The following is a 113406-nucleotide window of genomic DNA, read 5'->3' as shown; positions in this document are numbered from 1 at the left end:
AGCGGCGACATGCTGACGAAGAAGCGGCCAACCGTGTCATCGGGCGTGCCGGAAATCGCGCTGTGCTGCTCAACGGCATCGGTTCGCACCGTCAAAAAGACCTTCATTTTTTCCAGCATCAGCCCGCGCGGCGTGGAGAGCGCCACCAGCGGTAACGTAAAGTGATGTTGATCATCCAGCGCCATTTCGACGACTTTTGGCACCAGCCTTCCGTCATCACTGTGCTCAAAAAAGGGGTCCAGCGCCTGCATGTACTGATGCGCGATAAGCTGGTTTGCCGCCGATGCGGCGTGCTGCATCCCGCGCGTGATATCTGCCAGCGAGAGAGGTGCCCCAACCGGGCCACCGGGTGGCGGGCTGTCCGGCGGAGGCGGATCGGGCGGTAGATCCGAAGAGGGCGGATCCGCAGGCGGCAACCCGCTGGTCTCTTGCGTCGTCGGATCGTCAGGCGGCATTGTGGCGCGCTCGTCCGGCGGAGCCGTAGGTTGCTCGTTCGCCTTCTGCTGCGTATCCCGGTTGCCGCGAAGCCAGTCTTTTATTGACATAGTGCGCTCCGTGAAAAATGAGGCTGCAACGCAGCCTCAGCGTGAACATCAAAATTAATGCGTTGCGTCGGCCGGGGCTTTTGCTGCGCCAGCAGGCGTTTCGGGATAGGCATCAAGCTTTTTCGATTCAAGCTTTTGCGCCTCAGACGGCATAACAGCCGGGCGTGTTGCGGCATCCGTCAGGAAATCAATCACGCGCATCAGTGCTTCCGGCGGCGGCTGACGTTTGACCTGGGTGTGGATGCTGTATTTCGCGCGGGTATCGGTGGAGCGGGTTTGCTGATCTTTATGCGAAACACGTCCGCTGATTTTGACGCTGAACGGCCCCCAGCCGACGGAGGCTTCCAGCGAAGCTTCCGCATCGGTCTCGCTGCTGCTGGCTTCGCTCTGGGAGACTTCCAGTTCGAAGTCGATAGTCCCTTCTTCGATGCTGATGTTCGGGTGAGAGATAGCCGCCAGCAGCGGGATGCGCATGGTTTTTTTCACCACGCCCTGAATTACGCCTTTCTCGTCAACCACGGTTTCGTCGTAATCGAACTGCACCGACTCCGCTTTACCATCCTTAATACAGACAGAGAGCAGGAAGTCGGCGTAGGCCTTACTCGCCTGTACCTGTGCTTTGATCATCGCCTGCAACGGGCCGCCGATCATATTTTCCAGCGGTAGTGCATTAATGACCGATCCAATGAATTGTGAATCCATAATGCGTACTCCTGTGAGTTGTACAGAAACATCGTGTTGCGAATTCGCAAGACCCACACTACAGGCCGGGAAAGTCGGAAAATATTGGCTGGATGACGGGTTAAAACAGGGGAAATGGCCCAGGACGGAAGGCATGGCTTTGGCGAAACGGGCGGTCTGACGCGCAACATTCTGCCGGAGAAGCGCCAGATGCCCTACAATTCATGCGTCCCCCTCAAAAACGAAGGAATCCGTCATGAGCATCATCAAAAATTACGCCGCGCCGCAAGCCGGTGCCGCGCTTGAATTACAGGAATACGATGCCGGCCCGCTGGCAGCAGAAGATGTGGAAGTGCAGGTGGATTATTGCGGTATCTGCCATTCAGACTTATCGATGATCGACAACGAATGGGGCATCTCTCAGTACCCGCTGGTAGCCGGGCATGAAGTGATTGGCCGCGTGGTAGAGCTGGGTAGTGCCGCGCAAAACAAAGGGTTAAAAGTGGGCCAGCGCGTGGGTATCGGCTGGACGGCACGCAGTTGCGGGCACTGCGATGCCTGTATCGACGGCAACCATATCAACTGTCTGGAAGGCGCGGTGCCGACCATTCTGAATCGCGGCGGTTTTGCCGATAAGATCCGCGCCGACTGGCAGTGGGTGATCCCGCTGCCGGACAGCATCGATATCGAAACTGCCGGGCCGCTGCTGTGCGGGGGCATTACCGTGTTTAAACCGCTTTTGATGCATAACATCACCGCGACCAGCCGCGTCGGCGTGATTGGTATTGGTGGCCTCGGGCATATCGCCATCAAGCTGCTGCATGCAATGGGCTGTGAAGTGACAGCATTCAGTTCAAATCCGGCTAAAGAAGCGGAAGTGCGGATCATGGGGGCCGACTATGTCGTGAACAGCCGCGATCCGGAGGCATTGAAAGCGCTGGCAGGTCAGTACGATCTGATCATCAACACCGTTAACGTCGATCTTAACTGGCAGCCTTATTTTGAAGCGCTGACCCACGGCGGCCATTTCCATACTGTGGGTGCCGTGCTGAAGCCGCTGGAAGTGCCGGCATTTACCCTCATCGCCGGTGACCGCAGCATCTCGGGTTCGGCAACCGGTACGCCGTTTGAGCTGCGTAAGCTGATGAAGTTTGCCGGACGCGCTAAAGTCGCGCCAACCACCGAGATGTTCCCGATGTCGCAAATCAACGAAGCCCTGCATCATGTGCGCGACGGGAAAGCCCGCTACCGCGTGGTGTTAAAAGCGGATTTCTAAAACATCATAAAACCGTTGTACAGGTCTGCCCGATCGGCAAAGTGATCGTGCAGGCCAGGTAAGCTAAACCGCCACCGGGCAGGAAAGTGTGCCGGATAGCGGTTTAGCTTTATTTCGCGATAGCGGCAAACACCTCGGCAATCGCCACCGCGCCGGGATCGCTTACACCATCAAGGTTTTCACTGTTAACGTATGACGCGCGCCCGGCACCCGCTTTTTGCATCGTTGCGGTACTGGCAGCCCCGCTTTTCGCCGCAGAGACGGCGGCCTCCAGCCCGTTGTCGCGCAGCGCTTCCAGTGCCGGTTGCAGCGCATCGATCAGCGTACGATCGCCCAGATCCGCCCCGCCGTAGTGCTTCATCTGTTTAAGCCCAATCAGTAGCGCCTCCGGCAACGCGGTGCCTCTGCGTAAAGCATTGCCTGCCGCAGTAAAGAAGATCGACATGAGCACGCCGCTGGAGCCGCCCATTACCGTCGCCAGCCGTTCGCCGATCAGTTGCAACAACTGTGCAGTATTATTCAACGGCAGCGCCTTTTGTTCCAGCAGACGGGCAATCTCACGCGCGCCTTCGGCGAAGGTAGAACCGGTATCGCCATCGCCCACTTTCGCATCCAGCGCGTTCAGACGGTTCTCCAGACCAATCAGCGTCTGCACCGCGGTGCCGAGCAGCGTTTTTACCTGTGGATTGTCTGAAGGTTCAATCTCCAGCCCGTCATACACCGTGTTGTGTCGCTGGGTTTTCATCGGTGCGAACGCCACCGGTTTTTGCCAGCCAACGGTTTGTACATTCGCGCAAAGCGCCTGCTCAAACGTTTCATTCAGGCGCAGCAACGACACGGAAAAACCTTTCATATCCAGCGAACTGACCAACGGTGCAGGGCCAATCAACCAGGCAATCTGGTCTTTCAGCGCGGAATGCGCCAGCTCTTTGGTCAGCAGCGCCATCTCAAGCGCCGAAACGCCACCAAGGTTATTGATCAGCACGGCGACGCGATCATCGCCCACCGCTGCTTTAAGCGGTTTCACCAGCGTGTCGATAAGCGACTTGCTGTTCTGCGTCTCGACAATAGAGGCACCTGGCTCGCCGTGGATCCCCAGCCCCAGCTCGACCTTGCCGCGCTGAATACGCCCTTCCTCTTCGCTGCCCGGCAGGTTGCAGGTCTCCATCGCCAGCCCCAGACTGTAGACGTTATCGCAGGCCTTTTGCGCGATGTCGCGCACTTCACTCAGTGATTTACCCTGCTCAGCGGCATGGCCAGCAATCTTGTGCACCAGCGCCGTTCCGGCGATGCCACGCGGCTGTTTGTTATCCGGCAGCGCGATGTCGTCAGCGACGATCACCATCTCCACTTTCAGGCCGTAGCGCTTGGCTTTTTCTGCCGCAAGACCAAAGTTAAGGCGGTCGCCGGTGTAGTTTTTAACAATCAACAGGCAACCGCGATCGCCGGTCATCGCCACAATGGCATTCAGCACCGCATCGACGCTGGGCGAAGCAAACACATCGCCGCAGACGGCGGCCGTTAGCATGCCTTTACCGACAAAGCCAGCATGCGCAGGTTCATGGCCGGAACCTCCACCGGAAATCACCGCTACGCGGCCTTTATCCCAGTCAGACCGGGCCACAATGCGAATGGCGGGATCAATATCGAGTCGGACAAGGTTGCCGTGCGGTGCGGATATCACTAAGCCCTCAATGGCGTCATTGACCAGTTGTTTGCGGTCATTGAAAAAGAACCTGGACATAATTTCCCTAAATGTTGTGAATCGTTACTCAATCATAGCCCGAAGCTCAGCGGACGTTGCAAAGAACAGAATTTACTGGAAGCCATTACGGCATGGTGCCCCCAAAATCAGCCCGGTAGCCACGGGTTTTCTCAGGCACCAGTAGCAGCACGGTGGAGAAACAAACCTCAAGGCGGGTAAGCCACGGCAACATCTCTGCTCTTTGGGTAAAAAAAGAGAGGCCGCAGCCTCTCGTATTCAATACATATCTTCGCTGATGTATTAGTTTCTGCGCACCAATAGCCACATGCTAATCAGGAAGAACAAAGCACTCGGTAGCAGTGCGCCGACCACTGGCGGGATGCCATACACCAGCGTCAGCGGGCCGAAAATCTGATCCAGCACGTAGAAAACGAAGCCAAAGCTGATGCCGGTCACTACGCGAACGCCCATCGCCACGCTACGCAGCGGGCCAAAGATAAACGATAACGCCATTAGCATCATGACCGCCACCGACAGCGGCTGGAAGATTTTGCTCCACATATTGAGCTGATAACGACCAGAGTCCTGACCGCTCGACTTCAGGTACTTCACATAGTTGTACAGACCGCTGATGGAGAGTGCATCGGGATCCAGTGCCACTACGCCAAGTTTGTCCGGCGTAAGGTTGGTTTTCCAGACACTGCTGACGGTCTGCGAGCCGGTCACTTGTTTCGGATCGGTGAGGTTCGATTCATCCACCTGTGACAGCTGCCAGGTTTTGTTCTCTGCATCGAATTTTGCCGACGCGGCATAGCGCACCGATTGCAAACGACGATGATCGTTGAAGGTATAAATACTGACGCCGCCAAGCTCATCATCACTTTTCACACGTTCGATGTAGATAAAGTTGTTGCCGTCTTTCGCCCACAGCCCGGCCTGTGTGGATAGCAGCGAACCACCGTACATCGACTGCGCACGCTGGTTACGTGCCATCTGCTCGCCCTGTGGCGCAACCCATTCGCCAATCGCCATGGTTAGCAGGACCAGCGGAATAGCGGTTTTCATCACCGACAGTGCCACCTGCATCCGGGTGTAGCCTGAAGCCTGCATCACCACCAGCTCGCTGCGCTGCGCCAACATGCCCAGGCCGAGCAACGCACCCAGCAGCGCGGCCATCGGAAAGAAGACTTCGATATCTTTCGGCACGCTGAGAATGGTGTACACCCCAGCGCCCAGCGCGTCGTAACTCCCCTGCCCGGCTTTTTTCAACTGATCGACAAATTTGATAATGCCGGAGAGCGACACCAGCATGAACAGGGTCATCATGATGGTGGAAAAAATGGTTTTCCCGATATAGCGGTCAAGTACGCCAAAAGCCTGCATTATACCGCTCCTCTACGCGTAAAACCGGCGCGAACCCGGCGCATCGGCACCGTATCCCACAGGTTCAGCGCCACAGCGAGCGCCAGGTAGCACAGGTTAACCGTCCACATCCAGATCATCGGATCCAGTTTTCCCTTCGCGCCGTTTGAGCGAAGTGCGGTCTGCAACAGGAAGAACACGAGATACAGCAGCATAGCGGGCAGCATCGATAACACGCGTCCCTGACGCGGATTAACCACGCTCAACGGCACGACCATCAGCGCCATCATCACCACAGTAAAGATCAGCGTTAAACGCCAGTGCAGCTCTGCGCTGGCGCGCGGGGTATTCGTATTGAACAACGTACGCATGTCCATCTGCTCGGTATCGGTCGGATCGAGCGCGACGGTCTGATGGCCGATGATCGCCTTGTAGTTCTGGAAATCAGTGATGCGGAAATCGCGCAGCATGGCGGTACCCTCAAAGCGTGTGCCGGTGTTGAGCGTCACGACCTGGGAACCGTCTTTATGCTGGGTAAGTTGGCCGGAATCCGCCACCACCACTGACGGACGCGCATTGCCTTTGGGACGGAGCTGCGCAAGAAATACGTTGTTAAAGTGGTTGCCTTCTACGCCTTCAATAAACAACACCGAGTTGCCGTCTGTCGCTTGCTGGAACTGCCCCTGCGCCAGCGCCGCCATTCCGGGATTCGCTTTGGCATCCGCCAGAACCTGATCCTGATGACGGGATGACCACGGGCCTGCCCACATGACGTTAACCGCAGCGATAATGCCGGTAAACAGCGCCAGTACCATGGCGGCTTTGATCAGCACCGCACGGCTCAGACCGCAGGCGTGCATCACCGTAATTTCACTTTCAGTATAGAGTTTGCCCAGCGTCATTAGCAGGCCAAGGAACAGACTCAACGGCAGGATAAGCTGCGCCATCTCCGGCACGCCCAGCCCCAACAGTGAGAGCACGAGGTTTGTTGGGATTTCGCCATCAGCGGCTGCACCTAAAATCCTCACCAGTTTCTGACAAAAGAAAATCAGAAGCAGGATGAATAGGATCGCAAGCTGGCTTTTTAGCGTCTCCCGCACCAGATATCTTATGATTATCACTTTAAATACGCCCGTAAAAACCAGTCTTTTTCCTGGAAAATCGCTTGTTTCATGGCTTAAACGTCATTTATTCTCTTGAGTCGTCGAAATCATCGCTAAGATTAATATACTCAGCGGATGGGTGCGAAAGAGCCAATTCTGACGTGCCGAAACCGTAGTACCATTAAGATTAACACGAAGTCATCGCAACAGCGGACATGAGTTACGTAAGCTTGCAATTCTATCTGTAGCCGCCGCCGTTGTCTTTAAGATTCAGGAGCGTAGTGCATGGAGTTCAGTGTAAAAAGCGGTAGCCCGGAGAAACAGCGTAGTGCCTGCATCGTTGTGGGTGTCTTTGAACCGCGCCGACTCTCCCCGATCGCCGAGCAACTCGATAAGATCAGCGATGGCTACATCAGCGCGCTGCTCCGTCGCGGAGAACTGGAAGGTAAACCAGGACAAACCCTGCTACTTCACCACGTACCAAATGTCCTCTCCGAGCGTATTTTGCTGATTGGCTGCGGTAAAGAGCGTGAGCTGGATGAGCGCCAGTACAAGCAGGTGATTCAGAAAACCATCAATACCCTGAATGATACGGGCTCAATGGAAGCCGTCTGCTTCCTGACCGAGCTGCATGTCAAAGGGCGCAACACCTACTGGAAAGTGCGTCAGGCCGTTGAGACAGCGAAAGAGAGCCTGTACAGCTTCGATCAACTGAAAACCAATAAAATCGAACCGCGTCGTCCGCTGCGTAAAATGGTCTTCAACGTGCCGACGCGTCGCGAATTAACCAGCGGTGAACGCGCTATCCAGCACGGTCTGGCTATCTCTGCGGGGATTAAAGCGGCCAAAGATCTCGGCAATATGCCGCCGAACATCTGTAATGCTGCTTACCTCGCTTCGCAGGCGCGCCAACTGGCAGACACCTATAGCAAAAACGTCCTGACCCGCGTGATTGGCGAACAGCAAATGCGCGAACTGGGCATGCACTCGTACCTGGCTGTCGGCCAGGGCTCGCAGAACGAGTCGCTGATGTCGGTGATTGAGTACAAAGGCAACACGTCGGAAGACGCTCGCCCGATTGTACTGGTCGGAAAAGGCCTGACCTTCGATTCCGGCGGTATCTCCATCAAACCAGCCGAAGGCATGGACGAGATGAAGTACGACATGTGCGGCGCTGCGGCAGTTTACGGCGTGATGCGCATGGTGGCCGAACTGCAACTGCCGCTGAACGTGATTGGCGTGTTGGCAGGTTGTGAAAACATGCCAGGCGGGCGGGCGTATCGTCCTGGCGACGTGCTGACCACCATGTCCGGCCAGACGGTAGAAGTGCTGAATACCGATGCCGAAGGCCGTCTGGTGCTATGTGATGTGCTGACCTACGTTGAGCGCTTCGATCCAGAAGCGGTGATCGATGTCGCGACGCTGACCGGCGCATGCGTGGTTGCGCTTGGCCATCACATCACCGGTTTGCTGTCGAATCACAACCCGCTGGCACATGAGCTGATTGGCGCATCCGAGCAGGCTGGCGACCGCGCGTGGCGTTTACCGATGGGCGACGAGTACCAGGATCAGCTGGAATCCAACTTTGCGGATATGGCGAACATCGGCGGCCGTCCTGGTGGTGCTATCACCGCTGGCTGCTTCCTGTCGCGCTTTGCCCGTAAATATAACTGGGCGCACCTGGATATCGCCGGCACCGCATGGCGCTCCGGCAAAGCCAAAGGCGCAACCGGTCGTCCGGTGGCGATGCTGTCACAGTTCCTGCTGAACCGCGCCGGATTTAACGGCGAAGAGTAAGTCGTCAATACCGGATGGCTATGATTGCCGGATGGCGGCTATGCCTCACCCGGCCTGGAACCTCGCGCAATGTGAACGCTATATCCTGTGGATTTCGCGTTGCATCGCGGCGGCAACTGAGCGACAAATCCGTCGGGAACAGATTTGTACAGCCGCAGGCTGCCGTCCGGTGAGCGACAGGGATGTCTCTCATCTCATCCCCCGGAGCATAGACCATTATGTGACTGGGGTGCGCGCAGGTAGCCAACAAAGAGGCAGCGTGAAAGACGACGGGTATAAATATGAAAAATGCGACCTTTTACCTTCTGGACAATGATAACGCCGTTGACGGCTTAAGCGCCGTCGAGCAACTGGTGTGTGAAATTGCCGCAGAACGTTGGCGTAACGGCAAGCGCGTGCTGATTGCCTGTGCCGATGAGCAGCAGGCGATTCGGCTGGATGAAGCATTATGGGCGCGCCCGGCGGAGCGTTTTGTGCCGCACAATCTGGCAGGCGAAGGTCCGCGCGGTGGTGCGCCAGTCGAACTGTCCTGGCCGCAAAAGCGCAACAGTAGCCCGCGCGATATTCTGATCAGCCTGCGCGCGGAATTTGCAGATTTTGCCACCGCTTTCACAGAAGTGGTAGACTTCGTCCCTTACGAAGACTCTCTGAAACAACTGGCGCGCGAACGCTATAAAGCCTACCGCGTGGCCGGTTTCAACCTGAACACGGCAACCTGGAAATAATGGAAAAGACATACAACCCCAAAGATATCGAACAGCCGCTGTACGAGCAGTGGGAAAAGCAGGGCTATTTCAAACCGAACGGTGATGAAAGCCAGGAAAGCTTCTGCATCATGATCCCGCCGCCGAACGTCACCGGCAGTTTGCATATGGGCCACGCCTTCCAGCAGACCATCATGGACACCATGATCCGTTACCAGCGCATGCAGGGGAAAAACACTCTGTGGCAGGTGGGTACTGACCATGCTGGTATCGCAACCCAGATGGTGGTTGAACGTAAAATTGCCGCAGAAGAAGGGAAAACCCGCCACGATTACGGTCGCGAGGCGTTTATCGACAAAATCTGGCAGTGGAAAGCCGAATCCGGCGGCACCATCACCAACCAGATGCGTCGTCTGGGCAACTCCGTGGACTGGGATCGCGAGCGCTTTACCATGGATGAAGGCCTCTCCAACGCGGTCAAAGAGGTGTTTGTCCGCCTGTATAAAGAAGATCTGATTTACCGCGGCAAACGCCTGGTGAACTGGGATCCGAAACTGCGCACGGCGATTTCCGACCTCGAAGTGGAAAACCGCGAGTCGAAAGGCTCAATGTGGCATATCCGCTATCCTCTGGCCGACGGTGCAAAAACCGCTGACGGTAAAGATCATCTGGTGGTTGCCACCACGCGTCCGGAAACCCTGCTGGGCGATACCGGCGTGGCTGTCAACCCGGAAGATCCACGTTATAAAGATCTGATTGGCAAGTTCGTGGTGCTGCCGCTGGTTAACCGTCGTATTCCGATCGTGGGCGATGAACACGCCGACATGGAAAAAGGCACCGGCTGCGTGAAAATCACCCCGGCGCACGACTTTAACGACTATGAAGTGGGCCGTCGCCATCAATTACCGATGATCAACATCCTGACCTTTGACGGCGACATCCGTGAAAGCGCGCAGGTTTATGATACCAACGGCAACGAATCCGACGTTTATCCGGCGGACATCCCGGCAGAATTCCAGAATCTGGAGCGTTTTGCCGCACGTAAAGCGATGGTTGCCGCCGTGGACGCGCTGGGTCTGCTGGAAGAGATTAAACCGCACGACCTCACCGTTCCATACGGCGATCGCGGCGGCGTGGTTATCGAACCGATGCTGACCGATCAGTGGTACGTGCGTGCCGATGTGCTGGCGAAACCGGCGGTCGAAGCGGTGGAAAACGGCGACATCCAGTTCGTACCGAAGCAGTACGAAAACATGTATTTCTCCTGGATGCGCGATATTCAGGATTGGTGTATCTCCCGTCAGCTGTGGTGGGGGCACCGTATTCCGGCATGGTATGACAACGACGGCAACGTCTACGTTGGCCGCAACGAAGAGGAAGTGCGTCAGGAAAATAACCTGGCTGCCGATATCGCGCTGCGTCAGGACGATGACGTGCTGGACACCTGGTTCTCCTCCGCACTGTGGACCTTCTCCACGCTCGGCTGGCCGGAAAACACGGATGCGTTGCGTCAGTTCCATCCGACCAGCGTGATGGTTTCCGGCTTCGACATCATCTTCTTCTGGATCGCACGCATGATCATGATGACCATGCACTTCATTAAAGATGAAAACGGCAAGCCTCAGGTACCGTTCAAGACCGTCTATATGACGGGTCTTATCCGCGATGACGAAGGCCAGAAGATGTCCAAATCCAAAGGCAACGTGATTGATCCGCTGGATATGGTTGACGGTATTTCGCTGGCAGATCTGCTGGAGAAACGTACCGGCAACATGATGCAGCCGCAGTTGGCGGAGAAAATCCGTAAGCGTACCGAGAAACAGTTCCCAGACGGCATTGAGCCGCACGGCACTGATGCCCTGCGCTTCACGCTGGCGGCGCTGGCTTCAACCGGTCGTGATATCAACTGGGATATGAAGCGTCTGGAAGGCTACCGTAACTTCTGTAACAAGCTGTGGAACGCCAGCCGCTTTGTGCTGATGAATACCGAAGGGCAGGATTGCGGTTTCAACGGTGGTGAAAAAGTGCTGTCGCTGGCTGACCGCTGGATCCTTGCTGAATTTAACCAGACCACCAAAGCGTATCGCGAAGCGCTGGACAACTTCCGCTTCGATATCGCGGCTGGCATTCTGTACGAGTTCACCTGGAACCAGTTCTGCGACTGGTATCTGGAGCTGGCCAAACCGGTAATGAACGGTGGTACAGAAACCGAACTGCGCGGCACGCGCAATACGTTGGTGACTGTGCTGGAAGGTTTGCTGCGCCTCGCGCATCCGATCATTCCGTTTATCACTGAAACTATCTGGCAGCGCGTGAAAGTGCTGAAAGGCATTACCGCTGACACCATCATGTTGCAGCCATTCCCGCAGTATGATGCGTCGCAAGTTGACGAAAAAGCGCTGGCGGATACCGAGTGGCTGAAACAGGCGATTATCGCCGTGCGTAATATTCGCGCCGAGATGAACATTGCGCCGGGTAAACCGCTGGATCTGCTGCTGCGTGGTTGCAGTGAAGATGCGATGCGTCGTGTGAACGAGAACCGTAACTTCCTGCAAACGCTGGCGCGTCTGGAAAGCATTACCGTGCTGCCAGCCGATGATAAAGGGCCGGTTTCGGTCACTAAAATTATCGATGGCGCAGAACTGCTGATCCCGATGGCGGGTCTGATCGACAAAGACGCCGAGCTGGCGCGTCTGGCGAAAGAAGTGGCGAAGGTCGAACAGGAAATTGGTCGTATCGAAAGCAAGCTGGGCAACGAAGGTTTTGTCGCGCGCGCACCGGAAGCGGTGATTGCGAAAGAGCGTGAAAAACTGGACGGTTATGCTCAGGCGAAAGCGAAGCTGATTGAACAGCAGGCTGTCATCGCCGCGCTGTAATCCTCTTCAGGCGTGAAAAAGCCGGGCTGCGTACAAGGCCCGGCTTTTTTTATCCCTCCGGTTGATTGCCCGGCGGCGCTGACGCTTACCGGGCCTATACCGTTTTAGCAAACACTACGCGCAATAGGCCGAAACAGGTGTAGCCGCCATCCGGCACAATACACTCAGAACAGCGCCGGGTAGAATGCCAGACCGCGCGCCAGCAGGTTGGCCGGATCCTTCGCCGGTTGTTGATCGTGATTTTCCAGCGGTAATGACGACAGATCGCCATGCAAGTAGGTGTTTTCCAGCAAATAGCGGGTAAAACGCACCTTCGCCCATGGCCACGCCAGAAACAGCGTAACCGTACACAGCAGAAAATTAGTGATGAAGATCCAGAACACGCGCCCCAGCGTAACCGTGGAGGAGAAACGAATATCGCCTTCCAGCGCCAACTGGCTATAAAGATAATTACGCAGCTTCACGAAAGCGAAAATATAACACATGATCGCGCCGACGATATAAATAAGGTAGCTGAAGATCAATTTGCCATAAAACGGCCCCATCAGCATCGCCAGTTGCTCCGGATTGTCGCCAACCGCGGAAGCATATTGGGAGAGCATAAAGAAAGCCGGGATGGTGATATAAAGCGCGATGGCAATAAACGGTACAAATAGCAGCATCGACAGCACAATAATGGTGATGCACTTTTTAATCGAGAATTCGCCGGAAAATTTCAGCTTCCCGTACTGCAGATTATTCACCAACATACCAAACCACTGTGCAGCATATACACCCTGCATTATCGCCACACCCAGCAATAATACCAAGGTACCAATGCCGATCATGGTGAAAATAGTGGTATACGAACCGCTGCTCAGCGCCGAGGTGGTAAAGAATGAAAACACAATAATGGCAGCAGCCACGATCAACAGCGGGCAGCCTATCATCACCCACCATGCACGCAGCGGGCTGGCGTAAAAACTGAAGCGGATACCGTTAATCTCCGTCATCAGAAATTGATAACGCAAACCCTGAGTAATGAGCCACGGGAAAAAGATCAGGAATAACGCCATCATACACAGTTGCAGGGCAATATTGCCATGCACTATGTTAATGATGAATACCGCATACAGCACCAGCATACATAGCCAACCGACAAATACCGAACGCCCTGTCGCATGCCAGGAAAAACGCGCCCCATCCAGTTCAGTATTGGCGTAGAAATAACGGCGGGCACGGACTAACGCCCACGGCAAATATAACCCCAGCGTTATAATGGTTAGTAGAATATTTATCAGCCAGATCAGGAAATAGCTTTTACCGCTTCCCTGAAAGCGAAAATGGCGTACTGGCGTTGTCCCGGAATCCTGAGTATCGAAAGTCATAACAATCCTTATCGCAAAAAAGAAAAACACAGCCTAATAATACGCAAAAATGTTACAGAATAGTTATTTTCAACTTCAAGTTTAAATGGCTTATCGATAAAAAAATAGCAGCCAATATTCCTGGTCTTGCCAGATTGCCACAGGAGTGGTATTAAGCGTGATTATGTAAAAAGTAACCTAACAGAGAGCAGAGATGAATGTGACCGCTCCGGTAGAGGTAAAAATGCGCCGGATTGCTGCAACAGATAATGCCTCAATCGCATCAGTGATCCGCCAGGTATCAGCGGAATATGGCCTCACCGCCGATAAAGGCTACACCGTTGCCGACCCTGAACTGGATGAGCTTTACCCGCTTTACAGCAAGCCGGGTTACGCCTATTGGGTCGTCGAACTGAATGGCGAGATCGTGGGCGGAGGTGGCGTTGCACCGCTAAAATGTAGCGAGCCGGATATTTGCGAACTGCAAAAGATGTATTTTCTTCCCGCTGCACGCGGTCAGGGGCTGGCGAAAAAGCTGGCACTGATGGCGATGGATCATGCCCGTACGCAGGGCTTTACCCGCTGTTACCTTGAAACGACCGCATTTTTAACCGACGCCATCGGTCTGTACGAACATCTGGGATTCGAACATATCGACGGACCGCTCGGCTGCACCGGTCATGTTGACTGCGAAGTGCGCATGCTGAAAATGCTGTAACGGTAAAAGAGCGGGTGTCACACCCGCTCCTTGCGCTGATTACGAGCGGTTCGCCTCAAGCATTAATGAACGATACAGACCCGCTGCCCGCGCCTGCGGTAGCGCCTGCACCCCGTTCAAAATATCCAGCATCATGTCGCAAACCACTTTCTCTTTGCCAGATGCCTTATCCGGATGGCTGAGCAATTGCACATCCTGCCCGTATTTGCTGTAGAGCTGACGCAAAATCGGTTCGAGATCCGCCTGCGCTTGCTTCTCCTCTTGTGGCGTAATGGTGTGCTTATCCGGCCCGTAGGTGGCCTGTAGCATGGCGTAATCGGTGTCCAGACGGCGTTTCAGCGTCTCGCGCGAGTTAAGCGCCACCGGGTTAACGCCGCCTTTTACCTCTGGATAGTGGAAACGGAAGCAGGCATCATCGCTGATTTTTTGCATTTCTATCGTTTGATCGATTAACACGCGCGTTTCCGCAACCACCTGTTGATCGGATGCCAGTGGCATACGTTGCATTTGCAAAGCGCTAAACCGGGGCTGGATAGTATCGATAATTTTTTGATCGCTGGCACCGACTTTCATCAGCACCACGACCTGATTACGCAGTTCGCTAAACAGCTTCGGTTCGTGTTCGGCAATTAATTGCCAGGTGGGAATTTGCTGCACCATCGCATCAAATCGCGCCTCGGCGGTTTGCGCATTTTTTTGCGCCTGCAAATAGCGGATATCGATAAAATTCCACAGGGCGATAAATACCACTGCCAGTACTGCCGCTCCGCCCTTGCTTAGCCACCCTTTTTTTCGCATCAGCCCGGTGATAATGGTTATCGCCGCACCGACATACCCCGCCATCAAGACGTGCGTCCAGTTCATCCTTTTCCCTTAATGTTGAATGACACCGGCACGCCGCTGTGAAAACGGAACTCCATATCCGGTGTTGAGATCAGCGCTGCTTCCACTTCGCCAAAATGACGCACGCGCGGGCTGATATCGACAGTGGAGATCTGCTGTGCCAGGGCCAGATAATCCTGATAGTGACGCGCCTCTGAACGCAGCAGGGACAAATAAAAGCTCTGCAAATCAGCCTCCAGCCACGGTGCCAGCGCGGCAAAGCGTTCACAGGATCGGGCTTCAATGTAAGCGCCGCAAATAAGTTTATCGACCAAAGTGAGCGGCTCATGAGTGCGAACCTCTTTCAGCATACCTTTGGCATAACGGCTGGCGGTGATTTTGACGTAGGGAATATTACGGGCGTTCATCGCTTCCCGCACCTGCCAGAAATGGTGTAGTTCCTCTTTAATCAACAGCACCATGCTGTCGATAAGCTGGCGTCCCCAGGCATCGTCGGTCTGCGGCATGACACTTTTGCCAATCTGTTTATGCAGGGCGACAAAATCCGGTTCCGGCCCTTCACGGAAGGTGAAGGCTTCGTAAGGTTTCAGCCACGCCAACAGCGCGTCCGAACCGGCTTTATCCGCCACATATTTGCGAACCAGCAGCATGGCGGTTTGCGCCGCTTTCAGTTCGCAGACCATGTGGTCGGTCAGCAGCAGCGGCAGCACGGCCGGGTCGCGGGCTTTTTCTATCCAGGCGTTGGGGGTCGGGCAGTGGAGAAAATCTAAAACCGGGGCGAGTATTTGCGGGTAATCCATGGCAGTTCCTTGCTTTGCGGCAGCAGGCGCTGCCGCAACGGTCACTCAGTGGCGCACGCCGTCGTCTTCTTCATCGACGTAATCGTCGTCACCTTCTTCGCCATCTTCGCCTTCTTCACCGTCAGGATCTTCGTAGTAAGTACCCCAACCGTCGTACTCAACACCGACCTTCTCTGCGAGATTGATCAGTTGTTCAACTTGCGTGTCAATAAGCTCGGCGTTCAGAGCACATTCGCTCAGTACGTCGCAACAAATCACCACTTCACCTTCGTCGAGCTCCAGCTCTTCCGGTTCAGTCACTTCATAACCCAACTTGAACGCTTCAACGGCGGCCTTTTCCAGCGTCTCAAAATCATCTGCCGAAAGATGATGCTCAATGGTGTAAAGCGCGTCAGGATCGCTGCCATCTTCCAGCAATTCTTCAATAATCAAACGCGTCTCTTCGCGCTGCTCTTCCAGGTGTTCCGGGTTCGCCATGGCTCGTTCCTCATAATGTGGCAGATACACTTATTGTCACACACCGCCGCGATTGCCTCCACTCCTCGCCGAAAAGATTTATGCGCCGGGGTTGCAAATGCATATTCATACATATAAATTGAATTTTAATTCAACAAGTGGCCTTTGCCATGTGAGGAAAACATGTCTGCGTTTTACCAGAAACATTTTTTGAAACTGCTCGATTTTACACCTGCGGAAATCAATGCCCTGCTGCAACTCGCCTCGCAATTAAAAGCTGATAAGAAAAAAGGCCAGGAAGTGCAGAAACTTACCGGCAAAAACATCGCGCTCATCTTCGAAAAAGACTCTACCCGCACCCGATGCTCTTTCGAAGTTGCCGCATACGATCAGGGTGCCCGCGTCACTTATCTTGCGCCAAGCGGCAGTCAGATAGGCCATAAAGAATCAATTAAAGATACCGCACGCGTGCTGGGCCGTATGTACGATGGTATTCAATATCGTGGCTACGGCCAGGAGATTGTCGAAACGCTGGCGCAATATGCAGGCGTGCCGGTGTGGAACGGTTTAACCAATGAGTTCCACCCGACGCAATTGCTGGCAGATCTGCTGACCATGCGCGAGCACCTACCGGGCAAACCGTTCAACCAGATGACGCTGGTCTACGCGGGTGATGCGCGCAATAACATGGGCAACTCAATGCTGGAAGCGGCAGCGCTGGTGGGTCTGGATCTGCGTCTTGTTGCACCGAAAGCCTGCTGGCCAGATGCCAGCCTGGTGGCGGAGTGCACCGCGCTGGCAGTGAAAAATGGCGGCAATATTCTACTGACAGAAGATATCGCCACTGGCGTGAAGGGCGCAGATTTCATCTATACCGATGTCTGGGTATCGATGGGCGAAGCCAAAGAGAAATGGGCTGAACGCATCGCGCTGCTGCGCCCTTACCAGGTGAACAGTATGATGCTATCGCTGACCGGTAACCCGCAGGTGAAATTCTTGCATTGTCTGCCGGCCTTCCATGACGATCAAACCACACTCGGCAAAAAAATGGCGGAAGAGTTTGGCCTGCACGGCGGCATGGAAGTCACCAATGAAGTGTTTGAATCACCGGCAAGCGTCGTGTTCGACCAGGCGGAAAACCGCATGCACACCATCAAAGCCGTCATGGTGGCAACACTCAGCCAGTAAGTTTTGCCCCTCACCCGCTCCGGGTGAGGGGGCATTATCAGGCAACCAGTAGCTTTACCACCGCTTTGCGCACTTTCGCAGGCGCATTCACCGCACACAGTGGTTTATGTACTTCGCCTGGCCAAAAGACGACAAAGTCCCCTTCGCTTAGCACCACGGTTTTTTCCTCGCCGCCTTCCGGCAAAAACGCGATGTCTTTATCAGCCAGCCAGTCGGTATCCGGTACGCCTGCAGGCAACGTGCTAAAGGTCATCCCTTCCTGACCTTTCAGGACAATCTGAATATCCAGATAGCGCGCGTGATACTCCGCCCGACGCTCGGCGAGCGGCTGAGTTGAATCCTCAGAAATGAGATAAAACAGGCGGTTGCCGTCGATATCGTGTTTGCCGATCGCCGTCGCATCGGTGACATGCTGTTTAACGTGTTCAATAGCCTGGCGCAATTCCTGCGGCAACCAGGATTGCAGATGGTGAATATTACCAACGATCATGATGTAACCCTCTACATAAAACATTGTTTCATTTTTAAATGTTTATACGAGAATTCACACTGCCATACCACCACTTTTTACGGGAGATTTGCGACAATGCATGTTTAGCGGAAAATATGTTACGAGTTTGTTAATCCAAGGGCGGAATTTATGCCGTGATAGTGCATGAACCCAATCAGCGGGAATAATATCAACCATTAATGCGTAGCCATTCATTTTCATAATAAGGCTAATTAACTATTCTCTGGCGCGAATCAGGCATTCGAACAACAGCTCTGTAATATCCCATCCGACGCGAGCACAATCCCCCCATTAATTCACACGATTTCTATTATTAGCCGTGAAATTAGCAACCTAACCCGATGGCCAAACCGGCTTGCCAGCGCGAAACATACAATCTGCGTGCGATTTATCGCTGGCATCCGGCCTTCGCTGACGGTGAATTTATTAAATACTTTGGCGACGAAAATATTAATTATGACCATGCCACCTTAGAAGGTGGTGATGTATTAGTGATCGGTCGCGGTGCGGTGTTAATGGGCTTTTCTGAACTCACCACGCCACAGGGCGTTAAGTTTATTGCCAATAGCCTGTTCAAACACCGCCAGTCCACCGTGTCCCGCCTGTTGAAAGTGCTCGGCGTGATAAAAATCCGCAACGCCAAAGGACTAAAAATTTATGCGCTGAATCCACAGCTGCGCCCGGTGCCGGACGCCGCCCGCACGGTCTCCGAAATGGTGAGCAGCGTTGAACATAATCGCGAATTTATCCTTATTCACACCGTGGCCGGCTAGGGCCGCGCCGTGGCACGCATTCTGGATTATCACCAATTGCCGGAAATCCCTGGCGTCGAGGGAGGGGCAGTGTTGTCTGGGTTGCGCCCAGAGTCGTAATGCATACGGCGCTAACACACAAACAAATTAATTATCTACTTAGAACGCATTAATATTCAAAGAGAACCGTTTGCACTGCGTAAAATGTGCATCAATCGCTTGATCCAAAAAAGTAGCTGCGTATAATCCGGGACAATTTGCCGGGAGGAAGTATGGTCCAGTGTGTACGACAAACTGTCTTACCGCGTCTGAAAAAAGGCGCTGACCTGCCATTTTTCTTTCCCGTTGCGAACCCTATTCCACAGCCCCTCTATTGAGGGGCTTTTTTTTGCGCAGTCGTCAGGAGATAACCATGGCTAATCCGCTATATCAGAAACATATCATTTCCATAAACGATCTCAGCCGCGAAGAACTGGAACTGGTGCTTAACACCGCTGCACGACTGAAGGCCAACCCCCAGCCAGAGCTGCTCAAGCATAAAGTGATCGCCAGTTGCTTCTTTGAAGCCTCCACCCGTACGCGTCTGTCATTTGAAACCTCCATGCACCGTCTCGGCGCGAGCGTGGTCGGCTTTTCTGACAGCAGCAACACATCGCTGGGTAAGAAAGGCGAAACGCTGGCAGACACCATTTCGGTTATCAGTACCTATGTGGATGCCATTGTGATGCGCCACCCACAGGAGGGCGCGGCGCGTCTGGCGACCGAATTTTCCGGCGGTATTCCGGTGCTGAACGCTGGTGACGGCGCCAACCAACATCCGACGCAAACGCTGCTTGATCTCTTCACCATTCAGGAGACGCAGGGGCGCCTTGAAAACCTGCATATCGCTATGGTCGGCGACCTGAAGTATGGCCGTACCGTGCATTCACTGGCGCAGGCGCTGGCAAAATTCAGCGGCAACCGCTTCTACTTTATCGCCCCGGATGCACTGGCAATGCCGCAGTACATTCTGGATATGCTCGACGAGAAAGGCATGGCCTGGAGCGTGCACGCCAGTATTGAAGAGGTGATGGCGGAAGTCGATGTCCTGTATATGACCCGCGTACAGAAAGAACGTCTGGACCCGTCGGAATACGCCAACGTCAAAGCGCAGTTTGTTTTGCGCGCCAGCGATCTGATCGGCGCACGCAGCAATATGAAGGTACTGCATCCGCTGCCGCGCGTTGACGAAATCACCACCGACGTTGATAAAACACCGCACGCCTGGTATTTCCAGCAGGCCGGCAACGGCATTTTCGCCCGCCAGGCTCTGCTGGCGTTAGTTCTCAATCGCGATTTGGCTCTGTAAGGGGGAAACGACAATGACACACGATAATAAACTTCAGGTCGAAGCCATTAAACGCGGCACCGTGATTGACCACATCCCTGCCCGCGTCGGGTTCAAGCTGTTGACGCTGTTCAAACTGACGGAAACCGACCAGCGCATTACTATTGGCCTTAACCTGCCGTCCGGCGAAATGGGTCGCAAGGATTTGATCAAAATCGAGAACACATTTCTCACCGATGAGCAGGTCAACCAGTTGGCGCTGTATGCGCCGCAGGCCACCGTCAACCGGATTGATGAGTATGAAGTGGTGGGCAAATCACGCCCGAGCCTGCCAGAACGCATCAATGGCGTCCTGGTGTGCCCGAACAGCAACTGCATCAGCCATGCCGAGCCGGTCGCTTCCAGCTTTGCGGTAAAACAACGCGAGCAGGATATCGCGTTGAAGTGCAAATACTGCGAGAAAGAGTTCTCACATCACGTCGTGCTGGCCAATTAACGCCCAGCCAGTAAAGAGGCGGTCTGTGCGATAACGTGTATAATGACCGCCACCTTCTTACCGCTGATATTCAGGAAACATCATGACTAAAGTTATCGCGACGGAAAATGCGCCAGCTGCCATCGGCCCTTATGTGCAGGCGGTTGATCTCGGCAATATGATCCTCACATCCGGCCAAATCCCGGTTGATCCGAAAACCGGCAGCGTGCCGGAAGATGTCGCCGCGCAGGCGCGCCAGTCTCTCGACAACGTGAAAGCAATCGTCGAGGCCGCTGGCCTGAAAGTGGGCGACATTGTGAAAACTACCGTGTTCGTGAAAGATCTTAACGATTTCGCCACCGTTAACGCCACTTACGAAGCCTTTTTCGCCGAGCATAACGCCACCTTCCCGGCGCGTTCCTGCGTGGAAGTGGCTCGTCTGCCGAAAGATGTGAAAATCGAGATTGAAGCGATCGCCGTACGTCGCTAATCCGCATACCGGATGGCCGCGTAAACGTACCCGGCCAGTCAGTTTACAGGCAGGATAAGCGAAGCTCCCCATCTTGCCTGTAACATTCCGCATCTCAGCTAAGCCCGCCGTCACCCGGCATGAAATACAGCAAATCAACCTTCCCCGCCGCACACAGCAGTAACACAGGCCCAGTAAACATAGCGCCACCGGGCAATTAACGGATTACTGCCAGCCATAGCGACGGCTGTAAAAGCCTTTCACACACTGGGTCAGCGTCATGTAACCAGCCAGAATCGCCACCAGCCACGGGAAGTAGCTCAGCGGCAGTGCCTGCAATTGCAGGTAGCTCGCCAGCGGCGAGAATGGCAGCGCAATACCGACGCAAATCACCATCAGCGTCATGGCAATCAGCGGCCATGCGGCGCGGCTCTGGATAAACGGCACGCGACGGGTACGGATCATGTGCACAATCAACGTTTGCGACAGTAAGCCAACCACAAACCAGCCAGACTGGAACAGGGTTTGCGCTTCCGGCACATTAGCTTTGAACACCCACCACATCACGCAGAAGGTCACAATGTCGAAGATTGAACTGATCGGCCCGAAGAAGATCATAAAACGCCCGAGATCTGCCGGGTTCCAACGCTGCGGTTTAGCAATTTGCTCGTCGTCAACATTATCAAACGGGATCGCCACCTGCGACACATCGTACAGCAGGTTCTGAATCAGTAAGTGCAATGGCAGCATCGGCAGAAACGGCAGGAAGGCGCTCGCCACCAGCACGCTGAAGACGTTACCGAAGTTAGAACTGGCCGTCATTTTAATGTATTTCAGCATGTTGGAGAACGTCCGACGGCCTTCAATAACCCCTTCTTCCAGCACCATCAGACTCTTTTCCAGCAGGATGATATCGGCGGCTTCGCGGGCGATATCGACCGCGCTATCCACGGAAATACCGATATCCGCCGCGCGCAGCGCCGGGGCATCGTTAATACCGTCGCCCATAAAGCCGACCACATGCCCTTCGCGTTTCAGTAAGCGAACAATGCGCTCTTTGTGCAGCGGCGTAAGGCGGGCAAACAGCGTGATATGTTTCGCCATCTGCGCCAGTTCATCATCGCTCAAATGTTCGATTTCGTTGCCGGTCAGCGCGTCGCCCACTTCCAGCCCAACTTCATGGCACACTTTGGCAGCCACGAGTTCGCTGTCACCGGTAAGGATCTTAACGGTGATGCCGCTGGCTTTTAGCGCTTTCAGCGCCGGAGCGGTGGTTTCTTTCGGCGGATCGAGGAACGCAATGTAGCCTTCGAGGATCAAATCCGACTCATCCGCACGCTGATAATCTCCCGTGCGCGCAGGCAGGTATTTGGTCGCTACCGCCACCACGCGCAGCCCCTGGCGGTTCAGGGTGCTGGTGACGCGTTCAATGCGCCGCAGCATGGTGTCATCCAGCGGGAAAATCTCGCCATTAAAACGTACCTGCGAGCACACACTGAGAATTTCTGTCAGCGCGCCTTTGCAGATCAGTTGATGCACATCCGCTTGTTGGGCAACCACCACCGACATCCGGCGGCGTTCAAAATCAAACGGAATCTCATCCACTTTGCGCCAGCCCGAAGAGAGCGTCTGCGCCACTTCCGCATCGACGCCTTCCAGTACAGCGGTGTCCAGCAGGTTTTTCAACCCGGTCTGATAGTGGCTGTTCAGCCATGCGCTATGTAGCACCCATTCGCTGACTTTGCCGCTGATATCGGTGTGCGTTTCCAGCACGATCTTATCCTGCGTCAGCGTACCGGTTTTATCGGTACACAGAATGTCCATCGCGCCAAAGTTCTGGATCGCATCCAGATGTTTAACGATCACTTTCTGTTTCGACAGTTTCACTGCGCCGCGCGCCAGCGTTGAGGTCACAATCATCGGCAACATTTCCGGCGTCAGGCCAACGGCAACCGAGAGGGCAAACAGCGCCGCTTCCCACCAGTCACCTTTGGTAAAGCCGTTGATCAACAAGACGATCGGCGTCATCACCAGCATAAAGCGGATCAGCAGCATGCTGACGCGGCTGATCCCTTTCTGAAAGGCGTTCGGTTCGCTTTCTTGTTCGCTGACGCGCCCGGCCAGTTGCCCAAACCAGGTGTTGCCGCCCGTGCCAATCACCATTGACTGCGCGGTTCCGCTCACCACATTGGTGCCCATAAAACACAGCGTGTCGCACTCAAGCGGGTTTTTCTGCTCCGTCTGGCGGCTGGTTGCCACTTTTTCTACCGGCAGGGATTCACCGGTCAGCGACGCCTGGGCAACGAACAGATCCCGCGCCTGCAAGACGCGCAGATCCGCCGGGATCATGTCGCCCGCCGCCAGCTTGACGATATCGCCCGGCACCAGTTGATCGATAGGGATCTCGCACCAGCTATTCTCACCCTTTTCATTCACTACCCGCAGCACCGTCGCGGTGTTGCTGACCATCGCTTTCAGCGCATCCGCCGCTTTGGTGGAACGCGCTTCTTGCAGGAAGTTGAGCAGGGTGGAAATCGCCACCATCAGCGCAATCACGCCAGAAGCGAACAGATCTTCCGAAGCATAGGAGATTATCCCAAGGCAGGTGAGCAGCAGATTAAACGGGTTGCGATAGCAGCTCCACAGATGTACCCACCACGGTGACGGCTTCTGCGCCGGGATCAGGTTTTCACCGTGCGTTTCGCGCGCCTGCGCCACTTCTTGCGCGGTAAGCCCTTCCGGGTGGCTGGCAAAAGTTTGCCATAGCAGTGTTGGTTCCATCGCCGCAATCGACAGGCAGCGTTCGCCCATCGACGCGGGAATATCGTCGTGGCCGACGGTCTGTACGCCGGGCAGCGGATCGCGCTGTACCAGGCGACGCGGTAAATGACGGTTCAGGCGAGCGAAAAGCTGCCGGGTAAAGTTTTTCAGCATAGTCATATCCTTGCCCCCGCCTCACACGGGTGCCTTCTGCACATCATCTTTCAGCTTCGATCGCGGCGGTGAACCCCAGGCACTAAGCGAGGAATCGAATACCTTGCCGCCTCGATACAGCATGAATAATGGGTGTAAATTTTTCGCAAGTGACGTGGCAACGCGCGCCAACGGCGTTTCTGTTTGGGCAGGGACAAGAACGTCGCTGCCTTACGCATCCGGTAAGGCAGCAAAAGCAGGCTTACCGGGAAACAGTTCTCCATCGCGGGAGAGGTGTGGGATCGGGATCCATCAGGCCTCCGGTAAGGGTAAGAATTGCATTCGTAAAATGACGTGGCAGTATCATAGCTCCACTGAATTAAACCAAACGTATACGCAACGATATTTAGCCGTACAAAGTGCATAAACCAGACTTTGCTCATTGCTGTGCAGTTGGAACCTGAACGAAACTCCTCTATTCTGCAATCCGCCTTAATTAAGGAACAGGACTGGACGCATGCAAAACCGGCTGACAATCAAAGATATTGCGCGTTTAAGCGGGGTGGGGAAATCCACCGTTTCCCGCGTACTGAATAATGAAAGCGGCGTGAGCCAGCGAACACGCGAAAAAGTGGAGGCCATCGTCAATCAACACGGTTTCTCCCCTTCCCGTTCCGCACGCGCCATGCGCGGACAAAGCGACAAGGTAGTGGCGATTATCGTCTCACGTCTTGATTCCCTGTCGGAAAATCTGGCGGTACAGACCATGCTCCCCGCCTTCTACGAACAGGGTTACGACCCGATCATGATGGAGAGCCAGTTTTCGCCGGAACTGGTCGGCGAGCATTTGCAGATGCTGAGCCACCGCAATATCGACGGCGTCGTGCTGTTTGGTTTTACCGGCATTACCGAAGATCTGCTGGCCTCCTGGCAGTCATCGTTGGTGCTGCTGGCGCGTGACGCGAATGGTTTTTCTTCGGTTTGTTACGACGATGAAGGTGCCATTCAGCTATTGATGGAAAAACTCTACGCTCAGGGCCATCGCCATATCAGCTTTATCGGCGTGCCGCACAGCGATGTCACTACTGGCAAACGCCGCCACGATGCTTATCTGGCCTGCTGCCAGCAATACCAGCTTGAATCGCTCTCCGTACTGCCGGGCCTTGCTATGACGCAGGGTTACGATCATGTTGCAGAAGTGCTGACACCGCAAACCACCGCACTACTGTGCGCTACCGATACTCTGGCGCTGGGTGCCAGCAAATACTTACAGCAACAACGCATCGAAAACGTGCAACTTGCCAGTGTGGGTAATACGCCGTTGATGAAGTTCCTGCATCCGGAAATTGTTACCGTCGATCCAGGCTATGCTCAGGCAGGCCGCCAGGCCGCGGCCCAGTTAATCGAACAGGTTAATGGTCGTGCTGATTTACGAAAAATTGTGATCCCCGCCAAACTCGCCTGATTGTGCCGTACGGTTTATTGTGATCCTCGCCTGATTTCGGGAACGTTCCCATTTTTTATTTTTTTACTCCTGGTTACGCTTTGCTCCGGTCATTACGCATCATTTCTCCTTCGAGAGGCACCTTGATGGGCAAAGTAAATCAATCAGATATTGAGAAGTTGATCGCACTGGTGGGCGGGCGCGAAAACATCGCTACTGTCAGCCACTGTATTACGCGGTTACGCTTCGTGTTGAACAATCCGGCAGCGGCTAACCCCCAGGAGATTGAGCAGTTGCCGATGGTTAAAGGCTGTTTCACCAATGCCGGGCAGTTTCAGGTGGTGATCGGCACCAACGTTGGCGACTACTATCAGGCGCTGCGCGAAGCCACTGGTCTGGCACATGCAGATAAAGAGCAGTCCAGGCTGGCGGCGCGGCAAAATATGAAATGGCACGAGCGCCTGATCTCTCATTTTGCGGAGATATTTTTCCCGCTGCTCCCTGCGCTGATCAGCGGAGGCCTGGTTCTCGGTTTTCGTAACGTGATCGGCGATGTGCCAATGAGCAATGGCCAGACGCTGGCGCAAATGTTTCCGTCGCTGAAAACAGTCTACGACTTCCTTTGGCTGATTGGTGAGGCGATCTTCTTCTATTTGCCGGTTGGCATCTGCTGGTCAGCAGTGCGCAAAATGGGTGGAACGCCGATCCTCGGGATCGTACTCGGCATCACACTGGTGTCACCGCAGTTGATGAATGCCTACCTATTGGGTTCGCAAACGCCGGAAGTATGGAATTTCGGCCTGTTTAGCATCGCTAAAGTCGGTTATCAGGCACAGGTTATCCCGGCGCTGCTGGCGGGTCTGATGCTGGGCGTGATTGAAACGCGTTTGAAACGCCTGGTGCCGGATTACCTCTATCTGGTTGTTGTACCAGTCTGCTCGTTAATACTGGCAGTATTCCTCGCCCACGCCTTTATTGGCCCGTTCGGCCGCATGATTGGCGATGGCGTGGCCTATATGGTTCGTCATCTGATGACCGGCAGCTTTGCCCCGATTGGCGCTGCGCTGTTTGGTTTTCTCTATGCGCCGCTGGTTATCACTGGCGTACACCAAACCACGCTGGCGATCGATATGCAGATGATCCAGAGCATGGGTGGCACGCCGGTATGGCCGCTGATTGCGCTCTCCAATATCGCTCAAGGGTCGGCAGTGGTCGGTATCATCATCGCCAGCCGTAAACAAAATGAACGCGAGGTCTCCGTGCCTGCCGCCATCTCCGCCTTTTTAGGCGTAACCGAACCCGCGATGTACGGCATTAACCTGAAATACCGCTTCCCGATGCTGTGCGCCATGGTTGGCTCCGGCTTCGCCGGGTTGCTGTGCGGTCTGAACGGCGTAATGGCGAATGGTATCGGCGTCGGCGGGTTGCCCGGTATTCTCTCCATTCAACCCACCTACTGGCAGGTCTATACCCTTGCGATGGCTATCGCCGTGGTGATCCCTGTCGCCCTCACTTCCTTTGTTTACCAGCGCAAGTTCCGTCAAGGCACTTTGCAGATTGTGTAATGTTTGGGGCGCGTTTGCGCCCCTCTGTTTTCGCAGGAATTGTTATGAACACCCTTCCCCACTGGTGGCAAAACGGCGTCATTTATCAGATTTACCCAAAAAGTTTTCAGGACTCGACCGGCAGCGGTACCGGTGATTTACGCGGCGTTATCACCCGCCTCAACTATTTAAAAACCCTGGGTGTCGATGCCATCTGGCTAACACCGTTCTACCTTTCCCCACAGATTGATAACGGTTACGACGTAGCGAATTACACCGCTATTGATCCCGCTTACGGTACGCTGGAAGACTTTGACGAACTGGTAGCACAGGCACACCAACATGGAATCCGCTTGATTCTGGATATGGTGTTCAATCACACCTCAACGCAACACGCCTGGTTTCAGGAGGCGCAGGATCCCGCCAGCCCTTACCGCAGTTTCTATATCTGGCGCGACGGCGAAGCAGACGTACCACCGAACAACTGGCGTTCCAAATTCGGCGGCAGCGCATGGCACTGGCACAACCAGAGCGGCCAGTACTATTTGCACCTTTTTGCGCCAGAGCAGGCCGATCTCAACTGGGAAAATCCGTCGGTCCGCAACGCGCTAAAAGAGGTCTGCACTTTCTGGGCGGATCGCGGCGTTGACGGTTTACGTCTCGATGTCATCAACTTGATCGCCAAAGAACAGGATTTTCCCGACGATCACGATGGAGATGGGCGACGCTTTTATACCGATGGCCCACGAGTGCATGAGTTTCTGCAGGAGATGAGCCGCGAGGTTTTCCAGCCGCGCAAACTGATGACGGTGGGCGAAATGTCCTCTACCTCGCTGGCGAACTGTAAGTGCTATGGCGCGCTGGACGGCAGTGAACTGTCGATGACGTTTAATTTTCACCACCTGAAGGTGGACTACCCCAACGGCGAAAAATGGGTCCTCGCCCGGCCGGATTATGCGGCGCTGAAAGCGCTGTTCCGCCACTGGCAGCAGGGGATGCATAACGTCGCATGGAATGCGCTGTTCTGGTGTAACCATGATCAACCACGCATTGCATCACGCTTTGGCGATGAAGGTATACTGCGTGTTCCAGCCGCCAAAATGCTGGCGATGATTTTGCACGGTATGCAGGGCACGCCCTATATTTATCAGGGCGAAGAGATTGGCATGACCAACCCGCACTTTTCCCGCATTACCGATTACCGCGATGTAGAAAGCCACAATATGTTCGCCGAGCAGCGTGCTGCTGGACGCGAGCCGGAAGAACTGCTGGCGATTCTGGCCAGTAAATCCCGCGACAACAGCCGTACACCGATGCAGTGGTGCGCCCGTAAAAATGCTGGCTTCACCACTGGCGAACCGTGGATTGGCCTGTGCGACAACTACCGTGAAATCAACGTTGAGAAGGCCATCAGCGATCCGGACTCGGTGTTTTATACCTACCAGAAGCTCATCCGTCTGCGTAAAACACTGCCGCTGCTCACCTGGGGCGATTATCAGGATCTGCTGCCCACACATCCGTATCTGTGGTGTTACCGCCGCCAGTGGCAGGGTGAAACGCTGCTGGTTATTGCGAATCTGAGCAACACATTTCAGCCCTGGCATCCGGAAGAAATGCCCGGAGACTGGCAGGTTGTGATCAGCAATTATGCCGAAATCTCCACAAAACCTGGCGACATGGTGCTTCGGCCGTTCGAAGCCGTGTGGTGGCGACAGTCTTAGATTTCTCCTGGTAAACGCAAACGCGACAGCAGGCATAAGTCTGCTGTTTTTGCTGCATTTTTAGTCAGAGGGAGAACGCTAAAATTTACATTGCGCCACGCTGCCCGTCCTCTGTGCTATCAAATTTTTACTTTGTCCTGAGTCAATAAAAACGCAAACATGTTTGATGCAAATCACTATATATAGAAATTAGAATGCTCCCCGGCCCAACATATTGTATTCCCCGTCTACTATTCAAACAAGCCGTCCCCACGGGAAGCTATACACGCTGTGGATAACGCGGGCCAAAACGAGACAAACTGATTGGTTTTAGTAATGAATAGCTAAGCCATCAGTGCGTCTTCCATTGTGGATAACATGTTTTTTAAAATGGAGTAATCATGACACCGCATGTGATGAAACGAGATGGCTGTAAAGTGCCTTTCAAATCAGAGCGCATTCAAGAAGCAATTTTGCGTGCAGCTAAAGCAGCGGGAGTCGATGACGCAGATTATTGCGCCACCGTCGCAGACGTAATCAGTCGTCAAATGCAGGATCGGTCGCAGGTTGACATCAGCGAGATCCAGACGGCCGTTGAAAACCAGTTGATGTCCGGGCCGTACAAACAGCTGGCGCGTGCCTATATCGAATATCGCCATGATCGCGATATCGCGCGTGAAAAACGTGGCCGCCTGAACCAGGATATTCGCGGGCTTGTCGAGCAGACCAATTCAGCGCTGCTGAACGAGAACGCCAACAAAGACAGTAAAGTGATCCCGACGCAGCGCGATTTGCTGGCGGGGATTGTTGCCAAACACTATGCACGTCAGCACTTGCTGCCACGCGATGTTGTGCTGGCCCACGAACGCGGTGAAATCCATTATCACGATCTGGATTACTCGCCGTTCTTCCCGATGTTCAACTGTATGCTGATCGATCTGAAAGGTATGCTGACGCACGGTTTTAAAATGGGTAATGCGGAGATCGAACCGCCGAAATCAATCTCGACCGCGACCGCCGTCACCGCGCAGATCATCGCCCAGGTAGCCAGCCATATCTACGGCGGCACCACCATTAACCGTATCGATGAAGTGCTCGCACCGTTTGTCACCGCCAGCTTCGAAAAGCATCGCAAGGTTGCGGCAGAGTGGCAGATTCCGGACGCCGACGGCTATGCCCACAGCCGCACCGAGAAAGAGTGTTACGACGCATTCCAGTCGCTGGAATATGAAGTGAACACGCTGCACACTGCCAATGGTCAGACGCCATTTGTCACCTTTGGTTTCGGCCTTGGTACCAGTTGGGAATCCCGCCTGATTCAGCAATCTATTCTGCGTAACCGTATTGCCGGCCTGGGTAAAAACCGCAAAACAGCCGTGTTCCCGAAACTGGTGTTCGCCATCCGTGATGGACTGAATCATAAGTTTGATGATCCGAATTATGATATCAAGCAGCTGGCGCTGGAGTGCGCAAGCAAGCGTATGTATCCGGATATTCTGAACTACGATCAAGTTGTTAAGGTCACCGGCTCGTTCAAAACACCCATGGGCTGCCGCAGCTTCCTCGGCGTCTATGAAGAGAACGGCGAGCAGATCCACGACGGGCGTAACAACCTGGGCGTTATCAGTCTGAACCTGCCGCGCATTGCACTGGAAGCGAAAGGTAACGAAGCGGCGTTCTGGAAACTGCTCGACAGCCGTCTGGAACTGGCGCGTAAAGCGCTGATGACCCGTATCGCTCGTCTGGAAGGTGTGAAAGCGCGCGTAGCGCCGATCCTTTATATGGAAGGTGCCTGTGGCGTACGTCTGAAAGCGGACGACGATATTTCCTCTATTTTCAAAAATGGCCGCGCATCAATTTCGTTGGGCTATATCGGCATTCACGAAACCATCAACGCGCTCTCCGGCAATAAACATATTTACGACAGCGAAGCGCTGCGGGCGAAAGGGGTGGCCATTGTCGAACGCCTGCGCCAGGCCGTTGATCAGTGGAAAGAAGAGACCGGTTACGGTTTCAGCCTCTATAGTACGCCTAGCGAGAACCTGTGCGACCGTTTCTGCCGCCTTGATACCGCTGAGTTTGGCGTGGTGGATGGGGTGACTGACAAAGGTTACTACACCAACAGTTTCCACCTCGACGTAGAGAAAAAGGTTAACCCGTACGACAAGATCGATTTTGAAGCGCCGTATCCGCCTTTAGCCAGCGGCGGTTTTATCTGCTACGGCGAATATCCGAACATACAGCACAACCTGCGAGCGCTGGAAGATGTCTGGGATTACAGCTATCAGCATGTGCCGTACTACGGTACCAATACGCCGATTGATGAGTGTTACGAGTGCGGTTTTACCGGCGAGTTCGAGTGTACCAGTAAAGGTTTCACCTGCCCGAAATGCGGTAACCACGACGCCGCGCGCGTTTCGGTCACGCGCCGGGTTTGCGGTTACCTCGGCAGCCCGGATGCCCGCCCGTTTAACGCCGGTAAACAGGAAGAAGTTAAACGCCGCGTGAAACACCTCGGTAACGGACAACTCGGTTAAGACGTTGATCGCAGATGATGGATGGCGACTTATCCGGCCTGTAAATCATCTGCTCTATATCCGCAACGCAATTGACGTCAGAACAAGGCGGCAATGGCGAGTGTCCCGGGGAGCTTACATAAGTAAGTGACCCGGGCGCACGTCAGCAGCCAACGCCGTTATGGCGTCAATTGATAAGCGGATGGGAAGCGAAAATGAATTACCACCAATACTACCCTGTAGACATTGTCAACGGCCCCGGCACCCGCTGCACCCTGTTCGTCTCCGGCTGTGAACATGAATGCCCCGGCTGCTACAACAAAAGCACCTGGCGGCTCAATTCTGGCGTGCCATTTACCTCTGAGATGGAAGATCGTATCATCGCCGATCTTAACGATACGCGCATTAAACGCCAGGGCATTACGCTCTCCGGCGGCGATCCGCTTCATCCACAGAACGTGCCGGACATTTTAAAGCTGGTCACCCGCATCCGCGCCGAATGCCCCGGCAAAGATATCTGGGCGTGGACCGGTTACAAAATGGATGAACTGAATACCGCCCAACTTGAGGTGGTGGCCCTGATCAACGTGCTGGTTGATGGCAAATTCGTTCAGGATCTGAAAGATCCGATGTTGATCTGGCGCGGCAGCAGCAACCAGGTTGTGCATCATTTGCGGTGAACACCGCTACGACCGCTTACGGGCTTGCCGGTAAGTGGTCGCCTTTTCTCGCTTTCCCACAGCGATAACAAACACCGTCACAACGTTATCGCGAACCTGATCAATCAGCCGGTAGCCAGACGATCTGCGTGTGATCTTATAGCAATCTGGAAAGTCATGCAGTTCTGGAAAGCGGCTCGCAAAAACTCAGTGCGAAGAGATAAAGTCAGAAGCCGGATGCGGCGGCGGTACGGCGAAACTCAACTGCATTCTCTGCACTTCTTGCGCAGGCGGCAGGCCAAACAACCGTTTGAACTCGCGATTAAATTGTGACGGGCTTTCATACCCCACCGCATAGCTGGCTGCGGCAGCGGTTATCTCCTGGCGAACCATCAACATTCGCGCCTGGTGTAGCCGCACTGATTTGACATACTGCATCGGCGGCATTTGCGTCATCGTTTTGAAATGGCTATGGAATGTCGGCACGCTCATCCCCGCTTCATCTGCCAGTTGCCTCAAACTCAGTGGTTGATGATACGCAGCATGAATATATCGTAGCACCTTACAGATCCTGCCGAATTGCCCCTGTAACGCCAGCGCGGAGCGCATGGCATGCCCCTGCGCCCCGGTTAATACGCGGAAATAGAGCTCGCGCACCAGCGCTGGCCCGAGGACCGCCGCCTCCAGCGGGGAGCTTAGCGCCTCCAGCAACCGCAACACCGATTTCCGCATCCCGCCGTCCATCGGGCTGGACATCATACTTTGCGGCGCTGCCGCTGCATGCATGGCCCCCTGCTGCTCAATGTGGAGCAGCAATTCCGCCGCGACCTGAAAATCGAGATGCATGTAGATAGCCAGCAATGGGTGTTCGGCAGAAGCTTCAGTTTCCATCACAAAAGGCACCGGAACCGAAACGGCCAGATAATGCTGTTCGTCATAAAGGTAGAGTTGATCGCCGAAATAGCCGCGTTTACTGCCCTGGCAGACAATAACAATGCCGGGGTCGTAAAGAACGGGCGTCCTGGCGAGCGGGCGATCGGATCGCAGAATACGGATATCCGCGAGCGCCGTCAGATTGTAGCCCTCCTGCGGAGCCAGTTTTTTCAGCAGCGCCACCATTTGCGGCTGATCGGGGAAATGCATCGTCACACAGTCACTCAGAATTTTAGGCAATAAAAATGCAATATATGGCCTAAAAAACATCCAGTAAAGACAATATTATGCACCTTCCATTTTTCATGGGAGTACGACAATGTCCGCAGAAAAAATTGTTTTTATTACTGGAGTCAGTAGTGGTTTTGGCCGTTCGCTGGCGCAAGAAGCGCTGGCCGAAGGCTATCGCGTGATCGGTACAGTGCGAAATACGGAGGCAAAACAAGCGTTTGAGGCGCTCTCCTCTGGCCGCGCTTATGGGCATATCCTGGATATCACGGATTTCTCCGCGATCGACAAGGTCATTGCCGAAGCGCAAACCAGCGTGGGGCCAATTGATGTGCTGGTGAATAACGCGGGTTACGGTCATGAAGGGGTGATGGAGGAGTCATCGCTGGACGCCCTGCGCCACCAGTTTGAGGTTAACGTGTTCGGCGCCGTCGCCATGATGAAGGCAGTGCTTCCGGGCATGCGCCAACGGCGTCGCGGGCACATTATCAACATCACCTCAATGGGGGGTTTTATTACCATGCCAGGCATTACTTACTACTGCGGCAGTAAGTTTGCGTTGGAGGGAATTTCCGAAGCGCTGGGTAAAGAGGTTCAGCCGTTTGGCATTTTTGTTACTGCCGTCGCGCCCGGTTCGTTTCGTACCGAATGGGCGGGCCGTTCAATGATCCGCACGCCCCGCACCATTGCCGATTACGATGCGCTTTTCGACCCTATCCGCAAAGCGCGTGAGGAGAAAAGTGGCAAGCAACCGGGCGATACCGCAAAAGCTGCCCGCGCGATCCTGAACATGATGCAAAGCGATACGCCACCCGCCCACCTGCTGTTAGGTAGCGATGCGCTCACGCTGGTACGGGAGAAACTGGCGACGCTGACGGCAGAAATCAATGTCTGGGAGAGTGTGACACGTTCCACTGACGGGTAACCTCCTGAATCACCGGGTAGCCACTACCCGGTTATTTCAAAACCGGCTGACGCACTCCATCGCCACGCTTCGGAAGGCGTCGAAATTGACGCAATCGCAAAGCCTTGATGCTGCGCGATCGCGCAGGAAGGTGACAAAAATATCGTAGATCGCCATCGCCTCTTCATACTCGCTTTTACTGATCGCCAGCAGGAAGATGACATGTGCGACCTCCTCGCCCCACTGGATGCCTTTTGGCGCGAGCACGGTGTAGACAACGGTTTTTTTCGCCAGCAACCCCAGTGCATGCGGCAATGCGATGCCTTCGCCGAGCATGGTGCTGACAATCGCTTCACGCTCCACCACAGAATCAAAAAACTCTGCGCCGACAAAGCCTTCATCCTGAAGTTGATCGCAAAGCGTTTTAAACAGCGTCTGTTGATCCATCGCGCCGTCAATAATGCGGAAATGCGCAGCATCAAAATACTTTTCCAGCATCCATGGACGCGTCCTGTCCACCAGCACCAGTTTGCCAATCTGCTCCAGTTGGTAATCACTGGGGAAAGGTGCGATGGTGACGATCGGTTTGTCTTTCTCGCTGATCCGCGCAGTGGAAATAACAAAATCTTCCGCAATGCCGTCGCACTGCTCATAATCGCGCAGTGTCACGGTGCGGGAGATAACAATTTGCGGATACTTACGCGCCAGTACCGCTTCAATCATCCGCACCATCGCATTCCCGGCATCGCATACCAGCAGCACGCGCGGCTGGCGCTGGTAACCAATGTTGTAGTGGCGCTCAAGCCCTACACCAATATGCAGCACGAGGAAGCCAATTTCGTTTTCGCTGATGACATACGGCGTGTATTTACCCCAACTAGACACCGCCGCCAGCGTCATATCCCAGGCCATCGGGTAATGCTGTTTAATGTTATCCAGCAACGGATTAGGGATCATGATCTGGTAACGCACGCGGGTGATCATGGTTTTAATATGCGTCAGTAAATCTGCATGCAGCTGCGCGTCATTCTGCAGGTTGTAGTTATAGTGCGTGTTGATATAGCCGAGAATGTAGTTCACCAGCGTTTCATCATCGTCGGCACTGATGGCGCTCGGCGCAATCTCCTGCACACGTCGCCCGGCAATATGTACTCTCAGCCAGTGTTCTTCCGATGCCGCCAGTGGTTTTCCCGCAAGTTGCTGTAGTGCAGCAGAGATGGCGCGCGCAGCGTCACGGATGTTCTCATCACCATCTTCGGCGGTAAATTCCGATAGCGGATACCCTTCGCTGATACGCCGCACCGCTACTGCACAGTAGAGGCGGATAAACAGATCGCCCTCATCCGTCAGGCGAATGTGATAGCGGCTAAAGCAGTCATGCAGAATGGCGGCCAGCGCTTCCGGCACACCAGGGTTGAGCGCCTCTTCGGTGATCAGCGGGTTGTGCGCGTTTTGCTGCGCCAGCTCAAATAGCAGATCCGTCAGACAGGCGCGCAACGCCATCTCGCTACCAAACAGCTTCATGCCGTGGCGCGGACGAGTTTCCAGAGTCAGACGATAACGGGAAAACCACTCGCGCACTTCAGTCATGTCGTTTTGCAACGTGGCGCGGCTGACAAACCACTCATCCGCCAGATCTTCCAGCTTCAGGGAAAAGGCCGAGGTCAGAAACCGCACCACCAGATAATGCACGCGCTCCGGCCCGCTGCGGGGAATACGCAGCGCGCGCGGGCGGGCAGCCTGTAGTGTCTGGTAACGCGTAGCGTCATCAATCTTCAGTTGATAACCGCTACCGCGCGTCAAAATAAACTGTGCGCCGTGGTGCTCCAGCAGCGCATTTAAAGCGGTGATATCGGCCCGAACGGTACGCGTGGAGACCGACAGCCTTTGTGCCAGTTCATCCTGCGGCAGTGTCTCGTTTTGCAACATCATAAACAACTGCGCTAAACGTTGGTTCGGGAATCGCACATCAGTCTCCTGGCTTAGTAAGAGGAAATGACCATCTGAGATGGGCTACCCACCGGCGTGTAATCCGGCACAAAACTTAGCTTACCGTCCTTCGCAACGCGAAAACGGGTGATATTGTCGCTGCGTTGATTCATGACGTACAGCCAGCGCCCCTGTTTATCCAGCGTCAGCGATCGCGGATAGTCGCCGCGCGTCCAGACATCATCCTGATGCGCCAGCGTGCCATCCGGCTGCACGCTAAAGTGCGCCACGCTGTTATGCAGACGGTTAGCCACATACAGTTGTTTACCATCCCGACTGAGTACCAGACCGGCGGCAAAGCTGGTGCCTTTGTACGCTGCTGGCAGCGCCGAAGTGGTTTTACCCTCTTTCAGCGTTCCGGTTTTGCTGTCCAGCGAGTAATACGTCAATGTTGAGGCCTCTTCATTGATCAACCACAGCCCATCGCCTTTTGGCGAAAAGACAAAGTGACGCGGTCCGGCACCTTTTGAAGACGCGTTGATAAAAGGTGGCTCGTTAGGCGTTAACTTGCCACTTTGCGCCTCCAGGCGGTACTGGTAAATACGATCCAGTCCCAGATCGGTCGAGAAGACAAATTTCCCCTGCGGATCGGCGGCAATCATATGTGCATGCGGGCCATTATGATCGCTGATGGCAAAGCTTCCTTCCACGGCTGCTGCGGGTTTGGCTGCGCCAGGTTCGCCCTGATCCTGGTGGTTGTCCACCGCCTCGCCGAGGCTACCGTCGGCTTTTACCGGCAGTACGGCAATCGAGCCACTGACATAATTCGCCACCAGTAGATTGCGCCCATTCGGCGTCAGCGACAGATAAACCGGCCCGGCACCCCCGGATGACACCTGGTTCAGTTCCTGCAATGCGCCCTTATCGTCAATACGCAGCGCCTGCACCACGCCCTTTTCTACTTCGCTGGCGACATATAACGTTTTGCCATCCTGCGAAACGGTAAGCTGCGCCGCATTCGGCAAGGTGCTGACCAGCGTTTTGTTGCTCAGCGCGCCAGATTGCGGGTCAACGGTAAAGCGGTAAACGCCTTCGCCGTTGGGATTGTAGGTCCCCAGCCAGGCGTACTGGGTCTGGGCAATGACGCTGGTCGCCAGCAGGGAGAGTGAAGCAGCAAGAAGATGACGGGCAATGTACATGGTGGCTCCTTTATCTATCGTGTGCGTTTCCCTCCCACAGATTGTGGGAGGGCCGGACATTTACTTCACTAACGCTTTGGTCATAGCCAGTAACTGGCGTACATCGGCCGGGCGGGTATCACCACTGGCTTTATCGATAATCGAACTGTAGATATGCGGGATAATTTTGCTGACACCCGCCTCCAGCGCGATGCGCAGGATTTCGCTGTAGTTCTCCAGATCGATACCCCCCGTCGGCTCCAGCCAGAAGTTATGTCGCGCACAGGCATCGGCAACCGACTGGAACTCATCACGGCACTTCAGCCCGCCCATCGGGAAATATTTAATCGAGCTACCGCCCATATCTTTCAGCAGTGCAATAGCAGTTTCCACCGGCACAATACCGTCGGCCGCCTGGCTGCTGAGCGGCCCGGTGGAGATTTTCACCAACCCCGGTGTGCCGGTCGGCGAGACCAGACCGTTAACCACCGTTTCATTCTGCCCAAGCAGCGCGCGGCTGGTTGCCACACCGGTAAACACCTGGTTAACGTGCTGCGGCTGCACGTCGCGGGAGATGGCGCTGACCATCGCCGACTGGTTCGGATCGCCCGCACCGAGGCCGACAGAGAGCGCGTTATCGATACGCGCCGCGTAGTCACGCATATCCGCCACCGCCGACGCCACATCCGGATAATTTTTGGATAGCACGCCGACCAGAACATGGCCTTCAGCCGCTTCATAGATAGCGCTGGCATTCTCTTTGCTTCCCGCCAGCACGTTCAGGCAGACGCGATCGCGGTAAAAGTTCGGGGTCAGTTTCATACGTGTTGCTCCTTCAATTCTTCAGCGATGCGGCGATAAACAATCGCCAGTTGCTCAGCGCTTACGCTGCGCACATCGGCTTCGATAATGCCTTCATTGGCTTTGTAGCCACGGAAATAGATGGCGTATTCACCCTGTTTCAGCGCGCTGACCAGTTCGCCAGTGGCGATGCCAGTTACCACTTCATCAAACTTGATTTCGCTACGGGCAATGTCGCGCCCTGCGCTATCCCATACCACGCGTGCGCTCACGCCTTGCAGCGTGTTGAGCTGATCGATAAATGGCGTCATTTTGGCAACCATTTCCGCGCCGCTCTCTTTGCGGGCACTCAGATAATGTTCGATGGCGCAAGTCAGGCCAAGAATGCCCTCTTTGCCCACTTTCATGGCGCGACCAATACCTGCCGTCTGGCGTTTCACCCACTCGACGTACTGGGTTTTGCCGATCACTAACCCGCTGGTTGGCCCTTCGATGGCCTTCGCGCCGCTGTAAATCACCAAATCGGCCCCGGCGCGGTAGTAGCATTGCAAATCCTCTTCCGCCGCGGCATCGACAATCAGCGGCAGGTTATGCTTGCGCGCTACCACCACCGCCTGCTCCACGCTGAGCATGCTTTTTTGTACACAGTGGTGTGATTTGATGTAGAGGATAGCGGCCGTACGCGGCGAAATTGCCGCTGCCAGCTGATCGGCGGAACATTCGTTGGCATAGCCCGCTTCCACCACTTTCCCGCCGCCGAGCGCCACCATCGTGCCGACCGGTGCGCCGAAGTTAACGTTGTGACCGCGCGGCAGCACGATTTCGTTGCTCTCAATCGCCGTGCTATGCAGATTCTCCAGCAGCCAGTCGCTGTCGCGCACCAGCACCGCAGCAACGGATTGTGCAATCCCCGCAGAGGCACAGGAGACAACGGTCGCCGCTTCAACATCCAGCAGATTCGCAATGTATTCGCCGGTTTTGTTCACCAGGTCTTTCATTTCGAAATAGTGGTTCATGCCACCAAGCACGGCTTCCACCACTTCCGGGCGCGGAGTAGAAACGCCCAGCGCGGTCATTCGACCGGAGGCGTTAATCACCTGTTTTAAATTGTACTTTTCATAAATCGAAGGCATGTTCTGCACTCCCTTGTTCGGTCAGATAGCCTTTGCCCGCGCGAATGGCGGCCAGCGGCGTGAGTAACTGTTCGGCCTGCAGGCTGTCGTTTTCCACATCGGTGAACAGTACAGACTGGCGACGCAGGTCAAAAATGGTCAGATCGGCGTCGAGGCCAACGGCAAGACGCCCTTTATGCTTCAGACGCAGGCCAGCGGCGGCGTGGTCGGTCACGCAGGCAATCACCTGCTGCAGCGACAGGCCAATGGCGAGGAATTTGGACATCACGTTTGCCAACGATCGCACCGGGCCGTCGATCCGGTTGCGGCAGTAGATATCAGAACTGATGGTCTGCGGCAGAATGCCGAGGCTGATAGCCTGTTTGGCCACGGCAAAGCTAAAGCTGGCGCTGCCATGCCCGACATCAAGACGCACGCCACGCGCAATGGCGCGCGCCACGGAAGCACGTAACTCGCCGCCAGGCGCGAGAATGCGGTTGGGTTTACCGTTATAGCAGTGGGTAATGATGTCGCCGGAAGTCAGCAGCTCAGCAATTTCATCGAGGTTTGGCGGATTATTACCAATGTGCACCATCAACGGCAAATCGCCGTTGGCTTTCTGAATCGCCTTTGCGCGTTCCAGCGGCGTGATGCCATTTTCACCGACCACGCTGCTGCTCATGCGCGCTTTCAGGCCGACGATAAAATTCGGATGGCGTTTTATCGCATCATGTACCGCATTCGCGTCGATATTCGCCATGTTGGCCAGCTCGTTCTGAGCAATCAGCCCGACGCGGGAGACGTTCAGCAGCGCATACACGTCGGTCGCCGCCTCGCGGGTAATGGCATAAAAATCATCGACATCATCAGCGCCGGTACTGCCCGCGTCAATCACCGTCGTCACGCCAGTATTGATGCCGACGCTGTCGGGTTCATCGTGGTAAATCGGCGAGTTCGGGTAGCAGTGCACGTGGGAATCAATCCACCCGGCGCTAACATAGTGTTCGCCGCGCAGATCGATCGTTTTAACCGCCGGGCCGTTTATCTCACCCAACGCGGCGATTTTCCCTGCCTTGATAGCGATATCTGTCAGCGTATCGTCAACCAGACGCGCCCGGCGCAGGAGTAAATCAAACATGCGAATCTCCAGTAATAACGGGCGCCTCAGCGCCCGCAGGGTTCAGAGGGCGACCGGGAAGATGGAGCCCAGCAGCATGGCGCCGAGGATCGCGCCGCCGGTAATCGGTTTCTGCCAAAGGTAGAACAGCAGCGCGCCGACCAGCGAACCAATACCAATAGGAATGGAAGCGGTCATGGCGCTGAGGATAATCAGCGGCCCGAGGAAGCGGCCGGAGGCGTTACCCGCGCCCATCATCACATCTGCGCCGTAGGTGGAATCGCTCTGGTTGATGGTGAACTTACGCGCCAGTATGATCAGGTAACCAATGGCCAGGCCAAGTACCAGGCCGGTTGCCAGCGAGGCGACAAAGTTTTCCACCGGGAAGAGGATCCCGGCCCCCAGTAACAGCGCTGGCACACCGAGGCCAACACCGGTCTGGATCGCACCGCCGATATCAAGAATACCGACCAACGAACCTTCAATAATGCGGGCGAACAGGAAGCTGGCGCCAAACGCGGCGACTGCGCCGTATACGCCGGTGTCCATACCGGAACGCAACATCGAGACAAATGCCACTTCGTTGAACGCACCGATGCCATACAGGTAGTACATATGTGTCCCGGCGAACACGCCGGAAGAGAGCAGGCCAACAAAGATCGGGAACGACCAGTCGGCGTACCAAAACCCTTTATTCTGTTCCATTTCGCTTCCTTATTTGCCGCTGAGCGAGTTGTGGATAAGCGCCAGCCAGTTCGGCGCGCTCAGGTGGAAAGATTCGATCATTTTCAGATCGAAGCCACGGAAGAACGCGCTCAGCACAAACAGCGCGACAATGGCCGTCATCATCACTTTGGTGACGCGGTTCCAGCCACTCTCTTCCACACCTTTACCGATCAGAATACCCAGAACCAGGCCGGGTACGGCGTTGCCCATAATCAGCTGCGCCGCGCCACCGAAGACGGTCGCCCAGAAACCCGATTTTTTGCCTGCGTCGATGGCTGCCAGCCAGAAGATCACCGGCATTACGGTGTTCACCAGCAAGTTAGCCGCCGGAACCAACACTTTAACGGCAGTGACCTGCAAGGCCGCCGGAACGGATGAAGCCGTAAGGTTAAGGAAGGTGACGACCACCATGCCAATCAGGCCACAGACGATCGCCATCTTTTTCGGATCGTGCAGGGTTTCGCCGACGTTACGGTTTTTCACCATTAACGCCGCCGCCCCCCAGTTCGGAATGATGCGATGGTCTACATCCTGAGTGAAAGAACCTGCCGCAACGGACGAGGCCCAGGCGTTAAAGAAGAAGCCTAAGCCGAATGAGAAATGCGATGCTGGATCGCCTTCGCAGGAGTTTAGTTCCCCAAGTGTACGAAATGCGCCCATCCCTTGTGTGGTCGGCGCATGAAACATGCGTGCAGCCCCCGCGCCAACACCGAAGCCAACCAGGCCGCCGATGATGAGCGATTTTATTAGTATGATTAAGAACATCAGTCTGCCCTCTTCTACCCAGCGGAGGTGATTCACCGGGTACGCGTTGAGTTATTTCGTGACGAAGTCCACTTTATCGAGATTGATGGCGGTCACGTTGACGGTCACGTCCAGCTCCACGCTGTACGTACGTCTTACACGGCGCAGAAAGAGGAACAAAAACGCCTCTTTCCGTGTCGTTTCCTGCGCATGAACAACCTGCACATCCTGTGGCTCGATACGCAGTAAAATATGCTGCGACGCTTTCATCACCGCAGCCTGAACCTGGTTCAGTGCATCCGCGAAAGCGCGCGCTTTCGCCTCGCCTTTTCCCTTAACCCTGACCGTGGTGGTGAACTGTTCTTTCATGGTTATGCGCCGTATTTTTTCTGCCAGGCCAGCACCATACGCTCGCCTAACTCTTCTTTGTCCATAAAGCCGAAGCCAAAAACATTGCAGCCTTCATTGATGGCGGTAACGCCTTCTTCCACAGAGCGCATGCCATATTTGGCTTTATAGCCGTGCTTGTTCTGTGCGGTGATGGCACCCGCGCCGCCGCTGCCGCAAAACGAAATGCCGAAAGTGGCGTTTTCCGCTTTCATCACATCACCCAATTTCATATCTGCCGCTACGCCCGGTACCACCACGGCACGGCCGCCCGCTTTTTCAACGCCTGCGGCGACTTTCTGGCCTTTGCCAAGACGATCGCCAATCACTACGGTAATTTGTTCCATTTTGGGCTCCTTATAGGTTCTCTTTTGCCACTTCGAAGTGCACCGACAGCAGCCAGGCTTCTTCTTCCGGAAGATTGCCAAACGCCGCCACCACTTCACGGGCCAGGTTCATTGATTCAGGCGAGATTTCATCAAACAGGCTGGCATCCACTTCCGGCAGCGGTTCGCCGGTCACAGACCGGTGCGCCATCGCGCGAACATGGGAGGTCAGCATCTGCTGCTGCACCGCATTCGGCGTAATACCGTGATTGCTCAGCAGCGCATAGACCTGCGTCAACATGCGCCCGGCAAGGGTTGCCGTTTGCTCTGCCCGCTCTTGGGCATCGTTCATTACCGCTCCGTTATTCACTCGTCGTACCCCATTTATCTCGTTGGGATAAAACTAACGTTGCGGGTTACAAGTTTGTAGCGAGGAGTTTTCCACTTCAAAGTGGAAAGGGGAAAGGCGTTAGTGATCTGCGCCACATAAATCATCAGGGAAGAGATATATCACTGCGAAAGAGTCACAGATTTACGCAAAAGAAGCGGAAAAACGCCCTTGCCGAAGCAGAAAAAAACGCGGAAGCCGAAGGGAAAAGCACGAGCGCAATAAGATATTCTTATTGCTGATCCGCCTTCAGCTCACGCAGAAGATGAGTAGTGAAAGCGGCGACCAGCGGATGAAAGAGAGAGTTAACGACAGGTGATTTTAATCCCCTGACGTAACACGTATTAAAAAATGAAACCGCAGCGGCAAGCAAACAATAAAAAGCGGGCACCGAAAATTCTGGTCAAGAAGCTGAAGTAAAAAACGGGGCAATTGCCCCGCTTCATGTAATCAGATACCGAATTAACGGTATTTCTTATGGTACGTATTGCGCGTATCAGCAAGCCCTTTCGCAGCATCCTGCGCTTCTTTCACTTTGCCTTCATTTGCCAGTTTCAGCGCGCCGTCGATTTGCCCGACCAGAATATCAAAGCCGTGACGAAAATCTTTCATCTCGGGGCTATCCGGCGCTTTGCCTTCCAGCTTCGGCGGTGTGGCTTTCTGCGCATCCAGCGCAGCGGTACGCATTTTGGTTAACGCATCTTTCATTTCTGTGGCGTCACTGGTTTTCTGCACCACTTTGAGATTTTGGGCGAGAGTATCCATATCCTCACCGAGATCGGCGGCAAACACCGTCGAACCGACAAACAATGATGACACAGCCAGGATTGCTAACAGGTTTTTACGCATTGCTCACTTCCTTTTTATTATTCACGCTAAAGGCGCACTGCATTGCGCCACGGAGTAATGTTATTGTCCGGCGATTTTCATCTCCGGTAACAACACTGAACCACACTGAATGTTACTACGTTGTTCAATATCGTCACCGATGGTAACAATATTGCGCCACATCTCTTTTAAGTTGCCGGCAATGGTGATTTCGCTCACCGGATACTGAATTTCGCCATTTTCTACCCAGAAACCGGAAGCACCACGGGAATAATCGCCGGTAATACCACTCACGCCCTGGCCCATCAGTTCAGTTACCACCAGACCGGTGCCCATCTCTTTTAGCATCTGCTCAAAGCTCAGGCCACGTCCGGCAATGTGCCAGTTGTGAATACCGCCTGCATGGCCGGTGCTTTTCAGCCCCAGTTTACGCGCGGAGTAGCTGGTCAGCAGCCACTGCATCAACACGCCATCTTTAATGATGTCGCGGCGTTCGGTACGTACACCTTCGCTGTCGAACGGCGTCGAAGCCAGCCCTTTACGCAGGTGCGGATGCTCTTCAATGGTCAACCATTCCGGCAGGATCTGCTTGCCGAGATAGTCGAGCAGGAAAGTCGATTTACGATACACTGCGCCGCCCGCGATCGCGCCCACCAGATGACCGAACAGTCCCGTTGACACTTCATGACCGAAAATCACTGGCGCTTTCATGGTCGGCAGTTTACGCGGCGAAAGGCGCGACAGCGTGCGCTTAGCACACTCTTCACCTACCCACTCGGGCGTTTTCAGGTCGTTGATATCGCGGCCAATGGTATACGCATAATCGCGCTCCATTTCGCCGTTCTCTTCAGCAATCACGGAGCTCGACAGCGAATGACGGGTAGAGCAGTAGCTTTGCAGCATACCGAGGCTATTACCGAAAACTTTGATGCCGTAGTGGCTGTTGAAGCTGCCGCCTTCGGTATTGGTGATGCGTTTGTCAGCTTTCAGCGCAGTTTGTTCAGCGCGAGCTGCCCACTCAATCGCTTCATCCGGCGTCACTTCCGCTGGGTGGAAAAGATCGAGATCCGGCGCGTCGAAGGCCAGTAACTCTTTGTCTGCCACGCCCGCGTAAGGATCCGGCGAGGTATAGCGGGCAATATCCAGCGCAGCCTGCACCGTACGCGCGATGGCATCCGGGCTGAGATCGGTGGATGACGCGCTGCCTTTGCGGTTCTGGTGATAAACGGTGATCCCCAGCGCGCCGTCGCTATTAAATTCTACATTCTCCACTTCACCGTAGCGCGTGCTGACGCCAATCCCGGTAGTTTTGCTGACCGCCACTTCCGCACCGTCCGCTTTCCCGGAGGCCAGCTCCAGTGCCGTGGAAACCGCGTCTTCCAGCGTTTTGCGTTGTTGTGCAACTTGTGTGATTACTTTCATCGCCAATGCCATAATTAAGGGAGAGAATCTTTGAAGTCTAACAGAGAACCGTTTTTCAGTGTGCGCCTTAACTGGTAACATTAGCCTCTTTTTTAAGGAGCCTGAGATGACAAAGCAGCCCGACGACTGGCTCGATGACGTGCCCGGTAATGATATTGAAGACGAAGATGATGAGATTATCTGGGTCAGTAAAAGTGAAATTAAGCGTGATGCTGAAGAGTTAAAGCAGCTTGGCGCGGAAATGGTAGATCTGGGGAAAAACTCGCTGGATAAACTCCCGCTTGACCAGGATCTGCGTGACGCCATTGAACTGGCTCAGCGCATCAAGAAAGAAGGCCGCCGCCGCCAGTTGCAGTTGATCGGTAAACTGCTGCGTCAACGCGACGTGGATCCTATTCGTCAGGCTCTGGATAAGCTGAAAAACCGTCACAACCAGCAGGTGGCGTTTTTCCATAAGCTGGAGCAGATTCGCGATCGTCTGATCGAAGAGGGCGACGATGCGGTGCCGGAAGTACTGAACCTGTGGCCGGACGCCGACCGCCAGCAACTGCGTTCGCTTATCCGCAATGCGCAGAAAGAGAAAGAAGGCAACAAACCGCCAAAATCCGCGCGTTTGATTTTCCAGTATCTGCGCGAACTGGCCGAAACCAGCGAACAGTAATCACCCTGTGATAACCCTCTCCGCCAGGGGAGGGATTTTCCCCCGCCTTTTTCTTCATCTCCTTTATAAAACATAACTGGTCAGCTGAATCGTTAAAGCTAAAATCTTCACCGATCACAAATCTATTATAGATATATGTTTCATTTCTCTCATAAATGAGATCAATGTTCGCTTTTCATATATGAATCTGCACTCTTTTTCATCAGATGAATCGGATCACATTTTCTCCGCAGCGCAAAACGTAGATTTTCGCTGTAGTGACCATAATCGATTCAGCTAAAAAGGATGACACGATGAAAAAGACAGTAATACTTTCCGCTATTGCACTACTTATCTCTGGCCCGGCAATGGCGAAAACCTGGGTGCTGACAAGTGCTGATGGCTCTACAGAGCAAGGAAACTGGCGGATCACCAGCGATCAGCTGAACATCAAAGATCAGCCATTCAGCATTGAGCAAGTGGTACTGCACGGTGGTAAGCAGGAAGGCAGTAAAGTCATTAAACTGAGCAGCAAAAACGGCCTCACTATTGCCCTTAGCCCGACCCGCGGCATGAATTTGCTTTACGCCGACGGTTTTGGCGTACATCTGGGTTGGAATTCACCGGTTAAAGAGGTAGTCAACCCGGCATTTATTAACCTCGAAAGCCGCAACGGCCTGGGCTGGCTGGAAGGTTTCAACGAGATGGTGGTGCGCTGTGGTTATGAATGGACTGGCCATCCGGTCACCGCTGACGGGCAGATCTATACCCTGCATGGCAAAGCGGGCAACACGCCAGCGTCACAGGTTTCGGTTGATGTCAGCGAAACAGCGCCTTATGAAATTCGTATTCGCGGGCTGGTAAAAGAAAGCGCCTTTAAAAAAGTGGATCTGCAAACAGAGACGGAGCTGCGCTATATTCCTGGCAGCAACAGCTTCAGCCTGCATGATGTGCTGACCAACCACGCGGATTACCCACACGATTATCAAATTATCTATCACAGCAACTTCAGCAAACCGATTCTCGAGCAAGGCGCGCGTTTTATAACGCCGTATGAAAATGTCAGCCCCTTCAATGACTACGCCAAAGGCGGCCTGAAAGAGTGGCAAACCTACGCCGGGCCGACCAAAGGCTTCGACGAGATGGTGTTTAATATCAAACCGCTGGCCGATGCCAGTAAACAGACGGTGGCCGCGCTGGTGAACAAAGCGGGCGATAAAGGGGTGGCAATTAACTATAACACCGCACAACTACCGGTACTGACAATGTGGAAAAACACCGATACGGAAAAACAGGGCTATGTAACCGGAATTGAGCCGGGCACCAGCTATGCCTATCCGGTCACCATTGAGCGCGCGCAAAAACGCGTGAAACAGCTGCAACCGGGCCAGAGTGCACACTTCGATCTGACTTATACTTTGCTGCATAACAGTTCACAGGTGGCGGACGTAGAGAAACGCGTGAAAGAGATTCAGGGCAGCAAAACGCCGCAAACTATCGACACGCCGATGGCAAAAGAGTAATCCGCAGCCATAAAAAAAACCGCGCCGGTTTCCCGGTCGCGGTTTTTTTATTTCAGCCAGCCGTCAGAACTTTTCTGCTTTGGCCTCAGCTTTTTTCGCTAAGCCATCAAGCAGCTTCTGGTGAATACCACCGAAACCGCCGTTGCTCATCACCAGAATGTGATCGCCAGGATGTGCAGTTTTGATGATCATCTCCGCCAGCGTATCGACATCCGCGCTCCAGTGAGCAGGCTGTACGCAGGCATCCGCTACTTCAGCTACCTGCCACGGAATGTGTTGCGGCTGCAACAGGAACACTTCATCAGCGCGTCCCAACGATGGGGCCAGATCGTCTTTGCAAATACCCATTTTCATTGTGTTGGAACGCGGTTCCAGCACGGCGATGATTTTCGCCGTACCGCCGACTTTGCCGCGCAGCGCGGCCAGCGTGGCGAGTATCGCTGTCGGGTGGTGCGCGAAATCGTCATACACCGTTACACCATTCGCTTCCCCGCGCAGCTCCAGGCGACGGCGGGCATTGATAAACGAGCCCAGCGCACTGGCGGCATCGGCCGGTGCAACGCCGACATGGCGCGCGGCGGCAATGGCCATCAAACCGTTATGCATGTTGTGCTCGCCCACCAGCCCCCAGTTCACCTGTCCGACGCATGCCCCGTCCAGCCAGACTTCCCAGCTTGAGGCATCGGTGGTCAGTTTCTTCGCCTGCCAGTGGCCCTGTTCGCCCACCAGTTCCTGCTCGCTCCAGCAGCCCATCGCCATGGTCTGCTTCAGGTTGATATCGTTTTCCGGCCAGATGATTTTCCCCTGTCCCGGCACGATGCGCACCAGATGGTGGAACTGCTTCTGAATCGCCTTCAGGTCGTCAAAAATATCCGCATGATCGAACTCAAGGTTATTCAGAATCAGCGTGCGCGGGCAGTAATGAACGAATTTGGAACGCTTGTCGAAGAACGCGCAGTCATACTCATCAGCTTCGATGACAAAGAAAGGGCTCTCGCCCAGACGCGCAGAAACCTCAAAGTTTCCCGGTACCCCGCCAATAACAAAGCCTGGCTTGTAGCCGCAGGCTTCGAGGATCCAGGTTGCCATCCCGGCGGTTGTGGTTTTGCCGTGCGTACCGGCAACGGCGACTACCCAGCGATCGCGCAGGACAAAGTCGTGCAGCCACTGCGGGCCGGACATAAACGGAATGTTTTTCTCCAGCACAGCTTCCACGCATGGATTACCGCGCTTCATGACGTTGCCGATAATCACCAAATCCGGTACAGGATCGAGCTGGCCTGCGTCATAACCTTCAATCAGCTCAATGCCTTCCTTTTCAAGCATCGTACTCATCGGCGGGTAAATATTGGCGTCGGAGCCCGTAACCTGATGTCCCAGCGAACGCGCCAGCAAGGCCAGGCCGCCCATGAAAGTGCCACAAATCCCCAAAATATGAATGCGCATACGTTTTTATCCTTTCCAAAACTGGCGCACATTTTACGCATATGTTTAACGTCTGAGAACAGTATTTCAGGATAATCCCCATACTGCTGGCGCGATTCACCTGAGCACGGACTGTTGAATCTTTGTTAGTATTGTTGTAAGTCCGTCACGCTTTCAACATCGAAAGCGCTGGCTGTTAAGGTTCAGGCTGTTTGCTATCCGGAACTTGCTGTCACAGCAACCTGAAACCTTCAGGACAAGATCGCTTTACTCCATATACATGCAGGGAAAGTGTTATGAAAACGTTAGGTGAATTTATTGTCGAAAAGCAGCACGAATTCTCACACGCCACCGGTGAATTAACTGCTTTGCTGTCGGCGATAAAACTGGGCGCCAAGATCATTCATCGCGATATCAATAAGGCCGGACTGGTCGATATCCTGGGTGCAAGCGGTGCTGAAAACGTCCAGGGTGAGGAGCAACAAAAACTCGACCTGTTCGCAAACGAAAAACTGAAAGCTGCACTTCGCGCGCGCGATATCGTGGCCGGTATCGCTTCTGAAGAAGAGGACGAAATTGTCGTTTTCGAAGGTTGTGAACACGCCAAATACGTGGTGCTGATGGATCCTCTTGATGGCTCATCGAACATCGACGTCAACGTCTCTGTCGGAACCATTTTCTCTATTTACCGCCGCGTGACTCCCGTCGGCACGCCGGTTACGGAAGAAGATTTCCTGCAACCGGGCAACAAACAGGTTGCTGCGGGTTATGTGGTCTACGGTTCGTCCACTATGCTGGTTTACACCACTGGCTGCGGTGTTCACGCCTTTACATACGATCCATCACTCGGCGTTTTCTGCCTGTGCCAGGAACGTATGAAGTTCCCGGAGCATGGCAATACCTACTCCATCAACGAAGGTAACTACATCAAATTCCCGCAGGGTGTGAAAAAGTACCTGAAGTTCTGCCAGCAAGAGGATAAAGAGACCCACCGTCCGTATACCACGCGCTATATCGGCTCGCTGGTGGCAGATTTCCACCGCAATCTGCTAAAAGGCGGCATCTACCTCTACCCAAGTACTGCAAGCCACCCGCAAGGGAAACTGCGTCTGCTGTATGAATGCAATCCGATGGCGTTCCTCGCTGAACAGGCGGGCGGCAAAGCGAGCGACGGGAAAGAGCGCATTCTGGACATTCAACCGGAAAGCCTGCACCAGCGCCGTCCCTTCTTCGTCGGCAATGAGCACATGGTTGATGATGTAGAACGTTTTATGCGTGAATTTCCGGACGCGTAAGTGCAGGGAAAGGGTAGTAAAGCGCCACACCTGTGGCGCTTTTTTAGCGCACAAAAGTCCGTTTGACACGCTCAGAAATGAGGAAATACGGCACCCAAATCGCTGTGCTTATCACATTGCGGATCAACGCCTTCACAGTTTCGAAGATGTATGGCAGCGCAATAAGGTAGTGCGCCAGCAATAAATCAACGCCATAAAAAAGCAGCCAAATCAGCAGGAAACCAATATAAAAGCGAGGAAGCTGACGCTTTTTCTGGAAAAACAGGCTGCAAACAAACAGCGAATAAGCAAACATGGCGATATAGAAAACCAGTTCGTAAATCAGCAGCACTTTCGGCCCAGTGGCGATGGCACTGTAATGCTCCATCAACACTTTTGTGGTGGTATTAATGGAGGCAATGATCGCAATCAGCGACACCAGCAGGCCAATCGCCGGTACAAACAGCCAGCCACGGATCTTTTTAAATTCTCGCTCTTCACATACCGCGCAATAATCGCTGTTTTTCAACGCTTCGTTATCACATTGAATACAAACACCCATTTCTCTTCCTTCGATTATCCCTGGGTTTGCAGACGGAATAATGCCATCGCTTGCAGCAGCTCGCGCGACTGATCTTCCAGCGAACGGGTCGCGGCAGACGATTGTTGTACCAGCGCCGCGTTCTGCTGCGCAGTTTCATCCATCTGACTGACCGCGATATTGACCTGCTCGATACCCCGACTCTGCTCCTGCGATGCGTTGGCGATTTCGCGCATCAGTTTGGTCATACGCAGTACTTCTTCAGCGATTTCATCCATCGTTTCACCCGCCTGCATCGCCAGATCGCTGCCTTCAGACACCTGTGACTGCGAGCTGCTTATAAGATGGCGGATCTCTTTCGCCGATTCGGCACTACGGCTGGCAAGATTACGCACTTCCCCGGCAACCACCGCGAAACCACGCCCCTGCTCTCCCGCGCGCGCCGCTTCGACCGCGGCGTTCAACGCAAGGATATTGGTCTGGAAGGCAATGGCATCAATCACGCTGAGAATATCGGCGATGCGATCGGAACTGCTGGAGATTTCGCGCATTTTTTCAATCACATAGCATACCATCTCACTGCCACGATCGGCGGTATCAGAAACGGTTTTAGCCAGTTTATGCGCCTGATCGGCGTTGTCGGCGTTCAGTTTCACTGTCGCGGTGATCTGCTCCATGCTGGCTGCCGTTTGTTCAAGCGATGTCGCCGTTGATTCCGTGCGCTGTGACAGATCGACGTTGCCAGCGGCCAGTTCGCGGCTGCCTGTATCGATTTGTGCGCTGGCATCGCGAACACGGGTGACGGAGCTGATCAGCGAGTGGCGCATCTCTTCGATGGCCACGTTCAGACGGTTAAACTCTTTACTGCTCACCTCGGTTTTTACCGCGATCAAATTGCCAGCCGCAACCTGCTCAAGCTGTTCGATAGCGCGATCCAGCGGTTTCAGCAGCATATGGCGCAGCGCCAGCCAGGCCAGAACGATCATCCCGGCCACCAACAGCGCCACCACCAGAATCAGCAGCATCACAACATGTTTGCGGCTCTGTACGGCGTCCACTTCCGCTCTGCCGCGCGTTTCGCCCCACTGCTGGAAGGCCTGTATGTCATTGTCGAACTGGCGGGAAATGGGGATCAGTTTGTTTTCCAGCAAATCGTAGTAGGCATCCACGCTCTGCTGATTCAGTGCATCCTGCATCGGTTTAATACCCTGATTCACGTAATCGCCGTAGCTTTTCGCCACTCCGGCAAGCAGAGCGGAACCCTGCTCATCATCGACACCGGCGGCGATCACGTTGCTGAGGGACGCTTCACCCTGCGCAATTTCACCGTTGATCTGCTTGACGGATTTCGCAGCGTCATCAAGTAACCCCACTTCCATCATCCGCACCGCCTGACCGGCTTCGTTACGCGCCCGCAAAATCAGCGTGTACCCCTCACTCAGGCGCGCCATTTTTTCGCCCTGAAGTTGACTAATTCGCTCCAGTGACGAGGAGCTTTTATTGAGTGCATACACCCCGATGCCGCTGACCAACAGCAGCAGCAGAGTCATAACGGCCAGTATAGAAAGTAAACCAGTACGGATCGAAAGCATTTTAAGCATGATGTGAATTCCGGTAGCAGTGATACTTCTCGGCGTAAATTAAGCCCATTTCGTCAGTTATCGGCCGCTACCGGATTTACTTTAGGAGAAACTAATTATTTCAATATGTTATCACTTTATTGCCGTTGTGTTAATGCGTGTTACAGGAGAGCTTTGACGGTTTTCCCACAGCACCGTCAGCCCGCGTTGCAACGCGATAAAAATAAACAACAGGATACCGATGGCGATTTTCGTCCACCACGAGCTGAGCGTCCCATCGAAGTTAATATAGGTCTGGATCAGCCCCTGAATCGCCACGCCAAACAGCGTTCCCAACACCGTACCGACGCCGCCGCTAAGCAATGTCCCGCCGATTACCACCGAGGCAATGGCATCCAGTTCCACACCTACGCCCGCCAGTGCATAACCGGCCTGGGTATAAATCGAGAAGACAATGCCCGCCAGCGTCGCAAGGCCAGTAGAAAGCATATAGATGCGAATGGTGGTGCTGCGGGTGGAGATCCCCATCAGGTTCGCCGACGTCGCGTTGCCACCAATGGCATACACTTCATTGCCAAAACGGGTGCGATGAGCAAGGAAAATCCCCACTACCACCACCATTAACATTAATAATCCCATAGCGCTCAAGCGTCCGCCGCCGGGGATCATCCACGCGAGGCTGGAGAGCGAATCATAGATCGGGTGATTAATCGGAATCGATTCTTCCGAGAGCAGATAACTGGCGCCACGCAGGAAGAACATCCCCGCGAGGGTGATGATAAATGCCGGGATTTTTAACGCATCGATCAGCAACCCCATAAACGCGCCGAAAGCGCAGCCCATCAGTAAAATAATCGGGAAAGCGAGCAGCGGCGAAATCCCCCAGTCACCGATCGCTTTTGCCAGAAAGACACCGCTGAAGGCGATCACTGAGCCGACGGACAAATCGATACCGCCAGAGAGGATCACAAAGGTCATACCAACGGCGATGATTCCCAGAAAGGCGTTATCCGTCAGGATATTACATATCACACGCGTCGAGGCGAAACCGGGAAACTGCGTCAGGCAGTAGAGGTAACCGAGCACAAACACGCCTAACGTTATCATCAGCGGCAAATTACGTTTTATCATGACCGCGTACTCCTTTAATCAGCGCAATAAAGCGCGGCGACTGGACAATCAGTACACACATCACCACCACCGCTTTTACAACCTGGTTGAGTTCCGGCTGGAAACCGGAGAGCAAAATCCCGGTATTCATACCCTGAATAATCAGCGCGCCGATCACCGAGAGTACGAGGTTAAACCGCCCGCCCATTAACGAGCCACCGCCAATAACCACCGCCAGAATGGCATCCATCTCCAGCCACAGCCCGGCGTTATTGGCATCTGCGCCGCGAATATCCGCAGCGACGATCACCCCGGCAATAGCCGCACACACGCCACTCAAAACGTAGGTCAGCATCACCACGCTGCGCGTATTCACCCCGGCGTTTTTTGCCGCGCGAATATTAATCCCTGCCGCTTCAATAAACATGCCGAGCGCCGTTTTACGGGTAAACAGCCAGAACAGCAGCAGCGTGACCAGTGCGATAATCACCGGCGCCGGGAACAGCAATAGCGATCCGCTGCCGATCCACGCTAGTGACGGCGCGTTAAAGGTAACGATCTGCCCGGAGGTGATTAACTGTGCCACGCCACGCCCTGCCACCATCAGGATCAGCGTGGCGACAAAAGGCTGGATCTTGAGGATCGCCACCAGAATGCCGTTCCACAATCCGGCCAGCACGCCAGTAGCAAGCGCGGCCAGCAGTACCACCGTCAGGCTGTGCCCGGAAACAGTGAGCGATGCCGCCGTTGCGCCGGCAATCGCCATCACCGCGCCAACAGAAAGATCGATGCCGCCAGTGGCGATCACCAGCGTCATACCAATCGCCAGCAACACCACGGGCGCCGCGCGGTTAAGGATGTCGATCGGGCTACCGAACAGGCGACCATCCTGCAGCACCACCTGATAAAAATGGGGCGCGACCATGCTGTCCACCACCAGAACCAGCACCAGCGCGATAAGCTGGGGTGTTCCGGTGGGCCAGTTAAAGCGGCGCTTAGGCTGCCCGGTTTGACCCACAGTTTGAGGCATCACACTCTACTCCTTACGCCGCAATGGCATTCATGATCGCCGGAACCGACAGCTCTGCGAGCGGGATCTCCGCCACCTGTTTGCGATCGCGCATGATGATCACGCGATCCGCATAGCCCACCAGCTCCTCCAGTTCAGAGGAGATAACCAGCAGCGCCAGACCATCGGCGCAGAGGGTTTCAATCAAACGAATGATCTCGGCATGTGCGCCGACGTCGATACCGCGCGTCGGTTCATCGAGGATCAGAAATTGAGGCCGGGTCAGCAGCCAGCGCGAGAGCAGCACTTTTTGCTGGTTGCCACCGGAGAGAAACTCAATCGGCTGCTCGGCGCTCGGTGTACGGATCCCCAACTGGCGGATAAAACGCTCGGCAATCGCGTTTTGCTCTTTGCGCGGAATAGGCCGCAGCCAGCCACGCTGTGCCTGCAACGCCAGTACAATGTTTTCACGTACGGAGGCCGCCGCGATAATGCCATCCGTTTTGCGATCTTCCGGGCAAAAACCGATTCCCAGGCACGAAGCCTGATGCGGAGAACGGAGTATCTGGCTCTTACCTTTGATGATCGCGTTGCCGCTGTCGGCGGGTTTGATGCCAAAAATCACTTCAGCGGTTTCGGTGCGCCCGGAGCCCAACAGCCCGGCCAGGCCGACGATTTCGCCAGGACGCACTTCCAGATCAAACGGCGTGATGACGCCTTTTTTGCCATAGCCGCTGAACGCTGCAACCGGTTTATCGCTCAACAGCGTACGTCCTGCGCGCTGAAGCGCATTGCTGTCCAGTTCGCGGCCCAGCATCATTTTCACCAGCTCGATTTGCGGCAACTCATGGGTTTCGCGACAGCCAACAAAACCGCCATTACGCAGTACAGTAATGCGATCGCTAACTTCATAAACCTGATCGAGAAAGTGGGTGACGAAAATCAGGCTGACGCCCTGATCGCGAAGCTGGCGCATCAGCGTAAACAGCATCTCCACTTCCTGGGTATCAAGGCTGGCGGTCGGTTCATCGAGGATCAGCACTTTGGCTGACAGATCGATGGCACGGCAGATCGCGACGATCTGTTGCATCGCCACCGAATAACGATTGAGCGGCTCGCGCACATCCAGCGAGAAACCGTAAGACGCCATCAGATCGGTCGCGCGTTTCTCCATCTCTTTGCGGCGCAGCAAACCAAAACGCCGCGGTTCGCGGCCAATAAATAAATTGTCCGCCACCGACATATTCGGTAGCAGGTTCACTTCCTGGTACACGGTACCGATGCCGAGTTGCTGTGCATGGGCAGTGTTTTTGGGGTTGATCTGCTGACCTTCAAGCCAGATAGCCCCTTTATCAGCATGATAAACACCGGTTAGCGCCTTAATCAGCGTTGATTTCCCGGCGCCATTTTCCCCAAGCAGCGCCATGATCTCGCCACGCCGCAGGCTGAAATCCACGTTATCGAGCGCTTTTACGCCGGGAAAGAATTTACTTAAGCCTTCGGTACGCAGGATTTCCTGGTGTGCTTCCGCGTTCATTGTCGACCCCTTAAACCATTACCCTCTCCCCGATGGGGAGAGGGTTTTTGCGACTCAGTAACCCATATTTTTCTTTTTCTCCAGCTCCTCTTTTGCCGTATCCGGCAGATAGAGGGTGGATTTGGTGATAGTCAGCTTCGGTGGCAGGGTGCCGTCTTTTTTGAATTTCTCTAACGCGTCGAAAGCCGGGCCAGCCATGTTCGGCGTCAATTCGACACTGGCATTGGCTTCGCCGTCTATCATCGCTTTGTAGATATCCGGTACGCCGTCAATGGAGCCGGTCAGGATATCTTTGCCTGGTTTCAGGCCCGCTTCTTTGATCGCCTGAATCGCACCGATCACCATGTCATCGTTATGGGCGTAAACCATGCAGATGTTTTTGCCGTTGTTTTCCGCCTTGATGAAGCTCTCCATGACCTCTTTACCCTTACTACGGGTAAAGTCGCCGGATTGCGAACGGATGATCTTAATGTTCGGGGCTTTAGAAATAGCTTCGGCAAACCCTTTCTTACGATCGATCGCTACGCTGGCACCGACGGTGCCTTGCAGTTCGACGACATTACACGGTTTGCCATCCACGGTTTTCACCAGCCATTCGCCAATCAACTTACCTTCAAGAATATTGTTGGCGGTGACGGTAGTCATATAGAGCGATTTATCTTTAACATCGATGGAGCGATCGAGCAGGAACACCGGAATTTTGGCATCTTTCGCTTCTTTTAGTACCGGCTCCCAGCCCGTTGCCACCACTGGCGCAATAAAGATGGCGTCCACGCCCTGAGCGATAAACGAACGTACGGCTTTGATCTGGTTTTCCTGCTTTTGCTGACCGTCGGCGATTTTCAGCGTAATACCGCGTTTGCTGGCTTCGCTTTTCGCGACGTTAGTTTCAGCGGCTCGCCAGCCGGATTCTGATCCGACCTGCGAAAATCCTACGGTTAAAGGGGCGGCCATCGCCATAGACGACATGGCTGCCGAAACTGCTGTGACAAGAAGTAAGCGCTTCCACATAAGAGCATCCTCGTAGGGTTATTGTTGGCTACAACTTCACCTGCGGAGAAAACTATAGACAATTCGTGATGTAACAGAATGCGTTACATCACAAATTGGAAAAGTGAATGAATTGTTGATTCCCAGTTGCGATCTGGCACGCGAAATGGCGCACTCTTATGTACCCTAAATCTGCTCTTGATCTTACGGAAATTTAACTGTTGCAGTGTGGTGAAAAATCTCGCTGTAATCGCTTCCACAAAATTATTCAGGATGCTGCTATTGTTATGGACAAAACTGTCACAAAAAGGGAAAACAAAACGCACTGAAAATGTGTGAGTAAGTTAAAACAGGCGAAGACATTCACCGCCAGTTGGCTATAATACCCGGCACTTGTTTGCCACACATTTTAAAGGAAACAAACATGAGCTTATTGAACGTCCCGGCGGGTAAAGATCTGCCAGAAGATATCTACGTGGTTATCGAAATCCCGGCTAACGCTGACCCGATCAAATATGAAGTTGACAAAGAAAGCGGCGCACTGTTCGTTGACCGTTTCATGTCTACCGCGATGTTCTATCCGTGCAACTACGGTTACATCAACCACACCCTCTCCCTGGATGGTGACCCGGTTGACGTGCTGGTACCGACACCGTACCCGCTGGAGCCAGGCTCTGTGATCCGCTGCCGCCCGGTTGGCGTACTGAAAATGACCGACGAATCTGGCGAAGATGCGAAACTGGTTGCTGTTCCGCACACTAAACTGAGCAAAGAGTACGATCACATTAAAGATGTGAACGATCTGCCGGAACTGCTGAAAGCGCAGATCACCCACTTCTTCGAGCACTACAAAGATCTCGAAAAAGGCAAATGGGTGAAAGTGGATGGTTGGGACAACGCTGAAGCCGCGAAAGCGGAAATCGTTGCCTCCTTCGAACGCGCTGCCAAAAAATAATACGGTTTAATGAAAAAGCCCCGGTACGCTTATGTAGCCGGGGCTTTTTTATGGCTACGCATCATGAATGCCGGATGGTGGCTCGGCCTTATCCGGTTAGCTCTCCGCAACATTCTGTATTAAGCGTTGATCGGGAGCCATCCAGCGAAAAATTCCTGCTGCCCGTAAAAGAAAAACCGCGCCAGGTGGCGCGGTTCTCTAATACTGATTACTTTTGGTACTGTTCCCTGTCGAGCCAGTTACCGCTTTCAATCAAGGTTTTTCCCTCAACCGAACGCTGATACACATACATCCAGGCGCTGCCATAAGGCGTCTGGATCAGTTGACGTTTGTATTCGCCCCCTGCGGTACGTAAGGCATCCAGTTCGCCGAGTGTTGCCGCATCGATGCGATAAACTTCGCCCTTCACGTTTCCTTCGCCCTCAACAGCCCCTGGGTAATGCCCCAGACTATACAGCTGATGATTTTCGACGCAAAAGTCCCCCAGCCACTGAGCGTTGGTCATCCAGTGGCTGTTGCCCTGCTTGCGTCGTAAACTGCCGTAGACAAATATTCGCATTGCTAAAACTCAAACTGATAGAGCAAATCTAGTGCCTGATCTACGCCAGACACCGCTTCAAGATACAGCTTAGGCATCAGGCGATAACGTAACGTGAGAGTCGCCAGTGAGTCAAAAATTCCTACGCCATATTTGACCTGTAGACCCGGCAGAACATAGCCGCTGACCACCACCTGGGAGGAGTCGCCTACCCCCTGAGTATCCAGCGCCAGATTGCTGACGCCAAATGTCTCGCCGATTTTACCCACAACCTGACCACTTTGTGCAACCCCTAAGCCAATCAGCATGGAGGTCATTGCCGCACTATCGCTCTGTTCGCTATCCAGCCCCTGCCCGCGCAGCAGATAAGAGAGCGCCTCTTGCTGCGACATCGCCGGATCAGAGAAGATCTCGGCTTTCGGTTCATCCGCCGTACCGGTGACACGAACCCCGGCAATAACATCGTTTTCAGTCGAGTCCGGATTACGAATCGCCTCAATGTTCAGCAGAGGTTGATCCGGAGGGCCGGAGAACAGCAGTTCGCCTTTGCGCACAATCAGATCCTGGCCATATGCACGGAAGCGCCCTTCCGGAATACTAATTTGCCCGTTCAACCCCAGCCCTTGCTTATCCTGCGCTACTTTCAGGTCGCCAGTCAGCCTCGCTTTCAGGCCGAAAGCATCCAGCCGCACGTTATTGCCGACGTGAACAGTCAGATTGCTGTTGATCGGAATCGACGCTCTCTTTGGCTGCTCCGGTTGCAGATCATTGTTGAGCATCACCTCATCACTGGAGACACCCACGGCGCTTTCCGGCAAATCGTGTACCACAATCCGCGCCCACGGCACATCAACGCTCCCATCGAGCGTAAATAGTCCTGGCGTGGCTTCAAATACCACATCCGGCGAGACATCCAGTCGCACCATCGGCGGCACAGTAATGCGCACTTTACTGCCTTTCGCCGCCACGCGCGCGCGCCAGTTATCCAGTTGATGCCAGTCAGCATCACCGCTGAGGTTGATCTGCCCCTGCCCGGTACGCACTACACCCTGCAACGTCGAGCTCATGCCGTTGAAATTGATCGCTAACTGACTGGGCTGCATGTCAAACGGCATAAAGTTGCCCTCCACATTCAGCCCGTTTAGCCCCAGTTGCCCGAATAATTGCGGGCTTTGCATATCGCCCGCCAGTCGCAGGTTGGCGTTCAATGTCCCTGCAGCTTTCTCGCCACGGCTAAATATGGCGTTGGCCATCGCCAGAGAGAAGTTACGGATGTTCACATTGCCGCCCAGGTTACGTCGTCTTTGTGGATCGGTAATCTGTAGCTGACCATCAAACTGGCCGTTGTTAGTCAGGCGAATCAGCCAGCCAAGATCGGCACGGTTGTTACGGAGCTGCGCATTCAGGTTTAGGGTATCGAACGCTATCGGTAGCGACGCGCCATTCACTTCCTGGGTGACCTTCACACCGTGCCCGGAAAGTGTTACCTCGCCCTGCGGCAGGCCCGCTTTGGTGGTGTCCCAGCTCACATCGGCCTTACCGCTGAATACGCCACTGGCCTGCGTGGTATCCGGCATAAACGGTTTGAGCATCACCAGATCGAAGCGATTCAGATTCACGACCGCGCGTCCTTCAGCACCTGCATCAATGGTCTGCGGCACGCACAGTTCAGCATTGGGGTTCAGCCAGCAGTGCGGGCCAATAGCGATTTTTTGTTCCAGATTACGATAATCGAGGGTGATGGGCCGGTTGATCGACCATGGGCCAACTGGAGTGGCGAAGCGAGTATCACTCAGCGTCCCTTTCCAGCGCTGCTGCTGGCGATCGAAGCTCCCGGCCAGATTCAACTGCCCGGAGACCGGCTCACCCTGCACGCGCAACTGCAACTTGTGCTGCTTTTCGTTGCCGTCGGCATTCAGCGTCACCAGGCTAAGATTCATGCCCGGCTGGGTAATACGTTCAATGCGCGCGTTGAGTTTCCCGGCAATCTGATCGCTGGAGGTAACATCGCCTTCAACACGAACGCGGTCGACAGATAGCGCCTGCCAGCGCAGCGCATTGGCGGTAATGTCCACCAGCGCCTGCGGCGCATCGACCGTACCGCGCACTTTCACCACGCCTTTCGCCGTTCCACCGAGGCCCGGTAACGCATTATTCAGCCCAGGTGCATCAATGTTAGCATCGAGGTTCAAATCCTTAACCCCCAGCTCGCCTTTGATATCCACGCTATTTTTCCCCAGCGCCAGATGCAGACCCGGGATAGTCCACTGTAAATAGCTGTTGCCCTTCAGTTGCCCGTCAACGCTCACTTTGTTTTGCTTCACGTTGCCGCTGAGCTTCAGCTCCGGCACATCCATCTGCCAGCTACCGCCATACAGGCTGCCTCGGGTTTTTATCAGGCCATTCAGCTTTGACGGCCACTCGGGGAAAGCTTTTGCCGTATCAATACCGTTAAGCGTCAGTTCGCCGCGCCAGCTGATCGCCTGCTGCCAGTCGAGCAGCGCTTTCAGTTCGGTTTTCCCCTCCAGCGCGGCGATGGTCAACTTATCAATAGTGATCTGTTGCGCGTTACCTTTACCGTCCAGTGTGATCGTCGCCGGGGGAATATCCTGCCCTTTCACCGCCGTGCGGAACGACAGCGCGTAATCGGTCATTTTGCCGGAAAAGGTCAGTTTGGTATCGTCCGCCTGGAACTGTTTTGTCCCGGTAAACGGCCAGTAGAGCTGCTGGCTCGTCAACTCAAGATTGAGTGGCAATCCTGCTTCAGCTAGCTGCGTTTGCCCCCGTAAGACCATATCAACCGGACCGGAGAGATTCACGCCAATCTCAAGCTGCTTACGCATTTCTCCGCCAACTTTCAGCTTCACCTTCTCGCCCTTCAGCGGATCAATATTCAGCGTACTATTGAGCGTGATATCTAGCGGCCAGTTATCACGCAGTTGTGCACTGCCGGTGGCGTTTATCGTCCCCTGGCTGGAGTCGATATCCAACGCATCAAGCTTCATCTGTCCATCGATGCTGCTGACTTTCAACAGCAGGCTGTTGATCAGAAGATCGGTGTCGCCGGTCAGTCGCAACTGTTCGCCGCGGAACGCCTCAATATTGAGGTTCAGCGGCAGATGGACATCGGCCATTTCCGGCAGCAATGGTTTGTCAAACAGTGCTTTCAGCGTTTCGCCCAGCGGTTTTTCCTGCGGCTGCGGGTTCTGGATCTTTGGATCCACTACCTCTTTTTGCGCGACATTGGCTACTTTCGGTAGGGCGATCAGCAACCCTTTCAGCGATGTCGGCGTCAGCGTCAGGCTCTTTTCTTGCCAGTTCAGACCGGTACTGAAATCCATCACCGAAACCGTGGTACCGTCAATTTTGATGTTTACATTGTTCAGCTCCACCCGGCTTAAGGTAATCGGATAGGGCGTGGAGAGATTCAGCGGCCCACTATCCTCTTCTTGTACGGGTGCGCTCTGCGGCATTTGTTTGCTGTCGATAGCGACGTTAATCTCTTTCAGAGACAAATCGTTGACGCACACGCTACTGTTACGCAGGCAACCAAGCTTAATCGCAAGGTGGATCTCCCCGGCATTAACCGCGACACCTGGCTGCGTATAGCGCAGATTTTTCAGCGTCAGATCGCGCCAGCCGCCGGTAACCTGGCCGATTTCCAGCCCTGGCACCCAGCGGTTTGCTGCGTTAAACAGCAGATGCAGCCCGCTAGTAGTGCCCACCAGAAAGGCAACCGTTGCCAGCAGCAGCAGGAGAAGCGCCAGTACACCGAGGCTGATTTTCTTCCATAAACTCATAACTCTGGCCCCAGACCGATGTAAAACTGTAATCCATGTTCACTTTTATCGCCGACCGGTACGGCAAAATCGAGCTTGACGGGCCCGACCGGCGATTCCCAGCGCACACCAACACCGGTCCCGGTTTTAAAATTGCTGTGCCGGATGTCGCTGACCGCTTCGCCGCTGTCAACAAATACGGCGCCCCACCATTTCCCGGTCACGTTGTACTGGTACTCCAGCGATCCGGTCGCCAGTTTAGACGCGCCGATCAGCTTGCCGTCATCATCTTTCGGCGCGATGGATTTGTATTTGTAACCGCGAATACTGCGATCGCCCCCGGCGAAGAAGCGCAGATCCGGCGGTACGCGGTTAAAATCACCGGTTTCGATCCAGCCGAGATTGCCGCGCGCCACAAAGCGGTGGCGATCGTAAAGCGTGCGGATCCAGACGTTTTGCGCCTGCAACACGAGGAAATCGACATCCGATCCCCAGGCGGTATTGGAGTAATCGACTGAGTAGCGTTGCGAATCGCCCCAGGTCGGCATCAGACCGCCGCGCGCGCGGGTCCGGCTGATCATCACGCCGGGATAGACCAGCATGGTGGTGTTGGTGACGCTGGCCTGAGTAAAGTGGTCCAGGCTCCAGCGCAGGTTAATCGCCCGCTGCCAGCCGCTGGAGAGATCCCAATAGCGCGACAGTGCAAGCGTGGTGGAATCCGCTTCAGTATCGTTTAGATCGGTACGCTTAAAGCCACCCTGTACGAGATAATATTGCTCCAGCGGGTTTTTCAGCAGCGGCATCTTATAGCTGAAATCAAGCTGTTGTTCAGGCGCCGAGACGCTCATGCTGGTGGTCAAGCTGTGGCCGTAAGAATTGATCCACGGCTTTTTCCATGTTGCTTTAACGCGCGGCCCGACATCGGTGGAATAGCCAACACCCGTTTCGATGGTGTTTTCCGTACGCGGCGACACCACGCCTTTCAGCGGCAACACTTTGGTCTTACGCGCTTTATCAAACTCTGGAGCGACCACAACAGATTTAAACCAGCCGATAGCGGACAGGCGACGGTTCAGCTCAGCCAGATCCCTGGTCTGGTAGTAATCTCCTTCATGAAACGGGACGAGGTTTTGCAGATATTCGTCGCGTATTTGCGAACCTTCAAAGGTCACCGCACCAAAGCGGTAACGCTGGCCGCTATCGTAGTCGATATCCCAGAAGGCCTGGTGGCGAGCGAGCGCGACGCCAAGCTGTCTTTTAGTGAAATGACTGTCAAAGTAGCCTTTGTGCAGCGCCACATTGGTAAGGGATTTTATGAAATTGTCGTAATCGTTATGGTGCAGCACGGTGCCAATGGCAGGACGCTTTTTGAGCAGCGCCAGGTAATCGCTGTCGTCGCGTGCGCCACCGCGCAGGATCACACTGGTACCACCAATCAACACCGGTTCGCCCGCAGAGACGCGGGCAATCAATACCTGACGCCCTTTTGCTGGCGGTGGCTGTAGTTCGAAATCAATGGTAGGTTCGTAGTAACCTAAGGCTTTCAACCCTTCGCGGATAGCATCATCAACGCGTGCCTGAAAACGCCGATCCGGCGTCACTTCATCACTCTGGATAGTCGACAACTGGGCGCGCACATTTTTTTGGAGTTCGCCCGTTAATCCCTCCAGTTGTAATCGTACATTCGCGGCAAAAGCCATTTCACTTGCCAGCAACAAGCTGGCAAAACATAAAAGACGGATCTTTGGCACGTTCTCTCCTGAATATCCTTGTTCCTACCCCTGGAAGGAAACGTAAGCGCAACTCCGCGCTGAGCCTGTTCGGCTTTTATGCAGAATACAGGCTGATAAAAACCCGCTATGCAGGTTGAAAAAAGGACGGCTAGCCCAAAATCTCTTATGTTTAAATCTAGCCTGATTTGTGATGTTTATTGTGTTAAAACACACGCCGCAACACAACCCTAACCGTAATGACTCTCGCCGGGAGGTATCACCGTGAGCTTTTTCGATAAAAAAAACCTTGTTTCTCAATCAGAAGCATTGCCCGGACGCAACACCCCCATGCCTGTCGCCAGTTTACATGCTGTTAACGAGCATTCAATGAGCCATGTTCCGGAAGGTATGGAGATTGCGCTGTTTGCTATGGGCTGTTTCTGGGGCGTAGAGCGCCTGTTCTGGCAGTTAGCGGGCGTCTACAGCACCGCTGCGGGATACACCGGGGGCTATACACCAAACCCGACTTACCGCGAAGTCTGTACCGGACAGACCGGCCATGCCGAAGCCGTGCGCGTGGTATACGACCCAAAAGTGGTGAGTTACGAGCAGTTGTTGCAGGTGTTCTGGGAAAACCACGATCCGGCGCAAGGGATGCGTCAGGGTAACGATCTCGGCACTCAGTACCGCTCAGCGATCTACCCGCTAACACCGGAGCAAAACGCCGCAGCGCGTGCCAGCCTTGAACGCTTCCAGGTGGCTATGCGCAGCGCTGGAGATGCGCGCACCGTCACCACTGAGATCACATCCGCAACGCCGTTCTACTACGCGGAAGATGAGCACCAACAGTATCTGTATAAAAACCCGCATGGCTACTGCGGTATCGGAGGGATTGGCGTTTGTTTACCGCCGCAGCTTAACCCATAAAAGAGTAAGGGAACTTTCACGCATTTAGGCGAAAATTAAGTCTCTGGCAGCTTGTGGCGGGCTTACGCTATACTACCCCTCGAAATTGCCGGCTCACCGCTTCGGGCCGGCTTTCATTGTGTTTACCACATGGATATTCAAAACCCCTTCCGAGGATCCGGTTAATAGCTGGATAAATTATGTTAAACAGCATCTTAATCATACTCTGTCTGATCGCGGTAAGTGCGTTTTTCTCGTTGTCAGAGATCTCACTTGCCGCATCGCGAAAAATTAAGCTCAAACTGCTTGCCGATGAAGGCAATATCAACGCGCAACGCATTCTGAAAATGCAGGAAACGCCTGGCACTTTCTTTACGGTGGTGCAAATTGGCCTTAACGCCGTTGCCATTCTTGGCGGTATCGTCGGCGATGCAGCCTTCTCCCCCGTTTTTCACAGCATATTGATCAACATCGTTTCCCCCGAGCTGGCCGAACAACTCAGCTTTATTATCTCCTTCTCGCTGGTGACCGGGATGTTTATTCTGTTCGCCGACCTGACCCCGAAACGCATCGGTATGATTGCGCCCGAAGCCGTGGCTTTGCGTATCATCAACCCGATGCGCTTCTGTTTATTCGTTTTCCGCCCGCTGGTCTGGTTCTTCAACGGCCTGGCCAACGTCATCTTCCGCATTTTCAAACTGCCGATGGCGCGCAAGGACGACATCACCTCCGATGATATTTATGCCGTCGTGGAAGCCGGTGCCTTAGCCGGGGTGCTGCGTAAGCAGGAACATGAGTTGATTGAGAACGTGTTTGAGCTGGAGTCACGTACCGTGCCGTCGTCAATGACCTCGCGCGAGAACGTGATTTGGTTCGATCTGCATGAAGATGAGCAGAGCCTGAAAAACAAAGTCTCTGAACATCCGCATTCCAAGTTTCTGGTCTGTAATGATGATATCGACCATATCGTCGGCTATGTCGACTCCAAAGATTTGCTCAACCGCGTACTGGCGAATCAAAGTATGGCGTTGAACAGCGGCGTGCAGATCCGCAACACGCTGATCGTGCCGGACACCTTAACCCTCTCAGAAGCGCTGGAAAGCTTCAAAACCGCTGGTGAAGACTTCGCGGTGATCATGAACGAATACGCGCTGGTGGTCGGGGTTATCACTCTTAATGATGTGATGACCACGCTGATGGGTGACCTGATCGGCCAGGGGCTGGAAGAGATGATTGTCGCCCGTGATGAAAACTCATGGCTGATAGATGGCGGCACGCCGATTGATGACGTGATGCGTGTGCTGGATATCGATGAATTTCCGCAGTCCGGCAACTATGAAACCATCGGCGGTTTTATGATGTTTATGCTGCGTAAGATCCCCAAGCGCACCGATGCGGTGAAATTCTCCGGCTACAAGTTTGAGGTGGTGGATATCGATAACTACCGCATCGATCAGTTGCTGGTTACCCGTATCGACACCCGCGCTACGCTGCTGACGCCGAAGTTGCCTGACGCGGAAGATAAAGGCGCGGCGTGACCGTCTGCTGAAATATCAACGGCCCCTGCGACGGGGCCGTTTTTTTTTAGTACTTAAACTACTGCATAGCACAACGGGTTGGTTAAGCCATCTCTGTTTGCAGACGCATAACCTGACGGTTGACTTCGGACATCACAGACAGATGCTGTTTGTCCTTCACTTTCGGGATGAGGATCTTCCCCTTGTCGAACTCGAAAGCGCCAACGTCCTTGATATACAACCGTCCACGGAACAGGATTTTTACGTACTTGGCCACCTGAAGTGGGTTGTAACGCTGGAAAATTTTCATTCTTGTTTCTCCTGTAAAGCATTACGCCCTTGCGGTTCCACAATCGGACCAGCGTTGATGAGCGCAAATTTTAATGCTCAGTCACTATAGTTCAGAACCTCACTCATACGTAGTGTGAATAACTTTATTTACCTTTTGATGACAATTATTCAGAATATTCTTTTCAGTCCTTTAATCCACACAGTATAAAGCCACATTTTTTCACAGATATGTGCGTCCCCCCGCAAACTGGCACTCTGCTTGCGGGAAAAACATATAGATCGCACTTATGATTAAAACCGTAATTCAAGTGGTCGGATCACCTGCATAACGATAAGGAAACACCATGACCCTACGTTCCATCCTGGCAGCGACATGCCTGTTACTGCCGCTAATGGCTTCGGCCCATAACATCGAAACCAATCAGCGCGTGCCACCTGTTGGCATTGCCGACAGAGGGGAGTTGATTCTTGATAATGACAAGTTTAGCTATAAAAACTGGAACAGCGCCCAGCTTCCAGGCAAAGTGCGGGTTGTACAGCATATTGCCGGTCGCACCTCCGCTAAAGAGAAGAATGCCGGGCTGATTGAAGCGATAAAAGCCGCAAATCTGCCCCATGATCGCTATCAGACCACCACCATCGTCAATACCGATGATGCCATCCCGGGCAGCGCCATGTTTGTTCGCAGTAGCATAGAGAGCAACAAGAAGCTCTATCCGTGGTCGCAATTTATTGTCGATAGCGAAGGCGTGACGCGCAAAGCGTGGCAACTGGACGAAGAGAGTTCCGCAATCATCGTGTTGGATAAAGAAGGCCGCGTGCAGTTTGCTAAAGACGGTAGCCTGAGCCAGCAAGAGGTGCAGCAGGTGATAGACCTGCTGCATAAGTTACTCAGTAAATAGAAACCCGAAAGCCGGGGTTGAGGAAAGATTCACGCGGGGTGTAATCCAGTGTACGCCCCTGCCAGTCGTGAACATGCGCCCCGGCGGCTACCGCAACAGCATGCCCTGCCGCCGTATCCCAGACGCTGGTCGGCCCGAACCGCGGGTAGAGCTGCGCTTTCCCCTCCGCAACCAGGCAAAATTTTAACGATGAACCAATCGCCGTGGTTTGATGTTCGCCTAGCTGCTGCAAATACTCTTTCAGTTCATCATCGGCGTGGGAGCGGCTCACCACGACCAGAGGTGGGCGTGCATTGCGCACCTGAATCTGCTGATGATGTCCCGCTTCTTCCTTCCACGCTTTGCCTTCATCGGCAGAGTACATCACTTTCAGCACCGGCGCGTAAACGACACCCAGCACAGGTTTTCCATTGTCAATCAGGGCGATATTAACCGTGAACTCGCCGTTACGCTTGATAAACTCTTTGGTGCCGTCAAGCGGATCCACCAGCCAGTAGCGTCCCCATGTCTGGCGAATTTCCCACGCGGGCGGATCCTCTTCCGAGAGCACCGGAATATCCGGTGTTAGCGCCTGCAGCCCGCGCACAATCACGCCGTGGGCCGCAATATCTGCGGCGGTCACCGGGGAGTGATCCACTTTGCTGGTGACCTCCATCGGTTTGTGACCGTCATACACCTGCATAATGGCGTCACCCGCTTCCCGCGCTAGTTGGCAAATTGCATCTAACATATCCACCTCTTATCTGTTCAGTGGTTTGTAACTCGTTGTTTTACTTATATCGCATTGCGTTGGAATCTGCCATCTGTGATAGCGATTGCGTTTTCTTTGCTCACTTTTATGTCAGTATTCACAGTTCTGTAAGCAACAAAATGTACATAACAATTTCTTTTGTGGCTTAGATCGAAAAAAGGATACCTCTGATGATTAAGTTTAGTGCAACGCTTCTGGCGACGCTGATTGCGGCCAGCGTGCAGGCGGCAACGGTGGATTTACGTATTCTGGAAACCACTGATTTGCATAGCAACATGATGGATTTTGATTACTACAAAGATACCGCGACGGAAAAATTCGGACTGGTGCGCACTGCCAGCCTGATCAACGCCGCGCGGGGCGAGGTCAAAAACAGCGTGCTGGTGGATAACGGCGACTTAATCCAGGGCAGTCCGCTGGGCGACTATGTAGCGGCAAAGGGGCTTAAAGCAGGAGAAGTTCATCCGGTCTATAAGGCGATGAATACCCTTGATTACGCCGTTGGTAATCTCGGCAACCATGAATTTAACTACGGCCTTGATTACCTGCGCAAAGCACTGGCGGGGGCGAAATTCCCTTATGTAAATGCCAATATTATTGATGCAAAAAGCAAAAAACCGCTGTTCACCCCTTACCTGATTAAAGAAACCGCCGTGCAGGATAAAGAGGGCAATACCCACACGCTGCGTATCGGTTATATCGGCTTTGTGCCGCCGCAGATCATGGTGTGGGATAAAGCCAACCTCAACGGCAAAGTGACGGTCAATGACATCACCGAAACCGCACGCCGCTACGTGCCGGAAATGCGCGCCAAAGGTGCCGATCTGGTAGTAGTGGTGGCACACTCCGGGCTGGCGGCGGAGCCGTACCAGGCGATGGCGGAAAACTCCGTTTACTACCTGAGCGAAGTGCCGGGCGTCGATGCCATTCTGTTTGGTCACGCTCATGCCGTCTTCCCGGGTAAAGATTTTTCCGCCATCAAAGGCGCAGATATCAGCAAAGGCACGCTGAACGGTATTCCGTCCGTAATGCCGGGTATGTGGGGCGACCATCTCGGCGTCGTCGATCTGGTGTTGAACAACGATTCAGGTAAATGGCAGGTGACGCAATCCAAAGCCGAAGCACGCCCCATCTACGACGCAGCGGCGAAGAAAGCCCTCGTTGGCGAGGACAGCAAGTTGGTAGAAATCCTCAAACACGATCACGACGCTACGCGTCATTTTGTGGGGAAGGCAATTGGTCAATCGGCCGACAACATGTACAGCTACCTGTCGCTGGTGCAGGACGATCCGACCGTACAGGTGGTGAATAACGCGCAAAAAGCCTACGTGGAACACTTTATTCAGGGGGATCCTGATCTGGCGAAACTGCCAGTGCTCTCTGCTGCCGCTCCATTTAAAGCGGGTGGACGTAAAAACGATCCGGCCAGTTTCGTTGAAGTGGAAAAAGGTCAGCTCACGTTCCGTAATGCCGCCGATCTCTATCTCTACCCCAATACGCTGGTAGTGGTAAAAGTGACAGGTAAAGAGGTGAAAGAGTGGCTGGAGTGTTCTGCCGGACAATTTAATCAAATCGATCCCAACAGCGATAAGCCGCAAAGCCTGATTAACTGGGACGGTTTCCGCACCTATAACTTCGATGTTATTGACGGCGTGAAATACCAGATCGATGTGACGCAGCCCGCGCGTTACGATGGTGAATGCCAGAGTATAAACCCGCAGGCGGAACGTATTAAGGATCTGACGTTTAACGGCAAGCCCATCGATCCGAACGCGGTTTTCCTCGTCGCCACTAATAATTACCGCGCCTACGGCGGTAAGTTTGCCGGAACGGGCGACAGCCATATCGCTTTTGCTTCACCGGATGAAAACCGCGCCGTGCTGACAAAGTGGATCAGCGATGAAACGAAGCGTGCCGGGGAAATCCATCCCGCCGCAGATAACAACTGGCAACTGGCACCTGTTCACACAAGCCATAAACTGGATATTCGTTTTGAAACTGCGCCAACGGAGAAAGCCGCCGCGTTTATTAAACAGAATGCGCGTTATCCGATGCAAAAAGTAGGGAACGACGAAATCGGTTTCGCGATTTATAGCATCGATTTAAACAAGTCGTGATTCACCCGGTCCGGGAGATATAACTTTTCTCGTCCAGACCCGCGCAGCGCTATCTGGCATCTTGCCAGGTAGCGCTAATGCCTACCGGGCCTACGCCACCTGTTTTGCATGATGCGCCAGCACCTGCGGAATATTCAGTTCTATCCAGTTCGCCAGCGCGGCCACCTTCTCGCTGACCTCCTCACCGAGCGGAGTCAGACTATACTCAACATGCGGCGGAACAACCGGATACGCGACGCGATTAATAAAACCATCCAGCTCCAGCCATTGCAGGCTTTGCGACAGCATCTTTTCGCTGACGCCGCCCATCTTGCGGCGTAAATCGCTAAAACGGTGCGTGCCATCACGCAGCGCCACGAGGATCAATACGCCCCAGCGGCTGGTCACATGTTTGAGGACATCCCGCGACGGACACTGCTCGGCGAACAAATTACCGTCGCGTATCTGTTCACTCAGGGTCTGGGCTGCAGAAACTGTTTTCATACTTACCTTTTTGTACGTACTTACTAAAAGTTAGCTTGAATGATAGCTTACCACAACACTCACTGAACACGTAAGGAGAACACCATGATCGCACTTACCGGCGCGACCGGCCAACTGGGCCAGTTTGTGGTAGAAGAGCTGCTGAAAACCGTCGCGGCAAAACAAATCGTCGCCATTGTCCGTAACCCGGCGAAAGCCGAAGCGCTGAGCAAACAGGGCGTACTGGTGCGTCAGGCCGACTACGGCGACCAGGCCGCGCTAACGCGAGCGCTGGCAGGCGTTGATAAACTGTTGCTGATCTCCAGTAGCGAAGTGGGCCAGCGCGCCGTACAGCACCGTAATGTTATCAATGCCGCTAAAGCCGCAGGGGTGAAATTTATCGCCTACACCAGCCTGCTGCATGCGGATAAGTCCCCGCTCGGCCTGCACGTTGAACATGTCGAAACCGAGAAAATGCTCGCCGAATCCGGCATTCCGTATGCATTACTGCGCAACGGCTGGTACAGCGAAAACTACCTCGCCAGCGCACCAGCGGCACTGGCGCACGGCGTCTTTATCGGTGCCGCAGGCGATGGCAAAATCGCCTCAGCAACTCGCGCGGATTATGCTGCCGCTGCTGCCCGTGTGATCAGCGAAGAGGGTCATGCCGGGAAAGTTTATGAACTGGCGGGTGATAACGGCTGGACGCTGAGCGAACTGGCCGCGCTGTTAAGCAAAGCCAGCGGCAAAAACATCGTTTACCAGAACCTGAGCGAAGCGGATTTCGCTGCCGCGCTGAAGGGCGCTGGCCTGCCGGACGTGTTTGCCAATTTGCTGGCGGATTCCGATGCCGGAGCCGCAAAAGGCGGTCTGTTTGACGACAGTAAAACGCTCAGCAAACTGATTGGCCGCCCGACCACGCCGATCGCTGAAAGTGTCAACGCCCTGGTGTAACGGTTAAATATTGGTTAATTTTTGTAGCCTGCCGCCGGGTCATCCTGAATAATGCAACGATGACCCGCGTGGAGAAGCATTGTGGAAGGCGTACCAGAGCAGTTTAACGACGAGCGAGATTGTGCACGCTTCCGCCACCTGGCGAAGGTGCCGGGCGTTGAGCTGTACCACGCGCATATCTCCCGTTACGCGTTCGAACCCCACACCCATGAAGCCTTTGGCATTGGTGCCATTGAAGCCGGTGCCGAACGCTTCCGCTATCGCGGCACGCAGTATGTCGCTCCGGCCAATTCCGTGGTCACCATGAACCCCGACGAGTTGCACACCGGCGAAGCCGCAGCCGATGACGGCTGGCGTTATCGTATGGTCTATCTCGATCCGCAGTTGCTCGAAGAGGTGGCCGGCGTCCGCCACTGGTGGTTCAGCGAGGTGATGCGTCACGATCCGCTGCGCACCCGGCAGATCTGCACGCAGATCCATGGTCTGTGGCACACCGACGATCCACTGGCGCAGCAAAGCATTTTGCTGGATCTGATCGATACTTTTCGCCCGCTGGCGCATCACGCGTCGCAGCGCCCGGAAGGCACACACCGTTTTGAACGCATACGCGACTATCTGCACGACAACTATATGCACAACCTGACGCTGGACGAGTTAGCGGGCGTAGCTGCGCTTAGCCCTTATCATTTTCAACGTCAGTTCAAGGCGCACTTCCATGTCACGCCGCACCAGATGTTGATGGCGATCCGCCTGTGGCGGGCAAAAGCATTCCTCACGCAGGGCATGCCCGCCGCAGACGTCGCGGCCATGACCGGGCTGACGGATCAATCGCATCTGACACGCGCCTTTACCCACCGCTACGGCATCACGCCGGTACGTTACCAGAAGCAAGTCACCCGCCGTTAATGCGCAATCTCATACAATATTTCGCACCATCCCTTCTCTACACTGGCGATAGCCAATGTAAACGTGGATGGAATGATGATTAGTGGTGTGTTGTATGCTCTGTTTGCCGGGCTGTTGTGGGGCTTAATTTTCGTTGGGCCATTGATCGTGCCGGATTACCCGGCAGTACTGCAATCCACCGGCCGTTATCTGGCGCTGGGTCTGATCGCCCTGCCGCTGGCGTGGCTCGGGCGCGCGCGTCTGCGCCAGTTAACGCGCGGCGACTGGGTGACTGCACTGGCGCTGACGATAATGGGCAATCTGGTTTATTACGTCTGTCTGGCGAGCGCCATCCAGCGTACTGGCGCGCCGGTATCGACCATGATCATCGCCACCCTGCCAGTGGTGATTCCGGTGTGTGCCAACCTGCTCTATAGCCAGCGGGACGGAAAACTGTCCTGGCGTCGGCTGGCACCCGCGCTTACCTGCATCGCTATTGGTCTGATGTGCGTCAATATCGCCGAGCTGCGCCATGGTCTGCCGGATTTCACCTGGAGCCGTTACGGTACGGGGATCGCACTGGCATTTACTTCGGTGGGCTGCTGGGCGTGGTATGCCCTGCGTAACGCCCGCTGGTTGCGGGAGAACCCGGATAAAAACCCGATGATGTGGGCAACGGCGCAGGCGCTGGTCACGTTGCCCGTCTCGCTTATCGGTTATCTCGCAGCCTGCCAGTGGCTTGATGTGCAGGAACCTGATTTTCCCCTGCCTTTCGGCCCAAATCCTCTGGTGTTTATCGTGCTGATGTTTGCCATTGCCGTACTCTGCTCGTGGGTGGGCGCGCTATGCTGGAATATTGCCTGCCAGCGTCTGCCAACGGTTATAGTTGGCCCGCTGATTGTTTTCGAAACGCTGGCCGGGTTGCTTTATACCTTCTTGTTGCGCCAAAGTATCCCGCCGCTGCTCACCTTTTGCGGCATTGTGCTTTTGGTGTGTGGTGTGGTGATGGCGGTGCTGTCAAAACCACAAAAAGCGAGCGTTATTTCGGTAGAGCTGGAATAAAAAAACCCGGCATTATGCGCCGGGTCTGGTCAGCCTGAAGTGAGGATTTAGAAGGTTTCCCAGTTCGCTTCGCTAAAGCTCTCTGCGGCTTTCGCCTGTGGTTTGCTGCCCGGTTTTACCTGCACAGGCGTGCGTAAGCTGCGGCTACGGTTGATTTTAAATACCGCTACCGTTTCCGTCAGGCGCGCTGCCTGCTCTTCCAGTGCGGCGGCGGCGGCGGCGGACTCTTCCACCAGCGAGGCGTTCTGCTGAGTTACGCGATCCATCTCAGCAACAGCCTGCCCCACCTGGTCGATACCGCGGCTCTGCTCATCAGAAGCCGATGAGATTTCGCCCATGATATCTGTCACGCGCGTGACAGCACTGACGATCTCTTTCATCGTATCTCCAGCTTGATGTACCAGCGCAGCGCCTGCATCGACGCGGCTACCAGAATCTTCAATCAGCCCTTTGATCTCTTTCGCCGCCTGCGCGCTACGCTGCGCCAGCGTACGAACTTCACCAGCAACAACGGCGAAACCGCGGCCTTGTTCGCCGGCGCGGGCGGCTTCAACCGCCGCGTTCAGCGCCAGAATATTGGTCTGGAAGGCGATGCCGTCGATCACGTTGGTGATTTGCGCGATTTTGCTGGAGCTGGTAGCAATTTCGTCCATCGTACGCACCACGCCATCCACAACCTGGCCGCCTTTTTGCGCCGTACTGGACGCGTTCTGCGCCAGTTGTGTCGCTTGGCGGGCGTTGTCAGCGTTCTGTTTCACCGTTGCTGTCAGTTGTTCCATGCTGGCCGCCGTCTCTTCCAGAGAGGCCGCTTGCTGCTCGGTACGTGAAGAGAGATCGTTGCTACCGGCAGAGATTTCGCCCGCACCGGTATAAATGGTATCGGCACCATCGCGCACCACGCTGACGGTTTTCACCAGCGACTGCTGCATCTCCTGCACGTTTTGCGCCAAGAGCGCCATCTCGTTTTTGCCTTCGGCATCAATCGCGTGCGTCAAATCACCCGCCGCGATGTGGCGGATATGGCCCATCACTTCATGCAGCGGTTTCAGCAATACACGCTGCATCGCCACCCAACTGATGATGATCACCGCCAGAACAACGACCATGACAACACCCAGAATCCACAGCATGCGCTGGTAGTCGCTCTCGTTTTCGATTACGCCCTGGTTCGCCAGTACAGCCTGAGCATCACGCCATGCGCGGTAGCTTTTCTGCATAGCGACCTGTTTCGCTTCCGCATTCTGGCGGAACATATCTTCCAGCTTGCCCGCCAACAGCAGACGGTTCATTTCCGTCAGCGTCGCATGGTAAATGTCGTACTGTTTTTCCAGGTCGCTGGAGAGATTTTTATCCAGCCCCGGCGTGTCCGGCATCGCTTTGTATTTTTCAAAATGCTTTTGCGCCTGATTCAGCAAGTCGGTCGCGGTGTTGGCCAGCTCGCTCAGTTGCCCGCCATTGATCTGGCTGGCGGTGCTGCTCTGTAAGCGCAGCATGCCGCGGTTTAATGTGACGCGCGCCTGGTTAAGGCTGATCCAGGCATCAGTGAACTCAGAAACGTTCTGGCTGGAAACCTGAGAAACGTTAAAGTTGTTTTTGTCATTATTCAGTGCGCTGACAAACACGCCGGCAGAAATAAGCTGCATCGCACCCAGTACGAGCAACACCATAATTAATAAGGTAATAACTTTAATACGCTTGAACATCGTAGGCCTTCATTTGATACAGGGAATGGTCTGAGTCTCTGTATCGGCAGCGTTACGTAGTTGTTTAATCTCGCTACAAAACTCTATCCAAAATTTTTCAATAAAATTACCTGCATTCAATATGTTAAACGCGAAAGATTTTTTGTGATGAATATCACTGTTTTTTGCGCAATAAAGGCATAAGGCGATTGGCCCCACCCCAAAAGGGGTATATCATCGGCATAAAGATGCATTTAAAATACATCTTATAATTTCACGATGAGGTAACTGCTATGGCTTTCCGCGATCAACCCCTGGGTGAGCTGGCGCTCTCGATCCCCCGCGCCTCCGCACTGTTCCGTCAATACGATATGGACTACTGCTGCGGTGGTAAGCAGACACTCGGCCGCTCTGCGGCGCGCAAAGAGCTGGATATTGATGTCATTGAAGCCGAGCTGGCAAAACTGGCAGAGCAGCCGATCGAGAAAGACTGGCGTGTTGCCAAACTTTCGGAAATCATCGACCACATTATTGTGCGTTACCATAATCGCCACCGCGAACAATTGCCGGAGCTGATTTTACAGGCCACCAAAGTGGAACGCGTGCATGCCGATAAACCCAATGTGCCGCTCGGGTTAACCAAATATTTGACGATGCTGCATCAGGAACTTTCCAGCCATATGATGAAAGAGGAACAGATCCTGTTCCCGATGATCAAACAAGGCATGGGTTCGCAGGCCATGGGGCCGATCACAGTGATGGAGAGTGAACATGATGAAGCCGGTGAGTTGCTGGACGTTATTAAGCACATCACCAACAACGTTACACCACCGCCAGAAGCCTGTACCACCTGGAAAGCCATGTATAACGGCATCAATCTGTTAATTGACGATCTGATGGAACACATCAGTCTGGAAAACAATAACCTCTTTCCGCGTGCCCTCGCAGGTGAATAATAAAAGGCGCCCAACAGAGCGCCCTTGATTCATGGAAGTTTAGAGCCGCTTTGCGGCTCTTTTTTTATGGCTGACGGTCAGCCAGACGTTTTTTACCGGCATAAAGCCAGCCCGCGCCCAGCACAATAAACCACAGTGGCGTGACGATTAGCGCTTCACGGGTATCCGCTTCCAGCGTCAGCAGCACCAGTACGAAGGCAAAGAATGCCATGCACACCCAGCACATCAATTTGCCCAGCGGCATTTTGTAATTCGATTTTTCATGCAGATGCGGACGCTGTTTACGATAGACCAGATACGAACAGAGAATTATCGTCCAGACAAACATAAACAGAATGGCCGATACGGTAGTGATCATGGTGAACGCGGCTATCGCACTCGGGTTCACATAGAGCATCACTACGCCACCCAGCAGGCAGATACAGGAGAAGGTCAGCCCTTTTGCCGGCACCGCGCGTTTGGAGAGTGCCGCGAACGCCTTCGGCGCCATCTTCTCCTGTGCAAGACCAAACAGCATACGGCTGGTCGAGAAGACGCCGCTGTTTGCCGACGACGCTGCAGAAGTCAGCACCACAAAGTTGATGATGCTCGCGGCCGCCGGAATACCAACCAGCATAAACAGTTCTACAAACGGGCTTTTGTCCGGTACAACCGAGCTCCACGGCGTCACTGACATAATAATGATCAGTGCAAAGACATAGAACATGATGATGCGCAGTGGAATGGAGTTAATCGCGCGCGGCAGAGATTTCTCCGGATCTTTCGTTTCTGCTGCTGTTGTGCCGACCAGTTCGATCCCGACAAAGGCGAAGACTGCGATCTGGAAACCGGCGAAGAAACCGCTGATGCCTTTCGGGAACCAGCCGCCGTCATTCCACAGGTGCGTGAACGATGCTTCAACGCCCGTCGGCGATTTGAAGTGCATCAACACCATCACTACACCCACAATAATCAGCGCGACAATGGCAACGATTTTGATCATCGCAAACCAGAATTCCATCTCGCCGAACATTTTTACCGTCGCAAGATTGAGGCTCAACAGCAGTAATACCACCGCCAACGCTGCGACCCAGTCGGCAAGGCCCGGAAACCAGAATTGCGCGTAGGCGGTGATCGCCACGACGTCCGCCATCCCGGTTACCACCCAGCAGAACCAGTAGGTCCAGCCGGTAAAGTACCCCGCCCACGGCCCCAACAGATCGGCGGCGAAGTCGCTAAATGATTTATATTCGAGGTTCGACAGCAGCAACTCACCCATTGCGCGCATCACGAAAAACAGCATAAAGCCGATGATCATATAAACAAAAATGATCGATGGACCTGCGAGGCTGATGGTTTTTCCGGATCCCATAAACAGCCCGGTACCAATAGCGCCGCCGATCGCAATAAGCTGTATATGTCGGTTTGTGAGATTTCGCCGTAGTGACTGTTCAGCCGGAGCCTGTTCGTCGGCTACGACTTTAACCTGATCTACCATGTTTTAATCCTGTCTGTGTTGTTGGGCTCTTCTGGCCTTTTATTGTGTATTCCGTCCTTTATGGACGCATCGATATTAGGTAAGAATCGGCGGGATGGATACTCTGAATTAAATCGAATGTTAAATATTTGTTGAAAGTGAGTGTCATATCACTTAGCTAATGCGGAATGCTTCACAAAAATACACCCGAACGCATATTTTTCAATATAATATATCGACATTGATCTTATTACCGAACGATCGACGCACTCTTCTCACCCCTCTCTCCAAAAAGAGAGAGGGATTCATGCGGGGAATTACAGAATTTCCAGCAGTTCCACCTCAAATACCAGAGTGCTGAATGGCGGGATAGATGCGCCAGCGCCACGCTCACCATAAGCGAGGTTATGCGGGATAGTCAGTTCCCATTTGGAGCCGACCGGCATGAGCGTCAGAGCTTCGATCCAGCCAGCGATAACACCATTAACCGGGAATTCGGCCGGTTCGCCGCGCGCGACGGAGCTGTCGAATACGCTACCGTCAATGAGTTTGCCGGTGTAGTGCACGCGAACGCGGTCAGTGCGCGCCGGGATTGCGCCTTCGCCCTGATTGATCACGCGGAACTGCAAACCGGATTCGGTGCTGTTCACGCCTTCACGCGCGCGGTTCTCTTCCAGATATTTCACGCCTTCCGCCGCCATCTCTTCAAAACGGGAACGACGCACGGCGTCGGCACGTTCGTGGATTTCACGCAGGGCGCGATGTACGACATCAACCGGTACAGCAGGTTGTTTGCCTGCCAGCGCGTCCGCGATGCCCGCGACCAGCGCTTCCGGTAACAGCCCCTCTAACCCGGATTCGCTAAGCTGCTGTCCGACCTGTAAACCGATGCCATAGCTGGCTTGCGCTTCGATCGTGTCAAAAGTTGGGGTTGTCATGGGTTTTCCTTCCATCGCTTTTTAAGGTAGCGCGCAGCATAACAGCCGGGCTGTACCGGGTACAACTTTGTCGCAGGAAAGATGACAAATCGCAGGGAAAGAGAAAGAATAGAGCCCGTAAGATAAATCTAATTTTGCTGTAGAAAAATCCGGCTTTGTGCTGACGATCAGAGAGTTAAAAACGATAGACGCCGCCCAGGAAGGATAAAATGTATATACTCAACGAGACAGGATTTTAAATGACGCGGAGCAGGAGGAAAGCCATGCCCGGGCGATTTGAACTGAAACCTACCCTGGTGAAAATCTGGCAAGCTCCGGAGCATTTTCGCCTTATGGACCCGCTCCCGCCGTTTCACCGTCGCGGTTTGATCCTGGCTGCGTTGTTGGTGATTATCGGTTTTCTGCTACCGTCAACGAACGATACGAGGCCGGTTACCGCCTCACGCGAAGCGCAAATTCAGTTACCTTCATCCACTGCCGCTCAGCCTGTCACCCCTGCACAAACGCCACCAGCGGTAGTGAACGATCCGCAACAGGTCGCCCCGGGCGCTGAAGCGTCGCTCGAACAGCAGCAACCAGAGCAACAGTCTGTACAGCAGCAAGAAGCCCCGGTGGCACAAAGTCGTCCGACGATCACCTCTTCCGGCAGCATTGAACAACAGTGGCGATCTTATCATGTAGAAGAAGGGAAAACGCTGGCGCAACTGTTCCGTGATCATAACCTACCGCCTACCGATGTTTACGCGATGGCGAAAGTGGAAGGTGAGGGGAAACCGCTAAGCAGCCTGAAAAACGGCCAGACGGTGAAGATTCGCCAGAATGCTAACGGCGTAGTAACCGGATTAACCATTGAGGCCAGCGGCCAGCAAGTGTTGTTTACCCGTCAGCCGGATGGCAGTTTTATTCGCGCACGTTAACCGATAAAGCCGGATAAGCGCTTATCCGGCACATTTATTACCCCACCGTATCCACAAGCAGACCAGCAGCGTGCCACGCCATATTTGATATCCATAATACTCGCGTCGAGGAAAATGGCGGATAGTACTATATCGGCAACCGGTACGACAAAGTTGAAGGGGCAATCATGATGACGGGGTTAAGCTTCTGCTGCATGCTCCGGCGCACACCAGGCACCACAACTTCCTGACAAGGTATGCACTTCCAGCGTACCTTTGCTTCCCGCCAGCAATACGCCGCAGCCAGCGCGATGAATCTATCACCCTTCCAGGCACAAGTAGAATCATGCAAGTTACTGGGGAAGTTAACTAACATCACGCCAGCAAAACCCAATACGCAGCCGAGCGTTTTGATATAGCGAAACCTGTCATTCTGGTAACGTTAAAAAGCAAAACGCCGGCATAAGGCCGGCGTTTTATTCCCCATCGTATTTCACGTTGCAAATACGTTGGCAACATTCGCTTACCCTGGTCACTGAGTTATCTCAGCTTCCGGGGATTCACTCACTTGCCGCCTTTCTGCAATCCCGAAAAACTTAAGGGCATCGTTATGAGTAAAAATTACTCAGCAACAACGTTTACAGTCAGTTTAGCGAATACTTCGCTATGAACCTGGAAGTCCACTTCGTGCTCACCAGTGGTACGCAGAACGCCGTTCGGCAGACGAACTTCGCTCTTAGCCACTTTAACGCCAGCCGCAGTCACTGCGTCAGCGATATCGCGAGTACCGATGGAACCGAACAGTTTACCTTCGTCGCCTGCTTTAGACGCGATGGTAACGGTGCCCAGTGCGTTGATTTCTTCAGCGCGAGCGTTAGCAGCCGCCAGAACGTTAGCCAGTTTGGCTTCCAGTTCAGCGCGACGTGCTTCGAAATATTCAACGTTTTTCTTGGTAGCCGGGACAGCTTTGCCCTGCGGTACCAGGAAGTTACGAGCGTAACCCGCTTTAACGTTAACCTGATCACCCAGGCTACCCAGGTTTGCTACTTTATCAAGCAGAATAACTTGCATTACCTTATCCTCTCAAAGTCGTATTAATGGACCGTGACCGATTACTGATGACGATCAGTGTACGGCAGCAGGGACAGGTAGCGAGCGCGTTTGATAGCGCGTGCCAGCTGGCGCTGATATTTTGCACGGGTACCGGTGATACGGCTCGGGACAATCTTACCGCTTTCGGTGATGTAGTTTTTCAGCGTAGCGATATCTTTATAGTCGATCTCTTGAACGCCTTCCGCGGTGAAACGGCAGAACTTGCGACGACGGAAATAACGTGCCATATGGCTAGTCTCCAGAATCTATCAATTCAATCTGCTCGGCATGCAGAACCATTTTAGTCAGGCCATTCTTTGCCTTGTGGCAACTGATGAATCCCTGAACGGTTACTGCGCTACCGACCGTTATACTGTGAGTAATGGCCTGGTTCTCCTGCCCGCTGATTATTACAGGCATTTGGCACCACGCCTGCCGGTGAAAACCGGCTTCCTCCTGCACAGAGCGGTGCTCAAGCACGAACTGGCAGTGAGGAATTCCTGACGGGCTGACCTTACGAAGCGGGGTCCTGCACACGGTGCCGGACAACACAAGTCGGTTGGCCATCAGAAATTACTCTTCAGAATCCCCAGCATCTGCATCATCTGCGGTTTCGTTTGCGAAATCATCGCGACGCTCACGGCGCTCGTCTTTCGCTTTAACCATCGGAGATGCTTCGGTAACAGCATGCTTAGTACGCATTACCATGCTACGGATAACGGCGTCGTTGAAGCGGAAGCTTGTTTCCAGCTCATCGATCACTTCCTGCGGTGCTTCAACGTTCAGCAGAACGTAGTGAGCTTTGTGCAGTTTGTTGATCGGGTAAGCCAGCTGACGGCGGCCCCAGTCTTCCAGACGGTGGATCGTGCCTTGCGCACCGGTGATAGCACCAGTGTAACGCTCGATCATGCCCGGAACCTGTTCGCTCTGGTCAGGATGGACCATAAAAACGATTTCGTAATGACGCATCGAATTGCTCCTTACGGATTATTCAGCCTCCTGTCTGGGTCAGCCGAGGCCCGTGGAGGCAAGGAACGTGTTAAAGGTCGGCTGAAAAATTGACGCGTCATAATACTGATCCCACCGGGCAAACTCAAGGTGAATTGCACAAATAATTCGCACTAAGCGCAAAGAGAACCCTCCCCTGAGCGCATTAAAATTAAACAAAACGCATTCCGGCAATTTTTTGAACGACAGCATCAGAAATGGTCGCGATACGTTTTATAACAAACGCGTAAACTTTAATCAGGCCTCAAAACAAAAGGAGGAGAGATGTTCAAAACATAATATTCGGCGTTATTTGGAGATTAACATTATGAAATACATCGCAATTTTACTAACAACCTTATTGCTCAGCCTCAACGCGACGGCAGCAATCAAACTCGACAACCGGCAAGCCCGGAACATGGATGATGTGCGCAGCTTAGGCGTTATTTACATCAATCATAACTTCGCCAGCGAACAAGAAGCCGACCAGGCTCTGAATGCCGCAACCGACGCACAAAACGCCACGTACTTTCACCCAATCCTGACACACGAGCCAGGCAGCAACGGCGCTCTGCACGCCAGCGCAGATATTTACCACTAACGGCATCAGGCTAAGTTTCCCTTGCGCTGCGGCCCCGGATTGGGGCCGCGCTCAGAAGTGAGAATAATTTTCTTTGGGATCTTATCAAATACCCCACCGACAGTTTTAATAAGGGCTTGTCAGCGTTATGGGAAGTGCGCGAGAAGCCATGCTCACAGGCTTTTCTCTACTCAGCCGATTAGCATCCGGAAGGCGTACAACATTCTGGAGCATAATATGTGCTATCCCATCAGCGCTTCGCCTTGCCAGGCTGTAACTTACTGCCCGTAATAGGCATTTGGCCCGTGCTTACGCATAAAGTGCTTATTCATCAGATAAGTATCAATCGGTTTTAACGCCGGATTGATACTACGTGCAATCCAGGCCATCCGGGCAACTGCTTCCATAACCACCGCATGATGAACGGCGTCAGCAGCATCTTTTCCCCATGTAAACGGACCGTGTTGGTAGACCACAATTCCCGGTGTATGTAGTGGATCACTTGTGCCCAGCGTCTCGACGATCACTTTACCAGTGTTGAGTTCATACTCTTCCTGCACCTCTTCTTCAGAGAGCGCCCGTGTGCAGGGAATATCGCCAAAGAAATAATCTGCATGCGTGGTTCCAAGAGCCGGGATTGCCAGCCCCGCTTGCGCCCAGGCCGTGGCATAAGTGGAATGGGTATGTACAACACCGCCAAGCTGAGGATAGCGTCGATACAACGCAAGATGTGTTGCAGTATCGGAAGACGGGCACCACGGCCCTTCCACCCTGTTGCCCTGTAAATCCACCACAACCATGTCATCTGACTTCATGTTCCCATAGGCAATACCACTGGGCTTAATCACCACCAGCCCGCGTTCACGGTCAATAGCGCTGGCATTTCCCCAGGTAAAGGTCACCAACCCATTGCGTGGCAGATCCATATTGGCGTCAAACACCTGCTGTTTAAGCTTTTGCATTATGCCGCCTCCACTAAACCCGCATTTACCATACGCGCTTTCACCCAATAGCGTGCTTTTAACACCTCTGCCGCCGGATCTTCTGCCGCCTCACTCCACATCTCGATCAAATAGGGGCCACAGTAGCCACTCTCTTTGAGCGTGGAGAAACAGCGTTCAAAATCTACGACGCCACTACCAAAGGGGACGTTTTTGAAGACACCAGGAAGCGTATCTTTGACATGAACTGCCACGATATGGCCGACACCCGCCAAGAGTTCCATCTGCACGTCGTTATCCCAGGCAGAAAGGTTGCCAATATCCGGATAGAGCTGAAACCACGGGTTATTAAGGTAGTGCGCGTACCCCAGCGCTTTGCTAATTGAGTTCATCAGCGGGTAATCCATAATTTCCATCGCCAGGGTTACCTGCGCGCGGCTGGCCATGTCAACGCTCTCTTTGAGCCCGTCACGAAAGCGGCGACGCGTCTCATCGTTCGCCTGCTGGTAATAAACATCATAACCGGCGAGTTGAATCACACGGATACCGGTATCCTGCGCAAACCGGATAGCCTTGCGCATAATCTCCAGCCCCTGATTGCGCACCGCATCATCTTCGCAGCCCAGCGGAAAACGCCGGTGCGCACTCAGACACATAGAGGGAACGCGAACACCCGTTTCTACTATCGCAGCCACCAGCGCCAGGCGCTGCTCGGGGCGCCAGTCGAGGCGGGCAAGACGCGCATCGGTTTCATCAACCGACATTTCGACAAAATCGAAACCCAGCGTTTTCGCCAGTCGCAGCCGTTCCAGCCAGCACTCCCCGGCAGGGAGTGCTTTTTCGTAGATACCCAGCAGGATCTGTTTCGACAACATGCCCACTCCTTAGCCCCACAGTTGAGCAATTGAGCGCTTGAACTGACGCGCCGCTTCAACCGGATCAGCGGCGTCGCGGATACTGCGCCCGGCAATAAAGACGTGAATGGGAATACCCTTGAACAGCGGCAGGTCCTCCAGCGCCAGCCCGCCGGTCACCGTCACCTTAAAGCCCATTTCGGCCAGTTTTGTCACCGCGCTGATATCAGCGTCACCCCAGGCGACACCTGCCGCCTGCGCATCACGGCTGCGGTGATAGACAACTTGTTGAATGCCTGCATCTCGCCACTGCTGCGCCTGTTGCCACGTCCAGTAGCCGGTCAGTTCAATCTGCACGTCGCCGTTAAACTCTTTCGCCACATCCAGTGCGCCTTTGGCCGTGTTGATATCAGCGCAACAGATCACGGTCACCCAGTCAGCATTGGCTTCAAAGCACATTCTTGAAAGGATTTTCCCGGCGTCGGCAATTTTGGCGTCGGCCAGTACAATTTTTTGAGGATACAAGGCCTTGAGATCGCGAACAGCACGAACGCCCTCGCCAACGCATAAAATGGTGCCTACCTCAATAATATCCACCTCTTCGGCAATTAAGCGGGTGGTCTCATAAGCATGTGACAGCGTCTGGTTATCCAGGGCCACCTGTAACATCGGTAAATCAGACATGTTTTTGCTCCTTATACAGACGCCGCCGTGGCGCTATCAATTAAATCCAGTACCTGCTGCGACGTGCGACACGCGCGTAAACGTTCAAAATTAGCTTCATCTTCAAACAGATTGACGATTTGCATGATGCCGTCTTCCTGATGCGTACGTGCATCCACTGCCGCCAGAGTGATGAGAATGTCGACCGGATCGTTGTCTTCGTGATTAAAAACCAGCGGTGTTTTGAGGGTTACCAGTGCAAAGCCATTTGTCTTCACCCCTTCTTCGGGGCGGCCATGAGGCATAGCAAGCCCCGGAGCAATCACGAAGTACGGTCCAAACCGTTCCACACCATCCAGAATGGCCTGGTAGTAACGCGGTTCAACAACCTCAGCCTCTACCAGCAGATCCACGCCAAGCTTCACTGCCTCCTGCCACGTTCTGGCCTCTGCTTGCAAGCGAATCGCATTGTTCTCCGCCAGCGAGTCACGTAATTTCATAGTGAGTCCTTATTTCACATCCTGTGCAAAATGGGCGTTGATGACTTCCATCAGCTTCGGACCAAAATCAGCGGCAGAGAGCATATTGCGTACCCCCACCACGAACTTATTACCAGAGACTTCAATTTCACTGGCGACATGGGTAGAGGCAATGATGATATCCGCCCCGCTCAGCTCGCTTTTATATTCCCCCACGGCGCAGCTGTTCACCGTATGGTCAACCTTTTGTTGCGTCAAAAACTGGTCAACTTTCATTTTCATGATCATGGAACTGCCTTGCCCACAACCACACACAGCCAGAATACGTACGGTCATAATCAAACTCCTTTTTTAAACAGAGTGTTCTGTCAGTTGTTTTTCCGCGTCTTCCTCAGCACGCAGGGCGCGACCAGCGAAGAACATGTAAGTCAGCGCAATCAAAATCATTACGCCCATAAACACGATCCCCAGAGAGGCAAAGCCTTGCATCATCGGCGGCGCCAGGATGGACCAGTCAGCCATCCCCATCCACGCGCTCATTCCCGTCAGTTTTACCGCCCATACGCAGCCAAAAATTTCGATCATGCCCATCACCAGACAAATCTTGATGGCAGCACGCCAGCCGCCGAAGTGGTTGGCGAAGACACCAATAGTGGCGTTGGAGAAGAACATCGGGATGAAGCCAGGAATAATGAGAACGGAGGAGCCACAGATAATCAGGATGCCGACCGCAATCAATTGGCCGATAGTTCCCCACATAAAGCCCCAGACCACCGCGTTCGGCGCGAAGCTATAAATCGCCGCACAATCAATCGCCAGCACAGCGCCCGGAATCAAGCGCTGCGAAATACCGTTGAAGGCTTCGGAAAGCTCAGCGACAAACATACGCACGCCCTGGACAATAATGAAAATCGCCACCGCAAACTGGAAGCCGGTTTGCAGGATATACACTGTCCAGTGGGTTTTCCCCGCCATCGCCTGAACAGTATCAAGGCCAAAGGAGAGCAAAATCGCGCCAAAGAAGACCGTCATGACAATAGCGGTAGAGACGATGTTGTCATGGAAGATATTCAGCCAGCCCGGCAGTTTCAGATCTTCAACGCTTTCCTCTTTTTTCCCAAGGTACGGCGCAATTTTGTAAGCAATCCAGGAGGCGAACTGCTGCTGGTGACCGATAGAAAAACCGCAGTTATCTGTCACTTCCTGTGTTGGTTTGTACATCATATTGGAGGTAATACCCCAATAGAGTGAAACCAGCACGGCAGCACAGATAATGGTGGTCCACATGGAGTAACCGAGAATAAAAAAGAACACCGCAATCAGGCCAGCCTGCTGGAACATGATGTGTCCGGTCAGCATGATGGTGCGAATGCCAGTAATACGCCGCAGCAGTACGTAACTAATATTAAGCGCCAATGCCAGCAGTACTGAATAACCCACCCAACTGTACGCGTCTCCCATACGTTCGATGGTCGCCATCATTGATGCGTAAGTGTCAGAGATCGCGCCATTGATGCCGTACACTTCCGACATTTTGGCAACCACCGGTTTAAACGTGCTGGTCAGAATCCCCGACCCTGCCTGCAACAACATAAAACCGATGATTGTTTTGATCGTGCCTTTAACGATAACACTGACACTTTTTCTCAACAGGATATAGCCAATACAAGTCACGATCCCCAGCAGCAACGGGGCATTAGTCATCACCTGGTTAAAAAAGATGGTGAAGACGTTATAGAAAATCGCCATAACTCGCTCCAGTAAGAAAGCGGCTGCATCTGTGCAATGCAGCACAAGGTGAAAACACTCTACCAATCATAAATAATCACAAAAAGATTGTTTTTGATTAATTGTGACGAACCACGCAATTTATTTCCCCCTTCTCATTGCGTGTACATACGCAATACAACAACCTGCAAAATAATCCTTTAAATTAATATAGTTAATAAGAAAAAAAGAAAAATCAGCATGCGGGAATTATCGTGAAATCACAATAGCGATGCTATTTAACATGCAAAACAGTGTTGCAGACATGATGAAACTGTGAAAATATAAATCACAATTCATCATTTTATGATTTATTTTGATCTTTAAAGGTAAGGAGCGACACGATGAGTAAGATTAAAACCATTACCCGGGAATCATGGATTCTGAGCACATTTCCCGAGTGGGGAAGCTGGCTTAATGAAGAAATTGAGCAGGAATGTGTCGCTCCCGGCACCTTTGCTATGTGGTGGCTGGGTTGTACTGGTATCTGGTTGAAATCAGAGGGGAGTACCAATGTTTGCGTCGATTTCTGGTGCGGTACGGGCAAGCAGGGCCACGGTAATCCATTGATGAAAAAAGGCCATCAGATGCAGCGCATGGCAGGTGTAGAAAAACTGCAGCCGAACCTGCGCACCACGCCGTTTGTGTTGGATCCGTTTGCTATCCGTCAGGTCGATGCCATCCTCGCCACCCACGATCACAACGATCATATTGATGTAAACGTCGCCGCAGCCGTCATGAAGAACTGTGCCGACGATGTCCCCTTCATCGGCCCACAAACCTGCGTCAATTTATGGATTGGCTGGGGTGTACCGAAATCGCGCTGTATCGTCGTCAAACCGGGTGATATTATTCGCATAAAAGATATTGAAATTCATGCGCTTGATGCGTTCGATCGCACCGCATTAATTACCCTTCCAGCCGAGCAAAAAGCGGCTGGTCTACTGCCTGACGGCATGGATCAGCGGGCGGTGAACTACCTCTTCAAAACGCCCGGCGGTACGCTATACCACAGCGGCGACTCGCACTATTCCAACTACTATGCGAAGCATGGCAACGAGCACCAAATTGATGTGGCATTGGGTTCCTACGGCGAGAATCCCCGAGGCATTACGGACAAGATGACCAGCGCCGACATACTGCGTATGGCTGAAGCACTGAACACAAAAGTCGTGATCCCATTCCACCACGATATCTGGTCAAATTTTCAGGCCGATCCACAAGAGATTCAAGTCCTGTGGAATATGAAAAAGGACCGCTTGCGGTATGGCTTTAAACCTTATATCTGGCAGGTTGGCGGGAAATTTACCTGGCCTATGGATAAAGACAATGTTGAGTATCACTACCCACGTGGTTTTGATGATTGCTTCACTATCGAGCCCGATTTACCGTTTAAGTCTTTCCTCTAAAAGTAAAAGCCGGAGCGGGTGCCCGTGTGTATCCGCTTTTTATCATCAATATCGTGCACTTATCTTTAGTAATTTCAGGCTATTTCAAATATCATCTTTTCACATCATTGCTCATCGGAATAGCTCATGACGGAAGCACAACGACATCAAATACTGCTGGATCAACTGGCGCAGACAGGCTTTATTACGGTTGAAGAAGTGATCGCCAGCCTGGGGGTTTCTCCTGCAACCGCACGCCGCGATATCAACAAACTTGATGAAAGTGGCAAACTTAAGAAAGTGCGTAACGGCGCTGAAGCCATCAGCCAGCAACGTCCGCGCTGGTCGCCGATGAATATCCATGAAGCACTCCACCACGATGAAAAAGTACGTATCGCCAGAGCCGCATCACAGCTCGTTAGCGCTGGCGAAAGCGTGGTGATCAACTGTGGATCAACCGCTTTCCTGCTGGGGCGCGAAATCTGCGGCAAACCAGTACAAATCATCACGAACTATCTCCCCCTCGCCAATTACCTTATCGAACAAGAACACGAAAGCGTGGTCATCATGGGCGGGCAATACAACAAGACTCAGTCCATCACGCTGAGCCCGCAAGGCAATGAAAATAGCCTCTATGCTGGTCACTGGATGTTTACCAGCGGCAAAGGACTGACGGCAGAAGGTCTTTATAAAACCGACATGCTGACTGCCATGGCCGAACAGAAAATGCTGAACATGGTGGGAAAACTGGTCGTTCTGGTGGATAGCAGTAAAGTCGGTGAGCGTGCGGGTATGTTGTTCAGCAACGCTGATCAAATCGACTTGGTGATTACCGGGAAACAGGCTAACCCCGAAATCCTCAAAAAACTTGAGGATCAGGGGGTTGAAGTGATGCGCGTGTAGTTACAGATGTTCGGTGAAGAAGCGGACGGCGGCCGCCAGAGCGGTGGGTGTTACGCGATGTTTTACGCCTGCTTCCCACAGACAGGTTAACTGCTCGTCCAAACGTGCAGCCTTCAATGCCTGCTGCAGACGTAATGTTTCCGCTGCGGGTACCACATCATCATCCTCCCCGTGCCAGAGAAAAAGCGGACGGTTGGCGAGCTGTGCTAATTGCCCGCTGACATCCCATTTTGCTAACGGCGCGATAATCGCATCGAACGCCGCCTGCTGCTCCGGCGTAGTCACCCCAAGCGGCGGAAAAAGAGTCCTTGCCAGGGTGGAGAAATAGCCGGAACCCATCAGGCAGGCAACGCTCTTAACCTCCGGGAACTGCGTCATAATACCGAGCGCCGTCATTCCTCCCATGGACGCACCCCCCACGCCCAGCCGGTAATTTTCAATTAATCCCTGCTGGTACAGCGCCTCTTTCAGCGACGCAAACTCAGCAAAATTTCCCTGTAAGATTTGCCAGAAACGGTTTAGCCGCCGCGTTTCATCACCTTCAAACCGGGCACCATGTTCCGGAGCATCAGGCATGACGACCCGAAACCCGGCCTGAGCCAGCGCCACAGCAAAATAGCTATATACCAATTTAGAAGAGGTAAATCCGTGGTAAAAAACAATACAGGGCAATGGCTGTTCCCCTTTTCCCGCCGGGAACGCGTGCAATGTTTCAATTCCGGCAAAATGCCGTACGTCGAGTTCAATCATTGGCCTCTCCTTGATCTATAGTGCTGGTATGCCATCACATCTTCGAAGGTGCAAGTCGGTGTTCACATATCAAATGTCAGCATCGAGATAAAGATGCTGCACCGATCGCATTTTCATTCGAAACTTATGTTGGCAATAGCAAAATCGGGAACATTCCCTTCTTGCCCGTTTATTATGGAACTACACTATGGCTATCAGGAGACATGAAAACATGATGCGCTGGTATCTCCCCCTTGTTGTGGCGCTGTTTTTGAGTGGATGTAGCGTGCTGGAAGGTAAGCCACAGCCCGCCCCGCCCGTCAGCGATCATCCGCAGGAGATCAGTCGGAATCAGACGCAAAACCTGCAGGAAATGAGTGCATTTAGCGTATGGGTGCAGGGCTCTCCTATGGATGTGGAAGATGCAATAAAAGCCAGAGCTACCGCTGAAAAAGCGGATTACTACGTCATTATAATGATGGATGACACGGTAATTCCAGGCCGCTGGTACGCAAGGGCGATGTTGTATCGTCATTAAGCGTCTGGGTTTAAGGAAGATTTACACTGCTTTGCGTCCTTTTATGTTTGCCTGTGCACAATGGACTGTATGGAATTTTCATGCGAATGAGAGCCCTGGAAAAATCGGGGTAACATGGAATGGAGCTGATATGAAACGATCTCTTGCCTTAAACTCACTGTTGCTCTCTACAGGCTTAGACAGCATAACAGCGCAGCCAGCAGAGTTCGCGAGCGCTGACTGCGTCACCGGGCTGAATGAAATTGGCCTGATTTCTGTCAACAATGTTTCCGGAAGCCTACAAGATGTGGAGCGTGTCATCGCGTTGAAAGCTGACGAACAAGGGGCATCCTGGTACCGTATTATCCAGATGCAGGAAGAACAACGGACAGACAACTGGCGAGTCCAGGCCATACTTTATGCCTGACAGGTCATTCTCCCCAAAAGCCACTTTTATAGAGTGGCTTTTTTGTTTACTCTTTTCGAACAATGAGTTACCACATAGATATATTTTTTGTAACGTCTTGTTACATTGACATGTTAAATGTTATCGAATTATTGCCGTTGAAGGTGCTGACACCCTTTTCAGCGGATCTTTTATGAGCACCTTTTTTAGTCGCATTGGACTCGGCACCAAACTTTCTCTTCTCACGGGCATAAGCGTAGCCGTGCTTTTCCTGATTTTCACCTTTCTGCTAAGTAATAAAGCCAGCCAACAACTAGAAACTCTGGCGGTGGAAGATCTCCATAATCAGTCCACGGGCGTCCAGGATATGGTCGAAATGTTTAACAGCAGCCTGAGCGAAGAGGTTGAAAGCTATACTCGTCTGTTTAATAGTTTTTTGCCCCAACCTGTGACCATTGATCAGACGCAACGCCGTGAAATTAACGGTATCAGCGTTCCTTTACTGAAAGGGGGCGACAGTGACCTTCATGAAAACAACGCCTCTGTTGATGATTTTCTTACCCGCACCGGGGCTATCGCCACGCTGTTTGTGCGCAGTGGCGATGACTTTGTGCGCGTTGCCACCTCGTTACGTAAAGAGAATGGCGATCGTGCGATAGGCACCAAGCTGGACAAAGCCAGCCCGGCCTTTGCCCAGGCGTTGAAAGGGGAAACGTACCGTGGGCTGGCCTTATTATTCGGTAAGCGCTACATCACGCAATACCAGCCGGTAAAAGATAACAACGGCAACACCATAGCCATTTTGTTTGTCGGCGTGGACATTACCCATTCATGGGAGATCATGCGTAGTAAGATCCTTGGGCGCCAGCTTGGTGATAGTGGCCATTTCTACGTTCTGGATCGCAATAATGGCAAGAACTACGGTAACTACCTGTTCCACCCCAGCGAAGAGGGTAAACGTCCGCAGTGGGATGAACACGATCTGAATACCGTTCTGCAAAAGCCTGCAGGTACGCTGGAACAACAGCGCCCGGATGGTCATCGACAATTACTTTCCTGGATAACCGTGCCCGGCTGGAACTGGACAGTGGTGGGCGAAGTCGACAAAGCGGTATTGCTCAACGATGTCAACACGCTACGCAACCAGTTCCTGATAGCCGGGCTGGTGCTCTCTCTGCTGTTTGCCGCGCTGTTTGTAGTGATTGTCCGCCGCTGGTTGACCCGTCCTCTGCGTGATGCCATCGGCCTTGCCAGCCGTTATGCGTCTGGCGATCTGCGGGCCAGTTTGCAGGTCAAACGTCAGGACGAAGTGGGGCAACTCATTGATGCCATCAACGGGATCGGAAATGGCTTGCATACCATTGTCTTACAAGTGCGTGAATCCGCCAGCGATATTCACCACGGTACGAATGCGCTTGCCGCCGATAGCAGTGAAATCAGCGAGCAAATTAACAAGCAGGCCAGCAGCGTTGAGGAGACTTCAGCCAGTATGGGGCAACTTGCCGCTACCCTACAGCAGAATGCCGCCAATATGGAAGAGATGCAGTCGCTGGTGAATGAAACCGCCCGGGAAGTACAAAAGGGTGGAATTACCGTCGAAGAAGCAGTTGCGACCATGGACGCAATTCGTACCGCCTCTCAGCGGATTGCCGACATCACCCATGTGATTGAATCTATCGCCTTCCAGACCAATATCCTGGCACTTAACGCTGCGGTTGAAGCCGCTCGCGCTGGGGAACATGGCAAAGGGTTTGCTGTCGTAGCCCAGGAAGTACGGGCGTTGGCAGCGCGCAGCGCCAATGCGGTAAAAGAGATCGATGAACTGACCAGCGATACGCTCAAAAAAGTTCGTGAGGGCCATACCTTATCCAACAATACCCGACAGGCGATGGAATCCATCACCGCGCATATGAACCATATTAATCAGTTGGTTAATGAAATTAACAATGCCTCTCATGAGCAGTCGGCAGGTATTAATCAGGTCAATACTGCTATGACGCATATTGGTGAAGCCACACATATTAACGCAGGACGGGTTTCGCGCAGTGAGCAAACTGCTGGCACACTGCGCGAAAAAGGGGAACATCTGACGGAGGTGGTCCGCTTGTTTAGCCTGAAAACGGACTAACCGGCACCGCCCGTGGCACGCAGCAGCAGGTCATTTTTTACCTGCTCGGTCACAACTGACGCGCCGCGTATATCCAGCATCATCCGGCACCAGGCCTGTGCTATCGACGGGGAAGAGAACTGCAACATTTGTGCCCCCGTCGCTAACAGATACAGCTGTCGGGTAATATCCCGTCCTTGCGCCTCAAGAGGTCTACGCAGCTGTTGCTGTAACTGTCGCCATGCGCGATCAAAATGCCTGTCCTGCCCTTTGACCGCACCAAACGCATCGTGCAATAACTCACTGATGCCTTGCTGTTTGGACAGTACGCGTAATACATCAAGACACATAATATTGCCGGAGCCCTCCCAGATGCTATTTACCGGCATTTCCCGATAAAGCCGGGGAAGCTCGCTCTCTTCGCAATAGCCAATACCGCCCAGGACTTCCATGGCTTCGGCAACAAATGGCATACCCTCTTTGCAGACCGCAAATTTCGCAACGGGGGTAAACAACCGAGCCCAAAGCGTCTCTTCCGGTGTGGCACGAGTATCCCAGGCACGGGCAAGGCGAAATAAAAACGCGGTTTGCCCTTCCAGTTGTAACGCCATCCGGCTAAGGACTTCCCGCATCATTGGCTGGTCGACGAGATTTTTACCAAATGCCTGACGTTGATGGGCATAATACAGAGCCACGGAAAATGCCCGGCGCATCAGGCCGTGGGTCCCCAGCGCACAGTCAAAGCGGGTCAGTCCACCCATTTTAAGGATTTGACGCACGCCATCACCCTCCTCCCCTACCAACCAGCCGCTGGCCTCGCAGAATTCCGCTTCGCTGCTGGCATTGGAACGGTTACCCAGCTTATCTTTCAGGCGCTCCAGCCGCACAGCGTTGCGTTGTCCGTCGGGTAAAAAACGTGGTACAAAAAAGCAGGAGAGCCCACCTTTTGCCTGCGCCAGGACCAGATGCGCATCGCTCTGCGGCACTGAGAAAAACCATTTGTGCCCTACTAGCCTATAGCTGTCACCGCTGCGTTGTGCCTGTGTGGTATTACTGAGCACGTCCGAGCCGCCCTGTTTTTCTGTCATCCCCATGCCAATCAGCAAGCCGCGCTTTTGGTTGCCTGGCGCGAGATGCGGGTCGTAACGGTCGCTCATCAGCGGTTTTAGCCAGTCTTTGAAAGATGCAGGGAGCGAATGTTGCAATAACGGCGTGGCGGCAAAGGTCATGGTAACAGGGCATAACGAACCGGCTTCCACCTGCGCATGGAGCACAAACCGGGCGGCGCGGGCGACGAAAGAACCGCTGCGTGCGTCCTCTTCCCACGCCAGGTTGTGAACGCGGTTGGCACATAAGCCTTGCATCAGTAAGTGCCATGCAGGGTGAAAGCGTACATCATCGAGCCGTGCACCCGTCGAATCATAACGCAGCAGTTCCGGTGGATTAACGTTGGCCAGCCTGCCGAGTTCCAGCGATTCTGCCGTACCCAATTGCTGGCCGATACTGGCCAGTAAATCTGTATCCCACGCCGCCCCTTCGCGGATAACTGCGTCATGCAGGGCCCGGTCAGAAAGAAAAAGATTGCTGTTATTCAGGGGGATGGGTTGATTGAAAACGGTATGCGTTTGCCAGTGCATCTGTTTGCCCTCCATGAATGGCATAGACAATAAGTATGGGCAGAGGGGAGACGTTCCGCCCGCGATAGCGGTCACAAAACGGTGCGTATGGACGCTTTCTGTTTGCGTTACCCGCCCTTAGCAGCAAGGCTTAATGTTATGACGCAGGAACGGTAACGCCCATGACAACAACACATGCACAAACAAGAGCACTGGTCGCAGGCTCGATCGGCAATTTTATCGAATGGTACGAGTTTGCCGTCTATGGCTTTCTTGCCACCGTGATTGCGAAGAACTTTTTTACCCTCGAAGGTGAATCTGCTATCACCAGTCTGATCCTGACCTATGCCGCATTTGCAGTGGCCTTTTTCTTCCGTCCGTTGGGTGCAGTGGTGTTTGGTCGCATAGGTGACCGAATCGGACGTAAGCCAACGCTGATTATTGTCCTCGTATTGATGACGCTGGCGACTGCGGCCATTGGCGTAGTGCCAGTTTATGCGAGCATTGGCGTCGCCGCGCCGCTGCTCATTACCTTTTTACGGATTTTGCAGGGGCTGTTTGCCGGAGGGGAATACGGTGGGGCCGTCTCGCTGATGACCGAGTTTGCTCCGCGAGGTAAGCGTGGTTTATACGGTGCGTGGCAATCATTGACCGTCGCTCTCGGGCTGCTGGCGGGCGCAGGTGTGGTGGCGCTCCTGTCGGGGTTACTCAGCACTGAAGCACTCCACGATTGGGGCTGGCGCATTCCATTTTTTATCGCCATTCCAATGGGAGGGATTGCACTCTGGCTTCGCGTAAACATGGAAGAGACACCCAGTTTTGTTCGCCAGCAAACGCAAGCGATTCCGCCCCAGGCAGCCAGTTTCGCCAGCACGCTAAAAGCCATTATCACCGGGATTGGCCGTCTGATGGTCTGGTCAGCTGCTGGCTATACCTACCTGGTAATTATGCCGACCTACCTTCAGTCGGCGCTGCACACTGGTTTTAATCAGGCGCTATTGATTGCGGTGATTTCAAACGCCGGGTTCGCACTAACCATTATCCCCTCCGGCATTCTGAGTGATCGGATTGGCCGACGCACTGTGATGGTCACCGCCGCCGTTCTGCTACTCCTGCTTGCGTTGCCACTGCTGAAAATTTTACAGGCTGAATCCAGCACGTTACTGATCAAAGCATGCGTAGTATTTATCGCTGGTGGACTGGTGGGCATGCTGGCAGGCCCCGGCCCCGCCATGCTGGCGGAGATGTTTCCCACACGCGTACGTTACACCGGGCTGGGGCTGGCCTATTCGCTGTCGAATGCGATTTTCTCAGGCTGCGCGGGGTTGATTATTACTGGGCTGATTAAGCAGACGGGGAATCTGGATATTCCGGCATATTATGTGATGGCAACGGCAGTGGTGAGTGTGATTGCGCTGATGACACTCAGGAAGGACGATCATCAGCGTTCATTGGAGGAGTAGTGCGGCCTGATGCCCTCCCACGGGGAGAGGGATAAAACACTAAAAAGGCAACTTACGTTGCCTTTGCTGTTTATTTCGCGCGTTGGCGCACGGCTTCAAACAAGCAGATACCGGTAGCGACCGACACGTTCAGCGATGACACGCTGCCCGCCATCGGAATGCTGATCAGCTCATCGCAATGCTCGCGCGTCAGGCGACGCATACCCTCACCTTCCGCGCCCATCACCAGCGCCATAGGGCCGGTCATTTTGCTCTGGAACAGAGTGTGATCCGCTTCACCCGCAGTACCTACGATCCAGATATTCTCTTCCTGTAGCAGACGCATGGTACGTGCCAGATTGGTCACACGAATCAGCGGAACGTTCTCTGCGGCACCGCAGGCCACTTTTTTAGCGGTCGCGTTCAGTTGTGCAGACTTGTCTTTCGGGACGATCACCGCATGTACGCCAGCGGCATCGGCGCTACGCAGGCAGGCACCGAGGTTATGGGGATCGGTGACACCATCAAGGATCAGGAAGAAAGGCTGATCGAGACTGGCAATCAGATCCGGCAGATCGTTTTCCTGATACTGACGGCCCGGTTTCACACGGGCAATAATGCCCTGATGTACCGCCCCTTCGCTTTTTTCATCCAGATATTGACGGTTAGCGACCTGAATCACGACACCCTGCGCTTCCAGCGCGTGGATCAGGGGCATCAGACGTTTGTCTTCACGCCCCTTGAGAATAAACACTTCCTGAAAACGCTCTGGCGCGCGTTCCAGCAGGGCCTGCACCGCATGGATGCCGTAAATCATTTCACTCATCAATGGTACTCATTTGAGGCGAGATCGCCGGGTTGAATAGGCTGTGAGATATTCACATCGCCCCATTATAACCGACAGACGCCCCAGATCGAATCAACTAAGATGACGTATCACTTCCTGGCTCACGCGATGCCGGACATGCTGCTCGATCTCAGCCTAAAACAGATGCTCCGCATGGGTTTCGATGTCGCTTTCGCAACCAAATGGCAACACAGCCTCTTCTACGATTTTTCCCGGTTTCGCCGACATCACCAGAATGTGTTCAGCCAGAAACAGCGCCTCGCCTCTTCTGGAACGTGGGTAACGAGCGCAAGCCATGTCGCGCCAGATGCGCTAAATAAGCGAAGACCAGATGGGAGTCACTCTAGGCATCTGATTCTGAGCCTGCTTACCCACAATAAATATCGATTTTGACAATCTAGCTAACTCAGAGAAATAACCGTCCGGAGGGCTTTTCTATTACGCGAGGGGATATATTACGTTAAAAAAATAACCCCTCTGCGTAGAGAGGGGTTATTAGTCGATATTCCAGAGCTATTTATTCAGCGTCTTTCTTTTTTGATGCACGCTTCGCTTTGGTCGCCGCAGCTATTTTTTGCGTTTTCGCCGACGGTTTTTTCACGCTTTTTTCTTTTTTGGGCTTTGCAGGTTCTTTCGCTTTACGAAATGCGCTGTCAGGTTCGAAATTGACTTTCTTACCGGTCTGTCGACGTTTACCCGACGGTTTCGCACCGTTGCCTTTTTTCGCATTTTCACGTGCTGTTTTACCCACATTGCGAGGACCACGCTCACTGGAGATCAGCGAGAAGTCAATTTTACGCTCGTCCATATTGACCGCTTCCACACGAACTTCCACTTTGTCGCCCAAACGGTAAGTCTGACCGCCCGATTCACCAATCAAACGCTGGCCCACCTGGTCGAAGCGATAGTAGTCGTTATCGAGCGTGGAGACATGCACCAGACCATCGATAAACAGATCGGTCAGGCGTACGAAGAAGCCAAAGCCAGTGACGCTGGCGATCACGCCGGAGAAGGTATTGCCCACCTGGTCCTGCATAAAGTCGCACTTCAGCCAGTCAGAGACTTCACGGGTCGCTTCATCCGCGCGGCGTTCGGTCATTGAACAGTGCTGGCCAAGTTGCAGCATCTCTTCCATAGAGTAGTGCCAGCCGCCGGTTTCAGTGCTGTTGCCGGTATGCCCCTCATCTTTCGCCAGCAGATATTTGATGGCACGGTGCAGCGACAGGTCCGGATAGCGGCGGATCGGCGAAGTGAAATGCGCATAGGATTGCAGCGCCAGACCAAAGTGGCCGCGGTTTTCCGGATCGTAGACTGCCTGTTTCATGGATCGCAGCAGCATGGTTTGCAGCATCTCATGATCGGGACGATCGGCGATGGACTCAAGCAGTGCCGCATAATCCGCAGGCTCAGGCTTGTTACCGCCCGGTAGCTCCAGTCCCAGTTCCGCCAGAACGGTGCGGAAGGAGGTGATCGCCTCAGTGGTTGGCTTGTCGTGGATACGGAACAGCGCGGGCTCATTCTCCTTCTCCACGAAACGCGCCGCCGAGATATTGGCGAGGATCATGCACTCTTCAATCAGTTTATGGGCATCATTGCGCTGAGTTTGCTCAATGCGCTCAATACGACGCTCGGCATTAAAGATAAACTTCGCCTCTTCGCTCTCAAAGGAGATGCCGCCACGTTCTGCTCGGGAGACATCAAGTACTTTATAGAGGTTGTGCAGCTCTTCGATATGCTTAACCAGCGGCGCGTACTGCTCGCGCAGATCCTGATCTCCCTGCAGTATATGCCAGACCTTGTTGTAGGTCAGACGGGCATGGGAGCTCATTACCGCTTCGTAGAATGTATAGCTCGTCAGACGACCCTTTGCCGAAATGGTCATTTCGCAGACCATGCAAAGACGGTCAACCTGCGGGTTGAGCGAGCAGAGACCATTGGAAAGCACTTCCGGCAGCATCGGTACCACCTGGGAAGGGAAATAGACCGATGTACCGCGGCTACGGGCCTCGTCATCCAGCGGTGTACCAGGACGGACGTAATAGCTTACGTCGGCGATAGCCACCCACAAACGCCAGCCGCCGCCACGTTTTTTCTCACAATAAACAGCATCGTCAAAGTCGCGCGCGTCTTCGCCGTCAATGGTAACCAGCGGCAGTGAACGCAGGTCTATGCGACCCACTTTGGCCTCTTCCGGCACCTGCTCTTTCAGACCGGAGATCTGTTTTTCAACCGTAGGCGGCCAGACATACGGGATTTCATGAGTACGCAGCGCCATATCGACAGCCATGCCGGTTCCCATGTTATCGCCCAGCACCTCAACGATTTTACCGATGGCTTTAGTGCGACGGGTCGGGCGTTGGGTAAGTTCAACCACCACCACAAAGCCCATGCGTGCGCCCATGATCTCTTCCGGCGGGATCAGGATGTCGAAGCTCAGACGGCTATCATCCGGCACCACAAAGCCGACGCCCGCCTCGGTAAAGTAACGGCCCACAATCTGACCGGTTTTCGGTACCAGGATGCGCACGACGCGTGCTTCGCGACGGCCTTTACGATCAGCACCCAGCGGCTGAGCCAGAATCTGATCGCCGTGAATACACATTTTCATCTGTTCGCTGGAGAGGTACAGATCGTCTTTACGCCCTTCGACGCGCAGGAAGCCATAGCCGTCGCGGTGGCCGATCACCACACCTTTCAACAGGTCCAGTCGTTCCGGTAACGCGTAGCATTGACGGCGGGTGAACACCAGTTGGCCGTCGCGCTCCATAGCGCGCAAACGACGGCGCAGCGCTTCATTTTGTTCTTCGCCTTCGATATTCAGTTCAACTGCCAGTTCATCACGGCTGGCGGGTTTTTCGCGTTTGGCTAAGTGATCAAGGATAAATTCGCGGCTGGGAATGGGGTTGGTATATTTTTCAGATTCTCGTTCGAGGAAAGGATCTTGTGACATTGCGGGTCCTCCGTAGTCAGCTCTGGCGGAAATTTGCGTCATTCCACCAGCAATAATTTGTAAAGCGGTTGATTCTCTTCAACCAAATCGGCCAGCGTGTAGTTATCCAGCTCCTTGAGAAAACTTTGCACTGCTTTGGCAAGCGCCTTTTTCAGGCGACATGCACTGGTGATATGGCAAAATTCGCTGCTGCAATTGACCAGCGCAAGAGGCTCCAGAGAGCGGACGACATCACCAATGCGGATATCCTGCGCGGGTTTCCCCAGCCGAATCCCACCGTTTTTCCCTCTCACGGCAGCAACATAGCCTTCACGACTTAACTGGTTGATTATTTTGACCATATGATTACGGGATACGCCATATATTTCTGTGACTTCAGTAATATTGGTCATTTTTCCATCAGGCAGCGATGCCATATAGATCAGGGCGCGTAAACCATAATCGGTAAAACTCGTTAACTGCACATCAACCTCAGTAAATGGGAAAAGATGAGATACCCGCAGGTATTGACTCTATTGATGATAAACCAGCCACTAGTCATGCCGCTAATTTATTTGAACAGAAGGGTAAAAAAAGCGAGGAGACGGGACGCGCAAAACGCGCCCCGGAACAACATTACGCGTCAAACGGATCGCGCAGGATCATGGTTTCAGTACGATCCGGGCCAGTTGAGATAATATCAATCGGCACGCCGGTAAGTTCTTCAATACGTTTGATGTAATTCAGCGCCGCCTGCGGCAGACCGCTGCGATCTTTCACACCAAAAGTAGACTCAGACCAGCCAGGCATAATTTCGTAAATCGGCTCAATGCCTTCCCAGTTGTCAGCAGCCAGCGGCGTAATCGTCACTTCGCGACCATCCGGCATACGGTAAGCAACGCAGAGTTTCACCTCTTTCAGGCCATCAAGCACGTCAAGCTTGGTCAGGCAGAAGCCTGAAAGGGAGTTGATCTGTACAGCACGACGCACAGCAACCGTATCCAGCCAGCCTGTACGGCGACGACGACCGGTAGTTGCACCGTATTCGTTACCCTGTTTGCACAGGAACTCGCCAATATCGTCGAACAACTCGGTTGGGAACGGACCGGCACCCACACGCGTAGAATATGCTTTGATAATACCCAGTACGTAGTCAACGTAACGCGGACCAAGACCGGAACCGGTAGCGACGCCGCCTGCTGTGGTGTTGGAAGAGGTTACGTACGGATAGGTGCCGTGATCGATGTCCAGCAGCGTCCCCTGCGCACCTTCGAACATGACGAAATCGCCACGTCGACGCGCCTGATCCAGCAGGTCGGAAACATCAACAACCATCGCAGTCAGAATGTCGGCTATCGCCATCACATCATCCAGCACTTTCTGGTAGTCAACAGCTTCTACTTTATAGAAGTTCACCAGTTGGAAGTTGTGATATTCCATCACTTCTTTCAGTTTGTCGGCGAAAGTCGCTTTATCGAACAGATCGCCCACGCGCAGACCGCGACGAGCCACTTTATCTTCGTAAGCAGGGCCGATGCCGCGGCCGGTGGTGCCGATGGCTTTCGCGCCGCGCGCTTTTTCACGCGCAACGTCAAGCGCAACGTGATAATCAAGGATTAACGGGCATGCTTCGGAAAGCAGCAGACGTTCGCGAACCGGGATACCACGGTCTTCCAGTTCTTTCATCTCTTTCATCAGCGCCGCCGGAGACAGCACAACACCGTTACCGATAATGCTGGTGACGTTTTCGCGAAGAATGCCTGATGGAATAAGATGGAGGACGGTTTTTTCACCGTTGATTACGAGAGTATGGCCTGCGTTGTGACCGCCCTGGTAGCGCACAACATATTTAGCCCGTTCAGTCAGAAGATCAACGATCTTCCCTTTACCTTCGTCACCCCATTGGGTGCCCAGTACGACGACGTTGTTACCCATTTTTCAAAATCACCGTTTGCTTAAAAATGGATTCTACCACCGCTTTTTTTCAGATTCAGCACTTTTTCCGCGCAAAATTGACCAAAGACGCCCGCTTTTCGCTCAGCCAATCGTTTTCCTCAACATGTAGTAGATCACTACTCCCGCAACCACAAGCCCACCGCCAAAACGACGTAAAAGATGGTCCGGAAGCAGGCTCAGCGAGGCAATCATACGCCGCCAGGCTCGCGGATAAAGCATCGGACCAAGGCCTTCAAAGACCAAAACCAGCGCCAGGGCGAGCCAGATTGTCGAATTCATGTCTAATCCTTAAAAAAACAAAACCACCGCCGAATTTTGGCGGTGGTTTTTATCATGAAAACCGCTGGCGCAAACTTAGCGTGTCGCGGAAGTCGGCGTTTTCATATAACGGAAGAAATCACTGTCCGGGCTGAGCACCATCACATCCTGGTTGCTATCAAAGCTATTTTCGTATGCGCGCAGGCTGCGGATAAAAGCATAAAAATCCGGGTCCTGACTAAAAGCATCGGCAAACAGTTTTGCAGCTTCAGCATCACCTTCACCGCGCAGGATACGTCCCTGACGCTCAGATTCCGCCAGTGTTTTCGTCACTTCGTAGTCCGCTGCGGCACGTAGTTTTTCCGCTTCTTCCTGGCCCTGTGAACGGTGACGACGGGCTACCGCTTCACGCTCGGCACGCATACGGTTGTAGATCGCATCCGACACTTCTGCCGGCAGGTTGATCTGCTTGATACGCACATCGACCACTTCGATACCCAGCGCAGCCATACTGTTCGGGTTAATAACCGGTACTTTACCGTTGGTTTCAACCTGTACGCGCTCTGCAGCTTTGGCAATGGCATCATCTGCTGCCGGTGTTGCCACTTCGTCTTCCGTCCCCGCAGAACCGGAGTTCAACGCATCACGTACTTCCAGCGTCAGACGACCACGAGAATCGGTAACGATGTCTTTCACATCCAGACGACCAATTTCAGAACGCAGACGGTCAGAGAACTTACGTTTCAGCAGCACCTCGGCCTGGGAGACGTCACCGCCGCCAGTCGCCAGGTAATAACGGCTGAAATCACTGATGCGCCACTTGATATAAGAGTCAACGATCAGATCTTTCTTCTCTTTAGTGACAAAGCGATCGGCCTGGTTATCCATGGTCTGAATACGCGCATCAAGCAGTTTAACCGATTCGATAAACGGCAGCTTAAAGTGCAAGCCTGGCGCATAAACCAGCGGCTTATTTTCGTCGTCGCGCAATACCTTACCAAAGCGTAGTGAAATTCCGCGTTCGCCTTCTTTCACCACAAAAGTAGAGGTGTAGAGCACTACCAGCACGATGATGATGATCGTGATAACTGACTTACGCATCGTTATTCCCCCTGACGCTGGTAGTCGTTACGCTGCGCGTTTACGCGGCGTTGGTCCATGATGTTTCCGGCAGATGGTGCCGGGGCGCTGTTCGCGCTGCTGCCAGAGTTGGACGCAGGTGGCAGGCGCAGCGGATTGTTTGCACCACTGCTGTCACTCTTTGCCGCAGGTGCGCTCGCGCCGCCTTTCAGCATCTGATCCAGCGGCAGCACCATCATGTTGCCACCTTTATCGTTAACCAGCACCTTGCGGGTATGGCTCAGCACTTTTTCCATGGTTTCGATATACAAACGCTCACGGGTAATTTCAGGCGCAGCTTTATATTCCGGCAGGAGCTTGGCGAAACGCGCCACTTCCCCCTGTGCCTCCAGGATAGTCTGCGTTTTATAAGCACGCGCCTCTTCGAGAATACGCTGTGCCTGACCGTTTGCGCGTGGCTGTACTTCGTTGCTGTAGGCTTCCGCTTCACGGATGTACTGCTGCTCGTTTTCACGTGCCGCAATCGCATCGTCAAACGCGGCTTTCACTTCTTCCGGCGGACGTGCAGCCTGGAAGTTGACGTCGAGCAGGGTAATCCCCATGTTGTACGGACGAATGGTCTCTTCCAGCTCACGCTGAGTATCGCTACGAATAACGGTACGCCCTTCGGTCAGAATACGATCCATGGAATATTTACCGATCACACCGCGCAGGGCGCTATCGGTTGCCTGGCGCAGGCTGTCATCGGCGCTGGTGACGCTGAACAGGTAACGCTCCGGATCGGTCACGCGGTACTGCACGTTCATCTCAACGCGCACGACGTTTTCATCAGAAGTGAGCATCACGCCAGAAGCCGCCAGTTCACGAACCGATTCGACGTTTACCGGTGTCACGCTGTCGATAAAGGTCGGCTTCCAGTTCAGACCCGGCTCAACCAAATGGCTGAACTTGCCGAAGCGCGTAACGACACCACGTTCTGCTTCTTTAATGGTATAGAATCCGGTCGCAGCCCAGATAATCACGGCGGCGGCGGCAACGATGCCGACAATGCGTCCACCCGCCTGACCGCGAGGACCAGAGGAACCAGGCGCGCCCCCGGTACTTTTACCACCGCCCAGGCCACCGAGTTTTTTACTCAGTTTGCGGAAAATATCATCCAGATCAGGTGGCCCCTGATCGCGACCGCCTTTGTTTCCATTTCCCTCAGAGTTGCCGCCTGGTTTGCTGCTTCCCCACGGGTCGCGGTCCTGTCCGTTTTTACCGGGCTGATTCCACGCCATGTATGTGCTCCATATGTATATATCGTGCGGTGTATGCCCGGCCTCGCGGGCACCCCCAAAGGGGAAAAATCTTCAGGCTGCCGGTCAAACGAGGTATTCTTCGAGTGCCGGTTCTTGTTTACAGAGTCGACGCCAGTCGACAATCGGCATACGCACCTGCAAACCTACGCTGCCATCGTCTTCCATCCACTCTTTTTCTATTGCCTGAAGCTGGTAAAACCGACTTCTCAGACGCCCTTCCTCAGGTGGTAAACGCAACGTGTGCTGCGCGACTTCACCGGAAAGACGCTCTGTTAAAGCCTGAAATAACAGTGGTACGCCAACCCCCGTCTGCGCAGAGAGCCAGACACGGATTGGTTTATTCTCTTCATCCCGGTCGATACGCGGCTCAAAATCTTCCAGCATATCGATCTTGTTCATCACCAGCAGCGTTGGTATCTCGTGTGCTTCAATCTCTTCAAGCACCGTATTCACTGCATCAATATTCTCTTGCACACGCACATCGGCGGCGTCAATAACATGCAGCAGCAGCGTCGCCTGACGCGTCTCCTGCAAGGTCGCTTTAAATGCCGCCACCAGATCGTGCGGCAGATGGCGAATAAACCCGACCGTATCGGCCAAAACGGTTTCGCCAACATCCGCTACGTCAATACGACGAAGCGTGGGATCCAGCGTCGCAAATAGCTGATCCGCCGCATAGACTTGCGCTTCGGTAATCTGGTTAAACAACGTGGATTTACCGGCGTTGGTATAGCCCACCAGCGAAACCGTTGGAATATCGGCTTTCGTGCGGGAGCGCCGCCCCTGCTCGCGCTGCTTCTCAACTTTTTCGAGGCGCGAGAGGATCTGGGTAATTCGATTACGCAGCAAACGACGGTCGGTTTCGAGCTGGGTTTCACCCGGACCGCGCAAACCAATCCCGCCTTTTTGTCGTTCAAGGTGGGTCCAGCCACGCACAAGGCGCGTCGCCAGATGGCGCAACTGTGCCAGCTCAACCTGCAATTTACCTTCGTGCGTGCGTGCCCGCTGGGCAAAAATATCTAAAATCAAACCGGTGCGATCGATAACCCGACATTCGCACAGTCTCTCCAGGTTTCGTTCCTGGGCGGGAGTTAGCGCATGATCAAAGAGCACGACGGAAGCACCCGCTGATTTTACGGCATCCGCAATTTCTACTGCTTTACCTTCACCAACAAAGTACTTGGGGTGCGGTGCTTTACGGCTACCGGTAATCACCTGCATTGCTTCGACACCGGCGGAAGAGACCAGAGATTCAAATTCCTGGAGATCTTCCATATCTTTGTCTTGCGAAAAATAGATGTGTACCAGCACCGCCTGCTCACCGGCGTCATAGCGGTCAAACAAGCGTAAATCCTCATATAATACCAGCGGGGAACACAGTTTAACTGGCTCCCCGATCTGGAAAATCAGCCGTCAACCTTATTCAGTTTCTTCGCCGTCTTGCTGTGCAGAGCCCTGCGCGTTGCTACCGTGATGGTAGTTACTGCTTGTACCGCCGCCCGCATTGTTACTATGATGAGAAACCGGACGAGATGGAACAACAGTAGAAATCGCGTGCTTATAGACCATCTGGCTGACCGTGTTCTTCAACAGAATAACGAACTGATCGAAAGACTCAATTTGCCCTTGCAGCTTAATACCATTCACCAAATAAATTGAAACTGGAACACGTTCCCGACGCAGTGCGTTCAGGAACGGATCTTGTAAAGATTGCCCCTTAGCCATTCTATCTTTTCCTTATATGCTTGTTTTGTACTTAGAACTCGAAAGTTCTGAAAACTGCGTAAAAATTCGCGCACGATACGGCTTAATTGTACACATTCACCCTGCGATAGCACTAACAACCTGTAACACGTCACGGTAAGACTTTTCCGGCTTTTCACTCTCTAACCAGTGAACGCCATCCCAGCCCCGCAGCCAGGTTATCTGTCGCTTGGCTAACTGCCTCGTGGCGCAAATACCTCGATAAACCATTTCATCGTATGTGATTTCACCTTCAAGATACGACCACATCTGGCGGTATCCCACACAACGAATGGAAGGCATATCCGTATGCAAATCTCCGCGAGCAAAAAGCGCCCGCACTTCTGCTTCAAAACCTGAAGCTAACATCTGATGAAAACGCTGCTCGATCCGCTGATGGAGCAGTTCACGGCTCGCCGGGGCGATGGCGAACTGATGCACCTGGTAAGGCAGAGCGTCTCCTGACGTTTGCGTCAGGTCCGTTAAAGTTTTACCCGAAATGAAAAAAACTTCCAGTGCCCGGGAAAGCCTTTGTGGATCATTTGGATGAATCCGCGCTGCAGCAACGGGGTCAATCTCCCGTAACTGTTGATGCAACGCTTCCCATCCACGCTCTGCCGCCTGTTTTTCTATTTCCGCTCTGACTTTTGCATCAGCTGATGGCAGGGGCGATAACCCTTCCAGCAGCGCTTTAAAGTAGAGCATTGTACCGCCCACCAGCAAAGGAATACGCCCTGCTTCGGTGATTTCCTGCATCGCCGCCAGTGCATCGCGGCGAAAATCGGCGGCGGAATAAGCCTGCGCAGGATCGAGAATGTCCAGTAATCGATGCGGTGCAGCACGTAACTCCTCCATGCTCGGCTTGGCGGTGCCGATATCCATGCCCTGATAGATAAGGGCAGAGTCAACGCTTATCAACTCTACTGGCAAAACTTTACGTAACTCAATGGCTAACGCAGTCTTGCCGGAGGCCGTCGGCCCCATCAAAAAAATTGCCTTCGGCAGGCTTGCCTTAATCACTTCACTCATGTTTCAGGGCGTTCATCGCCGTTTGTAGCTCTACTGGTTGTAATAAACCATCTGGCGGTGTTTTCACCAGATGCGGACAAAGCCGTTCAACGTCGGCCAGCAGGGTAATCGCCTGCGCCACACTCCATTGCGGATGATCGCTCGCCAGATGACGAGCCAGCCACTGGGTTATATTCACCGCATCAATGCTTGTCTGCTGCGCCAGGTAGCCTATCAGAGCAGGAATCAAGATTTGTAAATTTTGTTGGCGCAAGGGTAAAGGCACAGCACGGATGGTCACATGCTGGTCGTCCAGCAGCAATTCAATCCCCATGCCTGCCAGCACTGGCTGCGCACGTTTCAGCGCCGCACTCTCCTCAGTGGAGATTTTTAAACGTACCGGGATCAGCAGCGGTTGGCCGCATGCTGGCGCATTATCCGGGGAGAGTTGCGCCAGCCGCAGCCAACGCTCTGCCACCGGCAGCGCCAACAGAGCAATCTTGCCATCACGCTCAAGCAAGGCAAAATGCGGCACGATCAGAGTCAGCACGCGGCCAAAACTCTGACAATGTCCTTCCAGTGCAGGAACAACAGAAGCGACGCTTTCGGTTTTACGTTCAGTTGCGGGCGTTTCCAGCAACTGGCGATAGAGTGCCCCCTGCTGTTTCTGATACCCTGGCTGCGCATTCGGCCACGCTTGTCCCGTAGCACCGTTGCCCCCGCGTGATGCGCCAGAAGCCGATGATGAATAACGCGGAGCTTCGGGTTCACGGGCAACGGGCGGCGCAGCAAACTGGTTACGCCCGGCAGCGACACGGTTCTCCGGTAATCCACGGGGCGCAGACTCTTCTTCCAGTTGCAGCGGCGCTTCGAGCTGCTGTTGCAGCACGCTCAATACACCCTGGTAGATAAAATCATGCACCAGTCGTGATTGATGGAAACGTACTTCATGTTTTGCCGGATGCACATTCACATCCACCTGGTGTGGGTCAATTTTCAGATAAAGCACAAAAGCAGGCTGCTGATCGGCTCCCAGCTTATCTTCACACGCCTGGCGAATAGCGTGATTAATTAATCGGTCACGCATCATGCGGCCATTCACGTAGCAATACTGGATCTCAGCAAACGCGCTGCTGCTACTTTTAGGATCGGCCACCCAGCCATGCAGAGATAAATCGCCATGCTGCCACGCAATCTCCAGCGACTGTTCCAGAAAAGCCGTGCCACATATTGCTCCAAGCCGACGTTCTTTTGGTGCGCCTTCGGCAACTGCACGGTACTGGCGCACCATTTTCCCGTTGTGATTCAGATTAATAGTGACGTCAAAACGCGCCAGTGCAATGCGACGGATCACCTCATCAATATGACCAAACTCCGTTTTTTCCGTCCGCATAAACTTACGCCGCGCCGGCGTGTTGTAGAACAGATCCAGTACTTCCAGCGTGGTACCAACAGGGTGCGCAGCAGGTTTTACCGTTACCTCCATATCGCGGCCTTCCGCGTAGGCTTGCCACGCTTCTTGCTGATCGACAGTACGGGAGGTGAGCGTTAAACGGGAGACTGAACTGATACTGGCCAGCGCTTCGCCGCGAAAACCGAGGCTGATAATCGCTTCCAGATCGTCAAGCGAGGCGATTTTACTGGTGGCATGACGAGCCAGCGCAAGCGCCAGTTCGTCTTTCTTGATGCCACCGCCGTTATCGCGAATGCGAATAAGCTTCGCACCACCGCGTTCGATGTCAATATCAATACGCGTCGCCCCGGCATCAAGACTGTTTTCAACTAATTCTTTCACCACCGACGCAGGGCGTTCAACCACTTCGCCAGCGGCGATCTGGTTCGCAAGCTGCGGCGGTAGAACCTGTATCGGCATGAAAAATATCCTTAGTTAAGTAAACCGCTTGCAGGTGCTGCAGCGCTGGCCGTTTGCCCGCCTCCGCCCTGCGGCGCGGATTGCAACGGATGCGCGAGGAAATAGTTACGCAGGCCTCCATAAATCGCTTCGGCGATTTGCTGCTGGTAGGCGTCGCTGGCCAGTAAACGCTCTTCCCCACTGTTGCTGATAAAACCTGTTTCAACCAGTACCGACGGAATATCAGGCGAGCGCAGCACGCCCAGGCTGGCATGTTCAGGACGGCTTTTATGTAATGCTCCCACACGCTGAAGCTGGCTTAGTATGCTCGTGGCGACATCATAACCGACGCGCTGAGAATGGCCGAACTGTAAATCGAGCACCGCCTGGCTGAGATAGGGGTCAGACTGGCTATTCGCCAACATGTCGCCTGCGCCGCCTAACAATTCGGATTGTTTCTCATGCTGCTCCAACCAGCCCGCCATCTCGCTGTTAGCGCGACGGTTTGACAGCACCCAGACAGACGCACCGGTAGCGTCACGGTTTGGCGCAGCATCGGCGTGGATCGAGACAAGAAAGTTAGCGTTCTGCTTACGCGCCACATCGGAACGTCCCATTACGGAGATAAAATAATCCCCGTCGCGGGTCATCACCGGTTTGAACATCGGATCGTCATTCAGCAGCGCACGCAATTTACGTGCGATGGAGATGGTGACGTTTTTCTCCTCCGTACCACCAGAGCCAATTGCGCCAGGATCCTGGCCGCCATGTCCGGCGTCAATCGCAATCACAACTTTGTCGCCAGATGCCAATCGCGACTGCACCGCCGGACGCGTCACAGTGTTGCTGCTGGTAACACTGGTAATGCGGTCATTGTCTGATTTAAACGGATTACGTCCAGGCTGAGACGGGCGCGGCGTAACAACAGGCGTTTCTACTCGCTTTGCCACCACTGGCGGCGGCGGAGGGACGTCAGCATCAATGGTAAATACCACCTTGTAACCCGCGCCGTTTTGCTGTTTCACCGCACGGGTTTTGCCATTCTGCGTCAAATCCACTATCAGGCGGATCGACTGGTTATCTTTTGCCATACCTGCGCGAATACTTTTCACCAGATTATTACCGCTAAACTGCAACGGTAATCCCTGAATAACACCGGTCTGTTTGATATCCAGCGCCACGCTGCGCTTATCTTGTTGCGAAAACGCATACTCAGGATCACCCATAAAACTAAAGGTGATACGCGCCTGGCTGTCGCCATTGGACACCTGGATATCCGCTAAACTTGCTGCGCCAGCGTGAGTGCACGCCAGCAAAAGAACTGCCGCCAACCAACCTTTCACGCGAGAGATCATCTCGTCACCCTTCCTGCTTAACCAGCCATACGCGCCAGCAACGACTCACCAGATGAGGAAACAGCACGAATGCGCGCCTCACGCCCCTGCGCCTGGTAATTTAAATGGATTTCGACATCCGGGTCAGGCAGTACACCCGCACCTTGTTGCGGCCACTCGACCAGGCAAATTGCGTCGTTGGCAAAATAATCGCGGATCCCCATAAACTCCAGTTCCTCCGGATCCGCAAGACGGTAGAGATCAAAGTGATACACCATCAGTTTATCGAGGGTGTAAGGCTCCACCAGCGTGTAGGTCGGGCTTTTGACATTCCCGTGATGACCTAAGGCTTGTAAAAAGCCCCGGCTAAAGGTGGTTTTACCCGCACCGAGATCGCCATACAGATAAATCACTGTCGCGCCGTCGCAGGCCTGCGCCACGCGGTTGCCGAGATCCAGTGTCGATTGCTCGTCAGGTAAAGGAATAACTCGATTAATCATCTTTTGTATCAATTACATCCGGGTTAACAACACGCAAAAGCGCCATAAAAAGATCTGTGGCCAGCATACCGCGCTGACCATATTTTGCCGCCTGTCTGTCGGCTGCTGCACCATGCGCAACGCATCCAGCGCAAGCCGCATCATACAAACTGAGTTTCTGACCGAGCAGCGCGCCAATAATGCCCGACAACACGTCGCCCATGCCACCGCTCGCCATGCCAGCATTTCCGGCATCAACAATACCTGTCTCACCAGACTCGCTCGCCACTACCGTACCCGCCCCTTTCAGCACTACCACACCAGCGTAACGTTTTACCAGACGTTGAGCAGAAAGTAAGCGATCACTTTCGATTTCCGCCACACTACAGTTGAGCAAACGCGCTGCCTCGCCGGGATGCGGCGTCAATACGCGATTGTGACGTTTATCGGGATTGATTGCCAGAAGGTTCAACGCATCGGCGTCCCACAGCATCGGCTTACGAAAATTCTCCACTTTTTGCAGCGCTTTTTTGCCCCACTCTTGCTGCCCAAGTCCTGGTCCTATCACCACCACATCCGCCCACTCCAGGCTTTCATCCAGCGATGCCGCAGTCAGTTCATGGACCATAAGTTCCGGGCGAGCAGTGATAATGGGCGGGATATTCTCGCTACGCGTCAGCACGCGAACCAGACCGGCACCTGCGCGCAACGCGGCTTCACCGGCCATACGGATGGCACCTGCCGTACCGTGATCGCCACCAATGATCACCAGCCGCCCATGATCGCCTTTATGTGCTGTTGGACGGCGCGGTGGTAGCCACTGCGCTAACTGGCTGTCATCAAAACGAGAAAACGGCGCTTGCTGGCCGTTAAGCCAGGATTCAAGCCCAAGAGCATGGTGATGCAACTGGCCGACGACATCACGCGCTTTGCCGGTCAGCAATCCCGGTTTAAGCGCGATAAAAGTCACCGTGTGATGCGCCTGAATAGCTGAACCCGGCGTCGTGCCAGTTTGCGCATTAAGGCCGGAGGGGATATCCAGCGCCAGCACCGGCGCTGAATGCAGGTTGGCATGTTCAATCAGCGCGGCGACATCGTCACGCGGGGCGCTGCTCAGTCCCGTTCCGAGTAAAGCATCGATAATTAAATCCACATCGTCCGGCCAGGCGACATCCGCAGCATGGATGACACCCCCAGCATCAAGCCAGGCTTCACGTGCGGTTGTAGCCTCTTCCGGAGGCTGCTTGCTACTCTCCAGCGCCAGCAGCGTCACGGTAATGCCCGCCGCCGCCGCCAAACGCGCAACAACATAGCCGTCGCCGCCGTTATTACCGTGCCCACAAAGCACCAGCCAGCTATGTGTGTCAGGAAATTGCTCCCGCGCGACAGCAAACGCGGCTTCGCCCGCGCGCTGCATAAGTTCATAGAGCGTGATGCCGAGGCTGTCTGCCGCCTCGCGTTCCACGCGTTTCATCTCAGCCGTTGGCCAGACAGAGTGTGGTATACTTGCTGCGTTTTTCTTCATTTCTATGGTCCGTCATGTCACAGCCCCTCAATCTCAACGACTTAGCGCAACAAATCAAACTTTGGGGCTCTGAACTGGGTTTTCAGCAGGTCGGTATTGCGGATACCGATCTCAGCGCCAGCGAGCCAAAGCTGCAAGCGTGGCTGGACAAACAATATCACGGCGAAATGGAGTGGATGGCGCGCCACGGCATGATGCGCGCCCGCCCCCACGAACTTCTCCCCGGCACGCTGCGCGTCATTAGTGTGCGCATGAATTACCTTCCTGCACAGGCTGCTTTCGCCAGCACGCTGAAAAACCCAACGCTTGGCTATGTCAGCCGTTATGCGCTGGGTCGCGATTATCATAAGCTGCTGCGCAACCGGCTCAAAAAGCTCGGAGAACTTATTCAGCAGCATTGTGCTTCGCTGAATTTTAGACCTTTTGTTGATTCTGCGCCCATTCTTGAGCGTCCGCTGGCGGAAAAAGCCGGGCTGGGCTGGACAGGTAAGCACTCACTTATTCTCAGCCGCGATGCAGGCTCGTTCTTTTTCCTTGGTGAACTGCTGATTGATATCCCGTTACCCGTTGATTCGCCAATCGAAGAAGGTTGTGGGCGCTGTGTGGCCTGCATGACGATTTGCCCGACCGGAGCCATTGTCGAGCCTTATACCGTCGATGCCCGCCGCTGCATATCTTATCTGACGATTGAACTGGAAGGCGCCATCCCGGAAGCGTTTCGCCCGCTGATCGGTAATCGCATTTACGGCTGTGACGACTGCCAGCTGATTTGCCCATGGAATCGTTACTCACAATTGACCAGCGAAGAGGATTTCAGCCCGCGTAAAACGCTGCATGCCCCGGCCCTGATTGAGCTGTTCGCCTGGAATGAAGCACACTTTCTGAAAGTCACGGAGGGTTCGGCGATTCGCCGTATTGGTCATTTACGCTGGCTACGCAATATTGCCGTTGCGCTGGGTAATTCGCCGTGGGATGAGGCTGCTATTCAGGCGCTCCAACAGCGGCTTGGTGAGCACCCACTTCTCGACGAACACATAGAATGGGCGATTGCGCAGCAAATTGAGAAACGAAATGCCTGCGTAGTCGAAGTACAACCTGCGAAAAAGCAGCGACTGGTACGGGTGGTGGAAAAAGGGCTGCCGCGCGATGCCTGAACCATCCACAGCCTGTGAATAAAATAAAAAACACATTACGATTCAACGTTCACAAAATCGTCAAGCGATCGTATTAACAATTTGAATTATTATTTTATTTTTATTTTTCAGTTGGTTGAAAAGAAATTGTTCACCTGACGAAGCAATAATAATGTTGCGAATGAAAGTTATGCCTGTGGATAACTCTGTTCACAATAGTTTGGCAGAACAATAAAAAAACGCCCCCAACGAGGGATCCCGCTGTGGATAATTTTTTATAATTGAAGATTTGGAGCGGGAAACGAGACTCGAACTCGCGACCCCGACCTTGGCAAGGTCGTGCTCTACCAACTGAGCTATTCCCGCATA

General features: G+C 53.7%; 109 protein-coding genes, 1 tRNA gene and 3 pseudogenes (1 of these 113 cut by a window edge). 40 read left to right on the top strand and 73 right to left on the bottom strand.

Going from position 1 to position 113406, the window contains the following annotated elements; genetic code table 11:
- Together BM427_RS12990 and BM427_RS12985 are read right to left on the bottom strand one after the other, a co-directional pair.
- Window positions 1–545 carry the 5' portion of a DUF2589 domain-containing protein gene (locus tag BM427_RS12990; protein WP_090122142.1) on the bottom strand. The gene continues 154 nt to the left of window position 1, outside the view, so the window shows 545 of its 699 coding nt (coding positions 1–545); it begins with the start codon at window positions 543–545; its stop codon lies off the left edge, out of view.
- Between the two features lie 54 nt (window positions 546–599).
- On the bottom strand, window positions 600–1247 hold the full coding sequence (locus tag BM427_RS12985) for a DUF2589 domain-containing protein (protein WP_090122140.1): 648 nt from the start codon (window positions 1245–1247) through the stop codon (window positions 600–602).
- Between the two features lie 235 nt (window positions 1248–1482).
- Here BM427_RS12985 and ahr point away from each other — a divergent pair, with 235 nt between their 5' ends.
- Complete coding sequence (ahr, locus tag BM427_RS12980) at window positions 1483–2502, top strand: NADPH-dependent aldehyde reductase Ahr (protein ID WP_090122138.1); 1020 nt, start codon at window positions 1483–1485, stop codon at window positions 2500–2502.
- A gap of 109 nt (window positions 2503–2611) precedes the next feature.
- On the opposite strand, the gene BM427_RS12975 is transcribed toward ahr, so the two are convergent.
- The 5 genes from BM427_RS12975 to BM427_RS25805 all read right to left on the bottom strand — a co-directional run bounded on the left by BM427_RS12975 (window position 2612) and on the right by BM427_RS25805 (window position 6804).
- Entirely contained in the window at window positions 2612–4246 is a 1635-nt protein-coding gene (locus tag BM427_RS12975; protein WP_090122137.1) for a dihydroxyacetone kinase subunit DhaK, read from the bottom strand.
- Window positions 4247–4331: 85 nt separating this feature from the next.
- Window positions 4332–4439 (bottom strand): phage portal protein, encoded by a 108-nt coding sequence (locus BM427_RS26255; RefSeq protein ID WP_139234409.1) that lies wholly within the window; start codon window positions 4437–4439, stop codon window positions 4332–4334.
- A gap of 68 nt (window positions 4440–4507) precedes the next feature.
- Window positions 4508–5590: an LPS export ABC transporter permease LptG gene (gene lptG, locus BM427_RS12970; RefSeq protein ID WP_090122135.1), complete on the bottom strand. Its 1083-nt coding sequence runs from the start codon at window positions 5588–5590 to the stop codon at window positions 4508–4510.
- Window positions 5590–6690: an LPS export ABC transporter permease LptF gene (lptF, locus tag BM427_RS12965; protein ID WP_090122134.1), complete on the bottom strand. Its 1101-nt coding sequence runs from the start codon at window positions 6688–6690 to the stop codon at window positions 5590–5592. The genes lptG and lptF overlap by 1 nt, the downstream gene beginning before the upstream one ends.
- A 63-nt stretch (window positions 6691–6753) precedes the next feature.
- Complete coding sequence (locus BM427_RS25805) at window positions 6754–6804, bottom strand: hypothetical protein (RefSeq protein ID WP_216637209.1); 51 nt, start codon at window positions 6802–6804, stop codon at window positions 6754–6756.
- Window positions 6805–6957: 153 nt separating this feature from the next.
- Between BM427_RS25805 and pepA the strand changes: the two genes are divergently transcribed.
- From pepA to BM427_RS12945, 3 genes are all read left to right on the top strand, one after another.
- Window positions 6958–8469, top strand: coding sequence for a leucyl aminopeptidase (gene pepA / locus BM427_RS12955; RefSeq protein ID WP_090122132.1), 1512 nt, complete (start codon window positions 6958–6960; stop codon window positions 8467–8469).
- A 281-nt stretch (window positions 8470–8750) separates the two neighbouring features.
- Window positions 8751–9194 carry a DNA polymerase III subunit chi gene (gene holC / locus BM427_RS12950; RefSeq protein WP_090122130.1) on the top strand — a complete coding sequence of 148 codons (444 nt, stop codon included), beginning with the start codon at window positions 8751–8753 and terminating at the stop codon, window positions 9192–9194.
- Window positions 9194–12049: a valine--tRNA ligase gene (locus tag BM427_RS12945; protein ID WP_090122128.1), complete on the top strand. Its 2856-nt coding sequence runs from the start codon at window positions 9194–9196 to the stop codon at window positions 12047–12049. Before holC ends, BM427_RS12945 begins: the two co-directional genes overlap by 1 nt.
- 164 nt (window positions 12050–12213) lie before the next feature.
- On the opposite strand, the gene BM427_RS12940 is transcribed toward BM427_RS12945, so the two are convergent.
- Window positions 12214–13416 carry a YjgN family protein gene (locus BM427_RS12940; protein ID WP_090122126.1) on the bottom strand — a complete coding sequence of 401 codons (1203 nt, stop codon included), beginning with the start codon at window positions 13414–13416 and terminating at the stop codon, window positions 12214–12216.
- Between the two features lie 193 nt (window positions 13417–13609).
- Between BM427_RS12940 and BM427_RS12935 the strand changes: the two genes are divergently transcribed.
- Window positions 13610–14113 carry a GNAT family N-acetyltransferase gene (locus tag BM427_RS12935; protein WP_090122124.1) on the top strand — a complete coding sequence of 168 codons (504 nt, stop codon included), beginning with the start codon at window positions 13610–13612 and terminating at the stop codon, window positions 14111–14113.
- A 39-nt stretch (window positions 14114–14152) separates the two neighbouring features.
- Here BM427_RS12935 and BM427_RS12930 read toward each other — a convergent pair whose 3' ends face one another.
- The 3 genes from BM427_RS12930 to rraB are packed head-to-tail and all read right to left on the bottom strand — an operon-like array spanning window position 14153 to window position 16233.
- Window positions 14153–14977, bottom strand: coding sequence for a hypothetical protein (locus BM427_RS12930; RefSeq protein WP_090122121.1), 825 nt, complete (start codon window positions 14975–14977; stop codon window positions 14153–14155).
- Window positions 14974–15756, bottom strand: a complete 783-nt coding sequence (gene miaE, locus BM427_RS12925; protein ID WP_090122118.1) for a tRNA isopentenyl-2-thiomethyl-A-37 hydroxylase MiaE — start codon at window positions 15754–15756, stop codon at window positions 14974–14976. The genes BM427_RS12930 and miaE overlap by 4 nt, the downstream gene beginning before the upstream one ends.
- Window positions 15757–15801: 45 nt before the next feature.
- Window positions 15802–16233 carry a ribonuclease E inhibitor RraB gene (gene rraB, locus BM427_RS12920; RefSeq protein ID WP_090122115.1) on the bottom strand — a complete coding sequence of 144 codons (432 nt, stop codon included), beginning with the start codon at window positions 16231–16233 and terminating at the stop codon, window positions 15802–15804.
- A gap of 97 nt (window positions 16234–16330) precedes the next feature.
- Between rraB and argL the strand changes: the two genes are divergently transcribed.
- Both argL and argF read left to right on the top strand, forming a co-directional pair.
- Window positions 16331–16426: a putative translational regulatory protein ArgL gene (gene argL, locus BM427_RS26500; RefSeq protein ID WP_425256047.1), complete on the top strand. Its 96-nt coding sequence runs from the start codon at window positions 16331–16333 to the stop codon at window positions 16424–16426.
- Entirely contained in the window at window positions 16396–17400 is a 1005-nt protein-coding gene (gene argF / locus BM427_RS12915; protein ID WP_090122113.1) for an ornithine carbamoyltransferase, read from the top strand. The genes argL and argF overlap by 31 nt, the downstream gene beginning before the upstream one ends.
- A 37-nt stretch (window positions 17401–17437) precedes the next feature.
- Here the strand turns inward: argF and BM427_RS12910 are convergent, their stop codons facing one another.
- The gene (locus BM427_RS12910; RefSeq protein ID WP_090122748.1) at window positions 17438–17890 is read right to left on the bottom strand and encodes a YhcH/YjgK/YiaL family protein; all 453 of its coding nucleotides are present in this window, start codon (window positions 17888–17890) and stop codon (window positions 17438–17440) included.
- Between the two features lie 356 nt (window positions 17891–18246).
- On the opposite strand from BM427_RS12910, the pseudogene BM427_RS26045 reads away from it, so the two are divergent.
- Both BM427_RS26045 and BM427_RS26040 read left to right on the top strand, forming a co-directional pair.
- Window positions 18247–18501 (top strand): annotated as a pseudogene (locus BM427_RS26045) (arginine deiminase family protein); the annotation flags it as partial.
- Window positions 18496–18836 (top strand): annotated as a pseudogene (locus tag BM427_RS26040) (arginine repressor); the annotation flags it as partial. The pseudogenes BM427_RS26045 and BM427_RS26040, both read left to right, overlap by 6 nt.
- Window positions 18837–18839: 3 nt before the next feature.
- Here the strand turns inward: BM427_RS26040 and BM427_RS12900 are convergent.
- Complete coding sequence (locus tag BM427_RS12900) at window positions 18840–18956, bottom strand: hypothetical protein (RefSeq protein WP_090122112.1); 117 nt, start codon at window positions 18954–18956, stop codon at window positions 18840–18842.
- Between BM427_RS12900 and BM427_RS12895 the strand changes: the two genes are divergently transcribed.
- From BM427_RS12895 to ridA, 4 genes are all read left to right on the top strand, one after another.
- Window positions 18936–19040 (top strand): pyrBI operon leader peptide, encoded by a 105-nt coding sequence (locus tag BM427_RS12895; RefSeq protein WP_175539138.1) that lies wholly within the window; start codon window positions 18936–18938, stop codon window positions 19038–19040. The genes BM427_RS12900 and BM427_RS12895 overlap by 21 nt on opposite strands.
- A gap of 35 nt (window positions 19041–19075) precedes the next feature.
- Window positions 19076–20011, top strand: coding sequence for an aspartate carbamoyltransferase (pyrB, locus tag BM427_RS12890; RefSeq protein ID WP_090122109.1), 936 nt, complete (start codon window positions 19076–19078; stop codon window positions 20009–20011).
- A 13-nt stretch (window positions 20012–20024) separates the two neighbouring features.
- Window positions 20025–20486 (top strand): aspartate carbamoyltransferase regulatory subunit, encoded by a 462-nt coding sequence (pyrI, locus tag BM427_RS12885; protein WP_090122107.1) that lies wholly within the window; start codon window positions 20025–20027, stop codon window positions 20484–20486.
- A gap of 82 nt (window positions 20487–20568) precedes the next feature.
- Window positions 20569–20955 carry a 2-iminobutanoate/2-iminopropanoate deaminase gene (ridA, locus tag BM427_RS12880; RefSeq protein WP_035887044.1) on the top strand — a complete coding sequence of 129 codons (387 nt, stop codon included), beginning with the start codon at window positions 20569–20571 and terminating at the stop codon, window positions 20953–20955.
- A 204-nt stretch (window positions 20956–21159) separates the two neighbouring features.
- Here ridA and mgtA read toward each other — a convergent pair whose 3' ends face one another.
- Window positions 21160–23868, bottom strand: a complete 2709-nt coding sequence (mgtA, locus tag BM427_RS12875; protein WP_090122105.1) for a magnesium-translocating P-type ATPase — start codon at window positions 23866–23868, stop codon at window positions 21160–21162.
- 241 nt (window positions 23869–24109) lie between these two features.
- Window positions 24110–24160: a mgtA regulatory leader peptide MgtL gene (gene mgtL / locus BM427_RS26355; protein WP_227123200.1), complete on the bottom strand. Its 51-nt coding sequence runs from the start codon at window positions 24158–24160 to the stop codon at window positions 24110–24112.
- Between the two features lie 204 nt (window positions 24161–24364).
- Here mgtL and treR point away from each other — a divergent pair, with 204 nt between their 5' ends.
- The 5 genes from treR to nrdG all read left to right on the top strand — a co-directional run bounded on the left by treR (window position 24365) and on the right by nrdG (window position 31731).
- Complete coding sequence (gene treR / locus BM427_RS12870; protein WP_090122102.1) at window positions 24365–25312, top strand: trehalose operon repressor TreR; 948 nt, start codon at window positions 24365–24367, stop codon at window positions 25310–25312.
- 125 nt (window positions 25313–25437) lie between these two features.
- A complete protein-coding gene (treB, locus tag BM427_RS12865) occupies window positions 25438–26856 on the top strand; it encodes a PTS trehalose transporter subunit IIBC (RefSeq protein ID WP_090122101.1) in 1419 nt (472 codons plus the stop codon).
- Window positions 26857–26900: 44 nt separating this feature from the next.
- Window positions 26901–28556 carry an alpha,alpha-phosphotrehalase gene (gene treC / locus BM427_RS12860; protein ID WP_090122099.1) on the top strand — a complete coding sequence of 552 codons (1656 nt, stop codon included), beginning with the start codon at window positions 26901–26903 and terminating at the stop codon, window positions 28554–28556.
- A 380-nt stretch (window positions 28557–28936) separates the two neighbouring features.
- Window positions 28937–31072 carry an anaerobic ribonucleoside-triphosphate reductase gene (nrdD, locus tag BM427_RS12855; protein ID WP_090122096.1) on the top strand — a complete coding sequence of 712 codons (2136 nt, stop codon included), beginning with the start codon at window positions 28937–28939 and terminating at the stop codon, window positions 31070–31072.
- 194 nt (window positions 31073–31266) lie between these two features.
- Complete coding sequence (gene nrdG, locus BM427_RS12850) at window positions 31267–31731, top strand: anaerobic ribonucleoside-triphosphate reductase-activating protein (protein WP_090122094.1); 465 nt, start codon at window positions 31267–31269, stop codon at window positions 31729–31731.
- A 6-nt stretch (window positions 31732–31737) separates the two neighbouring features.
- Here nrdG and BM427_RS26035 read toward each other — a convergent pair.
- Window positions 31738–31893, bottom strand: a pseudogene (locus tag BM427_RS26035) (type II toxin-antitoxin system RelE family toxin); the annotation flags it as partial.
- Window positions 31894–31917: 24 nt separating this feature from the next.
- Entirely contained in the window at window positions 31918–32853 is a 936-nt protein-coding gene (locus BM427_RS12840) for an AraC family transcriptional regulator (protein WP_244316626.1), read from the bottom strand.
- Window positions 32854–32962: 109 nt separating this feature from the next.
- Here BM427_RS12840 and BM427_RS12835 point away from each other — a divergent pair, with 109 nt between their 5' ends.
- Complete coding sequence (locus tag BM427_RS12835) at window positions 32963–33796, top strand: oxidoreductase (RefSeq protein ID WP_090122092.1); 834 nt, start codon at window positions 32963–32965, stop codon at window positions 33794–33796.
- A gap of 36 nt (window positions 33797–33832) precedes the next feature.
- Here BM427_RS12835 and BM427_RS12830 read toward each other — a convergent pair whose 3' ends face one another.
- The 12 genes from BM427_RS12830 to pmbA all read right to left on the bottom strand — a co-directional run bounded on the left by BM427_RS12830 (window position 33833) and on the right by pmbA (window position 44745).
- Window positions 33833–35743 (bottom strand): BglG family transcription antiterminator, encoded by a 1911-nt coding sequence (locus BM427_RS12830; protein ID WP_090122091.1) that lies wholly within the window; start codon window positions 35741–35743, stop codon window positions 33833–33835.
- Window positions 35744–35757: 14 nt separating this feature from the next.
- Entirely contained in the window at window positions 35758–36903 is a 1146-nt protein-coding gene (locus BM427_RS12825) for a lactonase family protein (RefSeq protein WP_090122089.1), read from the bottom strand.
- A 60-nt stretch (window positions 36904–36963) separates the two neighbouring features.
- On the bottom strand, window positions 36964–37704 hold the full coding sequence (dagF, locus tag BM427_RS12820; protein WP_090122087.1) for a 2-dehydro-3-deoxy-phosphogluconate aldolase: 741 nt from the start codon (window positions 37702–37704) through the stop codon (window positions 36964–36966).
- Window positions 37701–38816, bottom strand: a complete 1116-nt coding sequence (locus BM427_RS12815; protein ID WP_090122085.1) for a DgaE family pyridoxal phosphate-dependent ammonia lyase — start codon at window positions 38814–38816, stop codon at window positions 37701–37703. Before BM427_RS12815 ends, dagF begins: the two co-directional genes overlap by 4 nt.
- The gene (locus BM427_RS12810) at window positions 38800–39933 is read right to left on the bottom strand and encodes an amidohydrolase/deacetylase family metallohydrolase (protein ID WP_090122083.1); all 1134 of its coding nucleotides are present in this window, start codon (window positions 39931–39933) and stop codon (window positions 38800–38802) included. The genes BM427_RS12815 and BM427_RS12810 overlap by 17 nt, the downstream gene beginning before the upstream one ends.
- Before the next feature lie 42 nt (window positions 39934–39975).
- Window positions 39976–40617: a DUF4310 family protein gene (locus tag BM427_RS12805; protein WP_007372812.1), complete on the bottom strand. Its 642-nt coding sequence runs from the start codon at window positions 40615–40617 to the stop codon at window positions 39976–39978.
- A gap of 9 nt (window positions 40618–40626) precedes the next feature.
- Complete coding sequence (locus BM427_RS12800) at window positions 40627–41403, bottom strand: DUF4311 domain-containing protein (RefSeq protein ID WP_090122082.1); 777 nt, start codon at window positions 41401–41403, stop codon at window positions 40627–40629.
- Between the two features lie 51 nt (window positions 41404–41454).
- A complete protein-coding gene (locus tag BM427_RS12795; protein ID WP_090122080.1) occupies window positions 41455–41751 on the bottom strand; it encodes a DUF4312 family protein in 297 nt (98 codons plus the stop codon).
- A 2-nt stretch (window positions 41752–41753) separates the two neighbouring features.
- Window positions 41754–42116 carry an SFCGS family glycine-rich protein gene (locus BM427_RS12790; RefSeq protein WP_090122079.1) on the bottom strand — a complete coding sequence of 121 codons (363 nt, stop codon included), beginning with the start codon at window positions 42114–42116 and terminating at the stop codon, window positions 41754–41756.
- Between the two features lie 10 nt (window positions 42117–42126).
- Window positions 42127–42465 (bottom strand): glycine dehydrogenase, encoded by a 339-nt coding sequence (locus BM427_RS12785; RefSeq protein WP_090122077.1) that lies wholly within the window; start codon window positions 42463–42465, stop codon window positions 42127–42129.
- Window positions 42466–42945: 480 nt separating this feature from the next.
- Window positions 42946–43332, bottom strand: a complete 387-nt coding sequence (cybC, locus tag BM427_RS12780; RefSeq protein WP_090122076.1) for a cytochrome b562 — start codon at window positions 43330–43332, stop codon at window positions 42946–42948.
- Between the two features lie 60 nt (window positions 43333–43392).
- Complete coding sequence (gene pmbA / locus BM427_RS12775; protein ID WP_090122074.1) at window positions 43393–44745, bottom strand: metalloprotease PmbA; 1353 nt, start codon at window positions 44743–44745, stop codon at window positions 43393–43395.
- Window positions 44746–44839: 94 nt separating this feature from the next.
- On the opposite strand from pmbA, the gene yjgA reads away from it, so the two are divergent.
- Together yjgA and BM427_RS12765 are read left to right on the top strand one after the other, a co-directional pair.
- The gene (gene yjgA / locus BM427_RS12770; protein ID WP_090122073.1) at window positions 44840–45394 is read left to right on the top strand and encodes a ribosome biogenesis factor YjgA; all 555 of its coding nucleotides are present in this window, start codon (window positions 44840–44842) and stop codon (window positions 45392–45394) included.
- 293 nt (window positions 45395–45687) lie between these two features.
- Window positions 45688–46896, top strand: a complete 1209-nt coding sequence (locus BM427_RS12765; protein ID WP_090122071.1) for an aldose 1-epimerase family protein — start codon at window positions 45688–45690, stop codon at window positions 46894–46896.
- A 63-nt stretch (window positions 46897–46959) separates the two neighbouring features.
- Here the strand turns inward: BM427_RS12765 and mpl are convergent, their stop codons facing one another.
- Complete coding sequence (gene mpl, locus BM427_RS12760) at window positions 46960–48342, bottom strand: UDP-N-acetylmuramate:L-alanyl-gamma-D-glutamyl-meso-diaminopimelate ligase (RefSeq protein ID WP_090122070.1); 1383 nt, start codon at window positions 48340–48342, stop codon at window positions 46960–46962.
- A 275-nt stretch (window positions 48343–48617) separates the two neighbouring features.
- Here mpl and fbp point away from each other — a divergent pair, with 275 nt between their 5' ends.
- The gene (fbp, locus tag BM427_RS12755) at window positions 48618–49616 is read left to right on the top strand and encodes a class 1 fructose-bisphosphatase (protein ID WP_090122068.1); all 999 of its coding nucleotides are present in this window, start codon (window positions 48618–48620) and stop codon (window positions 49614–49616) included.
- Window positions 49617–49659: 43 nt separating this feature from the next.
- Here fbp and BM427_RS12750 read toward each other — a convergent pair whose 3' ends face one another.
- The 6 genes from BM427_RS12750 to ytfQ all read right to left on the bottom strand — a co-directional run bounded on the left by BM427_RS12750 (window position 49660) and on the right by ytfQ (window position 56383).
- Window positions 49660–50157, bottom strand: a complete 498-nt coding sequence (locus tag BM427_RS12750) for a DUF2569 domain-containing protein (RefSeq protein ID WP_090122066.1) — start codon at window positions 50155–50157, stop codon at window positions 49660–49662.
- A 14-nt stretch (window positions 50158–50171) separates the two neighbouring features.
- Window positions 50172–51737 (bottom strand): methyl-accepting chemotaxis protein, encoded by a 1566-nt coding sequence (locus BM427_RS12745; protein ID WP_090122065.1) that lies wholly within the window; start codon window positions 51735–51737, stop codon window positions 50172–50174.
- A 111-nt stretch (window positions 51738–51848) separates the two neighbouring features.
- On the bottom strand, window positions 51849–52847 hold the full coding sequence (gene yjfF, locus BM427_RS12740) for a galactofuranose ABC transporter, permease protein YjfF (protein WP_090122063.1): 999 nt from the start codon (window positions 52845–52847) through the stop codon (window positions 51849–51851).
- Entirely contained in the window at window positions 52834–53856 is a 1023-nt protein-coding gene (gene ytfT, locus BM427_RS12735; protein WP_425280070.1) for a galactofuranose ABC transporter, ATP-binding protein YtfT, read from the bottom strand. The genes yjfF and ytfT overlap by 14 nt, the downstream gene beginning before the upstream one ends.
- Before the next feature lie 13 nt (window positions 53857–53869).
- A complete protein-coding gene (ytfR, locus tag BM427_RS12730) occupies window positions 53870–55372 on the bottom strand; it encodes a galactofuranose ABC transporter, ATP-binding protein YtfR (RefSeq protein WP_090122060.1) in 1503 nt (500 codons plus the stop codon).
- 54 nt (window positions 55373–55426) lie between these two features.
- The gene (gene ytfQ, locus BM427_RS12725; protein ID WP_090122059.1) at window positions 55427–56383 is read right to left on the bottom strand and encodes a galactofuranose ABC transporter substrate-binding protein YtfQ; all 957 of its coding nucleotides are present in this window, start codon (window positions 56381–56383) and stop codon (window positions 55427–55429) included.
- 403 nt (window positions 56384–56786) lie between these two features.
- Here ytfQ and ppa point away from each other — a divergent pair, with 403 nt between their 5' ends.
- Complete coding sequence (ppa, locus tag BM427_RS12720; protein ID WP_023478348.1) at window positions 56787–57317, top strand: inorganic diphosphatase; 531 nt, start codon at window positions 56787–56789, stop codon at window positions 57315–57317.
- A 208-nt stretch (window positions 57318–57525) separates the two neighbouring features.
- Here the strand turns inward: ppa and BM427_RS12715 are convergent, their stop codons facing one another.
- The 3 genes from BM427_RS12715 to tamA are packed head-to-tail and all read right to left on the bottom strand — an operon-like array spanning window position 57526 to window position 63385.
- The gene (locus BM427_RS12715; protein ID WP_090122058.1) at window positions 57526–57876 is read right to left on the bottom strand and encodes a gamma-glutamylcyclotransferase family protein; all 351 of its coding nucleotides are present in this window, start codon (window positions 57874–57876) and stop codon (window positions 57526–57528) included.
- 2 nt (window positions 57877–57878) lie between these two features.
- Window positions 57879–61655, bottom strand: a complete 3777-nt coding sequence (tamB, locus tag BM427_RS12710; RefSeq protein WP_090122056.1) for an autotransporter assembly complex protein TamB — start codon at window positions 61653–61655, stop codon at window positions 57879–57881.
- A complete protein-coding gene (gene tamA, locus BM427_RS12705; protein WP_090122055.1) occupies window positions 61652–63385 on the bottom strand; it encodes an autotransporter assembly complex protein TamA in 1734 nt (577 codons plus the stop codon). The genes tamB and tamA overlap by 4 nt, the downstream gene beginning before the upstream one ends.
- A gap of 243 nt (window positions 63386–63628) precedes the next feature.
- Here tamA and msrA point away from each other — a divergent pair, with 243 nt between their 5' ends.
- Window positions 63629–64273 (top strand): peptide-methionine (S)-S-oxide reductase MsrA, encoded by a 645-nt coding sequence (gene msrA, locus BM427_RS12700; protein WP_090122053.1) that lies wholly within the window; start codon window positions 63629–63631, stop codon window positions 64271–64273.
- 179 nt (window positions 64274–64452) lie between these two features.
- A complete protein-coding gene (paeA, locus tag BM427_RS12695; RefSeq protein WP_090122052.1) occupies window positions 64453–65790 on the top strand; it encodes a polyamine export protein PaeA in 1338 nt (445 codons plus the stop codon).
- 82 nt (window positions 65791–65872) lie between these two features.
- On the opposite strand, the gene BM427_RS12690 is transcribed toward paeA, so the two are convergent.
- The gene (locus BM427_RS12690) at window positions 65873–66079 is read right to left on the bottom strand and encodes a DUF1107 domain-containing protein (protein ID WP_003856054.1); all 207 of its coding nucleotides are present in this window, start codon (window positions 66077–66079) and stop codon (window positions 65873–65875) included.
- A 325-nt stretch (window positions 66080–66404) separates the two neighbouring features.
- Here BM427_RS12690 and BM427_RS12685 point away from each other — a divergent pair, with 325 nt between their 5' ends.
- Complete coding sequence (locus BM427_RS12685) at window positions 66405–66962, top strand: YtfJ family protein (RefSeq protein ID WP_090122051.1); 558 nt, start codon at window positions 66405–66407, stop codon at window positions 66960–66962.
- Here the strand turns inward: BM427_RS12685 and cysQ are convergent.
- Window positions 66952–67692, bottom strand: coding sequence for a 3'(2'),5'-bisphosphate nucleotidase CysQ (gene cysQ, locus BM427_RS12680; RefSeq protein WP_090122049.1), 741 nt, complete (start codon window positions 67690–67692; stop codon window positions 66952–66954). The genes BM427_RS12685 and cysQ overlap by 11 nt on opposite strands.
- 191 nt (window positions 67693–67883) lie before the next feature.
- On the opposite strand from cysQ, the gene BM427_RS12675 reads away from it, so the two are divergent.
- Window positions 67884–69830: a bifunctional 2',3'-cyclic-nucleotide 2'-phosphodiesterase/3'-nucleotidase gene (locus BM427_RS12675; RefSeq protein WP_090122047.1), complete on the top strand. Its 1947-nt coding sequence runs from the start codon at window positions 67884–67886 to the stop codon at window positions 69828–69830.
- Between the two features lie 90 nt (window positions 69831–69920).
- On the opposite strand, the gene BM427_RS12670 is transcribed toward BM427_RS12675, so the two are convergent.
- On the bottom strand, window positions 69921–70313 hold the full coding sequence (locus tag BM427_RS12670; RefSeq protein ID WP_090122045.1) for a winged helix-turn-helix transcriptional regulator: 393 nt from the start codon (window positions 70311–70313) through the stop codon (window positions 69921–69923).
- An 84-nt stretch (window positions 70314–70397) separates the two neighbouring features.
- Here BM427_RS12670 and BM427_RS12665 point away from each other — a divergent pair, with 84 nt between their 5' ends.
- The 3 genes from BM427_RS12665 (at window position 70398) to BM427_RS12655 (ending at window position 73193) form a co-directional block, all read left to right on the top strand.
- Complete coding sequence (locus BM427_RS12665; RefSeq protein ID WP_090122044.1) at window positions 70398–71246, top strand: SDR family oxidoreductase; 849 nt, start codon at window positions 70398–70400, stop codon at window positions 71244–71246.
- An 81-nt stretch (window positions 71247–71327) separates the two neighbouring features.
- The gene (locus BM427_RS12660; RefSeq protein ID WP_090122042.1) at window positions 71328–72152 is read left to right on the top strand and encodes an AraC family transcriptional regulator; all 825 of its coding nucleotides are present in this window, start codon (window positions 71328–71330) and stop codon (window positions 72150–72152) included.
- A gap of 75 nt (window positions 72153–72227) precedes the next feature.
- Window positions 72228–73193: a DMT family transporter gene (locus tag BM427_RS12655; protein WP_090122041.1), complete on the top strand. Its 966-nt coding sequence runs from the start codon at window positions 72228–72230 to the stop codon at window positions 73191–73193.
- Window positions 73194–73240: 47 nt separating this feature from the next.
- Here BM427_RS12655 and BM427_RS12650 read toward each other — a convergent pair whose 3' ends face one another.
- On the bottom strand, window positions 73241–74896 hold the full coding sequence (locus tag BM427_RS12650; protein ID WP_090122039.1) for a methyl-accepting chemotaxis protein: 1656 nt from the start codon (window positions 74894–74896) through the stop codon (window positions 73241–73243).
- Between the two features lie 272 nt (window positions 74897–75168).
- On the opposite strand from BM427_RS12650, the gene ytfE reads away from it, so the two are divergent.
- Window positions 75169–75831, top strand: coding sequence for an iron-sulfur cluster repair protein YtfE (ytfE, locus tag BM427_RS12645; protein WP_090122037.1), 663 nt, complete (start codon window positions 75169–75171; stop codon window positions 75829–75831).
- Between the two features lie 64 nt (window positions 75832–75895).
- Here ytfE and cycA read toward each other — a convergent pair whose 3' ends face one another.
- Both cycA and bamJ read right to left on the bottom strand, forming a co-directional pair.
- Window positions 75896–77308 (bottom strand): D-serine/D-alanine/glycine transporter, encoded by a 1413-nt coding sequence (cycA, locus tag BM427_RS12640; RefSeq protein WP_090122036.1) that lies wholly within the window; start codon window positions 77306–77308, stop codon window positions 75896–75898.
- A 296-nt stretch (window positions 77309–77604) separates the two neighbouring features.
- Window positions 77605–78225, bottom strand: coding sequence for a BamJ family beta-barrel-assembly machinery protein (gene bamJ / locus BM427_RS12635; protein WP_090122034.1), 621 nt, complete (start codon window positions 78223–78225; stop codon window positions 77605–77607).
- Window positions 78226–78488: 263 nt separating this feature from the next.
- Here bamJ and BM427_RS12630 point away from each other — a divergent pair, with 263 nt between their 5' ends.
- Window positions 78489–79142, top strand: coding sequence for a LysM-like peptidoglycan-binding domain-containing protein (locus BM427_RS12630; protein WP_090122032.1), 654 nt, complete (start codon window positions 78489–78491; stop codon window positions 79140–79142).
- Window positions 79143–79742: 600 nt separating this feature from the next.
- On the opposite strand, the gene rplI is transcribed toward BM427_RS12630, so the two are convergent.
- The 4 genes from rplI to rpsF are packed head-to-tail and all read right to left on the bottom strand — an operon-like array spanning window position 79743 to window position 81182.
- Window positions 79743–80192: a 50S ribosomal protein L9 gene (rplI, locus tag BM427_RS12625; protein ID WP_090122031.1), complete on the bottom strand. Its 450-nt coding sequence runs from the start codon at window positions 80190–80192 to the stop codon at window positions 79743–79745.
- Window positions 80193–80233: 41 nt separating this feature from the next.
- Window positions 80234–80461 (bottom strand): 30S ribosomal protein S18, encoded by a 228-nt coding sequence (gene rpsR / locus BM427_RS12620; protein WP_000135199.1) that lies wholly within the window; start codon window positions 80459–80461, stop codon window positions 80234–80236.
- Between the two features lie 4 nt (window positions 80462–80465).
- On the bottom strand, window positions 80466–80780 hold the full coding sequence (gene priB, locus BM427_RS12615) for a primosomal replication protein N (RefSeq protein ID WP_090122029.1): 315 nt from the start codon (window positions 80778–80780) through the stop codon (window positions 80466–80468).
- 6 nt (window positions 80781–80786) lie between these two features.
- Window positions 80787–81182 carry a 30S ribosomal protein S6 gene (rpsF, locus tag BM427_RS12610; RefSeq protein WP_007372769.1) on the bottom strand — a complete coding sequence of 132 codons (396 nt, stop codon included), beginning with the start codon at window positions 81180–81182 and terminating at the stop codon, window positions 80787–80789.
- Between the two features lie 346 nt (window positions 81183–81528).
- Here rpsF and yjfY point away from each other — a divergent pair, with 346 nt between their 5' ends.
- Window positions 81529–81801 carry a DUF1471 family protein YjfY gene (gene yjfY, locus BM427_RS12605; protein ID WP_090122744.1) on the top strand — a complete coding sequence of 91 codons (273 nt, stop codon included), beginning with the start codon at window positions 81529–81531 and terminating at the stop codon, window positions 81799–81801.
- A 257-nt stretch (window positions 81802–82058) separates the two neighbouring features.
- On the opposite strand, the gene BM427_RS12600 is transcribed toward yjfY, so the two are convergent.
- The 6 genes from BM427_RS12600 to ulaA are packed head-to-tail and all read right to left on the bottom strand — an operon-like array spanning window position 82059 to window position 86466.
- Window positions 82059–82742, bottom strand: coding sequence for an L-ribulose-5-phosphate 4-epimerase (locus tag BM427_RS12600; RefSeq protein ID WP_090122028.1), 684 nt, complete (start codon window positions 82740–82742; stop codon window positions 82059–82061).
- The gene (locus BM427_RS12595; RefSeq protein WP_090122027.1) at window positions 82742–83596 is read right to left on the bottom strand and encodes an L-ribulose-5-phosphate 3-epimerase; all 855 of its coding nucleotides are present in this window, start codon (window positions 83594–83596) and stop codon (window positions 82742–82744) included. The genes BM427_RS12600 and BM427_RS12595 overlap by 1 nt, the downstream gene beginning before the upstream one ends.
- A 9-nt stretch (window positions 83597–83605) precedes the next feature.
- Window positions 83606–84259: a 3-keto-L-gulonate-6-phosphate decarboxylase UlaD gene (locus tag BM427_RS12590; protein WP_090122026.1), complete on the bottom strand. Its 654-nt coding sequence runs from the start codon at window positions 84257–84259 to the stop codon at window positions 83606–83608.
- An 11-nt stretch (window positions 84260–84270) separates the two neighbouring features.
- A complete protein-coding gene (ulaC, locus tag BM427_RS12585; RefSeq protein ID WP_090122024.1) occupies window positions 84271–84738 on the bottom strand; it encodes a PTS ascorbate transporter subunit IIA in 468 nt (155 codons plus the stop codon).
- Window positions 84739–84747: 9 nt separating this feature from the next.
- A complete protein-coding gene (gene ulaB, locus BM427_RS12580; RefSeq protein ID WP_090122022.1) occupies window positions 84748–85053 on the bottom strand; it encodes a PTS ascorbate transporter subunit IIB in 306 nt (101 codons plus the stop codon).
- 15 nt (window positions 85054–85068) lie between these two features.
- Window positions 85069–86466: a PTS ascorbate transporter subunit IIC gene (gene ulaA / locus BM427_RS12575; RefSeq protein ID WP_090122021.1), complete on the bottom strand. Its 1398-nt coding sequence runs from the start codon at window positions 86464–86466 to the stop codon at window positions 85069–85071.
- A 362-nt stretch (window positions 86467–86828) separates the two neighbouring features.
- Here ulaA and ulaG point away from each other — a divergent pair, with 362 nt between their 5' ends.
- Window positions 86829–87893 (top strand): L-ascorbate 6-phosphate lactonase, encoded by a 1065-nt coding sequence (gene ulaG, locus BM427_RS12570; protein WP_090122019.1) that lies wholly within the window; start codon window positions 86829–86831, stop codon window positions 87891–87893.
- A 126-nt stretch (window positions 87894–88019) separates the two neighbouring features.
- Window positions 88020–88775 carry an HTH-type transcriptional regulator UlaR gene (gene ulaR / locus BM427_RS12565; protein ID WP_090122018.1) on the top strand — a complete coding sequence of 252 codons (756 nt, stop codon included), beginning with the start codon at window positions 88020–88022 and terminating at the stop codon, window positions 88773–88775.
- Here ulaR and yjfP read toward each other — a convergent pair whose 3' ends face one another.
- Window positions 88776–89525 (bottom strand): esterase, encoded by a 750-nt coding sequence (yjfP, locus tag BM427_RS12560; protein ID WP_090122016.1) that lies wholly within the window; start codon window positions 89523–89525, stop codon window positions 88776–88778.
- Window positions 89526–89712: 187 nt separating this feature from the next.
- On the opposite strand from yjfP, the gene bsmA reads away from it, so the two are divergent.
- The 3 genes from bsmA to BM427_RS12545 all read left to right on the top strand — a co-directional run bounded on the left by bsmA (window position 89713) and on the right by BM427_RS12545 (window position 92555).
- Complete coding sequence (bsmA, locus tag BM427_RS12555; RefSeq protein ID WP_090122015.1) at window positions 89713–90042, top strand: biofilm peroxide resistance protein BsmA; 330 nt, start codon at window positions 89713–89715, stop codon at window positions 90040–90042.
- Between the two features lie 130 nt (window positions 90043–90172).
- Window positions 90173–90448, top strand: a complete 276-nt coding sequence (gene yjfN / locus BM427_RS12550; RefSeq protein ID WP_090122742.1) for a DUF1471 family protease activator YjfN — start codon at window positions 90173–90175, stop codon at window positions 90446–90448.
- A gap of 172 nt (window positions 90449–90620) precedes the next feature.
- Window positions 90621–92555, top strand: a complete 1935-nt coding sequence (locus BM427_RS12545) for a methyl-accepting chemotaxis protein (RefSeq protein ID WP_090122013.1) — start codon at window positions 90621–90623, stop codon at window positions 92553–92555.
- On the opposite strand, the gene BM427_RS12540 is transcribed toward BM427_RS12545, so the two are convergent.
- A complete protein-coding gene (locus BM427_RS12540; RefSeq protein WP_090122740.1) occupies window positions 92552–94171 on the bottom strand; it encodes an isovaleryl-CoA dehydrogenase in 1620 nt (539 codons plus the stop codon). The two genes, BM427_RS12545 and BM427_RS12540, sit on opposite strands and share 4 nt — an antisense overlap.
- Window positions 94172–94332: 161 nt before the next feature.
- On the opposite strand from BM427_RS12540, the gene BM427_RS12535 reads away from it, so the two are divergent.
- Complete coding sequence (locus BM427_RS12535) at window positions 94333–95613, top strand: MFS transporter (protein ID WP_090122011.1); 1281 nt, start codon at window positions 94333–94335, stop codon at window positions 95611–95613.
- Window positions 95614–95683: 70 nt separating this feature from the next.
- Here the strand turns inward: BM427_RS12535 and rlmB are convergent, their stop codons facing one another.
- The 15 genes from rlmB to nnr all read right to left on the bottom strand — a co-directional run bounded on the left by rlmB (window position 95684) and on the right by nnr (window position 111904).
- Window positions 95684–96418, bottom strand: a complete 735-nt coding sequence (gene rlmB, locus BM427_RS12530) for a 23S rRNA (guanosine(2251)-2'-O)-methyltransferase RlmB (RefSeq protein WP_090122010.1) — start codon at window positions 96416–96418, stop codon at window positions 95684–95686.
- Window positions 96419–96574: 156 nt separating this feature from the next.
- Window positions 96575–96736 (bottom strand): hypothetical protein, encoded by a 162-nt coding sequence (locus tag BM427_RS12525; protein ID WP_244316525.1) that lies wholly within the window; start codon window positions 96734–96736, stop codon window positions 96575–96577.
- 220 nt (window positions 96737–96956) lie between these two features.
- Window positions 96957–99389, bottom strand: coding sequence for a ribonuclease R (gene rnr, locus BM427_RS12520; RefSeq protein WP_090122008.1), 2433 nt, complete (start codon window positions 99387–99389; stop codon window positions 96957–96959).
- A 38-nt stretch (window positions 99390–99427) separates the two neighbouring features.
- The gene (gene nsrR / locus BM427_RS12515) at window positions 99428–99853 is read right to left on the bottom strand and encodes a nitric oxide-sensing transcriptional repressor NsrR (RefSeq protein ID WP_090122006.1); all 426 of its coding nucleotides are present in this window, start codon (window positions 99851–99853) and stop codon (window positions 99428–99430) included.
- A gap of 151 nt (window positions 99854–100004) precedes the next feature.
- Window positions 100005–101303 (bottom strand): adenylosuccinate synthase, encoded by a 1299-nt coding sequence (purA, locus tag BM427_RS12510; RefSeq protein ID WP_090122004.1) that lies wholly within the window; start codon window positions 101301–101303, stop codon window positions 100005–100007.
- A 102-nt stretch (window positions 101304–101405) separates the two neighbouring features.
- On the bottom strand, window positions 101406–101603 hold the full coding sequence (locus tag BM427_RS12505) for a DUF2065 domain-containing protein (RefSeq protein ID WP_035886960.1): 198 nt from the start codon (window positions 101601–101603) through the stop codon (window positions 101406–101408).
- Window positions 101604–101678: 75 nt separating this feature from the next.
- A complete protein-coding gene (gene hflC, locus BM427_RS12500; protein WP_090122002.1) occupies window positions 101679–102683 on the bottom strand; it encodes a protease modulator HflC in 1005 nt (334 codons plus the stop codon).
- A gap of 2 nt (window positions 102684–102685) precedes the next feature.
- On the bottom strand, window positions 102686–103942 hold the full coding sequence (hflK, locus tag BM427_RS12495; RefSeq protein WP_090122000.1) for an FtsH protease activity modulator HflK: 1257 nt from the start codon (window positions 103940–103942) through the stop codon (window positions 102686–102688).
- Between the two features lie 84 nt (window positions 103943–104026).
- Window positions 104027–105307: a ribosome rescue GTPase HflX gene (gene hflX, locus BM427_RS12490; protein WP_090121999.1), complete on the bottom strand. Its 1281-nt coding sequence runs from the start codon at window positions 105305–105307 to the stop codon at window positions 104027–104029.
- Between the two features lie 75 nt (window positions 105308–105382).
- Window positions 105383–105688 (bottom strand): RNA chaperone Hfq, encoded by a 306-nt coding sequence (gene hfq / locus BM427_RS12485; RefSeq protein ID WP_007372739.1) that lies wholly within the window; start codon window positions 105686–105688, stop codon window positions 105383–105385.
- 96 nt (window positions 105689–105784) lie between these two features.
- The gene (gene miaA / locus BM427_RS12480; RefSeq protein ID WP_090121997.1) at window positions 105785–106735 is read right to left on the bottom strand and encodes a tRNA (adenosine(37)-N6)-dimethylallyltransferase MiaA; all 951 of its coding nucleotides are present in this window, start codon (window positions 106733–106735) and stop codon (window positions 105785–105787) included.
- Window positions 106728–108587 carry a DNA mismatch repair endonuclease MutL gene (gene mutL / locus BM427_RS12475; RefSeq protein ID WP_090121995.1) on the bottom strand — a complete coding sequence of 620 codons (1860 nt, stop codon included), beginning with the start codon at window positions 108585–108587 and terminating at the stop codon, window positions 106728–106730. Before mutL ends, miaA begins: the two co-directional genes overlap by 8 nt.
- An 11-nt stretch (window positions 108588–108598) precedes the next feature.
- Complete coding sequence (amiB, locus tag BM427_RS12470) at window positions 108599–109921, bottom strand: N-acetylmuramoyl-L-alanine amidase AmiB (RefSeq protein ID WP_090121993.1); 1323 nt, start codon at window positions 109919–109921, stop codon at window positions 108599–108601.
- A gap of 17 nt (window positions 109922–109938) precedes the next feature.
- The gene (gene tsaE, locus BM427_RS12465) at window positions 109939–110400 is read right to left on the bottom strand and encodes a tRNA (adenosine(37)-N6)-threonylcarbamoyltransferase complex ATPase subunit type 1 TsaE (RefSeq protein ID WP_090121992.1); all 462 of its coding nucleotides are present in this window, start codon (window positions 110398–110400) and stop codon (window positions 109939–109941) included.
- Window positions 110393–111904 (bottom strand): bifunctional ADP-dependent NAD(P)H-hydrate dehydratase/NAD(P)H-hydrate epimerase, encoded by a 1512-nt coding sequence (gene nnr / locus BM427_RS12460; RefSeq protein ID WP_090121990.1) that lies wholly within the window; start codon window positions 111902–111904, stop codon window positions 110393–110395. The genes tsaE and nnr overlap by 8 nt, the downstream gene beginning before the upstream one ends.
- A gap of 14 nt (window positions 111905–111918) precedes the next feature.
- Here nnr and queG point away from each other — a divergent pair, with 14 nt between their 5' ends.
- The gene (queG, locus tag BM427_RS12455; protein WP_090121988.1) at window positions 111919–113058 is read left to right on the top strand and encodes a tRNA epoxyqueuosine(34) reductase QueG; all 1140 of its coding nucleotides are present in this window, start codon (window positions 111919–111921) and stop codon (window positions 113056–113058) included.
- Between the two features lie 269 nt (window positions 113059–113327).
- On the opposite strand, the gene BM427_RS12450 is transcribed toward queG, so the two are convergent.
- Window positions 113328–113403 (bottom strand) — tRNA-Gly (locus BM427_RS12450).
- Window positions 113404–113406 lie beyond the last annotated feature (3 nt).

Origin of the sequence: Kosakonia arachidis (assembly GCF_900116535.1) — a bacterium.
Taxonomy (GTDB): Bacteria; Pseudomonadota; Gammaproteobacteria; order Enterobacterales; family Enterobacteriaceae; genus Kosakonia; species Kosakonia arachidis.
Note: the sequence above shows the minus strand (reverse complement) of the source record. Positions and strands in the feature narration are given on the sequence as shown.

What these genes read in the sequence shown, in the direction of transcription:
- BM427_RS12650 (WP_090122039.1), bottom strand. Translation starts at nt 74,896, where the DNA reads ATGTTCAAGCGTATTAAAGTTATTACCTTATTAATTATGGTGTTGCTC.
- priB (WP_090122029.1), bottom strand. Translation starts at nt 80,780, where the DNA reads ATGGCCAACCGACTTGTGTTGTCCGGCACCGTGTGCAGGACCCCGCTT.
- BM427_RS12715 (WP_090122058.1), bottom strand. Translation starts at nt 57,876, where the DNA reads ATGCGAATATTTGTCTACGGCAGTTTACGACGCAAGCAGGGCAACAGC.
- yjfY (WP_090122744.1), top strand. Translation starts at nt 81,529, where the DNA reads ATGAAATACATCGCAATTTTACTAACAACCTTATTGCTCAGCCTCAAC.
- BM427_RS12690 (WP_003856054.1), bottom strand. Translation starts at nt 66,079, where the DNA reads ATGAAAATTTTCCAGCGTTACAACCCACTTCAGGTGGCCAAGTACGTA.
- pepA (WP_090122132.1), top strand. Translation starts at nt 6,958, where the DNA reads ATGGAGTTCAGTGTAAAAAGCGGTAGCCCGGAGAAACAGCGTAGTGCC.
- ulaB (WP_090122022.1), bottom strand. Translation starts at nt 85,053, where the DNA reads ATGACCGTACGTATTCTGGCTGTGTGTGGTTGTGGGCAAGGCAGTTCC.
- cysQ (WP_090122049.1), bottom strand. Translation starts at nt 67,692, where the DNA reads ATGTTAGATGCAATTTGCCAACTAGCGCGGGAAGCGGGTGACGCCATT.
- BM427_RS12840 (WP_244316626.1), bottom strand. Translation starts at nt 32,853, where the DNA reads ATGCATTTCCCCGATCAGCCGCAAATGGTGGCGCTGCTGAAAAAACTG.
- BM427_RS12790 (WP_090122079.1), bottom strand. Translation starts at nt 42,116, where the DNA reads ATGGAACAAATTACCGTAGTGATTGGCGATCGTCTTGGCAAAGGCCAG.
- ytfR (WP_090122060.1), bottom strand. Translation starts at nt 55,372, where the DNA reads ATGAACGCGGAAGCACACCAGGAAATCCTGCGTACCGAAGGCTTAAGT.
- rlmB (WP_090122010.1), bottom strand. Translation starts at nt 96,418, where the DNA reads ATGAGTGAAATGATTTACGGCATCCATGCGGTGCAGGCCCTGCTGGAA.
- nrdG (WP_090122094.1), top strand. Translation starts at nt 31,267, where the DNA reads ATGAATTACCACCAATACTACCCTGTAGACATTGTCAACGGCCCCGGC.
- ulaA (WP_090122021.1), bottom strand. Translation starts at nt 86,466, where the DNA reads ATGGCGATTTTCTATAACGTCTTCACCATCTTTTTTAACCAGGTGATG.
- fbp (WP_090122068.1), top strand. Translation starts at nt 48,618, where the DNA reads ATGAAAACGTTAGGTGAATTTATTGTCGAAAAGCAGCACGAATTCTCA.
- BM427_RS12805 (WP_007372812.1), bottom strand. Translation starts at nt 40,617, where the DNA reads ATGGAACAGAATAAAGGGTTTTGGTACGCCGACTGGTCGTTCCCGATC.
- BM427_RS12940 (WP_090122126.1), bottom strand. Translation starts at nt 13,416, where the DNA reads ATGACTTTCGATACTCAGGATTCCGGGACAACGCCAGTACGCCATTTT.
- yjfP (WP_090122016.1), bottom strand. Translation starts at nt 89,525, where the DNA reads ATGATTGAACTCGACGTACGGCATTTTGCCGGAATTGAAACATTGCAC.
- BM427_RS12975 (WP_090122137.1), bottom strand. Translation starts at nt 4,246, where the DNA reads ATGTCCAGGTTCTTTTTCAATGACCGCAAACAACTGGTCAATGACGCC.
- BM427_RS12505 (WP_035886960.1), bottom strand. Translation starts at nt 101,603, where the DNA reads ATGAATTCGACAATCTGGCTCGCCCTGGCGCTGGTTTTGGTCTTTGAA.
- BM427_RS12630 (WP_090122032.1), top strand. Translation starts at nt 78,489, where the DNA reads ATGCCCGGGCGATTTGAACTGAAACCTACCCTGGTGAAAATCTGGCAA.
- ppa (WP_023478348.1), top strand. Translation starts at nt 56,787, where the DNA reads ATGAGCTTATTGAACGTCCCGGCGGGTAAAGATCTGCCAGAAGATATC.
- nnr (WP_090121990.1), bottom strand. Translation starts at nt 111,904, where the DNA reads ATGAAGAAAAACGCAGCAAGTATACCACACTCTGTCTGGCCAACGGCT.
- tsaE (WP_090121992.1), bottom strand. Translation starts at nt 110,400, where the DNA reads ATGATTAATCGAGTTATTCCTTTACCTGACGAGCAATCGACACTGGAT.
- BM427_RS26255 (WP_139234409.1), bottom strand. Translation starts at nt 4,439, where the DNA reads ATGTTGCCGTGGCTTACCCGCCTTGAGGTTTGTTTCTCCACCGTGCTG.
- BM427_RS12825 (WP_090122089.1), bottom strand. Translation starts at nt 36,903, where the DNA reads ATGTACATTGCCCGTCATCTTCTTGCTGCTTCACTCTCCCTGCTGGCG.
- purA (WP_090122004.1), bottom strand. Translation starts at nt 101,303, where the DNA reads ATGGGTAACAACGTCGTCGTACTGGGCACCCAATGGGGTGACGAAGGT.
- tamB (WP_090122056.1), bottom strand. Translation starts at nt 61,655, where the DNA reads ATGAGTTTATGGAAGAAAATCAGCCTCGGTGTACTGGCGCTTCTCCTG.
- rnr (WP_090122008.1), bottom strand. Translation starts at nt 99,389, where the DNA reads ATGTCACAAGATCCTTTCCTCGAACGAGAATCTGAAAAATATACCAAC.
- hflC (WP_090122002.1), bottom strand. Translation starts at nt 102,683, where the DNA reads ATGCGTAAGTCAGTTATCACGATCATCATCATCGTGCTGGTAGTGCTC.
- BM427_RS12545 (WP_090122013.1), top strand. Translation starts at nt 90,621, where the DNA reads ATGAGCACCTTTTTTAGTCGCATTGGACTCGGCACCAAACTTTCTCTT.
- BM427_RS12800 (WP_090122082.1), bottom strand. Translation starts at nt 41,403, where the DNA reads ATGTTCTTAATCATACTAATAAAATCGCTCATCATCGGCGGCCTGGTT.
- ytfQ (WP_090122059.1), bottom strand. Translation starts at nt 56,383, where the DNA reads ATGTGGAAGCGCTTACTTCTTGTCACAGCAGTTTCGGCAGCCATGTCG.
- ahr (WP_090122138.1), top strand. Translation starts at nt 1,483, where the DNA reads ATGAGCATCATCAAAAATTACGCCGCGCCGCAAGCCGGTGCCGCGCTT.
- BM427_RS12535 (WP_090122011.1), top strand. Translation starts at nt 94,333, where the DNA reads ATGACAACAACACATGCACAAACAAGAGCACTGGTCGCAGGCTCGATC.
- BM427_RS12685 (WP_090122051.1), top strand. Translation starts at nt 66,405, where the DNA reads ATGACCCTACGTTCCATCCTGGCAGCGACATGCCTGTTACTGCCGCTA.
- miaA (WP_090121997.1), bottom strand. Translation starts at nt 106,735, where the DNA reads ATGAGTGAAGTGATTAAGGCAAGCCTGCCGAAGGCAATTTTTTTGATG.
- lptG (WP_090122135.1), bottom strand. Translation starts at nt 5,590, where the DNA reads ATGCAGGCTTTTGGCGTACTTGACCGCTATATCGGGAAAACCATTTTT.
- BM427_RS12985 (WP_090122140.1), bottom strand. Translation starts at nt 1,247, where the DNA reads ATGGATTCACAATTCATTGGATCGGTCATTAATGCACTACCGCTGGAA.
- BM427_RS12540 (WP_090122740.1), bottom strand. Translation starts at nt 94,171, where the DNA reads ATGCACTGGCAAACGCATACCGTTTTCAATCAACCCATCCCCCTGAAT.
- BM427_RS12945 (WP_090122128.1), top strand. Translation starts at nt 9,194, where the DNA reads ATGGAAAAGACATACAACCCCAAAGATATCGAACAGCCGCTGTACGAG.
- rpsF (WP_007372769.1), bottom strand. Translation starts at nt 81,182, where the DNA reads ATGCGTCATTACGAAATCGTTTTTATGGTCCATCCTGACCAGAGCGAA.
- pyrI (WP_090122107.1), top strand. Translation starts at nt 20,025, where the DNA reads ATGACACACGATAATAAACTTCAGGTCGAAGCCATTAAACGCGGCACC.
- BM427_RS12525 (WP_244316525.1), bottom strand. Translation starts at nt 96,736, where the DNA reads ATGGCTTGCGCTCGTTACCCACGTTCCAGAAGAGGCGAGGCGCTGTTT.
- dagF (WP_090122087.1), bottom strand. Translation starts at nt 37,704, where the DNA reads ATGAAACTGACCCCGAACTTTTACCGCGATCGCGTCTGCCTGAACGTG.
- cybC (WP_090122076.1), bottom strand. Translation starts at nt 43,332, where the DNA reads ATGCGTAAAAACCTGTTAGCAATCCTGGCTGTGTCATCATTGTTTGTC.
- treC (WP_090122099.1), top strand. Translation starts at nt 26,901, where the DNA reads ATGAACACCCTTCCCCACTGGTGGCAAAACGGCGTCATTTATCAGATT.
- pyrB (WP_090122109.1), top strand. Translation starts at nt 19,076, where the DNA reads ATGGCTAATCCGCTATATCAGAAACATATCATTTCCATAAACGATCTC.
- yjgA (WP_090122073.1), top strand. Translation starts at nt 44,840, where the DNA reads ATGACAAAGCAGCCCGACGACTGGCTCGATGACGTGCCCGGTAATGAT.
- BM427_RS12810 (WP_090122083.1), bottom strand. Translation starts at nt 39,933, where the DNA reads ATGTTTGATTTACTCCTGCGCCGGGCGCGTCTGGTTGACGATACGCTG.
- ytfT (WP_425280070.1), bottom strand. Translation starts at nt 53,856, where the DNA reads ATGCCTCAAACTGTGGGTCAAACCGGGCAGCCTAAGCGCCGCTTTAAC.
- queG (WP_090121988.1), top strand. Translation starts at nt 111,919, where the DNA reads ATGTCACAGCCCCTCAATCTCAACGACTTAGCGCAACAAATCAAACTT.
- mpl (WP_090122070.1), bottom strand. Translation starts at nt 48,342, where the DNA reads ATGCGCATTCATATTTTGGGGATTTGTGGCACTTTCATGGGCGGCCTG.
- bsmA (WP_090122015.1), top strand. Translation starts at nt 89,713, where the DNA reads ATGGCTATCAGGAGACATGAAAACATGATGCGCTGGTATCTCCCCCTT.
- hflK (WP_090122000.1), bottom strand. Translation starts at nt 103,942, where the DNA reads ATGGCGTGGAATCAGCCCGGTAAAAACGGACAGGACCGCGACCCGTGG.
- rplI (WP_090122031.1), bottom strand. Translation starts at nt 80,192, where the DNA reads ATGCAAGTTATTCTGCTTGATAAAGTAGCAAACCTGGGTAGCCTGGGT.
- hfq (WP_007372739.1), bottom strand. Translation starts at nt 105,688, where the DNA reads ATGGCTAAGGGGCAATCTTTACAAGATCCGTTCCTGAACGCACTGCGT.
- BM427_RS12590 (WP_090122026.1), bottom strand. Translation starts at nt 84,259, where the DNA reads ATGTCTGATTTACCGATGTTACAGGTGGCCCTGGATAACCAGACGCTG.
- argF (WP_090122113.1), top strand. Translation starts at nt 16,396, where the DNA reads ATGTCTGCGTTTTACCAGAAACATTTTTTGAAACTGCTCGATTTTACA.
- treB (WP_090122101.1), top strand. Translation starts at nt 25,438, where the DNA reads ATGGGCAAAGTAAATCAATCAGATATTGAGAAGTTGATCGCACTGGTG.
- yjfN (WP_090122742.1), top strand. Translation starts at nt 90,173, where the DNA reads ATGAAACGATCTCTTGCCTTAAACTCACTGTTGCTCTCTACAGGCTTA.
- BM427_RS12600 (WP_090122028.1), bottom strand. Translation starts at nt 82,742, where the DNA reads ATGCAAAAGCTTAAACAGCAGGTGTTTGACGCCAATATGGATCTGCCA.
- BM427_RS12765 (WP_090122071.1), top strand. Translation starts at nt 45,688, where the DNA reads ATGAAAAAGACAGTAATACTTTCCGCTATTGCACTACTTATCTCTGGC.
- cycA (WP_090122036.1), bottom strand. Translation starts at nt 77,308, where the DNA reads ATGGTAGATCAGGTTAAAGTCGTAGCCGACGAACAGGCTCCGGCTGAA.
- holC (WP_090122130.1), top strand. Translation starts at nt 8,751, where the DNA reads ATGAAAAATGCGACCTTTTACCTTCTGGACAATGATAACGCCGTTGAC.
- BM427_RS12750 (WP_090122066.1), bottom strand. Translation starts at nt 50,157, where the DNA reads ATGGGTGTTTGTATTCAATGTGATAACGAAGCGTTGAAAAACAGCGAT.
- ulaC (WP_090122024.1), bottom strand. Translation starts at nt 84,738, where the DNA reads ATGAAATTACGTGACTCGCTGGCGGAGAACAATGCGATTCGCTTGCAA.
- pmbA (WP_090122074.1), bottom strand. Translation starts at nt 44,745, where the DNA reads ATGGCATTGGCGATGAAAGTAATCACACAAGTTGCACAACAACGCAAA.
- paeA (WP_090122052.1), top strand. Translation starts at nt 64,453, where the DNA reads ATGTTAAACAGCATCTTAATCATACTCTGTCTGATCGCGGTAAGTGCG.
- bamJ (WP_090122034.1), bottom strand. Translation starts at nt 78,225, where the DNA reads ATGACAACCCCAACTTTTGACACGATCGAAGCGCAAGCCAGCTATGGC.
- miaE (WP_090122118.1), bottom strand. Translation starts at nt 15,756, where the DNA reads ATGGATTACCCGCAAATACTCGCCCCGGTTTTAGATTTTCTCCACTGC.
- rpsR (WP_000135199.1), bottom strand. Translation starts at nt 80,461, where the DNA reads ATGGCACGTTATTTCCGTCGTCGCAAGTTCTGCCGTTTCACCGCGGAA.
- BM427_RS12670 (WP_090122045.1), bottom strand. Translation starts at nt 70,313, where the DNA reads ATGAAAACAGTTTCTGCAGCCCAGACCCTGAGTGAACAGATACGCGAC.
- BM427_RS12815 (WP_090122085.1), bottom strand. Translation starts at nt 38,816, where the DNA reads ATGCCTTCGATTTATGAAAAGTACAATTTAAAACAGGTGATTAACGCC.
- BM427_RS12935 (WP_090122124.1), top strand. Translation starts at nt 13,610, where the DNA reads ATGAATGTGACCGCTCCGGTAGAGGTAAAAATGCGCCGGATTGCTGCA.
- mgtA (WP_090122105.1), bottom strand. Translation starts at nt 23,868, where the DNA reads ATGCTGAAAAACTTTACCCGGCAGCTTTTCGCTCGCCTGAACCGTCAT.
- BM427_RS12595 (WP_090122027.1), bottom strand. Translation starts at nt 83,596, where the DNA reads ATGTTGTCGAAACAGATCCTGCTGGGTATCTACGAAAAAGCACTCCCT.
- BM427_RS12930 (WP_090122121.1), bottom strand. Translation starts at nt 14,977, where the DNA reads ATGAACTGGACGCACGTCTTGATGGCGGGGTATGTCGGTGCGGCGATA.
- ytfE (WP_090122037.1), top strand. Translation starts at nt 75,169, where the DNA reads ATGGCTTTCCGCGATCAACCCCTGGGTGAGCTGGCGCTCTCGATCCCC.
- ridA (WP_035887044.1), top strand. Translation starts at nt 20,569, where the DNA reads ATGACTAAAGTTATCGCGACGGAAAATGCGCCAGCTGCCATCGGCCCT.
- mutL (WP_090121995.1), bottom strand. Translation starts at nt 108,587, where the DNA reads ATGCCGATACAGGTTCTACCGCCGCAGCTTGCGAACCAGATCGCCGCT.
- argL (WP_425256047.1), top strand. Translation starts at nt 16,331, where the DNA reads ATGCATATTCATACATATAAATTGAATTTTAATTCAACAAGTGGCCTT.
- yjfF (WP_090122063.1), bottom strand. Translation starts at nt 52,847, where the DNA reads ATGATAAAACGTAATTTGCCGCTGATGATAACGTTAGGCGTGTTTGTG.
- BM427_RS12655 (WP_090122041.1), top strand. Translation starts at nt 72,228, where the DNA reads ATGATTAGTGGTGTGTTGTATGCTCTGTTTGCCGGGCTGTTGTGGGGC.
- ulaG (WP_090122019.1), top strand. Translation starts at nt 86,829, where the DNA reads ATGAGTAAGATTAAAACCATTACCCGGGAATCATGGATTCTGAGCACA.
- BM427_RS12665 (WP_090122044.1), top strand. Translation starts at nt 70,398, where the DNA reads ATGATCGCACTTACCGGCGCGACCGGCCAACTGGGCCAGTTTGTGGTA.
- BM427_RS12835 (WP_090122092.1), top strand. Translation starts at nt 32,963, where the DNA reads ATGTCCGCAGAAAAAATTGTTTTTATTACTGGAGTCAGTAGTGGTTTT.
- BM427_RS12675 (WP_090122047.1), top strand. Translation starts at nt 67,884, where the DNA reads ATGATTAAGTTTAGTGCAACGCTTCTGGCGACGCTGATTGCGGCCAGC.
- rraB (WP_090122115.1), bottom strand. Translation starts at nt 16,233, where the DNA reads ATGGCGAACCCGGAACACCTGGAAGAGCAGCGCGAAGAGACGCGTTTG.
- treR (WP_090122102.1), top strand. Translation starts at nt 24,365, where the DNA reads ATGCAAAACCGGCTGACAATCAAAGATATTGCGCGTTTAAGCGGGGTG.
- BM427_RS12795 (WP_090122080.1), bottom strand. Translation starts at nt 41,751, where the DNA reads ATGAAAGAACAGTTCACCACCACGGTCAGGGTTAAGGGAAAAGGCGAG.
- BM427_RS12910 (WP_090122748.1), bottom strand. Translation starts at nt 17,890, where the DNA reads ATGATCGTTGGTAATATTCACCATCTGCAATCCTGGTTGCCGCAGGAA.
- ulaR (WP_090122018.1), top strand. Translation starts at nt 88,020, where the DNA reads ATGACGGAAGCACAACGACATCAAATACTGCTGGATCAACTGGCGCAG.
- amiB (WP_090121993.1), bottom strand. Translation starts at nt 109,921, where the DNA reads ATGATCTCTCGCGTGAAAGGTTGGTTGGCGGCAGTTCTTTTGCTGGCG.
- nrdD (WP_090122096.1), top strand. Translation starts at nt 28,937, where the DNA reads ATGACACCGCATGTGATGAAACGAGATGGCTGTAAAGTGCCTTTCAAA.
- BM427_RS12895 (WP_175539138.1), top strand. Translation starts at nt 18,936, where the DNA reads ATGGTCCAGTGTGTACGACAAACTGTCTTACCGCGTCTGAAAAAAGGC.
- BM427_RS12745 (WP_090122065.1), bottom strand. Translation starts at nt 51,737, where the DNA reads ATGCTTAAAATGCTTTCGATCCGTACTGGTTTACTTTCTATACTGGCC.